72 protein-coding genes, 1 tRNA gene and 2 rRNA genes (2 of these 75 only partly in view) are annotated in these 82,891 nt (G+C 72.8%); 32 read left to right on the top strand and 43 right to left on the bottom strand.

What is annotated here, in order from left to right; genetic code table 11:
* From VQH23_RS06975 to VQH23_RS06965, 3 genes are all read left to right on the top strand, one after another.
* Window positions 1-687, top strand: a 23S ribosomal RNA gene (locus VQH23_RS06975); it begins 2,055 nt to the left of the window's first position.
* Between the two features lie 130 nt (window positions 688-817).
* Window positions 818-932, top strand: a 5S ribosomal RNA gene (gene rrf / locus VQH23_RS06970).
* Window positions 933-964: 32 nt separating this feature from the next.
* A tRNA-Met gene (locus VQH23_RS06965) sits at window positions 965-1,041 on the top strand.
* 75 nt (window positions 1,042-1,116) lie between these two features.
* Here VQH23_RS06965 and VQH23_RS06960 read toward each other — a convergent pair.
* From VQH23_RS06960 to VQH23_RS06945, 4 genes are all read right to left on the bottom strand, one after another.
* The gene (locus VQH23_RS06960) at window positions 1,117-2,109 is read right to left on the bottom strand and encodes a tripartite tricarboxylate transporter substrate binding protein (RefSeq protein WP_338664907.1); all 993 of its coding nucleotides are present in this window, start codon (window positions 2,107-2,109) and stop codon (window positions 1,117-1,119) included.
* A gap of 74 nt (window positions 2,110-2,183) precedes the next feature.
* Window positions 2,184-3,245, bottom strand: coding sequence for an Ldh family oxidoreductase (locus VQH23_RS06955; protein ID WP_338664906.1), 1,062 nt, complete (start codon window positions 3,243-3,245; stop codon window positions 2,184-2,186).
* Window positions 3,242-4,786 (bottom strand): altronate dehydratase family protein, encoded by a 1,545-nt coding sequence (locus VQH23_RS06950; RefSeq protein ID WP_338664905.1) that lies wholly within the window; start codon window positions 4,784-4,786, stop codon window positions 3,242-3,244. The genes VQH23_RS06955 and VQH23_RS06950 overlap by 4 nt, the downstream gene beginning before the upstream one ends.
* 20 nt (window positions 4,787-4,806) lie before the next feature.
* On the bottom strand, window positions 4,807-6,333 hold the full coding sequence (locus tag VQH23_RS06945) for an altronate dehydratase family protein (RefSeq protein ID WP_338664904.1): 1,527 nt from the start codon (window positions 6,331-6,333) through the stop codon (window positions 4,807-4,809).
* Window positions 6,334-6,466: 133 nt separating this feature from the next.
* Here VQH23_RS06945 and VQH23_RS06940 point away from each other — a divergent pair, with 133 nt between their 5' ends.
* Window positions 6,467-7,345 (top strand): LysR family transcriptional regulator, encoded by an 879-nt coding sequence (locus VQH23_RS06940; RefSeq protein ID WP_338664903.1) that lies wholly within the window; start codon window positions 6,467-6,469, stop codon window positions 7,343-7,345.
* An 18-nt stretch (window positions 7,346-7,363) separates the two neighbouring features.
* Here VQH23_RS06940 and VQH23_RS06935 read toward each other — a convergent pair whose 3' ends face one another.
* The gene (locus VQH23_RS06935) at window positions 7,364-9,325 is read right to left on the bottom strand and encodes an alpha/beta hydrolase domain-containing protein (RefSeq protein ID WP_338664902.1); all 1,962 of its coding nucleotides are present in this window, start codon (window positions 9,323-9,325) and stop codon (window positions 7,364-7,366) included.
* Window positions 9,326-9,475: 150 nt separating this feature from the next.
* On the opposite strand from VQH23_RS06935, the gene VQH23_RS06930 reads away from it, so the two are divergent.
* Together VQH23_RS06930 and VQH23_RS06925 are read left to right on the top strand one after the other, a co-directional pair.
* A complete protein-coding gene (locus tag VQH23_RS06930; RefSeq protein ID WP_338664901.1) occupies window positions 9,476-10,288 on the top strand; it encodes an IclR family transcriptional regulator in 813 nt (270 codons plus the stop codon).
* A 97-nt stretch (window positions 10,289-10,385) separates the two neighbouring features.
* Entirely contained in the window at window positions 10,386-11,399 is a 1,014-nt protein-coding gene (locus VQH23_RS06925; protein WP_338664900.1) for a tripartite tricarboxylate transporter substrate binding protein, read from the top strand.
* A 315-nt stretch (window positions 11,400-11,714) separates the two neighbouring features.
* On the opposite strand, the gene VQH23_RS06920 is transcribed toward VQH23_RS06925, so the two are convergent.
* From VQH23_RS06920 to VQH23_RS06900, 5 genes are read right to left on the bottom strand one after another with little or no spacing between them, the layout of a single operon-like run.
* A complete protein-coding gene (locus tag VQH23_RS06920) occupies window positions 11,715-12,629 on the bottom strand; it encodes an SDR family oxidoreductase (protein ID WP_338664899.1) in 915 nt (304 codons plus the stop codon).
* A 14-nt stretch (window positions 12,630-12,643) separates the two neighbouring features.
* Window positions 12,644-13,039, bottom strand: coding sequence for an OB-fold domain-containing protein (locus VQH23_RS06915; RefSeq protein ID WP_338664898.1), 396 nt, complete (start codon window positions 13,037-13,039; stop codon window positions 12,644-12,646).
* On the bottom strand, window positions 13,039-14,211 hold the full coding sequence (locus VQH23_RS06910) for a thiolase domain-containing protein (RefSeq protein ID WP_338664897.1): 1,173 nt from the start codon (window positions 14,209-14,211) through the stop codon (window positions 13,039-13,041). The genes VQH23_RS06915 and VQH23_RS06910 overlap by 1 nt, the downstream gene beginning before the upstream one ends.
* 31 nt (window positions 14,212-14,242) lie before the next feature.
* Window positions 14,243-15,088, bottom strand: coding sequence for a MaoC/PaaZ C-terminal domain-containing protein (locus VQH23_RS06905; RefSeq protein ID WP_338664896.1), 846 nt, complete (start codon window positions 15,086-15,088; stop codon window positions 14,243-14,245).
* Window positions 15,085-17,241: an acetate--CoA ligase family protein gene (locus VQH23_RS06900; RefSeq protein ID WP_338664895.1), complete on the bottom strand. Its 2,157-nt coding sequence runs from the start codon at window positions 17,239-17,241 to the stop codon at window positions 15,085-15,087. Before VQH23_RS06900 ends, VQH23_RS06905 begins: the two co-directional genes overlap by 4 nt.
* Window positions 17,242-17,594: 353 nt before the next feature.
* Between VQH23_RS06900 and paoA the strand changes: the two genes are divergently transcribed.
* The 4 genes from paoA to VQH23_RS06880 all read left to right on the top strand — a co-directional run bounded on the left by paoA (window position 17,595) and on the right by VQH23_RS06880 (window position 21,960).
* Entirely contained in the window at window positions 17,595-18,236 is a 642-nt protein-coding gene (gene paoA, locus VQH23_RS06895) for an aldehyde dehydrogenase iron-sulfur subunit PaoA (protein WP_338664894.1), read from the top strand.
* Window positions 18,233-19,183, top strand: a complete 951-nt coding sequence (locus tag VQH23_RS06890; RefSeq protein WP_338664893.1) for a xanthine dehydrogenase family protein subunit M — start codon at window positions 18,233-18,235, stop codon at window positions 19,181-19,183. Before paoA ends, VQH23_RS06890 begins: the two co-directional genes overlap by 4 nt.
* 3 nt (window positions 19,184-19,186) lie before the next feature.
* The gene (gene paoC / locus VQH23_RS06885) at window positions 19,187-21,406 is read left to right on the top strand and encodes an aldehyde oxidoreductase molybdenum-binding subunit PaoC (RefSeq protein WP_338664892.1); all 2,220 of its coding nucleotides are present in this window, start codon (window positions 19,187-19,189) and stop codon (window positions 21,404-21,406) included.
* A gap of 89 nt (window positions 21,407-21,495) precedes the next feature.
* Window positions 21,496-21,960, top strand: a complete 465-nt coding sequence (locus VQH23_RS06880; protein WP_338664891.1) for a c-type cytochrome — start codon at window positions 21,496-21,498, stop codon at window positions 21,958-21,960.
* Window positions 21,961-22,253: 293 nt separating this feature from the next.
* Here the strand turns inward: VQH23_RS06880 and VQH23_RS06875 are convergent, their stop codons facing one another.
* From VQH23_RS06875 to VQH23_RS06830, 10 genes are all read right to left on the bottom strand, one after another.
* Window positions 22,254-22,613, bottom strand: coding sequence for a hypothetical protein (locus VQH23_RS06875; RefSeq protein ID WP_338664890.1), 360 nt, complete (start codon window positions 22,611-22,613; stop codon window positions 22,254-22,256).
* Window positions 22,610-25,120, bottom strand: coding sequence for a cbb3-type cytochrome c oxidase subunit I (locus VQH23_RS06870; RefSeq protein ID WP_338664889.1), 2,511 nt, complete (start codon window positions 25,118-25,120; stop codon window positions 22,610-22,612). The genes VQH23_RS06875 and VQH23_RS06870 overlap by 4 nt, the downstream gene beginning before the upstream one ends.
* On the bottom strand, window positions 25,117-25,992 hold the full coding sequence (gene coxB / locus VQH23_RS06865; protein ID WP_338664888.1) for a cytochrome c oxidase subunit II: 876 nt from the start codon (window positions 25,990-25,992) through the stop codon (window positions 25,117-25,119). The genes VQH23_RS06870 and coxB overlap by 4 nt, the downstream gene beginning before the upstream one ends.
* A 344-nt stretch (window positions 25,993-26,336) precedes the next feature.
* Window positions 26,337-27,059, bottom strand: a complete 723-nt coding sequence (locus tag VQH23_RS06860) for a cytochrome c oxidase assembly protein (RefSeq protein ID WP_338664887.1) — start codon at window positions 27,057-27,059, stop codon at window positions 26,337-26,339.
* A 34-nt stretch (window positions 27,060-27,093) separates the two neighbouring features.
* Entirely contained in the window at window positions 27,094-28,017 is a 924-nt protein-coding gene (locus tag VQH23_RS06855) for a hypothetical protein (protein WP_338664886.1), read from the bottom strand.
* A gap of 13 nt (window positions 28,018-28,030) precedes the next feature.
* Window positions 28,031-28,441, bottom strand: coding sequence for a c-type cytochrome (locus VQH23_RS06850; RefSeq protein WP_338664885.1), 411 nt, complete (start codon window positions 28,439-28,441; stop codon window positions 28,031-28,033).
* 238 nt (window positions 28,442-28,679) lie between these two features.
* Window positions 28,680-29,219 (bottom strand): DUF3341 domain-containing protein, encoded by a 540-nt coding sequence (locus tag VQH23_RS06845; protein WP_338664884.1) that lies wholly within the window; start codon window positions 29,217-29,219, stop codon window positions 28,680-28,682.
* A complete protein-coding gene (gene nrfD / locus VQH23_RS06840; protein ID WP_338664883.1) occupies window positions 29,216-30,538 on the bottom strand; it encodes an NrfD/PsrC family molybdoenzyme membrane anchor subunit in 1,323 nt (440 codons plus the stop codon). The genes VQH23_RS06845 and nrfD overlap by 4 nt, the downstream gene beginning before the upstream one ends.
* The gene (locus VQH23_RS06835) at window positions 30,535-33,333 is read right to left on the bottom strand and encodes a 4Fe-4S dicluster domain-containing protein (protein WP_338664882.1); all 2,799 of its coding nucleotides are present in this window, start codon (window positions 33,331-33,333) and stop codon (window positions 30,535-30,537) included. The genes nrfD and VQH23_RS06835 overlap by 4 nt, the downstream gene beginning before the upstream one ends.
* Entirely contained in the window at window positions 33,330-34,001 is a 672-nt protein-coding gene (locus VQH23_RS06830; protein WP_338664881.1) for a cytochrome c3 family protein, read from the bottom strand. The genes VQH23_RS06835 and VQH23_RS06830 overlap by 4 nt, the downstream gene beginning before the upstream one ends.
* Before the next feature lie 123 nt (window positions 34,002-34,124).
* On the opposite strand from VQH23_RS06830, the gene VQH23_RS06825 reads away from it, so the two are divergent.
* The 4 genes from VQH23_RS06825 (at window position 34,125) to VQH23_RS06810 (ending at window position 37,526) form a co-directional block, all read left to right on the top strand.
* Complete coding sequence (locus tag VQH23_RS06825) at window positions 34,125-34,277, top strand: hypothetical protein (RefSeq protein ID WP_338664880.1); 153 nt, start codon at window positions 34,125-34,127, stop codon at window positions 34,275-34,277.
* Window positions 34,278-34,664: 387 nt separating this feature from the next.
* A complete protein-coding gene (locus tag VQH23_RS06820) occupies window positions 34,665-35,537 on the top strand; it encodes an SDR family oxidoreductase (RefSeq protein WP_338664879.1) in 873 nt (290 codons plus the stop codon).
* A 31-nt stretch (window positions 35,538-35,568) separates the two neighbouring features.
* Window positions 35,569-36,738, top strand: a complete 1,170-nt coding sequence (locus VQH23_RS06815) for a zinc-dependent alcohol dehydrogenase (protein WP_338664878.1) — start codon at window positions 35,569-35,571, stop codon at window positions 36,736-36,738.
* A 20-nt stretch (window positions 36,739-36,758) separates the two neighbouring features.
* The gene (locus VQH23_RS06810) at window positions 36,759-37,526 is read left to right on the top strand and encodes an SDR family NAD(P)-dependent oxidoreductase (protein ID WP_338664877.1); all 768 of its coding nucleotides are present in this window, start codon (window positions 36,759-36,761) and stop codon (window positions 37,524-37,526) included.
* Between the two features lie 237 nt (window positions 37,527-37,763).
* On the opposite strand, the gene VQH23_RS06805 is transcribed toward VQH23_RS06810, so the two are convergent.
* From VQH23_RS06805 to VQH23_RS06795, 3 genes are all read right to left on the bottom strand, one after another.
* Complete coding sequence (locus VQH23_RS06805; protein WP_338664876.1) at window positions 37,764-38,396, bottom strand: DUF1345 domain-containing protein; 633 nt, start codon at window positions 38,394-38,396, stop codon at window positions 37,764-37,766.
* The gene (locus VQH23_RS06800; protein ID WP_338664875.1) at window positions 38,393-39,187 is read right to left on the bottom strand and encodes a (Fe-S)-binding protein; all 795 of its coding nucleotides are present in this window, start codon (window positions 39,185-39,187) and stop codon (window positions 38,393-38,395) included. The genes VQH23_RS06805 and VQH23_RS06800 overlap by 4 nt, the downstream gene beginning before the upstream one ends.
* Before the next feature lie 125 nt (window positions 39,188-39,312).
* Window positions 39,313-40,206 carry a DMT family transporter gene (locus VQH23_RS06795; protein ID WP_338664874.1) on the bottom strand — a complete coding sequence of 298 codons (894 nt, stop codon included), beginning with the start codon at window positions 40,204-40,206 and terminating at the stop codon, window positions 39,313-39,315.
* Between the two features lie 108 nt (window positions 40,207-40,314).
* Between VQH23_RS06795 and VQH23_RS06790 the strand changes: the two genes are divergently transcribed.
* Complete coding sequence (locus VQH23_RS06790) at window positions 40,315-40,674, top strand: phage holin family protein (protein ID WP_338664873.1); 360 nt, start codon at window positions 40,315-40,317, stop codon at window positions 40,672-40,674.
* 100 nt (window positions 40,675-40,774) lie between these two features.
* Here the strand turns inward: VQH23_RS06790 and VQH23_RS06785 are convergent, their stop codons facing one another.
* A complete protein-coding gene (locus VQH23_RS06785) occupies window positions 40,775-41,365 on the bottom strand; it encodes a TetR family transcriptional regulator (protein ID WP_338664872.1) in 591 nt (196 codons plus the stop codon).
* Between the two features lie 228 nt (window positions 41,366-41,593).
* Here VQH23_RS06785 and VQH23_RS06780 point away from each other — a divergent pair, with 228 nt between their 5' ends.
* The 3 genes from VQH23_RS06780 to VQH23_RS06770 are packed head-to-tail and all read left to right on the top strand — an operon-like array spanning window position 41,594 to window position 45,421.
* Window positions 41,594-42,091 (top strand): (2Fe-2S)-binding protein, encoded by a 498-nt coding sequence (locus tag VQH23_RS06780; RefSeq protein WP_338664871.1) that lies wholly within the window; start codon window positions 41,594-41,596, stop codon window positions 42,089-42,091.
* Complete coding sequence (locus VQH23_RS06775) at window positions 42,088-43,176, top strand: xanthine dehydrogenase family protein subunit M (protein ID WP_338664870.1); 1,089 nt, start codon at window positions 42,088-42,090, stop codon at window positions 43,174-43,176. Before VQH23_RS06780 ends, VQH23_RS06775 begins: the two co-directional genes overlap by 4 nt.
* Window positions 43,169-45,421 (top strand): xanthine dehydrogenase family protein molybdopterin-binding subunit, encoded by a 2,253-nt coding sequence (locus VQH23_RS06770; protein ID WP_338664869.1) that lies wholly within the window; start codon window positions 43,169-43,171, stop codon window positions 45,419-45,421. Before VQH23_RS06775 ends, VQH23_RS06770 begins: the two co-directional genes overlap by 8 nt.
* 105 nt (window positions 45,422-45,526) lie before the next feature.
* On the opposite strand, the gene VQH23_RS06765 is transcribed toward VQH23_RS06770, so the two are convergent.
* Window positions 45,527-46,408, bottom strand: a complete 882-nt coding sequence (locus VQH23_RS06765) for a sulfotransferase domain-containing protein (RefSeq protein WP_338664868.1) — start codon at window positions 46,406-46,408, stop codon at window positions 45,527-45,529.
* A 317-nt stretch (window positions 46,409-46,725) separates the two neighbouring features.
* On the opposite strand from VQH23_RS06765, the gene VQH23_RS06760 reads away from it, so the two are divergent.
* Window positions 46,726-47,529, top strand: a complete 804-nt coding sequence (locus tag VQH23_RS06760) for a hypothetical protein (protein ID WP_338664867.1) — start codon at window positions 46,726-46,728, stop codon at window positions 47,527-47,529.
* 22 nt (window positions 47,530-47,551) lie between these two features.
* On the opposite strand, the gene VQH23_RS06755 is transcribed toward VQH23_RS06760, so the two are convergent.
* Window positions 47,552-50,998 (bottom strand): glycosyltransferase, encoded by a 3,447-nt coding sequence (locus VQH23_RS06755; protein WP_338664866.1) that lies wholly within the window; start codon window positions 50,996-50,998, stop codon window positions 47,552-47,554.
* 415 nt (window positions 50,999-51,413) lie between these two features.
* Between VQH23_RS06755 and VQH23_RS06750 the strand changes: the two genes are divergently transcribed.
* Together VQH23_RS06750 and VQH23_RS06745 are read left to right on the top strand one after the other, a co-directional pair.
* Window positions 51,414-51,959, top strand: a complete 546-nt coding sequence (locus tag VQH23_RS06750; RefSeq protein WP_338664865.1) for an Rrf2 family transcriptional regulator — start codon at window positions 51,414-51,416, stop codon at window positions 51,957-51,959.
* A 106-nt stretch (window positions 51,960-52,065) separates the two neighbouring features.
* On the top strand, window positions 52,066-53,151 hold the full coding sequence (locus tag VQH23_RS06745) for a polysaccharide pyruvyl transferase family protein (protein ID WP_338664864.1): 1,086 nt from the start codon (window positions 52,066-52,068) through the stop codon (window positions 53,149-53,151).
* A 21-nt stretch (window positions 53,152-53,172) separates the two neighbouring features.
* On the opposite strand, the gene VQH23_RS06740 is transcribed toward VQH23_RS06745, so the two are convergent.
* On the bottom strand, window positions 53,173-53,943 hold the full coding sequence (locus tag VQH23_RS06740) for a hypothetical protein (RefSeq protein WP_338664863.1): 771 nt from the start codon (window positions 53,941-53,943) through the stop codon (window positions 53,173-53,175).
* A 220-nt stretch (window positions 53,944-54,163) separates the two neighbouring features.
* Here VQH23_RS06740 and VQH23_RS06735 point away from each other — a divergent pair, with 220 nt between their 5' ends.
* On the top strand, window positions 54,164-55,468 hold the full coding sequence (locus VQH23_RS06735) for a UDP-glucose/GDP-mannose dehydrogenase family protein (RefSeq protein ID WP_338663334.1): 1,305 nt from the start codon (window positions 54,164-54,166) through the stop codon (window positions 55,466-55,468).
* 295 nt (window positions 55,469-55,763) lie between these two features.
* Here the strand turns inward: VQH23_RS06735 and VQH23_RS06730 are convergent, their stop codons facing one another.
* The 4 genes from VQH23_RS06730 to VQH23_RS06715 form a co-directional block, all read right to left on the bottom strand.
* Window positions 55,764-56,633: a hypothetical protein gene (locus tag VQH23_RS06730; RefSeq protein ID WP_338664862.1), complete on the bottom strand. Its 870-nt coding sequence runs from the start codon at window positions 56,631-56,633 to the stop codon at window positions 55,764-55,766.
* Window positions 56,630-58,870 (bottom strand): glycosyltransferase, encoded by a 2,241-nt coding sequence (locus VQH23_RS06725; protein ID WP_338664861.1) that lies wholly within the window; start codon window positions 58,868-58,870, stop codon window positions 56,630-56,632. Before VQH23_RS06725 ends, VQH23_RS06730 begins: the two co-directional genes overlap by 4 nt.
* Window positions 58,867-59,826 carry a hypothetical protein gene (locus tag VQH23_RS06720; RefSeq protein ID WP_338664860.1) on the bottom strand — a complete coding sequence of 320 codons (960 nt, stop codon included), beginning with the start codon at window positions 59,824-59,826 and terminating at the stop codon, window positions 58,867-58,869. Before VQH23_RS06720 ends, VQH23_RS06725 begins: the two co-directional genes overlap by 4 nt.
* A 164-nt stretch (window positions 59,827-59,990) precedes the next feature.
* The gene (locus tag VQH23_RS06715) at window positions 59,991-61,421 is read right to left on the bottom strand and encodes a hypothetical protein (RefSeq protein ID WP_338664859.1); all 1,431 of its coding nucleotides are present in this window, start codon (window positions 61,419-61,421) and stop codon (window positions 59,991-59,993) included.
* Window positions 61,422-61,784: 363 nt separating this feature from the next.
* On the opposite strand from VQH23_RS06715, the gene VQH23_RS06710 reads away from it, so the two are divergent.
* Genes VQH23_RS06710 through VQH23_RS06695 form a run of 4 tightly spaced genes read left to right on the top strand, consistent with a single transcriptional unit; the run spans window position 61,785 to window position 65,633 of the window.
* A complete protein-coding gene (locus VQH23_RS06710; protein WP_338664858.1) occupies window positions 61,785-62,840 on the top strand; it encodes a sulfate ABC transporter substrate-binding protein in 1,056 nt (351 codons plus the stop codon).
* Complete coding sequence (gene cysT, locus VQH23_RS06705) at window positions 62,837-63,700, top strand: sulfate ABC transporter permease subunit CysT (protein ID WP_338664857.1); 864 nt, start codon at window positions 62,837-62,839, stop codon at window positions 63,698-63,700. Before VQH23_RS06710 ends, cysT begins: the two co-directional genes overlap by 4 nt.
* Window positions 63,697-64,572 (top strand): sulfate ABC transporter permease subunit CysW, encoded by an 876-nt coding sequence (cysW, locus tag VQH23_RS06700; protein WP_338664856.1) that lies wholly within the window; start codon window positions 63,697-63,699, stop codon window positions 64,570-64,572. The genes cysT and cysW overlap by 4 nt, the downstream gene beginning before the upstream one ends.
* The gene (locus VQH23_RS06695; protein WP_338664855.1) at window positions 64,569-65,633 is read left to right on the top strand and encodes a sulfate/molybdate ABC transporter ATP-binding protein; all 1,065 of its coding nucleotides are present in this window, start codon (window positions 64,569-64,571) and stop codon (window positions 65,631-65,633) included. The genes cysW and VQH23_RS06695 overlap by 4 nt, the downstream gene beginning before the upstream one ends.
* Window positions 65,634-65,809: 176 nt before the next feature.
* Here the strand turns inward: VQH23_RS06695 and VQH23_RS06690 are convergent, their stop codons facing one another.
* Both VQH23_RS06690 and VQH23_RS06685 read right to left on the bottom strand, forming a co-directional pair.
* The gene (locus VQH23_RS06690; protein ID WP_338664854.1) at window positions 65,810-66,319 is read right to left on the bottom strand and encodes a ferritin-like domain-containing protein; all 510 of its coding nucleotides are present in this window, start codon (window positions 66,317-66,319) and stop codon (window positions 65,810-65,812) included.
* A 634-nt stretch (window positions 66,320-66,953) separates the two neighbouring features.
* Window positions 66,954-67,742 carry an enoyl-CoA hydratase gene (locus tag VQH23_RS06685; protein ID WP_338664853.1) on the bottom strand — a complete coding sequence of 263 codons (789 nt, stop codon included), beginning with the start codon at window positions 67,740-67,742 and terminating at the stop codon, window positions 66,954-66,956.
* Between the two features lie 106 nt (window positions 67,743-67,848).
* Between VQH23_RS06685 and VQH23_RS06680 the strand changes: the two genes are divergently transcribed.
* Complete coding sequence (locus VQH23_RS06680; RefSeq protein WP_338664852.1) at window positions 67,849-68,526, top strand: class I SAM-dependent methyltransferase; 678 nt, start codon at window positions 67,849-67,851, stop codon at window positions 68,524-68,526.
* A 16-nt stretch (window positions 68,527-68,542) separates the two neighbouring features.
* On the opposite strand, the gene VQH23_RS06675 is transcribed toward VQH23_RS06680, so the two are convergent.
* Window positions 68,543-68,734, bottom strand: coding sequence for a hypothetical protein (locus tag VQH23_RS06675; RefSeq protein WP_338664851.1), 192 nt, complete (start codon window positions 68,732-68,734; stop codon window positions 68,543-68,545).
* Window positions 68,735-68,969: 235 nt separating this feature from the next.
* Between VQH23_RS06675 and VQH23_RS06670 the strand changes: the two genes are divergently transcribed.
* Window positions 68,970-69,161, top strand: a complete 192-nt coding sequence (locus tag VQH23_RS06670) for a hypothetical protein (protein ID WP_338664850.1) — start codon at window positions 68,970-68,972, stop codon at window positions 69,159-69,161.
* Between the two features lie 274 nt (window positions 69,162-69,435).
* Here the strand turns inward: VQH23_RS06670 and VQH23_RS06665 are convergent, their stop codons facing one another.
* Complete coding sequence (locus tag VQH23_RS06665; protein WP_338664849.1) at window positions 69,436-70,254, bottom strand: M23 family metallopeptidase; 819 nt, start codon at window positions 70,252-70,254, stop codon at window positions 69,436-69,438.
* A 9-nt stretch (window positions 70,255-70,263) separates the two neighbouring features.
* Window positions 70,264-71,841: an exodeoxyribonuclease VII large subunit gene (gene xseA, locus VQH23_RS06660; RefSeq protein WP_338664848.1), complete on the bottom strand. Its 1,578-nt coding sequence runs from the start codon at window positions 71,839-71,841 to the stop codon at window positions 70,264-70,266.
* 107 nt (window positions 71,842-71,948) lie between these two features.
* On the opposite strand from xseA, the gene VQH23_RS06655 reads away from it, so the two are divergent.
* Window positions 71,949-73,121: a histidine kinase dimerization/phosphoacceptor domain -containing protein gene (locus tag VQH23_RS06655; protein WP_338664847.1), complete on the top strand. Its 1,173-nt coding sequence runs from the start codon at window positions 71,949-71,951 to the stop codon at window positions 73,119-73,121.
* Window positions 73,122-73,124: 3 nt separating this feature from the next.
* Here VQH23_RS06655 and VQH23_RS06650 read toward each other — a convergent pair whose 3' ends face one another.
* Window positions 73,125-73,538, bottom strand: a complete 414-nt coding sequence (locus VQH23_RS06650; RefSeq protein WP_338664846.1) for a hypothetical protein — start codon at window positions 73,536-73,538, stop codon at window positions 73,125-73,127.
* Window positions 73,539-73,573: 35 nt separating this feature from the next.
* Window positions 73,574-74,932 carry a hypothetical protein gene (locus tag VQH23_RS06645; protein WP_338664845.1) on the bottom strand — a complete coding sequence of 453 codons (1,359 nt, stop codon included), beginning with the start codon at window positions 74,930-74,932 and terminating at the stop codon, window positions 73,574-73,576.
* 158 nt (window positions 74,933-75,090) lie between these two features.
* Between VQH23_RS06645 and purD the strand changes: the two genes are divergently transcribed.
* The 3 genes from purD to VQH23_RS06630 all read left to right on the top strand — a co-directional run bounded on the left by purD (window position 75,091) and on the right by VQH23_RS06630 (window position 78,541).
* Window positions 75,091-76,359, top strand: coding sequence for a phosphoribosylamine--glycine ligase (gene purD, locus VQH23_RS06640; protein ID WP_338664844.1), 1,269 nt, complete (start codon window positions 75,091-75,093; stop codon window positions 76,357-76,359).
* 11 nt (window positions 76,360-76,370) lie between these two features.
* On the top strand, window positions 76,371-77,312 hold the full coding sequence (locus VQH23_RS06635) for a DUF1835 domain-containing protein (RefSeq protein WP_338664843.1): 942 nt from the start codon (window positions 76,371-76,373) through the stop codon (window positions 77,310-77,312).
* A gap of 131 nt (window positions 77,313-77,443) precedes the next feature.
* Entirely contained in the window at window positions 77,444-78,541 is a 1,098-nt protein-coding gene (locus tag VQH23_RS06630; RefSeq protein WP_338664842.1) for an alkene reductase, read from the top strand.
* A 147-nt stretch (window positions 78,542-78,688) separates the two neighbouring features.
* On the opposite strand, the gene VQH23_RS06625 is transcribed toward VQH23_RS06630, so the two are convergent.
* The 5 genes from VQH23_RS06625 to VQH23_RS06605 all read right to left on the bottom strand — a co-directional run.
* Entirely contained in the window at window positions 78,689-79,657 is a 969-nt protein-coding gene (locus tag VQH23_RS06625) for a tripartite tricarboxylate transporter substrate binding protein (protein ID WP_338664841.1), read from the bottom strand.
* Between the two features lie 79 nt (window positions 79,658-79,736).
* Window positions 79,737-80,060 (bottom strand): non-heme iron oxygenase ferredoxin subunit, encoded by a 324-nt coding sequence (locus VQH23_RS06620; RefSeq protein ID WP_338664840.1) that lies wholly within the window; start codon window positions 80,058-80,060, stop codon window positions 79,737-79,739.
* 10 nt (window positions 80,061-80,070) lie between these two features.
* Window positions 80,071-80,583, bottom strand: coding sequence for an aromatic-ring-hydroxylating dioxygenase subunit beta (locus tag VQH23_RS06615; RefSeq protein ID WP_338664839.1), 513 nt, complete (start codon window positions 80,581-80,583; stop codon window positions 80,071-80,073).
* Window positions 80,583-81,947 (bottom strand): aromatic ring-hydroxylating dioxygenase subunit alpha, encoded by a 1,365-nt coding sequence (locus tag VQH23_RS06610; protein ID WP_338664838.1) that lies wholly within the window; start codon window positions 81,945-81,947, stop codon window positions 80,583-80,585. The genes VQH23_RS06615 and VQH23_RS06610 overlap by 1 nt, the downstream gene beginning before the upstream one ends.
* A 34-nt stretch (window positions 81,948-81,981) precedes the next feature.
* Window positions 81,982-82,891: the 3' portion of an FAD-dependent oxidoreductase gene (locus VQH23_RS06605; protein ID WP_338664837.1), read on the bottom strand. It continues 290 nt past the right edge of the window; only the last 910 of its 1,200 coding nucleotides appear in the window; its start codon lies beyond the right edge, outside the window — the gene reads right to left on this strand; it ends in the stop codon at window positions 81,982-81,984.

The following is an 82,891-nucleotide window of genomic DNA, read 5'->3' as shown; positions in this document are numbered from 1 at the left end:
CCGAGCCCCGTTAGCCGGGGCCGGGACCCTGCCTGGTGGGCAGTTTGACTGGGGCGGTCGCCTCCCAAAGTGTAACGGAGGCGCGCGATGGTGGGCTCAGGCCGGTCGGACATCGGCTGTTGAGTGCAAAGGCACAAGCCCGCCTGACTGCGAGCGCGACAGCGCGAGCAGAGACGAAAGTCGGCCTTAGTGATCCGGTGGTCCCGCGTGGAAGGGCCATCGCTCAACGGATAAAAGGTACTCTAGGGATAACAGGCTGATCTCCCCCAAGAGTCCACATCGACGGGGAGGTTTGGCACCTCGATGTCGGCTCATCGCATCCCGGGGCTGGAGCAGGTCCCAAGGGTTCGGCTGTTCGCCGATTAAAGCGGTACGTGAGCTGGGTTTAGAACGTCGTGAGACAGTTCGGTCCCTATCTGCCATGGGTGTTGGAGACTTGAGAGGATCTGTCCCTAGTACGAGAGGACCGGGATGGACGCACCTCTGGTGCACCGGTTGTGGCGCCAGCCGCATCGCCGGGTAGCCAAGTGCGGAACGGATAACCGCTGAAGGCATCTAAGCGGGAAACCAGCCTCAAAACCAGGTCTCCCCAAGGGCCGTGCCAGACCAGCACGTCGATAGGCCGCAGGTGGAAGTCGGGTAACCGACGCAGCCGAGCGGTCCTAATCGCCCGATCGAACTCCACTCCCCCACCGCTGAGGGCTAACCCCCTCGCCGCACGCAGCACCAACACGCAAACACACCACCCACACACCACCTTCCATCCCGGGCAGAACGCTCCGCGTCCGCCCACCCATCATGTCCTCCGGCCCGGTGGCCTGGTGCCTATAGCGAGGCTGCCACACCCGATCCCATCCCGAACTCGGCCGTGAAACGCCCCTGCGCCCATGGTACTGCGTCTTAAGACGCGGGAGAGTCGGTCAGCGCCAGGCCACCCGACCGGAGAACATGATCACTACACCACCGCGGGGTGGAGCAGCCCGGTAGCTCGTCAGGCTCATAACCTGAAGGTCACAGGTTCAAATCCTGTCCCCGCATCCAAGCCTCAGAACCCCCTCAGCACATAACCGTGCCGAGGGGGTTCGCGTTTGTGCACAGGGCAGATGTCCTGGATCTCTACTCAATCTGCACCTCTGCCCTGCGCACCACGTCGCCCCACTTGGCGATCTCGTCCCTGATGAACGCCTCGAACTGCGCGGGTGAGCTGCCAACGGGCTCGGCTCCCTGCTCCGTCAGCTTCGCCAGGAACGCGGGCTGGCGTGCCGCTTCCTGAAGGGCGGCGGAGATAACCTTGATCGCCGCGCGCGGCGTGCGGGCGGGCGCCACGGTGCCGAACCAAGCGACGGCCTGCACGTCGGGGAAGCCCGCCTCGGCCGTCGTCGGCACATCCGGCAGGGAAGCGCTGCGGCGCGTGTCCGTCACGGCCAGCGCGCGCACCCGTCCGTCCTTGATCTGCGGCAGGCCGGAGGGAAGATTGTCCACCAGCATCTCCACACGCCCGGCGGCCGCCTCCAGCAGCATCTGCGCCGCGCCGCGGAAGGGGACGTGCGTCATATCCAGCCCGCTCCCGTTTTTCAGCATCTCGCCCGTCAGGTGAAGGCTGGTGCCGACTCCGGACGAGCCGAAGTTGAAGCCCCCCGGCGTCCTGCGCACCAGCTCCACCAACTCGCCCAGGGTTCGCACCGGAACGCGGTTCGCGACCATGATGACGTTCGGCACCGTGCAGATGTTCGACACCGCCGCGATGTCGGACGGGCGGTAGCCCAGGTTGCGGTACATGGCGTAGTTGATCGCGCCGGTACCAACGGTGACCAGCCCGATCGTGTGGCCGTCCGGATCCGCCTTGGCGAGGACCTCCGTGCCGATCCCGCCGCCCGCGCCCGCACGGTTCTCCACGATCACGGGCTGGCCGAGGCGGGCGGAGATCGCTTCCGCCATCATGCGGGAGAGAATGTCGGCCGTCCCGGCCGGCGCGAAGGGCACGATGTAGCGCATCGGGCGGCTGGGCCGCCACTCCGCGGCCTGCCCGAGGGGAGCCTGCGCCAGAGCCGGTGAGGCCAGCGCGGCGCCTGCCAGGCCGAGCGCCTCTCGCCGGGAGAGTGTTGTCATGCTTCCGCCTCCTCGACCGCGCCGCTTCTTGTCATGGCGCTGGACATCGCTCGCCGCGGGTCGGTGCGGCAGGTTCAGGGCATGGCCACCCCGAGCTTGCCGGCCCAGGGGCGCAGCGCGTCGAGGATGCCCTCGCGCAGCGCGACCCCGCTCTCCTCCGCCTTCCGGTAGCGTCGCAGGCCGGCCTCGCCGGGCAGCCGAACGGGTGCGGAACCGGGACGCGGCGGGCTGGCGCGGCAGCCCTCCGCGATCGCGCCGGTCTGCCGGGTGAAGGCATCCAGCCCCGCAAAGGCGGACGGATCGAACACCTGCAGGAAGACCGCGTTCACCATGCCCTTCGGCCCGTCCGCCCGCCCCTGCCCGGAGAGGCCCTGGCTCAGTGCCTCCGCCGCCAGCGCCCAGCCATAGCCCTTCTGGCCGTGGTCCTGGCCGCCCGCCGGCAGCACCGTGCCGCCGCCCTGAAGCACCGCGGGGTCGTCGCTGGCCTTGCCCTCGGCGGTCATCAGCCAGGGCCGCTCGTACCGCCGCCCCTCGCGGGAGAGGCGAAGCGCCATGTTGTTCGTGGTGATGGAAGCGCTGACGTCGATCATCACGGGATCGCCGCCCGTGGGAAAGCCGATGGAAAAGGGCGCTGGCGAGAGTGCGGCGCGAAGCCCGCCGAAGGGCGCCACCGTCGCGACGCCCGGTGCCGAGGAGTGGATGGACAGCACCAGCCCGCGCTCCGCCGCGCGGCGCAGATAGGCGGCGAGGCAGCCGATATGGTGGCCGTTGCCGATGGCGATGCTGACGGTGCCGTACTGCCCCACCCGCTCGAAGGCGATTTCCATCGCGCGCAGCATCAGCCACGGGCCGGGCAGGCGCCGGCCGTTCCAGGCCAGGCAGGCCCCGCGGTCGGACAGCACCTCCGGATCGCCTGAGGGATTCATCCCCCCGGCCTCGATGTCACCGAGGTAGCGGGCGGCCAGCTCCAGCCCGTGCGTGTCGTGGCCGAGCATGTCGGCCTCCACCAGGATATCGGCGACCGCCGCAGCCTTCGGCGCGTCCAGTCCGGCGGCGGTGAACAGATCCGCGGCGAAGCCGCGCAGCGCGCCGGCGTCGTGTCGGGCGGCGGCCGCCTGGCCCTCCGCCGCGCTCACGCCGTCACGCCGATCGGCCAGGGCACGAACTCGTTGGTGCCGACGCCCGCCAGCTCGCTCTTCGTCCTCTCGCCGGAGGCGTGGCGCAGCAGCCGCTCGAAGATGCGCCGCCCTGCCTGCTCCAGCGTCTCCTCCCCGTCGATGATGGTGCCGCAGTTCACGTCCATGTCCGCCACCATGCGCTCGTACATCGGCGTGTTGGAAGCGAGCTTCATCGTCGGCGCCGGCAGGGAGCCGAAGCAGGAGCCGCGGCCGGTGGTGAAGATCACCATGTTCGCCCCGCCGGCGATCTGCCCGGTGGCCGCCACGGGATCGTAGCCCGGCGTGTCCATGAAGACGAAGCCGCGCGCCGTTACCGGCTCCGCGTACTCGTACACCGCCATCAGCCCGGTGCTGCCGCCCTTCTTGGAACCGCCGAGCGACTTCTCCAGGATGTTGGCCAGTCCCCCCGCATTGTTGCCGGGCGCCACCTTACCGTTGATCTGGCTGTCCCGGCCCTCGCTGTGGCGCAGCCACCAGTCCATGCGCTCCACCAGCTTCCGCCCGACCTCCGGCGTCACGGCGCGTGCCGTCAGCGTGTGCTCCACCCCGAAGATCTCCGTCGTCTCGGAGAGGATGGCGGTGCCGCCGTTCCGGATCAGGATGTCCATGGCGGCGCCGAGGGCGGGGTTGGCCGAGAGGCCGGAGAAGCCGTCGGACCCGCCGCACTGCATGCCGATCGTCAGGTGCTCGGCCGAGACCGGCTCCCGCGTCACGGCGTCCGCGGCCGGCAGCATCTCCCGGACCAGCGCGATGCCGGCCTCCACCGTGCGGCGCAGCCCGCCGCCCTCGCCGATCACCAGCGTCCGCAGCGCCGGCCCGCGCTCCAGCCCCTGCGCCGCCAGGAAGCCGTCTAGGTCGTTCGCCTCGGCGGCCGAGGCGATGACGAGGGCGGCGGCGGTGTTCGGGTTCCGCAGCGTGCCGCCGATGGTCCGCCGCAGCAGCGCCATGGGCTCGCCGCCGCGCTCCATTCCGTCCCCGCCCTCGTGGGCGAAGGGGGCCACCCCGTCCACCATCGGGAAGTCTTCCAGGCGGTCCGGCGTGAAGTGGGCGGCGATCCGGCGCGCCGCCGTGGCGCCCGCGGCGCCGAGGGCGAAGACGCCGACGTAGTTGCGCGTGCCCACGCGGCCATCGGCGCGGCGGATGCCCTGGAAAGTGGCGCGCCGTGCCTCCGGCACGAACTCCGTCGGGCGGTAGTCGCGGGAGTAGGCGTAGTCCTTCTCGACATCGTCGAAGAGGATGTTGTGGCTGTGCATCCAGGTGCCGGGCGCCAGGTTCTCGGAGGCGAAGCCGATCACCGTGTCGTACTTCCGCACCGCCTCGCCCTTGGCGATGAAGCGCGCGGCGATCTTGTGGCCCGCGGGCACGTCCTGCAGCGTGACCACGCCCTCCGCGGGCACGGCCGTGCCGGCGGCAACGGGAAGGCGCGCGACCACCACGTTGTCCCGGGGGTCCAGCCGGATGAAGGGGTTGTAGTTGGGGCGGAGGATGTCGCCGTCCATAATGATGCCCTCCCTCTCGCTCAGGAGCAGACGCCGATGGGCCAGGGGGCGAAGCCGCTCTCCCCCATGCCCTCAATCTCGCCCTTGGTCCTCTCGCCGGAGGCGTGGCGCAGGATCGCCGCGAAGATCCGCGCGCCCGCCTCCTCCACCGTCTCCGCGCCCTCCAGCACCGGGCCGGCATCGAGGTCGATGGCGTCCGCCATGCGCCGGTAGGTCTCGGTGTTGGAGGCGATCTTCACCGTCGGCGCCGGGAGGGAGCCGAAGTCGGTGCCCAGCCCCGTGGTCATCGCGATCAGCGTCGCGCCGGACGCCGCCTGCCCGGTGACGGAGACGGGATCGTGGTCCGGGCTGTCCATGAAGACGAGGCCGGGGCCGCTCACCCGCTCCGCGTAGCGGTGCACCGCCGCGATCGGGGTGCTCCCCGCCTTGCCCAGCCCGTCCAGCGCCCGCTCCAGCCCGCTGGCGAAGCCGCCGCGCTCGCCGCCCCGGTCCAGTCGGCCGTCGAGCCGGGTCTCGCGCCCGTTGCCGTACTCCTGCCACCAGTCCAGCCGCTCCCGCAGGGCGGCCGCGATCTCGGGGCTCGCCGCGCGGTCCGCGAAGGCGCCGCCGGAGAGGAGGAGGTCCGGCGTCTCCGACAGGATCGCCGTCCCGCCCTGGGCCACGAGCATGTCCACCGCCACGCCGAGCGCGGGATTGGCCGAGAGGCCGCAGAGCCCGTCCGCCGCGCCCGTCTGCAGGCCCAGCACGAGGCGCGAGGCCGGGACCGTCGTGCGGCGCGCCGCGTCCGCCACGGGCAGCATGGCCTGGATGCCCGCCTTCGCCGCCTCCACCGCGGCCCGGGTGCCGCCCACCTCCTGCAGCGTCACCGTCTGCAGCCGGTCGCCGACCTCCAGCCCCTCCTTCTCCAGGAAGACCTTCAGGTTGTTGCGCTCGCAGCCCAGGGCGACGATCACGGCGCCGGCCATGTTGGGGTTGCGGATCACGCCCGAGAGGGTGCGGCGGAGCAGGTCCATCGGCTCCCCCGTCATCTCCATGCCGCAGCCCAGGGCGTGAACCAGGGGGACCACCCCGTCCACGTTCGGGAAAGCGGCCAGGCGCTCCTCGTCGAACCAGTCGGCCGCCTGCCGCGCGGCCGTGGCGCCGCAGTTGCTGGCGATGACCACGCCGAGGAAGTTGCGGGTGCCCACGCGCCCATCCGGCCGCACGAAGCCCTGGAAGGTGGCGGGCGCCACCGCGCGGACCGGGCCGGCGGCGGGCAGGGGCGCGGGCACCGCTGGCGCCAGGAGCTCGCCGCGCAGATGCGCCCCGGCCGGGATGTCCACGGCGGCCAGGCCGATCGGGAGGCCGGCCTTCAGCACCGGCTCGCCGCGCCGGATGTCGCGCAGGGCCAGCTTGTGCCCGGGCGGCACCTCCTCCAGCGCGGCGAGGCCCGTGCCGAGCACGGCACCCGCGGCAAGGGGGCGAAGGACGGTGGCGGTGTTGTCGCGCTCATCCGCCCGGATGGTGGCGGCCGGCCGCGATGGCGGGGCGTCATGGCCCATGGACATCTGATCCCTCCCTCCGGCCGCCGCGCTGCCGCCGGTGCTCTCTTCCCATCATTCTATTTTCGGGTTGATGCCTGTCCAACACCGGTACAGCATCGTGGTGATACACGGGCGGCATCACAGGAGTGGCTGAGCCATGGAACTCGGCCATCTCCGCTCCTTCGTCTGCGTGGCGGAGGAGCTGCATTTCGGCCGCGCGGCCCGGCGGCTGGGCATGTCGCAGCCGCCGCTGAGCCGCCAGATCCAGCTGCTGGAGGCGAGGCTGGGGGCCGTACTGCTGGACCGGTCGCGCCACGGCGTGGCGCTGACGGCGGCGGGCCGGGCCTTCCTGCCGGAGGCGCGCGCGGTGCTGGCGGCGAGCGAGAGGGCGGTCCAGACCGCGCGGCGCGCCATGGAGCACCGCGGCGGGGGCGCGGTGAAGCTGGGCTTCTTCAGCGCCAGCACCTACGCCTTCCTTCCGCGGCTGGTCGCCCGCGCCCGGACGGAACTGCCGGGCACGGAGATCCTGCTGCGGGAGATGAGCGGCGCGGCCCAGCTCGAAGCCCTCCGGGTGGGGCGGCTGGATATCGGCCTCGTCCGCCCCTCCCAGGACATGCTGACCCTTTCCTCGCGGCTCGTCTCGACGGAGGAGCTGGTCCTGGCGCTTCCGCTGGACCACCCGCTCGGCCCGCGCCGCCGCCTCAGCCTGCGCGACCTTCAGGATCAGGACTTCATCGGCTACTCGGAGGAGGGGCCGTACATGCGCGGCCTCGTCGCGCGGGCGCTGAGCGGGGCGGGGGTGACGCCGCGGGTCGTCCAGTCCGTTGCCCAGGCGCAGACCATCCTCTCCCTCGTCAGCGCCGGTGTGGGGGTCGCGCTGCTCCCCTCGGACGCGCGGAACATCGGCTTCCCGAACGTGGCGATCCGACCCCTGGCGATGCCGCCCGGCCTGACGGTGGAGCTTTACGCCGTCTGGAAGGCGGAAACCGGAAACCCGGCGCTGGAGGCGCTGCACGGCCTGATGCAGCGCCTCTAGGAAGGGGCGCGTCCCTCTTCAGGGTGAGAGGCCCGCGAGCCTCCCGCCTCTCGCCGCGGCCCCGGCCGCCTCGGCGTCCATCGGCAGCAGCAGCCGCTCCGCCACCAGCCGGGCGGCCGCGGCGCGGACGGCCGCCTCGTAGGCGGCGGGGTCGGGGTAGAGCTCCTCGATGGAGGGGCGCGGGTCGCGCCCGGCCTGCCGTTCCGCCCCGGTCGCGGCGAAGGGCAGCACGCCGCCGACCTGGGTGCAGAGGTCCTGCGGGCCCTCCGTGTTCCTCTGGGGGTTCCAGCCGACATAGGTGGCGCGCGGCGCCGCGATGATCGGGAGGCGGATCCCGGCGATCGCGTTGCCGTCCAGCCCGGCGCGCGGGAGGAAGAGTGGGTAGCTCCCGCGCACCAGGGGCAGGGGCGCCGCCTGCCCGATCGCCTCGGCCCGGACGTACTGTCCGCGATAGGGCAGGCCGGGGATGGCGGGATAGACGGATTCCGCCCGCGCCAGGGTCCCGTGGGCGAGCATGGGGTAGCGGCTGGAGGGCGGCTCGACGCCATCGCGCACCCAGCGCTCCATCGCCATCAGCAGCGCCCGCAGCGCCGGGCCCTGATAAACCGGGTTCAGCGGCAGGGCGCAGGCCGGCATGTCCCGCATCACCGCGTCGGCCGCGTTCCCGTGCGGGGCACCGGCGACCATGTAGGCGCGCACGTTCGCGGGCAGGTCGATGTGGCGGCCGACCGGATCGGTCACGAGAAGGCTGGCCTGGGAGCCCCAGAACTCGAATTCGGAGTCCATCTGCATGACCACCGGGCAGGTGTTCGACAGGCGGCAGCGCAGCAGCAGCCCGTCGCGCCGGCCGCTCACGGGGTCGTCCAGCACCTCGTAGGTGAAGGGGAACTGCAGCACGGGAAAGAGCCGGTCGTGTTGCGGGCCGGGATTGCGGCCGGGCTGGGCGAAGCGGGCATTGGTGAAGCTGCGGCGCGCGCCAGGGATGATCGGCATCATCCCCTCGAAGACGATCCGCCCCGCCTCGTCCTCGTTCATGCCGAAGTAGAGGGCATCGCGCAGCACGCGCCCGGACTGGGAGACGCCGAAGCCGATGGCGCGGTCGATCCCGGACCGTCCCCCGGCGGCCAGCGGGTTGGCCGGGCCGCCCTCGCGCCGCAGGAAGCTCGTCACGTCGCGGATGGCCGCGAGGCCCATCCCCATCACCCGGGGGTCGCGGGCGGTGTAGGTCAGCTCGTAGATCGCCCCGGCCGGCATTCCGGCGGGGCGGGCGATCTCCACCGTGCTGTCGTCGAGGAAGCGCAGGCCGAGGCCGGGCGGCGTGGCCCGCGCCTCGTCCGTCCGCGCGCGCACGGTCAGCCGCGCCGATCCGCGGTCCGCCGCGGGGTAGCTCAGCGTCACGCGCCTCGGGCCCTCCGCGTCGTTGAAGCTCCACTCCTCGCGCGAGGGGCCGGTGAGGTCGGGCACGACGGGAACGGCGATGCGCATCGCGCCCGGCTCATCCGGCGCATCGGCCTGCCAGGCGGCCCAGACCAGGGTGAAGCCCTGGTCCAGGAGGAAGCCGTTGCCGCCATCCTCCGCCCGGTCCAGCCGGCTGGAGGCCGCCGTATCCGTGTCCAGCGTCCGGCCGGTGATCAGCTTGCGGCCGCGGTTCAGCACGTCGAACACGAGCGTCCCGTTCGGGCGCGCGGGGCGAAGGATGACCACGTCCGTCGTCGCCTCGACCCGGCCCTCCGCGTTCCGCGGCGCGCGGTCGAGATCCGCGATGACGGCGTTGCGGGGATCGGTGGGGTCCAGCGCGATCGTGGCGCGCGCAGTGATCTTCTCGGCCTGGCCACGCCCGCCGAAGCTGCGGCCGCCGAGGGCCGGGCTCTCGCGCGAGAGGAGTTCGAAGCGCGTCACCTCGGCCCGCGCCGTTCCGCAGGGCAGGGCCGCGGCGCCCATGGCCAGGGCGTGCGCCAGGTGCAGCCTCCGCAACCGCATCTCTTCCTCCCTTGTTCGTCCGGGAACCGTATCGGGAGGAGGACGCCGCTGGCCAGGGGAATGGCGGTGACGGTATCGAGGGCGCGCCGCGCTGCTTGCCGCGGCCTCCGGCGAACCTATGCTGGCGCCAGCATCGCGACAGGGTCCGGCATGGGCGATCCTCCTCCTACGAAGGCCGATCCGCCCGGGCGCCGCGATGTCGGCGCGGTCGTCCACGCCGTCGCCATCCTCCGCTACCTGTCCGGGGCCTCGGCGCCGCTCGGCGTGGCCGCCATCGCGCGCGGCGCGGGGGTCAGCGTCAGCACCTGCTTCAACATCCTGCGCACCCTCGTCCGCGCGCGCTTCGTGTCCTTCGACGAGACGGGCAAGACCTACGCGCTGGGCCTTGCGGTGGCCGAGATCGCGGCCGGCTTCTTCGGGATGAGCCACGCGGAGCTGATCCGCCCGGAGATGCGTCAGCTCGCCTCGAAGTACGGCATGATGGTCGTGCTGTGGCGGGTGACAGAGGACGGGCACATCGTGCTGATGGACCGGGCCTTCAGCCCCACGGTGGTGCGGGTGGAGATGCCGGTGGGCATCCGGCTGCCGATGCTCGTGGGCGCCGTCGGGCGCTGCGTGGCGGCCAGCATGGCCCTGCCCCGGGCCGAGCTCCGCCGGCGCTTCGACGCCCTCCGCTGGCAGGTGCCGCCGAGCTTCGAGGCGTACTGGGCCGACGTGCAGCGGGCCCGCGAGACGGGCTGGAGCATGGACCTCGGGCACATGTACCGCGGGATGGTCACCGTCGCCTCCATCGTGACGGATGAGACGGGCGCGCCTCGCTTCGGAATCAGCGGGATCGCCCTGGCGGCGCAGCACGACGAGGCGGTCTTCCCCAGCCTCGGGGAGGACCTGCGCGAGCTGGCGGGGCTGGCCGGCCGGGCGCTCTTCCCGAAAGGCGTTCCCGGGCCTGAACGGCATTCCTGATTTGGAATGACTTGCCGCCTGCCCTGCGGCAGGATCGCCCCGTGCGGACTGGAGAATGCGGACCACCGGGACGGGCTGGCCGCGGGAGGAGACAGGCATGAAGTCCATCGAGCGTCGCGCCGTTCTCGGGCGCACGGCCCTCATCGCGACCGCCCTCGCCGCCCCGCGGGTTCTGCGGGCGCAAGGGGGAGCGCAAGGGGCTTGGCGGCCCACCCAGCCCGTCCGGATCGTCGTACCCGCGGCGGCGGCGGGCACGACGGACATCATGGGGCGCCTGCTCGCGCCGGTCCTGCAGGAGCGCTGGGGCCAGCCGGCGGTGGTCGAGAACCGCTCAGGTGCCGGCGGCACGCTCGGCGCGGCGGAGGTGGCGCGGGCCCGGGCGGATGGCCACACGATCCTCGTCAGCAACATTGGGCCGCAGGCGATCGCCTACTCCCTGTTCCGGAACCTGCCCTACCGGCCGGAGAACTTCGCGCCCGTCTCCAACATGATCAGCGGGCCGAACGCGCTGATGGTCCACCCCTCGGTCCCCGCCCGCACGGTGCCCGAGCTGGTGCAGTACATGAAGCAGAAGCGGGGCGGGCTGAACTACTGCACCTCCGGCCCCGGCCAGTCCGGGCACCTTGCCTGCGTCTGGTTCCAGCAGCTCACCGGCACCCAGGCCACCGCGGCGCATTTCCGCGGCGCCGGCCCGGCCATGCTCGCGCTCATGGCGGGGGATGTGGAGTTCGCCGTGGACAACCTGACCACCGCGGTGGAGCAGATCCGCGCCGGCAAGGTCCGGGGCCTGGCCGTCACCAGCAGCGCGCGCAACGCCCAACTGCCGGACCTGCCGGCCATGCGCGAGACGATGCCGGAGCTGGCGAACTACGACGTGAGCACCTGGTTCGGCGCCTTCCTGCCGGGCGGCACGCCCGAGCCCGCCGTGACGGCGCTGAACACCGAGATCAAGGGCATGCTGGCCCTGCCCGCGACGCGGCAGCGCTTCGCCGAGATGGGCGGGGAGCCCGCCTACGGCACCCCCGCCGAGTTCGCCGCCTTCGTGGCGGCGGAGACGGAGAAGTGGGGCCGCGTGGTGCGGCAGGAAGGGCTGCAGATGGACCTGGGCTAGGTCCCGGCCCTTGTCCTGATCTTGCGGGACCGGAGAGGGCGCCGCCCTCTCCGGACCTCACCGGCCAAAGGCCTGAGGCCCTTGGATCCCCGGATGGCTGCCGCGGGACGGAGCTGAGCTGGTGCGTTGACCCCAGCCTACCCGGTCCTGCCCCTGGAATCGCCTCGGCTCCACGAGCCGAGGCGCACCGTCAGTCGAGTGATCCCAACCTGAAGAAGAAGATGATGGTGGGAGGTCCGGAGGGAGGAAGAATTCCTTCTTCCTCCCTCTGGCCACGGAGGCCCGGCGAAGGACTGGAACGAAGCCTCGCCGACCTCACACCGGATCCCAGGAGAAGACGTCGGGGCTGCGGTCGAGGGGCAGGAACCCGGCGCGCAGGGCGGGCATGGCCTGCTCCGCGATCAGCTCCGGCGTCCAGCCCTCGCCGCGGTGCAGGCTTCGCACAGGGCGCGGCTGGCTGAACAGGAAGATCTCGTTGTTCCGCGCGGCGAAGACCTGGCCCGTGACGTTGCTCGCGGCGTCGCTCGCGAGGAAGACGGCGAGCGGCGCGTTCTTTTCCGGCGTCATGCGCTTCAGCTTCTCCACCCGCGCCTGCTGTTCCGGCGTCTCGGCGGGGATGGAACTCGTCATGCGGCTCCAGGCGAAGGGCGCGATGCAGTTGGAGCGCACGCCGAAGCGCTGCATATCCAGCGCGATGGACTTGGACAGCGCCACGATTCCGAGCTTCGCCGCCGCGTAGTTCGCCTGCCCGAAATTGCCGACGAGGCCGGAGGTGGAGGTCATGTGGACATAGGCGCCCGCGCCCTGCGCGCGGAAGTGCTCCGCCGCGGCGCGGGAGACGTAGAAGCCCCCGTTCAGGTGCACGTCGATCACCGCCCGCCACTCCTCGGGCGTCATCTTGTGGAAGATCTGATCGCGCAGGATGCCCGCGTTGTTCACCACGATGTCCACGCGCCCGAAGGCCTCGATCGCGGTCGCCACGATGCGCTTCGCGCTGTCCCACTCGGCCACGCTGTTCGTGTCCGTCACCGCCACGCCGCCGCGCTGCTCGATGATGGCCTTCGTGCCCTCGCCGGGGGTGGCGGAGCTCTCGCCGAGGCCGGTCAGGGAGGCGCCGATGTCGTTCACCACGACCTTCGCCCCGGCCAGCGCCATCGCCAGCGCGATCTCCCGCCCGATCCCGCCGCCGGCGCCGGTGACGATCGCGACCTTGCCCTCCAGCATCGACATGGCTCGCCTCCCTCTCAGGCCGGGGTGAAAACGGGGATCGGCTGGCCGTCCTCGGCCGCCACGAAGGCCAGGCGGACGGGCTGGCCGACGCGCAGCGCCGCCGGGTCGCAGTCCACGATGTTGGTCATGATCCGCGGGCCCTCGGCGAGCTCGACATAGGCGATCACGTAGGGCGTCTTCGCCCGCATGACGCTGTAGGTGTAGATCGTGCCCGTGCCGGCGGCGGGCACGAGCTCCACCTCGCCCTCGTCGTCGAAGGGGCAGACCGGGCGCGGCGGGTAGTGGAACCGGCCTGTGCGCGTGTTGCGGCCGATCAGCAGCCTGCCCTCCCTCGCCGCGTCCCAGAAGGCACGGGTGGAGGGATCGGGCGTGGGGGCGGGCGGCGTGCGCGGGGGAAGGGTCTCGCTCATCACAGCCTCTCCAGCACCAGGGTCGCGCTGCCGTGGCGCGTGCCGAGCGAGCCGCCCGTGCCGTGCGCCAGGGCCAGGTGGCAGTCCTTCACCTGCACGGCCGGGTGCGCCTCCCCCCGCAGCTGGCGCACGGCCTCGATCACCTTGGTGATGCCGCCGCGGTTGGCGGGGTGGTTGTTGCACAGCCCGCCGCCATCCGTGTTGAAGGGCAGGCGGCCGACGCCGGAGATCAGGTTGCCGTCCTGCACGAAGCGGCCGCCCGCCCCCTTCTCGCAGAAGCCGAGATCCTCCAGCTGCATCAGCACCGTGATGGTGAAGCTGTCGTAGATGCTGGCGTAGCGGATGTCGGCGGGCGTGACGCCCGCCTCCTCGAAGGCCCGCTGGCCGGAGAAGCGGGCGCCCGTGTAGGTCAGGTCGATCTGCCCGCCCATCTGGTGCTTCACCGCCTCCCCCGCGCCGCGCACGGAAACCACCGGGCGCTTCAGGCCGCGCGCCACCTCCGGCCGCGCGACGACAAGCGCGCCGCCGCCATCCGAGATCACGCAGCAGTCCAGCCGGTGCAGCGGGTCCGCCACCAGGGGCGATGCCAGCACCTCCTCCACCGTCACCACCTTGCGGAGCATCGCGTGCGCGTTGTGCTGCGCGTGGTGGGAGGCGGCGACCTTGACCCAGGCGAGCTGCTCGCTCGTCGTCCCGTACTCGTGCATGTGGCGCCTGGCGCACATGGCGTACATGTTCGCGATGGCGGCGCCGTAGGGGTACTCGAACTGCACGTCGGGCTGGGCGGGGTTGCCCGCGCGCGGGGCCGTGCCGGTCGCCACGCCCTCAGAGCGCGGCCGGCCGGCTAGGGTGATGAGCGCGACGCTGCACCGGCCCAGCGCGATGGCCTGCGCCGCGTGCGACACGTGCGCGAGGTAGGAGGAGCCGCCGATGTCGGTGGAGTCCACGTGGCGCAGCCGGTCCAGGCCGAGGTAGTCGGCCATGCTGAGCGGCCCCATGCCCGGCGCGTCGCCGGCGCAGAAGTAGCCGTCCACGTCGGCCCGGGTCAGCCCGGCGTCGCGCAGCGCGCCCAGCGCCACCTCCGCGTGCAGCTGCGCGGTGCTCCTGTCCTCGGCCTTGCGCGCCGGGTGCTCGTAGGCCCCGACGATGCAGGCCTTGCCTCGGATGCTCAAGCGTCGGTTCCTCCAGGGGGCCTTCCGGCGGTCATGCGAAGGTGGCCGCGCCGTTGCTCACCACCACCACGTCGCGCTCCGGCACGGTGGCGCGGAAGGTGCCGTTGCGCCAGATCTCCGTCCGGACCGTCTCGCCGGGATAGACCGGGGAGGAGAAGCGCAGGGACAGGTTCCTCATGGAATCCGCCCTGTAGCCGCCGAGGGCGCGGAGCAGGGCGTGCGCCACCACGCCGAGGGTGCAGAGGCCGTGCAGGATCGGCCGCGGGAAGCCGGCGCGCGCCGCCACCGCCGGGTCCGCGTGCAGCGGGTTGCTGTCGCCGTTCAGCCGGTAGTACAGCGCCTGCTCCGGCCGGGTGGGCAGGTCCACCACCAGGTCCGGCTCGCCCTCCGGCGCCGGGTTGGGCGGCCGCACCGGGCCGGCGGGGCCGCCGAAGCCGCCGTCGCCGCGCAGGACGGTGGTGCTGCCCGTCACCGCCAGAAGCCGGCCACTGGCATCGTGGATCATCTTCTCGGAGTAGAGCAGCGCACCCTTCCCCTCCCCCTTGTCCACGAGGCCGGCGACGCGGGTGGTGGCGACGATCTCTCCCTCCACCGGGAGCGGGTGGTGCAGCGCGATGGACTGCTCCCCGTGCACCACGCGCACCGCGTCCACGCCCGTGCGGGGATTGGCGAGCCAGAAGCCGGGATGGCCGAGCACCACGGCCATGGAGGGCAGGGCGCGGAGCTTCCGGTGGGCGTCCACGTAGTCCAGCTGCCGCTCGTCCATTGGGTCCTGCCCGAGCCCGACCGAGAGGGCGTAGAACACCGCGTCGTGGGGCGTGACGGCCTGGCGGACCTCGGGGATCGGAAAGTTCCGCAAGGTCTCGTAGTCGATCACGCCGCGCCCTCCACGGGCCCGGGCGCAATCTCGGGCGCGACTTCGATCACCGCATCGGCCGCGAAGGCTCCCCTTCCCTCCGGCATGGCCAGGACCGGGTTCAGGTCGATCCCCGCTAGCCGCGGCCCGGCCGCCACGGCAAAGGCGGAGAGGCGGGAGAGCATGCGGGCCAGGGCGGGAATGTCGGCCGGCGGCCGCCCGCGCGCGCCGAGCAGCAGCGGCGCGCCGCGGATGGAGCGGATCATCGCCTCCGCCTCCGCCTCTCCGAAGGGACAGCGGCGGAAGGAAACGTCGCGCAGCACCTCCACGAAGATGCCGCCGAGGCCGAACATAGCGACGGGGCCGAAGACCGGGTCGCGGTGGACACCGAGGATGCATTCCACCCCGCCGGAGAGCTGCTTCGCGACGAGCACGCCCTCGATCCGCGCGCCGGGCGCGGCGCCCGCGGCCCGCTCCAGCAGCAGCGCGAAACCCTCCCGCACGGCCGCTGCATCGGCGCGGTCCAGCAGCACACCGCCGATCTCCGACTTGTGCAGGATGTCCGGCGACAGGATCTTCAGCACCACGGGGTAGCCGATCGCCTCCGCGGCGGCCACCGCCTCCTCCGCCGTGGCGCAGGCGCGCTCCGGCGCGGCCTCGATCCCCGCCGCCGCCAGGATGCGCTTCGCCTCCGCCTCGCTCGGCGTGCGGTCGGGCAGCGTCACGGGCGGGGGCGCCGGGGGCGGCGCGGGCGGCGCGGCGGCGAAGGCGTCGCCGAAGCGGCCCATGGCCCGGATCGCGACCACGGCGCGGGAGGGGTCGGGGAAGACCGCGAAGCCGTCCCTCTCGAACTCCCGCACCAGCGGGGGATCGGCGAGGGCCGAGAGGACGAAGAGGCGGTCGGGATAGGCCTCCCGCACCCCGCGCAGGACCTCGCGCATCCGCGGCGCGAAGGAAGGGGCGCCCGCCGCGTGGGTCATGAAGCAGAGGATGGAGCCGTAGCCCCCATCCCGCACCAACACCTCCGCGAAATAGCCGAGGAGGGAGACGTCGTTGAGCACCTGGGCCGTGCAGTCCACGGGATTGCGGGGGGCGCAGAAGGGGATGGCGGCGCGCAGCGCCTCCTGCGCCGCCTCCGGCATGGGGGGCACGGGCAGGCCCGCATCCCCGGCCGCGTCCGAGATGAGCACGCCGGCGCCGCCGCTGATGGTGAGGACGCCGAGCGTGTTGCCGGCGGGGTAGATCCGGCGCGTCGCCAGCCGCGCGATGTCCAGCAGCTCCTCCGTCGTGCGGGCGCGCACCACGCCGAACTCGGAGAGGACGGCGTCCGTCACCGCGTCGTCGCCGGCGATGGAGGCGGTGTGCGACTGCGCGGCGGCACTGCCCACCTCGCTCCGCCCCACCTTCATCATCACCACGGGCTTGCGGTTCCGCCGCGCCCGCTCCAGCGCCGCGAGGAAGCTGGTGGCGTCGCGGATGCCCTCGGAATAGGCGGCGATGACCTCGGTTTGCGGGTCGTCGGCCATCCAGCCGATCAGGTCGCCGACATTGACGTCCGCCTCGTTGCCCGTGGTGGCGCAGACGGACAGGCCCATGCCCGCGTCCCGCGCCATGCTGAACAGGTGCATGCCGTAGGCGCCGGACTGGCTGGCGATGCCGATCGGGCCGGCCTCGGGATAGCCGCGCTCGAGCGAGGTGCTGAAGGTGCCGTAGTAGCCCAGCGCGGTGTTGAGGAGGCCGATGCAGTTCGGGCCGAGCAGGCGCATGCCGTGCCGCCGCGCCGCGGCGACGAGGCGGTCCTGGGCCGCCGCCCCGGCCTCGCCCATCTCGGCGAAGCCCGCGCTGAAGAGGACCGCCGCGCGGGTGCCGCGCGCGCCCAGCGCCTCGATCGTGGCCTCGGCGGAATCCGCCGGCACGGCGATGATGGCGGCGTCCGGCACCATCGGCAGGTCGGCGACGGAGGGGTAGGCCACGAGGCCCTGGACCCTGTCGCGGTTCGGGTTCACCGGCAGGATCGTGCCGGCGTAGCCGCGCCCGAGCATGGAGGCGATCGGGCGCCCGCCGATGCGCGTCGGGTCGCCCGAGGCGCCGATGACGGCGACGGAGCGCGGCGCGAGCAGGGCCGACATGGCGCTCGATGCGGGCGCGGCGGCACCCCGTGGCAGCTGGTCCATTCCTGTCACAGGGCGGTGCCGCGGGCCCCGCCCCTCCTCCCGATCCTGGGCCCGACGAGGGCCGGGAGAGCCTAGACAGCATCGCCACGACGTTCAATCGCCGAAAAGCCATTCAGCATCGGGAACATGGGCCGGCGCGGTCCTGTTGCACGGGCCTCCCCCGGCGGTCTGCTGACGAGCCCCGCCACCCGCCGGTCCCTCCCCCGGATCTCTGCCGCGGCTGTCTCCCGCCTCTCGAAGGGGCGGGGTGCGACGGCGGAAGAAGGAGTCTGGCCCGTGAAACGGCGCAACCCTCCCGGCGCTACAGGGGGGAGACCCGACATCGATGCGCACCAGTCAAAGGATCGATCCTCATGCAGGGGAAGGATGACCTCGAGATGTCCCGGCGCGGCCTCCTGGCCGGCGCCGCCACTGCCTCCGCCGGCGGCCTGGCCGCGGCCCCGTCCCCGGCGGGGGCCGCCACCGCCGCGCCCGGCGCCCCGGTCCTGTCCAGGGTCAGCCTGATCGTGAACGGGCAGCCCCGCTCGCTGGAGCTGGACACGCGGACGACGCTGCTGGACGCGCTGCGCGACCACATGCGCCTGACAGGCAGCAAGAAGGGCTGCGACCACGGCCAGTGCGGGGCGTGCACGGTGATGGTGGGCGGGCGGCGGGTCTATTCCTGCCTGACGCTCGCCGTGATGCACGAGGGCGACGAGGTGACGACGATCGAGGGGCTGGGACAGCCGGAGAACCTACACCCCATGCAGGCCGCCTTCGTCAAGCACGACGGCTACCAGTGCGGCTACTGCACGCCGGGCCAGATCTGCGCCTCGGTGGCGATGCTGCAGGAGATCAAGGACGGGGTGCCGAGCCATGTGAGCGCCGACCTGACGTCCGCGCCGCAGGTGACCGCCGACGAGATCCGCGAGCGCATGAGCGGCAACATCTGCCGCTGCGGCGCCTACTCCAACATCGTGGACGCGATCACCGAGGTCGCGGGGAGGCAGGCATGAGGCCCTTCACCTACGAGCGCGCCCGCACGCCTGCCGAGGCGGCAGCGGCGGCCAGCCGCACGCCGGGCGCCAAGTTCATCGCGGGCGGGACGAACCTGCTCGATCTGATGAAGCTGCAGATCGAGGTGCCGACCCACCTGGTGGACGTGAACGGCCTCGGGCTCGATCGGATCGAGGCGACGCCGGAGGGGGGCTTGCGGATCGGCGCCCTGGTGCGGAACACCGACCTGGCGGCGGATGAGCGGGTGCGGCGGGACTACGGCGTGCTCTCCCGCGCGCTGCTGGCAGGCGCCTCCGGGCAGCTGCGCAACAAGGCGACGACGGCGGGCAACCTGCTCCAGCGCACGCGCTGCCCCTACTTCTACGACACCGCCCAGCCCTGCAACAAGCGCGTGCCCGGCTCGGGCTGCTCGGCCATCGGCGGCGTCACCCGCGCGCTCGCTGTGATCGGCACAAGCGAGGCCTGCATCGCCACCCACCCCAGCGACATGGCGGTCGCCATGCGCGCGCTGGACGCGACCGTGGAGACGGTGAAGGCGGACGGCACGACGCGCCGCATCCCCATGGCCGGGTTCCACCGCCTGCCCGGCGACACCCCGCACATCGAGACGGCGCTGGAGGCGGGCGAGTTCATCACCGCCGTCACCCTGCCGCCGCCGCTCGGCGGGCGGCACTTCTACCGCAAGGTGCGCGATCGGGCCTCCTACGCCTTCGCGCTCGTCTCGGTGGCCGCCGTGGTGCAGCGGGACGGCACGGGGCGGGTGGCGCTGGGCGGCGTGGCGCACAAGCCCTGGCGGGTGGAGGCGGCGGAAGCCGAGCTGCCGCGCGGTGCCAGGCCCGCCACGGCGGCGATCCTGGACGGGGCGCGCCCGACCCATGAGAACGCGTTCAAGGTGAAGCTGGCCGAGCGGGCGATCGCCGCCGTGCTGGCCGAGGCGAGGGGCTGAGCCATGAAGTTCGAGACCCCCGCCGGCCGGAACCCGATCGACCAGCTCAAGGTCGTCGGCCGCCCGATCGACCGCATCGACGGGCCGCGCAAGACCACGGGCACCGCCCCTTACGCCTATGAGCGCCACGACGCCGTGCCGAACCAGGCCTACGGCTTCATCCTCGGCGCCGGCATCGCCAAGGGCCGCGTCACCGCCATGGACACCGCCGCCGCCCGCCGCGCGCCGGGGGTGGTCGCGGTGGTCAGCACCCTCGACATGCCGAGGCTGGAGAAGGGGCAGACGAACGTCGCCGCCCTCTTCGGCGGTGCGGAAGTGCAGCACTACCACCAGGCGATCGCCCTCGTGGTGGCCGAGACCTTCGAGGCGGCCCGCGACGCCGCGGCGCTGATCAAGGTGGAGTACGCCCGCGCGCCGGGCCGCTACGACCTCAAGGCCGAGGCCCCGCGCGCCCCGCTGGTGGGCGGCGACAGCGAGGAGGGGAGCGGCGCCCCGCCCGAGGACCGCGTCGGCGATTTCGACGGGGCCTTCGCGGCCGCGCCGGTGAAGCTCGACGAGACCTACACCACCCCCGACGAGAGCCACGCGGCGATGGAGCCGCACGCCTCCATCGCGGCCTGGGAGGGCGAGAAGCTCACCGTCTGGACCTCCAACCAGATGATCGCCTGGGGCAAGCGGGACTTGGCGAAGACCCTTGGCCTGCCGCCGGAGCGGGTGCGGATCGACAGCCCCTATGTCGGCGGCGGCTTCGGCTCGAAGCTCTTCGTACGGGTGGATGCCGTGCTGGCGGCGCTCGGCGCGAAGGCCGCCGGGCGGCCGGTGAAGGTGGCCCTCACCCGGCCGCTGATCGCCAACAACACCACGCACCGCCCCGCCACGATCCAGCGCATCCGCCTCGGCGCGACGCGGGACGGCCGGATCACGGCCATCGCGCATGAGAGCATCTCGGGCAACCTGAAGGGCGGCGACCCCGAGACGGCGGTGGCGCAGACGAAGCTGCTCTACGCCGGCGCCAACCGCCTGACCTCCATGCGGATGGCCGAGCTGGACCTGCCCGAGGGCAACGCCATGCGCGCCCCCGGCGAGGCGCCGGGCATGATGGCGCTGGAGGTCGCGATCGACGAGATGGCGGAGAAACTGGGCATGGACCCGGTGGAGTTCCGCGTCCTGAACGACACCCAGGTGGACCCGGAGGCCCCGGAGCGCCCCTTCTCCCAGCGCCAGCTGGTCCAGTGCCTGCGGATGGGCGCGGAGCGCTTCGGCTGGGCCACCCGCAACCAGCGCCCCGGCACGCGGCGGGAGGGTCGCTGGCTGGTCGGCATGGGCGTGGCGGCCGGCTTCCGCAACAACCTGCTGATGAAGTCCGCCGCCCGCGTGCGGCTGGATGGGCAGGGCGTGGTCACGGTCGAGACCGACATGACGGATATCGGCACGGGCAGCTACACCATCATCGCCCAGACGGCCGCCGAGATGATGGGCGTGCCGGTGGAGAGGGTGGTGGTGCGCCTCGGCGATTCCGACTTCCCGGCCTCCGCCGGCTCCGGCGGCCAGTGGGGCGCGAACAACGCCACCGCCGGCGTCTACGCCGCCTGCGTGAAGCTGCGCGAGGCGGTGGCGCAGAAGCTTGGCTTCAACTCGGCCGACACGGCGTTCGCGGAGGGGCAGGTGCGTGCCGGCAACCGGGCCGTGCCGCTGGGCGAGGCGGCCGGGCCGGCCGGACTTTCGGCCGAGGACGGGATCGAGTACGGCGACCTCGGCAAGCGCTACCAGCAATCCACCTTCGCCGGTCACTTCGTGGAGGTGGGCGTGGACGCGCTGACGGGCGAGACCCGTGTGCGCCGCATGCTGGCCGTCTGCGCCGCCGGCCGGATCCTGAACCCCAAATCCGCGCGCAGCCAGGTGATCGGCGCGATGACCATGGGCGTCGGCGCCGCGCTGACGGAGGCGCTGGAGGTGGACACCCGCCACGGCTTCTTCGTGAACCACGACCTGGCCGGCTACGAGGTGCCCGTCCACGCCGACATCCCGCACCAGGAGGTGATCTTCCTGGACGAGGTGGACCCGGTCTCCTCCCCCATGAAGGCCAAGGGCGTGGGCGAGCTCGGCATCTGCGGCGTCGGCGGGGCGGTGGCAAACGCCATCCACAACGCCACCGGCATCCGCGTGCGGGACTACCCCATCACGCTCGACAAGCTTCTCGAGCGCCTGCCGGAGCCGGCCTGAGCCCGACGCCTGAGCCCTGCCGGCGGGAGGGCACCAGCCCCTCCCGCCGGCAACCCGGCCGGGAAGCCCGCGTTCGCCCGGCGGACCCGATGCGGACAACACCGATCCTCCGGCTGCTTCCCCTCCTCGCGCTCGCCCTCGCCGCATGTGACGAGGCGCCCCCCGCCGCGCTCCGCATTGCCGGCGCCGATCCGGAACGCGGCCGCGCCGTGATCGGCGCCCGCGGATGCGGCGCCTGCCACGTCATCCCCGGCGTGCGCGGTGCTACCTCCTGGGCCGGGCCGCCACTGACGGAGTGGGCCCGGCGCGGCTACCTGGCCGGCCACCACCCGAACGCGCCCGATACCCTCGTCGCCTGGCTGCGCGACCCCCAGGCGATGGCGCCCGGCAGCGCCATGCCCAACCTCGGCCTGACCGAGGCCGAGGCGCGCGACGCGGCGGCCTACCTCTTCACCCTCGGGGCCGGGCGGGTGCCCGAAGTGCCGGCCGGGCTGCCGCTGGGGCCTGGGCAGGCCGGGCCGCGCGAGGAGCCACGAATCAGGCCGCGGGCCTGATGCTGCGGGCCAGGGGAGGGGAGAAGGAATGCTCCCCTCCCCTGGCACCCCACCCCTCATCTTCTTCTGGTTGGCTGCCGCGGAATGCGGGGCTAGCGGCTCGCCTCGGGTCCATGACCCGAGGCGCGGGACAGGGCCGTTCGTGCTCACCTGGATTCAAAAGGTTTGCGGCGCGACAGGTATCGTCGTGTCCGCGGCAGCCCGGTCGCGGGGTCCGGGGTAGCCGTTGCTACCCCGGTGGGGGTTCCAGGGGGCAAGGCCCCCTGGGATGCGGAACGGATCAGGACTGGGCGCTACCAGCAGGCTGGCAGCACCGCCGCCGGGGCCGCCTGGAACAGCACGGCAAAGCCGGCCAGCACGCAGGCGGCCGCGCCGAACCAGCGCGTGAAGCCGGGCTCGGGCTCGCCGCCCTCCATCGCGCCCTTCACGGGCTGGGCGAGGAGGACGAGGAGAACCAGCGCCACCAGGGCCAGCACCGTGACGGCGGCGACCAGCGCGGGCACCCAGGGCAGGCCGAGGAGGGGCCGGCTCTCCAGCGCGCGCTCGCAGGCATGGGCGTGGATGGCGTAGATCCCGCCAAAATGGGCGCCCCAGACGGCGAGCCCGGCGGCGGGCCAGAGGACGGCGCGGGCGACGGAGGCGGCGTCGCTCACAGCAGGCGCGGGAAGCCGTGCAGCAGCACGATCCCCACCGCCCCCTGCCCGGCCGCGTAGAGCCAGAAGAGCATCGTGTTATCGAAGGTCAGGCGGCGCGTGGCGTCGATCATGCCGGCCCAGGCGCGCGCCTGGGTGTAGAGCGCCATGATGGCGCAGGTGATGACGATGCCGCCCTGCCAGGTGAGCAGCGCGTAGGAGGAGGCGGTGTGGGCGTGCTGCGTCGGCCAGATGCCGGCGCCGGTGAGGGCGGAGATGTCCACCAGGTAGCCGCCGATCAGCAGGGCGAGCGCCAGCGGCACGGCCCAGAAGGGCAGGGCGTCGTTCCGGCGCAGAAGCGCGCGGGCCAGCAGCATCACGGCGCCCGCGCCGAGGTAGAGGGCCAGGGCGATCCCGCCGCGCTCGAGGATCGGCAGGCCGATCCCGGTGGGGGGCCACATGCCGTCCCCGTTCACCAGCCACAGGAATAGGGAGGTGCCGATGAGGCAGGCGTAGCAGGAGCCCATCACCAGCATCAGCCCGCACATCGCCCACCAGGAGACGGACATGGGGCCGGTGACATAGGTGGGCAGCACGATCCCGCCGCCGATGTCGCCGCGCCCTTCACCGATCGGGCCGAAATCCGTGCCGGTCCAGAGCCAGTAGAGGAAGGCGGCCAGCGCCAGCGCGGCAAAGGCGGCGGCGGGCACCAGCCACTCCACCGTCAGCACGAGGAAGAAGCCCGCCGTGCCGACCGCCGCGACGAGGTGCGCCCAGGTGGGGCCGGGCAGCACCGCCACGTATTGCGGCGTTCCCTCCGCGGGGCTGACCACCAGCCCCTCGCGCAACCCGGTGATGGTGCCGGGCAGGTAGTGCGCGCCCGCCTCCACCTCCTCCGCCAGCTTCGGGTTACGCCAGAGCGGGTAGCGGCTGTCCACCGCGGGCAGGCTGCGCGGGCCGTAATTGTAGTTGGGCAGCCACTCCATCGTGCCGGCGTCCCAGGTGTTGTCACCGCCGTCCTCCAGCCGGAAGTTCCGGATCAGGTCCACGAACAGCACGACCCCGCCCGCCAGCACCATCAGCGCGCCGATGGTCGAGATGAGGTTCCAGATCTCCAGCCCCATCCCCGCGGGGTAGGTGTAGATGCGCCGGGGCATCCCGAGGAAGCCGGAGATGTGCATGGGGAAGAAGGTGACGTTGGTGCCGAGGAAGCAGAGCCAGAAGACCCACTTCCCCAGCCGTTCCGACAGCGGCGTGCCGAGGCAGGGCGCCCAGTAGTAGAGCGCGGCGAGGATCGGGAAGACCATGCCGCCGATCAGCACGTAGTGCAGGTGCGCGACGATGAAGTAGGTGTCGTGCGCCTGCCAGTCGAAGGGCGTGACGGAGACCATCACCCCCGTCAGCCCGCCCAGCGTGAAGATGAACAGGAAGCCGAGGATGAAGAGCGTGGGCGTCGCGATCCGCACGCGCTGCCCGCTCGCGAAGGTGGCGATCCAGGCGAAGACCTGCAGGCCGGAGGGGACCGAGACGGCGAAGCCGGCGGAGGCGAAGAAGGCCAGGCTCAGCCCCGGGATGCCCGTGGCGTACATGTGGTGGACCCAGAGCCCGAAGGAGAGAAAGGCCGTTCCCACCAGCGCCAGCACGACGAGGCTGTGCCCGACCAGCGGCGCCCGCGCCATGGCCGGCACGATCATGGAGACCATGCCCGCCGCCGGCAGGAAGATGATGTAGACCTCCGGATGGCCGAAGAACCAGAACAGGTGCTGCCAGAGCATCGGGTCCCCGCCGCGCTCCGGCAGGAAGAAGGGCCAGTCGAAGGCGCGCTCCAGCTCCAGCAGCGTCGAAGCCACGATCACGGCGGGGAAGGCAAAGATCACCATTCCCGCGAAGACGAGCATCGCCCAGGCGAAGACCGGCATCCGCCCCAGCGTCATCCCCGGCGCGCGGCAGCGCAGGATGCCCGTGATCAGCTCGATCGCGCCGGCGATGGCGGAGATCTCGATGAAGCCGATCCCCAGCAGGTACATGTCCGTGTTCACGCCGGGCGAGTGCGCCTTGCCCGTGAGCGGCGGATACATGAACCACCCGCCGTCGGGCGCCGCGCCGAAGAACAGCGACATGAAGAAGGCGGAACCGCCGATCAGGTAGATCCAGTAGGCGTAGGCGCCCAGCCGCGGCGTCGGCATCTCCCGCGCGCCGAGCATGGCGGGCAGCAGCGCGATGCCCACCGCCTCCACCACCGGCACGGCGAAGAGGAACATCATGATCGTGCCGTGGGTGGTGAAGACCTGGTTGTAGGTGTTGGGGTCGATCAAAGTCAGGCCGGGGAAGGCGAGCTGCAGCCGGATGAGCACGCCCAGCAGCCCCGCCAGCAGCAGGAACATCAGCGAGGTCGCCAGGAAGAGCGGGCCGATGAGGTTGTTGTTGATCTCCGTAATCACGCGGAAGCCGCGCGGGAAGGCCCAGGCGGCCTCCAGCCGGCCCAGCTCCTCCGGCGGGCGCGGCAGGGTGTGCGGCAGATCGCTCAACGCAGGGATTCCAGCCAGGAAGAGAGGGCGAGCAGGTCGGAGCCCTCCAGGGATCGGGCGTAGGACGGCATGTTGTTGCCGGGCTTGATGTCCTGCGGCGCCGCGATCCAGCCCGCGAGGTTGCCGAGATTGTTCGGCAGCACCCCCGCCGCCAGCGTGGCGCGCGACCCCACGCGCGAGAGATCCGGCGCGATCCGCGCCGCCCAGGGCGTGCCGCGCACCGCGTGGCAGGCACCGCACCCTGCCTCGCCGAACACCTGCATCCCGCGCCGGTGCTCCTCTGTCTCCGGCTGGGGCACGGGCGCGCGCTGGCGGGCGATCCAGGCGTCGAAATCCTCCGGCGTCTGCACCACCACGTCGAAGGCCATCAGCGCGTGCTGCTGCCCGCAGAACTCCGTGCACTGGCCGCGCAGCTCGCCCAACCTGTCCGCGCGCAGCCGTTGCCGGTTCACGCGGCCGGGGATCATGTCCAGCTTGCCGTGCAGGTTCGGGATCCAGACGCTGTGGATCACGTCCCCCGAGGTGAGGTTCAGCTCCACCTCCCGCCCCAGCGGCAGGTGCAGCGCGTTCGCCGTCACCGCGCCCTCGCCGAGGTCGGGGTAGCGCACCTCCCACCAGTACTGCCGCCCGATGATCTCCACCCGCAGCGGCGCGTCCGACATGGGCTCTGTCAGCGCGCGGGAGACGGTGAGCGAGTAGCCCAGCAGTGCCGTCAGCACGACGACCGGGAACGCGATCCCGCCCCCGATCAGGAAGCGCCGCGACCCCATCGCCCGTCGCAACCCTTGCGGCGCCAGGAAGGCGAGCGCCAGGAAGCCCATGGTGACGAGGAACACCGCGCCGCCACCCCAGAACAGCACGTGGCTGAGCACCGCGATGCGATCGGCCTGGATGCCCCAGGGATCGAGTGGTGTTTGCGCGCCGGTGCACGACGCAAGCAGAAGAAGGGCAGGGGCTCCGCCCCTGCACCCCGCCAGGAGGCTGAGCCTCCTGGACCTGCATCTGGCTGCCGCGGAACTGACCTGAAGTGTCGGTTCTCCACGATCGGCACTGATTCTGCGTTCGCAGTCGCCTCGGGTCATCGACCCGAGGCGCACCGCCCGCCGGATGACCCCAGACAGATAGAAAAAGATGATGGAGAGGGTCCAGGGAGAGGAAGAATTCCTTCTTCCTCTCCCTGGGGCCACCGGACCGGGCACCGCAGAACCGGAACCCGTCACGCCTCCATCTGCTCCGGCGCCGCCCGCAGCGCGCGGGAGAGGGCGAGGAGGGCGAGCGCCGCGAAGGCGATTCCGCCCGGCACCCACATCAGCAAGCCGCCGAGCTGCTGGTCCTCCAGCGGCGTGAGGCCGAAGGGCAGGGTGGTGAAGGCGTGGGGGGCGAAGAGCGGGCGCGGCGCGAAGGTGAGGAAGGCGCCGAGCGCGCCCATCTGCGCGGCGGTGGCGAGGCCGGAGAGCAGGGCCGCGTCCGCCCGCGCGGCACGGGTCACGCCGGCCCAGAAGAGGGCGGCGGCGCCGAGGAGGGAGGCGTGCATGGCCCACCAGGCGATGTCGGAGGTGAAGGTCAGGGCATAGGGCGCGGGCAGGTGCCAGAACCATAGCGCGACGGCGAGGAGGGCGGCGGAGAGGGCCAGTGCGCCGGGCCCGGCCGGGCGCGCGCGGAAGGCGGCGGCGATCAGCGGCGCGGCGACGAGCATGATGAGGAGGTGCTGCCCGACCCGCACGGAGAAGAGCGCGACGGCGAGGCTGCAGAGGGGCGAGACCAGCGTCGCCGCCAGAACGGCCCAGCCGACGAGGAAAAGGCGCCGGTCCGCCGCCGGACGCCAGCCGATGAGGAGCCCGGCCAGGAGCACCCCGGCCAGGAGGGGGCTGGTGTTCCAGCCCGCCTCACCGGGCAGGGGCGGCAGGCCGCAGAAGGGCACGGCATCCGTTCGGTTCATGCGCGCCTCCTGCTGCTGCTCGAATCATGGACGATCATACAGGAGCGGCGCGCCCGCGCCGCGCGAGGCGGAGGGCCAGGGCGAGAAGAAGTACGACCAGGGCGATCACAATCGCGTCCGCCACCGTGCTCGGCGCCCCTGCCGCCGCGCCAGGGGCGAGCGGTGCGTCCGGCCGCACGGACCACAGCAGCCCCGCCGCGTGCTGCACGACGAGGAGCCCGCAGACCGCCCGCATCCGCCGGGGCCGCCATTGCGGCACGACCGCCAGGGCGACGGCGCCGAGCAGCGCGGGCACGGCCACGCCGAGCTTCAGCCACGGCCAGCCCCCTTCCTGCCGTCGCAGGTACCAGGCGGCCTCCGGCGGCAGGTCGGCCGCCCAGACGGTGACGAACCCCACGAACCACAGCCAGAGCGCGAAGACGCCGAGGGTGAGCAGCGCCCGCTCCAGCCCCGTGCGCGCCTCCGGCTCCTCGGGGCAGCCGAGGACGAGCACGGAGAGGCCGAGGGCGGCGGCGGCCCCGCCCTCCAGCAGGGAGATCCCGTACAGGCTGGCGACCCAGCCCGGGTCGCGGGAGAGCGCCCAGTCCTCGAACCCGATGGCGGCGGAGAGCACCACGAGCATCAGCGCGATGCCGGCGGGCCAGCGCGTCTCCGCCCGCCGGTCCAGCCACCATCCCAGCACGCACCAGAGCGGCAGGATCACCGCCGTGGCGATCCCGATGGCCACCGCCCGCGGCTCTCCCGCCCAGGGATAGAGATGCGGCGCCAACGCAACCAGCGGGAGCGCCAGGACCAGCAGCGCCGGCATGGCCCGCCCGGCGGCGGAGAAGGCGGGCCGCAGCGGCTCCACCCACAGCTCCCGCAGCAGCAGGCCGGAGGCGAACACGGCCAGCGCCCCGGCCCCCAGCGTGGCAGCGAGCAGCCAGGCCAGCAGCCAGGCCTCCCCGAACGCGGTCATGGCCCCGCCCGCATCAGCGCCTCCCTATCAGCACTTCCACGTGCCGCGCCACGGCCCAGCGCTGGCGCGGGTCCAGCCGGTCCGCCAGGGGATGCGCGCCCACCCGATTCTCGGCGATCGCCGCCATGCTGCGCGCGGGATCGGCGGGCAGCGGCGGGATGGGCGGGTGCCCGCGCGAGACGACCACGCCGTCCCCCAGGCCCCGCGCCCCGTGGCAGGGCGTGCAGAAGATGGCGTAGCGGTCCGCGCCCTCCGCCAGAAGGGCGGCGTCCACGGGCGGCCCGGGGGCGGCCAGGGCACGACGCTCCGCCGCGGCCCCGCGCGGCACTGCGCCCTCCGGCGGGGGCAGCGGGGCGGGGGGCTTCGGGCTCTCGGGCCAGCCGTCGCAGGCGGCGAGAAGCAGGAGGAGGAGAAGGCGCCTCATGTGGCCCCAGGGAGGCTCTGCCTCCCTGGACCCTCCGCCGGGGTGGCAACGGCCACCCCGGACCCCGCGATCCGTTGGTTCCGGTCGCCCTGTCCCGCGCCGAGGGGCATGGCCCCTCGGCGAGACCCCTGCTTCGCATTCCGCGGCAGCTTTGAAGAAAAAGATGAGGGGAGGTCCAGGAGGGGAGAATTCCTTCTCTCCTCCTGGGGCCACCAGCGCACCGGATCAGAACTGCCCATCACGCGCTCCGCACCTCAGAAACGCGCAGCGGGGAGAGCCCGCGCAGGAACCCCGCCGTGGCCTCCGGCTCGTAGAGCGGGTCGTCGGAGGAGAGGAACAGGAAGAAGCGGTCCGCGCTGGCGCGGTGGAAGCCGCGGGCGAAGAAGGCGGGGTGGCTCAGCCGGGGCAGGCCGTTCAGGGCGAGCATCCCGATGAGGGCGGCGGCGCAGGCCCAGAGGATCGCGACGAGGTAGGTGGTGGGCATGAAGGCCGGCCAGGCGTTGAGGGGGCGGCCGCCGACGTTCACGGGGTAGAGGTGGACGGAGATATACCAGGCGGTGCCGGCGGCGAGGGCGGCGCCGAAGGCACCGGCGGCGAGCGTGATGTAGCCCAGCGGCGCGGCGCTGACGCCGAGGGCCTCGGCGGCCTCGGGCACGGGGTAGGGGGAGTAGGCCTCCAGGCGCTGCCAGCCGGCGGCGCGGGCGGCGCGCACGGCCTGCGTCAGGGCGTCGCCATCGGCGAACTCGGCCATCTGGCCGAAGGGCGGGGGGTGGCTCACCGCTCCTCCTCCTCCATCTCGGCCTCGCTCTCCTCGTGGCGGGTCTCGTACATGGAGACGGCGGGGACGAGGCGGCCGAAGAGGAGGAGCACCAGCCCGAAGAGGGCGACGGTGCCGCCGAGCAGGCCCCATTCCGCGGGGCTGGGCGAATAGCCCGGGCCGATGCCGACGAGGTGGTCGCGCAGCAGGCCGTCCACCACCAGGGACCAGCGGTCCAGCCAGACGCCGGCGGCGGCTAGAATGCCGACCGCGATAAGCACAAGGGTGCGGCGGCGCGCCCAGCCGCTCCACAGGATTTGAGGCAGGGCGGCGGAGAGGGCGATGGCGCCCCAGTAGGCCGGTGCGCCCGGGCCCAGCACGCGGGCGGAGAGGGCGGCGCGCGTAGTGGCGTCCTCCTCCGCGAAGCCAACCAGCAGCTCGTGCGCGTAGGCCAGGGCGGCGATGAGGCCGGCGGTGGCGGTGAGCTGCGCCAGGAGGTTCATGTCCTCCCGGTCCACGAAGCGCTGGAGGGAGAGGGCGTGGCGCAGCACGGCGGCGAGGGCCAGCACCACGCCGAGTCCGGAGGGAAGGCCGGTGACGACGACGTGCAGCGGCAGCCGCGCCTGGTGCCAGCCCGGGACGAGGGTGGTGGCGAATTCCAGCGCCACCACGGTCTGCGCCCAGAGGAGGAGGGGCAGCACCAGCGCGGCGACGAGGCGGTAGGCGGCCTGGTGGCGGTGCCAGTGCGCCACCGATCCGCGCCAGCCCAGCGCCAGCAGGCCGTAGGCGCGCGCGGCGCCGATCCGCCCGCGCGTGGCCGCCGCGTCGCGCATCGTCGCGAGGTCCGGGATCAGCCCGATGAACCAGAAGAGGCTGGTGACGACGACGTGCGACATGATGCCCCAGAAATCCCAGACCAGCGGGCTGCCGAACTGGGGCCAGAGGCCGGTGTAGGAGGGGTAGGGCAGGGTCCAGAGGAAGAGCTCCGCCCGGCCGAGGTGGAGGATGGGGTAGAAGGCGGCGGCGAGGATGGCGGCCAGCGCCGCGGCCTCCGCGAAGCGGTTCACCGCCGTGCGCAGCCCGTGCCGCCGCAGCACGAGGACCGCGGCGAAGAGGCTGGCGGCGTTGGCGATGCCGATCCACCAAGCATAGCCGATCAGGTCGAAGCCCCAGACATGCGGGATGTTGTTCCCCCACACGCCCACGCCCCGCACCAGCACGGCGGCGACGGAAGCGGCCAGTACCACCACCCCCGCGGCGCAGAAGGCGACGGAGAGGCGGAAGCCCCAGGCACCCGGGCGGAGGGCTGCGGCGGCGACGGGGGCGGTGACGTCGCTCATGCCTCCGTCTCCGGCGCGACGCGGGCGAGGTAGGTGGTGCGGGGGCGCGTGCCGAGATGGCCGAGCATGGCGTAGTGCCGGCCATCCTGCCGCGCGCGGGAGACGGCGCTTTCCGGGTCGTTCAGGTCGCCGAAGGTGATGGCGCGGGTCGGGCAGGCGCGCTGGCAGGCGGTCTCCACATCCCCGTCCCGCAGCGCGCGGCCCTCGGCGGAGGCGGCGCTGCGGGCACCGGCGATGCGGTGGGAGCAGTAGGTACACTTCTCCATCACGCCGCGCGGGCGCAGCGGCACGTCCGGGTTGCGCGCGGGGGTGTCGAGCAGGCGGCGGTGGTCCGCCCAGTTGAAGCGCCGCACCTTGTAGGGGCAGTTGTTGGAGCAGGTCCGCGTGCCGATGCAGCGCGGATAGACCATCACGTTCAAGCCCTGCTGGTCGTGCACCGTGGCGTTGACGGGGCAGACGGGCTCGCAGGGCGCCTGCTCGCAGTGCATGCAGGGGACGGGCTGGAAGGAGGAGGCGGGGTTCCCTTCCTCGCCGTGGTGGTAGCGGTCCACGCGCAGCCAGTGCATCTCCCGGCCCTGCGAGACCGCCAGCGGGCCGACCACGGGCACGTTGTTCTCCGCCTGGCAGGCTACCGCGCAGGCGTTGCAGCCAATGCAGGCGTCCAGGTCGATCGCCATGCCCCAGGCCTGGGCGGGGTAGGGCCAGTCCGGGTGAAGCGAGGCGTCGCGGCCCGGCTGCGGCAGGGTGCCGCCGGGGGCCACGGTGCGGACGGCCTCGGACGGGTCCACGCGGTGGTGGGAATCGGTGGTGACGACATCCGCCCTGCGGCCGGTGGGGCGCATGGAGAGGCCGGGCGCGGTCCAGGCGCCGTCGGCGGGGCGCAGGGCGTAGGCGTCGAAGCCCCTCCCCTCCCCCACCGGCCCGCCGGCGCGGCGCCCGCCGCCGAGGGGCAGGGTGACGCAGTCCGGCGCGTGGCCGGGCAGGGGCCAGCAGGGCGCGAGGACGCGGCGGTCGCCGAGTTCCAGCTCCACCTCGTCCCCGGCCGAGAGCCCGTGCGCGGCGGCGGTGGTGGGGGCCATCAGCGCGGCGTTGCCCCAGGTGATCTTCGTCAACGGGCGGGGCATTTCCTGCAGCCAGGCCTCGTGCGCCGCCTCCCCGCCGCGCGTGCCGGGATCGGGCGCGAAGACCGCGACCAGGCCGGAGGGCGGGGGCGGAGCGGGGCGGTTCCAGTCCCGACGCAAGCTCGGGCGCAGGGGGGCGGGGGCCTCGCCGGCCACGCCGCTCTCCAGCGCGGCGGCCCAGCGCGCGTCGAAGGCCTCGCCCCAGGCGACGCGCCAGGTCTCCTCCACCGCCGCCCGGGCCGAGGCGGGGGCACCGAGAAGGGTGGTGAGGATCTCCACCTCGCCCCGCGCCTCCCTCGCCAACGGGACGGTGGCGGGCTGGCGGATGGCGGGCGTGCCGTCGAAGGCGCGGGAGTCGCCCCAGGATTCCAGCGGGTGCGCCAGCGGGACCTGCCAAGTGCAGAGCCGCGCCGTCTCGTCCGCGCGGAAGCCGAGATACAGGGTGAAGGGGATGCGGCGCAGGGCCGCCTCAAGGCCCAGCGCGGCCGGGGCGTCGTAGGCGGGGTTGGCGCCGAGGATCAGCAGGTGCGTCACCTCGCCCGCCGCGATGTCGGCCGCGAGGGAGGTGATGGAGGCCGCCATCGGCTCCGGCCGGGCCAGAGGGTGCGGCAGCAGGCGCATCGCCTCGCCCCCCAGGCGCGCGTTCATGGCGTGGGCCAGGGCATGCACCTCCGCCCCCATGCCGCGCCCGGCGAGGACGAGGGCGCCCGGTCCGGCTTCCGCCAGCTCCGCCGCGACGGCCGCCGCCTCCGGATGGGTGCCGGACGCGCCCTCGACGCCCAGCGCGGCGGCGACGGCACCGGCAAAGGGGGCGGCGTTGCCGGGGTGCAGGGGAATGCGCCGGTCCGCCCGGGAGCCGGTGATGCTCGGCGAGGCCTCCGCCACGATCAGGCGCGCGCCCCGCCCTTCCGCCCGCGCCGTGATCCAGTCCCGCGCGTGGCGAAGGTGGCCGGGCATCGTCCCCAGCGGATCGGCGCCGAGGCAGAGCACCGCCCGGGCGCGCGAAAGGTCCGGCACGGCAGCGAGCGGCTGCCCGAAAGCGCGCACCGCCCCTTCCAGCGCCGCGTCGTCCGCCAGCGGGTCGTGCCCGTGCCAGCGCGCTTCCGGAAAGGCCGCCAGGACAGCGGCCATCACCCGCGCCAGGGTGGGGGAGGAGACGGGGCCGGTGAGGATCCGCAGACCCCGGCCGCCGCGCGGCAGCAGCTCCGCCCGGGCGGCGGCGATGGCCGCCTCCAGCATCTCCGCCGGCACCGGACGCCCGTCCCGCCGGATGCGGCGGGCGCGCTGCGGGTCGTGCAGCGAGAGCACCGCCGCCTCCGCGAAGATGTCCGTCGCGCCGAGGCTGGCGGGATGGGCCGGGTTGCCCTCCACCTTCACCGCATGGCCGTTCCGCGTGCGGACGATCACCCCGCGCGAGAGCCCGTCCAGTTCCAGCACCGTCGCGTACTCCGCCGCGGAGGCCGCACCGTCGGCCGCGCGGGCGGGGGCGTGCAGAGGGTGGCCGTGCTCCGGTGCCTCCTCGCAGCCCGCCAGCGCCGAAAGGGCGAGGGAGGCGCCCATCAGCCGCAGCGCGTCCCGCCGCTCCAGCACGCCGTGCGGCGCGGGGGCCAGGGCGGCGGGCTGCGGCGGCTCGGGCGCGGGATCGGGGCCGCGCCGGGGTGGGACGGTGCTCATCGGTGGCACGTGGAGCAGCGGGTGAGGGGCGAGACCTCCACCCCGTAATGCTCGTAGCGGAAGGATTGCAGCCCGTGCGGCCGCAGCGCGTGCGCCTCACCCGTTGGCACGTAGTCGCGCGCGAAGACCGACCCCGCCGGGCGCTGCTGCGCCGCCGGTTCGCGATGGCAGTCCAGGCAGAAGCCCATGTTCAGCGTCTCCGCCTTCACCGTGCGCGGCATCTCCTCCACCTTGCCGTGGCAGGTGCCGCAGGCCACGCCGGCGGCGGTATGGGCGGAATGGTCGAAGCGCGCATGGTCCGGCAGGCGGCTGACGGAGGACCACTCCACCGCCGCCCCCCGCGCGATCGCGGCCCGCAGCGGCGCGAACTGGGCGGTGACGTTCCACACCCGCTCGTGGCAGCCGAGGCAGGTCTCGGCGCTCGGCATCCCCGCATCCGCCGCGCGCTCCACGCCCGCGTGGCAGAAGCGGCAATCCAGGCCCAGCCCGCCCGCGTGCACGGCGTGGCTGAAGGGGATGGGCTGCGGCGCCGGCTCCCCCACGCGCCAGGCCGTGCCGGAGCGCACCCAGGCGAAACCTGAGGCCAGGCCCAGCAGAAGGAGTGCCGCACCGATGACCAGGGCAAGGCGCAGCCGGGCATCGGCGGCGGGAGAGAAAATCTGCGCCATCGAGTCCCCGGCCAATGGGATCGGCAACGCGGGGGGTGTGGGACGGTTTCGGGCGCGGGCAGGCCGTTGCGCCCGTGACCCCAGAGAGGCGCCGCCTCCCTGGACCCTCCGCCAGGAGGCTGGTTGGATCGATGGGCCCAACCCTGGACCGACCAGGGCATCAACCGGGCCATCATCAGCACGGCCACCCTCCTCACCGCCGCGCCGCCGCTGACCGCCTTCCTGCTCTTTCAGCGGCAGTTCGTGCAGCTCTTCATGCGGGTTGGGATACGCTGATCCTTCGCTTCCGGTCCGTGGCCAGGGAGAGGAAGAAGGAATTCTTCCTCTCCCCGGACCCCTCACCATCATCTTCTTCTAGGCTTTGGCCTTTGCCCGGCTGACGGTGCGCCTCGGCTCTTGGAGCCGAGGCGACTGCAAGGGCAGGAAGGGTGCCGGTCGTAGAGAGCTGACGCGTCCCGTCAGTTCCGCGGTAGCCCGATGCAGGTCCAGGAGGCTCAGCCTCCTGGTGGGGGTCCAGGGGGCGAAGCCCCTTAGGGGCCAACCCGCGCATCAACATAAGATAATCCATCGCTCGGCACTGGCATCGCGTTTCGTCACCCGCGTCGAATCGCGCAACCGTGCCCATGTGGGAGCCGTTCTGGCAGCGCCCTCAAGGAGCTGCGCATGAGCGAGAACCCGAAGCCGCCCCAGCCGCCGCAGCAGCAGGCCCATCAGCCCGGCATCGAGAGCGAGATGACGCCGCGCCCTCGCTCGGCCATGGAGGACTGGAAGGGTTCGGGCAAGTTGGAGGGCAGGAAGGCGCTGGTGACGGGAGGGGATTCCGGCATTGGGCGCGCCGTGGCGGTGGGCTTCGCCAAGGAGGGTGCGGACGTCGTCATCCTCTACAAGGACGAGCACGGGGACGCGGCGGAGACGAAGCGGCTGGTGGAGGCCGCCGGGCGGCGCTGCGAGGCCATCGCGGGCGACGTGGGCGAGGTGACCTTCGCCAAGCAGGCGGTGGAGAAGGCGGTCTCCTTCCTCGGCGGGCGGATCGACGTGCTGGTGAACAACGCTGCCGAGCAGCACGTCTGCGAGTACCTGGCGGACATCGACCCGGCGCAGGTGGAGCGGACCTTCCGCACGAACATCTTCGGCTACTTCTGGATGGCGAAGTTCGCGCTGCCGCACATGCCGGACGGGGCCTCGATCGTGAACACCACCTCCGTCACCGCCTATCGCGGCAGCCCGCAGCTGATCGACTACTCCAGCACGAAAGGCGCCATCGTCGCCTTCACGCGCAGCCTGTCGAACCAGCTCTACAAGGCGCGCAAGATCCGCGTGAACGCCGTGGCGCCGGGGCCGATCTGGACGCCGCTGATCCCCGCGAGCTTCGACGCGGAGAAGACGGCGGAGCACGGCGCATCGGCCCAGATGGGCCGTGCGGGGCAGCCGGACGAGGTCGCGCCCTCCTATATCTTTCTCGCCTCGGATTCGGACAGCTCCTACATCAACGGGCAGGTGCTGCATCCGAACGGTGGCGACGTGGTGAACGGCTGACCTCTCTCAGACATCTCGAAGGGAAACGCGCATGAAGGCGATCACCTGGCACGGCAAGGGCGACATGCGCTGCGAGACGGTGCCCGACCCGAAGATCGAGGACGGCCGCGACTGCATCATCAAGGTCACGTCCTGCGCCATCTGCGGTTCGGACCTGCACATCATGGACGGGATGATCCCGGGCATGGAGCGCGGTGACGTCGTCGGCCACGAGTGCATGGGCGAGGTGGTCGAGGTCGGCAAGGACAACAAAAAGCTGAAGGTCGGCGACCGCGTAGTGGTGCCCTTCACCATCTCCTGCGGCGAGTGCTTCTTCTGCCAGAAGGGGTTCTTCTCCGGCTGCGAGCGGTCCAACCCCAATGCCAAGGTGGCGGAGAAGCTCTGGGGCCACTCGCCCGCCGGCCTGTTCGGCTACTCCCACATTCTCGGCGGCTTCCCCGGCGGGCAGGCGGAGTACGTGCGCGTGCCCTACGCCGATGTCGGCCCGATCAAGATCCCCGAGGGGATGACGGATGAGCAGGTGCTGTTCCTCTCCGACATCTTCCCCACCGGCTTCATGGGCGCGGATTTCTGCAACATCCAGGGCGGCGAGACGATCGCCATCTGGGGCTGTGGCCCCGTGGGCCAGATGGCGATCCGCAGCGCCTTCATCCTCGGCGCGGAGCGGGTGATCGCGATTGACACCGTGCCGGAGCGCCTGGCGCTCGCGCGGGCCGCCGGCGCGGAGACGCTCGACTTCCGTGAGGTGGACATCTACGACGCCATCCAGGAGATGACCAAGGGCCGCGGCGCCGATGCCTGCATCGACGCGGTCGGCACCGAGGCGGACGGCACGGCAAGCTTCGATTCCGTGATCGACCGCATCAAGGTCGCGACCTTCATGGGCACGGACCGTCCGCACGTGCTTCGCCAGGCGATCCATTGCTGCCGCAACTTCGGCACGGTCTCCATCATCGGCGTCTATGGCGGGCTCCTGGACAAGATCCCCTTCGGCTCCGCCATCAATCGCGGCCTGACCTTCCGAATGGCCCAGACCCCCGTGCAGCACTACCTGCCGCGGCTGCTGGGAATGATCCAGGACGGGAAGATCGATCCCTCCTTCGTCATCACGCACACGGCGGGGCTGGAGGACGGGCCGGACCTCTACAAGACCTTCCGCGACAAGAAGGACGGCTGCATCAAGGTCGTCCTGAAGCCCTGACCCCTTCGGAGAGAAGAACCATGGCACTCGCCATCGTCACAGGCGCCTCCACCGGCATCGGGCTGGAACTCGCGCGCGAGGCCGCGAAGCACGGCTACGAGCTGCTGATCGCGGCCGACGAGCCGGAGATCGAGACCGCCGCCAGCGAGCTGCGCGCCGCCGGCGCGAAGGTGGAGGCGTTGCAGGCCGACCTCTCCACCACAGAGGGCGTGGACAAGCTGCTGGCCGCGACCAACGGGCGCGAGGTGGAGGCGCTTCTGGCCAATGCCGGCCGCGGCCTCGGCCACGCCTTCCTGGACCAGGATTTCGACCGCATCCGGGGTGTGGTGGACACCAACATCACCGGCACGCTCTACCTGATCCACAAGGTCGGGCAGGGCATGCGCGCGCGGAACGCCGGGCGCATCCTCATCACCGGCTCTATCGCCGGCTTCATGCCCGGCAGCTTCCAGGCCGTGTACAACGGCACCAAGGCCTTCCTGAACTCCTTCTCCTGGGCCATCCGCAACGAGCTGAAGGAGACCCAGGTCAGCGTGACCTGCCTCATGCCCGGCGCGACGGAGACGGAGTTCTTCGAGCGCGGCGACATGATGGACACGCCCGTCGGCCAGCAGAAGAAGGACGATCCGGCCGAGGTGGCGAAAACCGGCTTCGCGGCCATGCTGCGCGGCGACGGCGACGTGGTGTACGGGCTGAAGAACAAGCTGCAGTCGGCGGTGGCGAACGTGCTGCCCTCCGCCGTGGTGGCGGAGATGCACCGCGGCCTGGCGGAGCCGGGCAAGGGCTGATGACGGCCAGGGGGAGGGAGAAGGAGTTCTCCCTCCCCCTGGAACCCCCACCCTCATCTTCTTCTATAGGGCTGCCGCGGAATGCAGGGCTTGCGGCTCGCCGAGGGTCATCGACCCTCGGCGCGGAACAGGTCTCCACGGGGCCAACCGATAGAAGAAGATGATGGGGGTTCCAGGGGGAAGAATTCTTTCTTCCCCCTGGCGGTGGGTGCGGGAGGCGGAGCCTCCCGAAGAAACCTATCCCACCAGCGCCGCCGCGAGGTTCACCGCCGCCGCCACCACCACGGCATTGAACAGGAAGGCCAGGATGGAGTGCCCGAGCACCAGCCGCCGCATCCCGGCGGAGCGGGTGGTGACGTCGGAGACCTGGGCGGTCATGCCCACGGTCATCGCGAAGTAGAGGAACTCCGGGAAGTCGGGTTCCCTGTTGCCGGGAAAGTCCAGCCCCTCGCCGCGCAGCCAGTGGGCGTGGGCGTAGTGGTGGGCGTAGAGCACCTGCACGAAGGCCCAGGAGAGGAGGACGGTGCCGCCCGCGAGCAGCGCGGCGCCGTCCGCCCGGTCCGTGCCCTTCGCCCCGGCCAGGTCCACCGCCACCGCTGCGAGGGAGGCGAGGGAGGCGACGACGGAGAGGAGCAGGATGACCCACTGGTCCTCGTCCAGCTCCTCCGCCCGCTTCCGCATCCGGTCGGGATCGGCGCTCCAGAGCGCCACCAGCACCGCGCCGATATAGGCCAGCGCCGCCGCGTCCCAGGCGAAGAGCCAAGTGGCGGCGCCGCGCGAGCCCGTGGACCACGCCGCGGCCCAGCCCAGCGCCCCCGCCGCCAGCGCCCCGATGAGGATCGGGCGGCGGCCGAGGCGCGGCAGGGTCACGCGCGCGGGTCCTCCGCCCCATCGATCCGGGGCTCGCCGATCGGGGGCACGTCGCCGGTCATGCCGGCCAGCACCTCGGCCACATGGCGCACGCGCACCTCGCTGCCCTCGCGCCGCAGGCGGCCGGCGATGTTCAGCAGGCAGCCCATGTCGCCCGCCAGCAGCGTGTCCGCCCCGCTGGCGCGGATGTCCGCCACCTTGTCCGTGACCATGCGGGCGGAGATGTCGGGGTACTTCACGCAGAAGGTGCCGCCGAAGCCGCAGCACACGTCGCGCTCCGCCAGCTCCTTCACGGTCAGCCCCGGCACCCCCGCCAGCAGGCGGCGCGGCTGGTCCCGCACGCCCATTTCCCGCAGGCCGGAGCAGGAATCGTGGTAGGCGGCCACGCCGTCATAGGGCGGGGCGGCCGCTTCCACGCCCATCACGTCGGAGAGGAAGGCCGTCAGCTCCTGCGTGCGGGCCGCCAGCGCCTCCGCGCGGCCGCGGTAGTCCGGGTCGTCGGCGAAAAGGGCGGGGTAGTGGTGCGCGATCATCCCCGCGCAGGAGCCGGAGGGCGCCACCACGAAGTCATAGCCGAGGAAGGCGTCGACCACCGCCCGCGCCAGGTCCTTCGCCGTCGCCCGGTCGCCCGAGTTGTAGGCCGGCTGCCCGCAGCAGGTCTGGGTCGCCGGCACCTCCACCTGGCACCCCGCCCTTTCCAGCAGCCGGATGGCCGCGAACCCTACCGTGGGCCGGTAGAGGTCCACCAGACAGGTCACGAAGAGCGCCACGCGCGGCTTGGTCTGGAACATCGCGGCGCAGGATAGAACGGGGGGCGGGGCCGCGCCACGGGTGGCCTTCCGCCCACCGGGCCCGGCCTCGCCGCCAGTGGTGTCCCGGTGCTTCCGGCGCGAGGCCAGGGCGCCGGCGGCCAGGGTCAGGACGCCTTCGGCGCCGGGGGCCGGTGCGGCCCTTCCCTGCTCCTCGCGGGATCCCGCGCGGAGGCGGCGAGCCAGCCGCCGCCCACCACCATCGCCGCCGCCGCCAGGACGCGCGGCCCCGCCACGCCTTCCCCGGCCAGCAGCAGGAGGAGGGTGGAGGCCACGGGCACCGCGTAGGCCAGGGTGCCCAGCAGCCGCGGGTCGCCCCGCTTCATGCCGATGTCCCACAGGAAGAAGGCCGCCCCAACCGGCCCCAGGCCCAGCAGCACGGCGGAGACCCATTGCCGGGCATCCGGCACCACCGTCGCCTCGAGGCCGAGATGGGCGACGAGCGCGAGGAGGGCGGAGGCGAGGCAGAACCCCGCCACCGCCTCCGTCGGCACCGCGGCCATGCGGCGCGAGGTGACGGAGTAGGTCGCCCAAACGAAGGCCGCCGCCGCCGCGCAGAGGAAGCCGAGGCCCGCCCCCGGCGGGAAGGAGGCGCCCGGTCCCACCACCAGCGCGCAGCCCAGCCCCCCCAGCACCACCCCCGCCAGCCGCCGCGCCCCCAGCCGCAGGCCGAGGATCGGCGCGGAGAGCAGCACGATCAGCAGCGGCCAGAGATAGTTCAGAAGGCTCGCCTCCACCGGCGGCGCCCAGGCCAGGGCCGCGAAGTAGAGGGCGTGGTAGCCGAACAGCCCGCCCACCCCGTGCAGCCAGGCCAGCGGGGGCTGGCGCAGCAGGTGGAGCTGTCCGCGCAGTGCCAGCCCCGCCGTGGCCAACGCTCCTGCCGTGCCGAAGGCCATGGCCGTCAGCTGCAGCGGCGGCACCCCCGCCGAGCCCCGCGCCAGCACTGCCAGGAAGGCCCAGAGCAGCAGCGCGGCCACACCGGCGAGCGTCGCGCGGCTCATGGCGCGCGCCGCGCGCCGGCGGGGGCAACCGCCGCCCGGGGGCCGCGTTGCCCCCGCGTCCCGCCGGGTCCGTCCGGCGCCGCACTGGCAGCATAGGAGTCGAGCAAGGTGGGCTTCCTGATCCGCACGGCCATCACGGCCGTTGCCTTCTACATCGCCGCGAACCTGGTCAGCGGGCTGTACTTCCCCAGCCTCACGAACCTCATCATCGCGGCCATCGTCTTCGGCGTCGTCAATGCCCTGATTCGGCCGATCGTCGCCACCCTGTCCCTGCCGCTGACGGTCCTCACGCTCGGGCTGTTCACGCTGGTGATCAACGCGCTGATGCTGGCCCTCACCGCGCTGCTGATGCCGGGCATGCGCATCACCAGCTTCGGCACGGCTTTCCTCGCGGCCATCATCATCTGGGTGGTCTCCTGGATCGCCAACAAGCTGATCGGCGAGCGCACGGTCCAGCCCGTCGGCTGAGATGATCGGGCTGCCCGGGACGGTCTCTCCCGGGGTGACGGAAAGGCCCGCGCAAGCGGGCCTTCCCTGCATCAGGGCCGCAGGGTTCAGGCCGTGAGGCTCAGGGCGCGGGCCGGCGCCGCAGCCCGTCCACCAGAACGTCGAGAAGCCGCAGCACGCTGGCCTGCCAGTCATCCCCTTCCTGGGCGTAGCACATGCCGATCAACGCCCGGAGCACCTCCCCAGGGCCGATGTCGTCCCGGATCTCGCCGGCGGCGACCGCGCGCGCCAGCAACTCCCCCACGGCGCGGGTGAAGCGGTCGGAGGAGTAGGCCGCGAGGTCCGGGTTCTTCTGTGTGACGAGGGCGAGGGCCGCCAGCATCCCCTTTTTCGTGGCCACGAAGGTCACGCTGGCGCGGAGCCAGAGGCGGAGCGCCTCGGCCGGGCTCGGCTCGGCCCTCAGGGCCTGGGCCATCTCGACGAGCTGCTCCACCTCGCGCCGGTACACCGCCTCATAGAGGGCCTCGCGCGTGGGGAAGTGGCGGTACAGCGTGCCGATCCCGACCCCGGCGCCTCGCGCCACCGCCTCCAGGCTGGCGCCCGCCCCGCCCTGGCTGAACACCGCCTTCGCCGCCTCCAGCACGCGCTCGCGGTTGCGGACCGCATCGGCCCGCGGCCTCCTCGCCCTCTCGATGGTGACACCCGATTTCACGCGCCTGTCCTCATTCGCCTCTTGCAAACGGAGGCACCCTCCATATTCTATGCGACAGGACGCCGGACGGCGATCGCCGCCCATCCCGCGCCCTTCTTCTCAACGCCATCACGACAGTTTCGTACAGCCGCGTCCCGGGACGGTCGCACACCGTTCGCAGGCCCGACCGCCGCCCGGGCGCATCATCCCGGCGGATCATAGCGCACAGCACCCCATCGGAGGCCCAGCATGAGTTGGTCCATCACCCTCACCGTCAACGGCGAGACGCGGCGCGTCGAGCTGGACGACCCGCGCGTCACGCTGCTTGACCTCCTGCGGGAGCGCCTCGACCTGACCGGCAGCAAGAAGGGCTGCGACCGCGGGCAGTGCGGCGCCTGCACCGTGCTGCTGGACGGGCGGCGCGTGAACTCCTGCCTGTCGCTCGCCGTCAGCCACGACGGCGCCGAGGTGGTGACAATCGAGGGGCTGGCCCGGGAAGGGGTTCTGCACCCCGTGCAGGCCGCCTTCATCGAGCACGACGCCTTCCAGTGCGGCTACTGCACCCCCGGCCAGATCATGAGCGCGGTGGGGTTGATCGGGGAGGGCCAGGCCGGGGAGGACCCGGAGCGGGTGCGGGAGTGCATGAGCGGCAATCTCTGCCGCTGCGGCGCCTACCAGGGCATCACGGAGGCCGTGCTGGACGCGGCGCGCCGCATGGGCGCGGATGGCTGGGAGAAGGCCGCATGAACCGCTTCGACTATATCCGCCCCACCACCCTGGCCGAGGCCGTGGCGGCCGCCGCGGTGCCGGGCAGCGCCTTCCTCGCGGCCGGGACCAACCTGCTGGACCTGATGAAGGGCGGCGTCGTCCGGCTGGAGCGGCTGGTGGATGTCGGCCGCCTGCCCGGGCTGGACAGGGTCGAGGCGCTGCCGGACGGCGGCCTGCGGATCGGCGCGCGGGTGCGGAACGCCGACCTCGCGCATGATCCGGACTTCGCGCGCCGCTTCCCGGCGGTGGCGGAGGCCCTGCTCTCCGGCGCCTCCGCCCAGCTGCGGAACGCGGCGACGGCGGGCGGCAACCTGCTGCAGCGCACGCGCTGCGCCTATTTCTACGACGCCGCCAGCGCCTGCAACAAGCGCGAGCCCGGTGCGGGCTGCGACGCGCTCGGCGGCGAGAACCGGCTGCACGCCGTGCTGGGCTGGAGCGAGCGCTGCATCGCCACCCATCCCTCCGACTTCTGCGTGCCGCTGGCCGCCCTCGACGCCGTCGTCGAGATCGAGGGCGCGGCGGGGCGGCGCGAGGTGCCGCTGGAGACGTTCCACCTGCTGCCCGGCGAGACGCCGGAGCGCGAGAGCGTGCTGGCCCCCGGCGAGCTGGTGGTGGCGCTGCGCCTGCCCGCCGGGGCCGAGGCCTTCGCCGCCCATGCCCGCTACGTGAAGCTGCGGGAGCGCACCTCCTACGCCTTCGCCGTCGTCTCCGCCGCCGCGATGCTGCGGATGGAGGGGGACACCATCGCAGAGGCGCGGCTGGCGCTCGGCGGCGTCGCGCTCAAGCCCTGGCGCGCGCGGGAGGCGGAGGCGGTGCTCGCCGGCGCCCGCCCGGATGCCGCCGCTTTCCGCCGCGCGGCGGAGGTGGCGCTGGAGGGGGCCCGCCCCTCCGGCGAGAACCGCTTCAAGATCGAGTTGGCGCGCCGCATCGCCGCGCGCGCCCTGGCGCTCGCGGCCGCCGGCACGCCGGAGCGCATCCCCGCTCTTCCTGCGTCTCCTTTGGCTGCCTCTCCTTTGGCCGCCTCCCCCATGGCCCCTGTTGCAGGAGCGTCCCTCCATGGCTGAACCCGCCATCCTGCGCCGGCACGGCTCCAGCATCGGCCAGCCGCTAACCCGCCGCGACGGCCCGCTGAAGGTCACGGGCGCCGCGACCTACGCCACCGACAACAACCCTCCGGGCCTGCTGCACGCCGTGCTGGCCACCAGCACGGTCGCCCGCGGCCGCGTCGCCTTCCTGGACGTGGCGGCCGCGCGGGCCCATCCCGGCGTGGTGGAGGTGATCACCCCCGCCAACCGTCCGCCCCTGGCGCAGGACCCGGACGCGAAGGACAGTCCCTTCAACTTCCGGATGGAGCTGCTGCAGGACGACCGCGTCCGCTACGCCGGGCAGCCGGTCGCTGTGGTGGTGGCGGAGACGCTGGAGGCGGCGACGGAGGGCGCCTTGCTGCTCGCGCCCCGCTACGAGGCCGAGCCGGTGCAGGCGGAGCTGGACGGGGCGGAGGTGTTCCTGCCCTCCACCATCGGCGTCGGCACCCCCTCGGCGCTGCGGAACGGCGACGTGGAGGCCGGGCTGGCCGCGGCCGAGGCCCGGATCGCCGCCACCTACGACACGCCCATGCAGTACCATAACGCGATGGAGCCCCACTCCGTCGTCGCGGCCTGGGAGGGCGACCGCCTGACCCTGGACATCCCCACCCAGGGCCTGGCCCTCACCCAGGCCCGGATCGCCGGGCTGTTCGGCGTCCCGCCCGAGGGGATCCACATCCGCAGCCCGTTCCTCGGCGGCGGCTTCGGCTCCAAGCTCGTCTCCGGCCCGCAGGTCCTCGGGATTCTCGCCGCCCGCATGGTCGGGCGGCCCGTGAAGTTCGCGCTGCGGCGGGAGCAGATGTACGGCCCGGTGGGCCACCGGGCGCCGACGCGGCAGACCTTTCGCCTGGGCGCGGACGCCACGGGCGCGCTGACCGCCATCGCGCACCACGTCCGCACCTCCAGCAGCCGCTTCGACGACTTCTTCGAGCCCGCCGCGCAGGCCTCCCACGCCCTCTACGCCGCGCCCGCCCTGGAGACGACGACGGAGGCGGTGCGGCTGGACACCGGCACGCCCACCTTCATGCGCGCCCCCGGCGAGGCGAGCGGCAGCATCGCGCTGGAGAGCGCGATGGACGAGATGGCCGAGGCGCTGGGCATGGACCCGCTGGAGTTCCGCCTGCGCAACTACGCGGAGACGGAGCCGTCCTCCGGCAAGCCCTTCTCCTCCAAGGCGCTGCGGGAGTGCTACGCGCGCGGCGCGGCCGCCTTCGGCTGGGCGGGGCGGCCCCGCGCACCGCGGGGCATGCGCGACGAGAACGGGCTGCTGGTGGGCTGGGGCATGGGCACCGCGACCTTCCCGGTGCACATCTTCCAGGCCAGGGCGCGCGCCGTGCTGCGGCGCGACGGCAGCGGCCTGGCCGAGACCGGGGCGCACGACATGGGCCAGGGCGCCTGGACCGCGCTGGCCCAGATCGCCGCGGACAGCATGGGCCTCGGCATCGACAGGCTGGAGTTCCGCGCCGGCGATTCCACCCTGCCCGATGCCGGGATCGCCGGCGGCTCCGGCCACACTGCCACCGCCGGATCGGCGCTGCGGGCCGCCGGCGAGGACGTGGTGGCGAAGCTCGCCGCGCTCGCCATGGCCGACGAGCGCTCCCCCCTCTTCGGCGCGGGCAATGCCGGCGTGGTCGCCCGCGACGGCCGGCTGCTCCGGCGCGATGACGAGAGCCGCGGCGAGGCCTTCGAGAGCGTCCTGGCCCGCGCCGGGCTGGAGGAGATCGAAGGGCAGGGCCAGGGCGCAGCCGACCCGGCCGCGCAGGAGCGCTACGCCATGCACGCCCACGGCGCCGTCTTCGCCGAGGTGAAGGTCGACCCCGAGCTCGGGCAGGTGCGCGCCACGCGCCTCGTCGGCGCCTTCGCGGCCGGCAACGTCATCAACCCGCGCCTGGTCCGCAGCCAGTACCTCGGCGGGATGATCTGGGGCGTCTCCTTCGCCCTGCACGAGGCGGCCGTGATGGACCCGCGCTCCGGCCGCGTGATGAACGCGAACCTGGCCGAGTACCACGTGCCGGTGAACGCCGACGTCCCCTCGCTGGAGGCCATCCTGGTGGAGGAGCACGACCCGCACGTGAACGCGCTGGGCATCAAGGGCGTGGGCGAGATCGGCATCACCGGCTCGGCCGGCGCCGTCGCCAACGCGGTGTGGCACGCGACGGGTGTGCGCGTCCGCCAGTTCCCGGTGGCAATCGAGGCGCTGATCGCGGACTGGCCGCAGTTCTGAGCGGACGGAGCGCGCGGCCCCAGGGGGAGAGGAGGGATCCTCTCCCCTTAGAACCCCCACACATCCGATGACCTCGGGCGACTTCGGGCGGTGACCCGGTGCGGATCAGTAGTAGTCGTAGAGTTCCATCGCCTCGCGCATCTGGTTGTTCAGCCGCCGGATGGTCTCGTCCTGCAGCTTGTTGCGGTGGTCGCCGGGGATCACGCGGCGGACGAAGCGCGTCTTCTCCTCCTCGTCCGGCACCTCGTCGATCTGGCTCAGCAGCACCTCGACCCGCCCGGGCGGGCACGACCAGTCGAAGTGCTTCAGGATCTTGTGGATCATGCGCTTCTTCTGGAAGATGTACTCCTCGTAGCGGAGCGTCAGGCAGCTCGGGTCGTCCAGCATGTCCCGGAACGCCAGCAGCGTGTTCTGGAAGTTGCGCGCGTGCTTCAGGACGTAGGCGTCGATCTCGGTCGCGAGGGTTTCGGCCCGCTTCCTCAGGAACTCCGCCGAGGCCTTCGCTCCCGCCTCGGTCTCCGCCGAGGGCAGGGAATGGGAGTAGGCGTCCGAGAAGTACTGGCTCACCAGCGCGTCCCGCGGATCCCGGAACATGAAGATCTTCCGGCCACCCCGGAACGCCTCGTACCCCGTGAGGTTCGTGGGGAAGGACCGGAAGCCGATATAGACGTTGTTCGGCCGGACCACTTCCGTGAGGTCCGCGCCGACCCAGTCGGCCACGACGAAGCCGTTCTTGAAGAAGGTGCCGGGAACGTCGACGGCATTCACGCCGTTCTGGCGGGCGAGAGATTGGACGATCTTGTGCAGCATGGTGCTGCCGGACTTCCGCACGCCGAGGCAGAAGCAGGCGTTCCGGATCCCGGGCCCCGCATCGGAACTGGCAGCGGGCCGGGCGACGCGGAAGGTCAGCTTCCCCTTGTCGCCGATGGTGACCGTGACCGGCTCCACTGTGCCCGCGCTCTCGTCAACTGGCGTGGCCTGCTGCATCGGTCGCCTCTCGAAGTCTGGGGTGGACGGGTCGCCGGCGGTGGTCCGAGGATAGCTGGCGCAGTGGGGGTTGCAAGGCGCCGGCGCGGACGTCGTTCCGGTTGTGCCTGCGGGCGCGGGAGGGCTCACAGGACCGAGGGCGGGACAGTGGCACCCCGGCCGGCCGCCCCGCATTGTCGCGCCGTGGCGTGCATAGTAGCGTCACATCGTCGCGCCCGCTCCCAGTAGACTCCGCTTCCCGGCCAGCGATCCCCGGCGAGGCCGCCGAGGACGATCCCGGCCCTGACGCGGACCGGGCCGCGCAGGTGGAGGGCTGGATGGCAGAGAAGACGCGGGTCGCCTATCTCGGCGCGGAATTCGATGTCGCCCTCGACGAGAGCGCCCCGGCCTACTTCCTCTTCGGCATCCGCAAGTCCGGCAGCTCCATCGCGAACGCCATGATGACGGCGCTGGCGAAGCACAACGGCGTCAACTTCGTCGACGTGCCGGGCCAGCTCTTCGCCAGGGGCGTGGGCGTTGCGGCGTGGCAGGAGGACGCCGGGCTGGGCGGGCTGCTGCACGGCGGCAACCTCTACGGGGGCTTTCGCAACGCCCCGCTCGGCCTTCTCGGGCACCCGCGCCTGGAGACCGGCCCGAAGGTCCTGCTCGTCCGCGACCCGCGCGACGCGCTCGTCAGCGAATACTTCTCCAACGCCTTCTCCCACTCGATCCCTACCGGGGGGGAGACGCGCGACATGATGCTACAGAACCGCGCGCAGGCGCTGAACGCCTCCGTGCAGGAATTCGTGCTGAAGCGGGCGCCGCACTTCGCCAGGACGATGCGCGAGTACCAAGGGTTCCTCTCGATGCCGGGCCTGCGCCTCTACCGCTACGAGGACGCGATCATGAACAAGGGCCGGTTCCTCCGCGACGTGTGCGGGCAGTTCGGCTGGCCCGTCGACGACCGCCTGATCGGGCTGATCCTGGGCTGGGCCGATGTGATGCCGGAGGAGGAGCGGCCGGCCGAGTTCGTCCGCCGCGTGCGGCCGGGCGACCATCGCGAGAAGCTCGACGCGCCGACGATCGCCCGACTGGACGAGATGCTCGCCGAGGAACTGGCCCTGTTCGGCTACAAGGGCTGACCGGGGCCGGAGGCCGCCTCGCTCAGTCCCGGTTCGCCGCCGCGAAGATGTCCACATAGAGCCCCTGGGGCAGGACCGACCCGAGCACGAGGGCCCAGACCCGCCACTCCTCGCGGTAGCTCCGGTCGAACACCACGTCCCAGGGCTTCGGCTTGTCGAGGAAGTGGAGGAGCACGCCGTCCTCGATGTGGCCGTTGCGCTCGCGGCTGGGGCGGAGGAAGAAGTTGAAGCGGTCCGCCATCATCGTGAAACGGTCGCGGAAGGCGACGTTCAGCGCGCACTGGTCGTGGAAGACCAGGCGCTCCGGTTCCGTCTCGGAGATGCGGATCGCCTCCTCGATCACCTCCGGCAGCATCGGGTCGTCGCACTTGAGGAGAAGCACGCCGGAGTTGAAGTAGGTATTGGGGTTCAGCCCGTTGCGGCGGGCGGCGTTGATCACCTCCGGCGCGTAGTCCTCCACCCGGGCGGCGAGAAGCATGTCCCCCAGCTCCGTCTGGAACAGCCCCGTCAGGTCGCCGCGGCAGATGATGTCCGTGTCGATGTAGGCGGCGCGGCGGAAGGTGTGGCGCTGCAGCAGGTAGCGCGCCGCGTAGAGGCGGAAGTAGGCGGCGCGGGACAGCGCGCTGCCGCCGGCGAAGAAGCCGTAATCCGTGCGGTGGTCCACGGCGGCCGGCATGAACTCCTCCTCTCCCACCACGTCGATCGCGCGGCCGAAGCGGGCGGCGACCATGGCGATGGAGCCGTGCCAGTGCCGCGGCACGTCGCGGTCCAGGAAGACGAAGAGGCGCCCGCCCACCTGCGGCGACTGGCCGAGGAAGGAGCAGAGGAAGGTGAGCAGCGAGAGGAAGTAGCGCTGGTTGGCGCAGAGATAGAGGCAGATCTCGTCCTGCCCCGCCTCCCCGGTGTCGGGGGGCGAGAGGATCCAGTTCGAGCGGTAGCGGGCCGGGGTGCCGCGGGCGGGCACCTTCGTCGCCATCGCGCGCGCCCGGTGCAGGATCGCGAGGTCCTCGTGCACCCGGGCCAGGAACTCCTCCAGGTCGGGCTCCAGCCCGCCCCCGGACTCCCCGGCGATCCCGGCCGCGGTGTCGGAGAGCTCCTGGTGGATCTCGGCCTTGCGGACCACGCGCATCGCCAGGTGCGCCGCGCCGCCGATGCCGTAGCCGTTCGCGACATGGGCCAGCAGGATCCTTCCCGCCTCCTCCCACCGCCCCAGCTCGCTGAGCAGGCGCAGGACGGTCAGGCCCTCCCACTTGCTCAGCTTCGAGCCCTGGAACACGTCGCGGTAGATGCGCTCGGCCTCCTCGAGGTTCTCGGCGTGGCAGTGGAACTCCACCTTCCGCAGCAGCGTGTCGCGCCGCTCCGCGATCGGGCTGCCCTCGATCTCCTCGAAGAGGGCGCCCAGCTCGTCCCAGCGCTTCTGCTGCAGCAGGAAGTTGATGCGCGCCTGCACGACGGTGTTGCTGCCCGTCCCGCGCCCCTCGAGCAGGCGGTACAGCGTCGTGAGCAGCCTGTGGCCTTCCCCCACCCGCATTTGGCCGGGGTCGATGCAGAGGAACATCGCCTCCGCCAGCTGCCAGTCCGGCATCCTCTCGGCCCGGCTGTCCTCGAGCAGCAGCGCGAGGCCGAGGATGTCCTTGCGCCGCGCGGCGAGGCGGAAGCGGGCGTGGAAGACCTCCGGCAGGTCGCTCCCGCCCACTGCCTCCAGCCGGGTGGCGGCCGCGTCCATCGCGCCCGCCTCCATCAGCCGGTGGGCGATCACCGCCTCCGCGACGGCCTCGGTCGCCGGGTGGAGCGGCAGCCGGCGCAGGATCTGCAGGCTCTTCGGCTTCTCCCCGGTCGCCTGGTAGTAGCGGGCGACGGCCAGCGATCCCCAGACGTTCAGGTCGCCGTCCTGGTTCCGCTCCAGCTCCAGCGCGTGCGGCTTGGCGGCGGGAACGTCGCCCGCGTCGAGCGCGAGCTCCAGCAGCCGCAGGCTGGCGTAGTAGTCGCGGACACCCCGGGCGTTCAGCAGGCGATAGACCTGCACCGCCTCGTCGCGGTTCCGGTCGTCGTAGAGGACCCGGTTGAGCGCCGCGAAGCGCGAGCCGATCTCCGCGAGAGTCGCGGGCTCGACCTCCGCGGGCGCCGCCAGGAACGCGATCTGCGCGCGCGCGCTGCCCGGCCGGTCCCCGGCGAGGTAGCGGCCGACGGCCACCAGCAGCGCCGCCCCGGCGGCGGCCGCGCCGGTCCTCTCCTCCATCTCGCGCTCGGCCCTCGCCAGGAGGAGCCCGCGCCGGTCGGCGGGGAGGGAGAGCAGGTGGCTCTCCGCGCCGGCGAAGCCGGCCTCCAGCGGCCGGAAGCACGGCTCCGCCGCCGCGGGCCCGATCGCCGGCTCCCCGGCCGCCGCCTCCGCGTGGCGCTCGGGGCTCTCGTGCTCGGGGGCGTGGCGCTCGGGAAGGCCGACCAGGGCCGCGATGGAGGGGGGCGGCCTCACTGCCCCGGCTTCCTCTCCGGCCCCTTCCTCAGTGCAGCGCGCCTCCTCGTCCTCCGGGGCAGAATCGGCGGCCGCGGCATCCCCGTCCGGCCGCGCCCGGCGGCGCACCAGGTCCAGCAGGCGCTCCGCCTTCGGCGGGGGCGGCCCGGGGGCGGCGGGCTCGAAGGCGGCGGAGGGGAGCAGGCCCGCCGCGAGCCCCTCCTCCATGAAGTGCAGGAAGGGGTCCGCCGTGTCCTCCGGAAGCGCCGCGACGGCCGCGTAGTAGGCGGGGTCGAACCAGGGGTTCGGCGCCGTCTCGTGCCGGTGCGCCATGTGGTGCGCCAGGGGGAGCTGCCCGGGCGGCACCGCGTGCGTGGCGGCGTACCAGGCCGGGTCGAAGAAGGGGCCGGGCGGCAGGCCCGACGGGCCGCCGTGCCGGAGGTAGTGGAGCAGCGCCCCCGGCCGCCCTTCCAGCCCCGCCTCGGCGGCGTAGGCCGCCGGCTCGAAGAAGGGGGAGGGCTGCGCGCCCGCCGCCTCGCCCGTCCGCAGGTAGTGGAGGATAGGCGGCAGGAGCTCCGCCTCCCGCATCTGCGTGCGGCGGTACCACGCCTCGTCGAAAAGGCCGGAGCCGGCGATGTCCAGGTAGTCGTTCAGCTCATGGAAGGGGGGGCGGCGATCGCGCCCGGTGCCCGCGGCGACGAGGGAGAGGAGGCCGCTGGCCGTCAGCGGCCGGCACACCACCGGCACGGCCTCGTCGCTGCCCCGGATCTGGAACACGACGGGCGCATCGGGGGCGGCCGCCTGCAGCGCGGCGCGGTCGATGCGGCTCCACCCGATCAGGAACCCGCACCAGGTCGGCCGCTGCACCACCTTGTCGATGTCCGGCCGGTCGAGGAAGGCGATGGTGGTCCCGAGAAGTGCATCGCCGCAGCGGAGGTCCAGGCCGACGGGGAGCGCAGGGGGCGACAGGTCGAGAAGCCAACCGCGGATGCCCAGCGCGTCGTCGATGTAGTCCACCGCCCCGGCGTAACGGCTCCCTGACGAAATATAGGGCAGAACCACAGTGTCACCCTCAACCACCGCGTGCAGAAAACCCCCGAAGTTCTCCGGAATTACTTCCCGCGGACCACCGATCAACCTTGGCCGACCATCGGCCCCCTGGCAAGGACGCGAGGCCCTGCAATAACCCGTCCTCCAAGGGTAAATTATTGTGAAATCACTGCCTCTCCGCCCGGGTCAGCTCGGCGGCGGCCTGCCGCCGCCTGCAACCGGGGCGTGCGGCGCCCCCGCCCGTGATCCGCCCCGGCGCGGGGCAGCGGGGAACGGGGCCACGGCTCCGGTGGGCACTGCGACGGGAGCCCCTGCGGGGGTGTCGGCGCGGCCCCCCGCGAGACCGCTGGTGATGCCCGCCCGCCCTGGCTAAACCCGGACGATGCTGACCCAGAAGGCGAAGTACGGGCTGCGGGCTCTGGCGATCCTGGCGCAGGGGGCGCCGGAGAGCCCGACCATGACAATTCTGGACATCGCGCTGCGCGCTCACGCCCCGCACAAGTTCCTGGAGGCGATCCTCCTCGACCTGCGGCGGCACGGCTTCGTCTTCAGCCGCCGGGGCAAGGCGGGGGGCTACGGCCTGGCGCAGCCACCCCGTATCATCCGGGTCGGGGACATCATCCGCGCCATCGACGGCCCGCTGGCGCCCATCCCCTGCGCCAGCCTCACCGCCTACCGCGCCTGTCTGGACTGTCCGCGCCCGCAGGCCTGCGCCATCCAGCGGTTGATGCGGCAGGTGCGCGACGCCACGGCCACGGTGCTCGACGGGACCAGCCTGGCCGAGCTGGCAGCCCATGGGGAGGCCGTGCTCGGCGACGATCCTGACGGGAGCGATTCCCGGGGGGGCAGCTCCGGTGCGGAGGATCTCCGGGAGGGCGAGCCGGAGAGCATGGAGGGCCGCGCCGAGCCCGTGGACGAGAGGATCTAGCCGGGCTACCACGACGCCCCCGGCAGGGCCGCCGAGGCGCGCCCCCGTGCGGGGCGGATCCTGCCGTGGCGCCGTTCACGGCCGAGGGCATGGCCAGGAGAGATGGATGCCCGGAGTTCCCGGCGTCATCGGGACGGGCACGGTGTACCGGCCCCTGCGCCCGGACAATACGGGCAACCTCCTCCACGCCGTGGCGGCGCGCAGGCTGCTGCAGGACCATGTCGAGCTGCCCACCGGCCGCGCCTGGACAGGGGCGGAGGCGGAGAGGGCGCAGGGCCTCTCGCACATCGTCGTCGTCATGGCGAACGCGATCCGGCTCGGCACCACCCAGAACGGCCTCTCCCCCTTCCACGAGGCCATGGCGGCGAACCTCGCCCGGGTGGACCGGCCGGTCGTCGTGTTCGGCCTCGGCGCGCAGGCGCCCTCCGGCGCGGAGGCCGGCACCACGGTCCCGGAGGCGACGCTGCGGCTGCTGCGGATCATCGCGGAGCGGTCCCGGCGGATCGCGGTGCGCGGCCGCTTCACCGCCGAGGTGCTGGAGCGGTTCGGCATCACCAACGCCGCCGTCGTGGGCTGCCAGTCCTGCTTTCTCAGCCGGTCGCCGTCCTTCCCCTACGCGCTGGACCGGCCGCTGGCCGAAGCCGGCACGGAAGAGGGGCGCGTCGCCTTCAACTACACTTCGATGAACCGCGAAGGGCCCCTGGTGAGATGGGCCGTCGCAGGCGGCTTCGACATGATCGGGCAGCAGGAGGGGTACGAGGAGAGCGTCCGGGCCGGCGCCGTGCCGCCCGACGATCCCCGGATGGAGCGCTTCTTCCGGACGCAGGACCTCAGCCCGGAGGATTACTCCGCCTATTGCCGGGCGCGGTTCCACAAGTTCTTCGAGACCGATGCCTGGCTGGAGCACATGCGGCGCTACGCCTTCAGCCTCGGCAGCCGCTTCCACGGCAACATGTTCGCGCTGCAGGCCGGGGTTCCCGCGCTCTGGCTCGTCCATGACAGGCGGACGCAGGAGCTCTGCGAGCATCTGGGGCTGCCCTCCGTCGCGCTGGAGGAGGCGATGAAGGTCCGGGACATCGCCGCCCTGCGCGAGCTGGCGGATCCCTCCGGCTTCCTGGCCGGCTACCCAGCCCGCTACGCCCTTTTCAGGAGCTACGTCGAGGAAGCCGGGCTGCCGCACCGCCTTGCGTGAGGGAAGGGCGGCCCCGCAGCCCTAGGTGATCTCGGCAGGGGCCTGGAGCGGCTGGAGCTCGTCAGGCACGGCGCGGAAGACCGGCCAGGGGCTGTGGGCCAGTTCCACCCGCTGCCCGGCAATGCGGACGACGACGTCGACGTCGCGGCCCTTGGGCTCCAGCGGCCTGGGGAAGCGGAAGAGGAAGCCGGTGGCGCCGAGCTCCGGGTCCATCCGGGTGAGGTCGTTCCGCAGCCTGCTCGCGGAGACGCGGCCCTGCACCTGGCCGTCCACGAGGATCTCCACCTGCACGGGACTTCCCGGGCGGTCGAGGTCCGCCGCCCATCCGCGCACCAGGGACTCGCTGCAGCGATCGATCGCGCCGGCGAATCGCCCCTCGCCGGGCAGGGAGGGGGCGGCGGGCGGATCCGGCAGCGCGGGATCCTCCCTGAGCAGGGACACGCCCTCGCTCGTGCGCAGCGCCCGCGCCTCGGAGACGACGCCGCGGCGGTCGGCGAAGACGGCGCGCTGCCCGCCCGCCCAGACCTCCAGCCCTTCCGCGCCGAAATGCAGCTCCAGCATCAGCGCTTCGTCCGGGCGCAGCCGGGGCAGGGGAAGCTCGACCTGCCCGTTCCAGGACCCGCCGATGAAGTCGTTCAGCACGATCAGCTCGGCCGCTGGGCGCAGGCTGACGTGCAGGTGGATCGAATCATCGTCCATATAGTCGATGATCTGCGGCCGGTTCCCGGGGAAGCGCACCTTGAAGCGGTGGACGCTGCCGGGGGCCGGAGGATCGTCGATGGGTCGCTCCAAGGGCCGGTCACCGGGAAAGGAGGGGCGAGGAGGAATGCCCCCCTCAAGGTCCTGATATTCCTATCCTCTCGTCCACCCGTTTCGCAAGTGCATGCTGTTTGTGTATCGGGGTCGGAAGGAATTTCGCAGTTGCGGCATGGCGGGGATGGTCGCGGGCGTGGTGGTGGGATAGGGAGGCGGGGTGCGGGCCTGGGCGGCCCTGACCTCGCAGGGGAAATCGATGCGCGTCGCGATGATCGGTGCCGGGTATGTCGGGCTCGTGTCCGGTGCCTGCTTTGCCGAGTTCGGGGTGGATGTCTGCGTGGTGGACACGGAGGCCTCCAAGGTGGAGGCGCTGCGGGACGGGCGCATTCCGATCTACGAGCCCGGGCTGGACAAGCTGGTGGAGGAGAACGTCCGGGACGGGCGGCTGAGCTTCACCACCGCGCTCGAGGAGGCGATGGAGGGGGCGGACGCGGTGTTCCTGGCGGTGGGCACGCCGTCGCGGCGCGGCGACGGGCACGCGGACCTCTCCTACGTGTTCGCGGCGGCCGAGCAGGTGGCCCGCGCGGCCCGCGGCCCGCTGGTGCTGGTGACGAAGTCGACCGTGCCGGTGGGCACGGGGCGGCGGATCAAGGCGGTGCTGGACGAGGTGCGGCCGGGGCACGAGATCGTGGTGGCGTCGAACCCCGAGTTCCTGCGCGAGGGCAGCGCGATCGCCGACTTCATGCGCCCGGACCGCGTGGTGATCGGGGCCGAGGACGACCGGGCGTTCCAGGTGCTGCGGCGGCTGTACCGTCCGCTCTACCTCATCGAGACGCCGATCGTGCAGACGGGGATCGAGACGGCGGAGCTGATCAAGTACGCGGCGAACGCGTTCCTGGCGGTCAAGATCACCTTCATCAACCAGATGGCCGACCTCTGCGAGCGCGCCGGGGCGAACGTGCACGACGTGGCGCGCGGGATGGGGCTGGACGGGCGGATCGGGCGCAAGTTCCTGCACGCGGGCCCGGGCTACGGCGGCTCGTGCTTCCCCAAGGACACGCTGGCGCTGGCCCGCACGGCCCAGGAGCTCGGGGCGCCGGTGACGATCGTCGAGCAGACGATCGCGGCCAACGACGCGCGCAAGGAGCAGATGGCCGAGCGCGTGGTCGCGGCCCTGGGCGGGTCGGTGGCGGGCAAGACGGTGGCCGTGCTCGGGCTGACCTTCAAGCCGGAGACGGACGACATGCGCGACGCGCCGTCGCTCGTCGTCGTGCCGCGCCTGGCCGCGGCAGGCGCCACGATCCGGGCCTTCGACCCCCAGCCCGCCCACGCCAAGCAGCTGCTGCCGGCCAACACCGTCTTCGCCGAGGGCGCGCTGGAGGCGGCAGAAGGCGCGGACGCGGTGGTGCTGCTGACGGAGTGGAACGAGTTCCGCGCCCTCTCGCCCAAGCGCCTGCAAGCGGCCATGAAGGGCGACGTGGTGCTGGACCTCCGCAACGCATGGGACCCCGAAGCCTTCCGCGAGTGCGGCCTCAACTACTCCTCCATCGGACGCCCGTAGGCGAAGGATCGGGGCTGGCGGTCTGTCCCGGGGAGAGGAAGATGGAATTCTTCCTCTCCCCGGACCCCTCACCATCATCTTTTTCTAGTAGGTGGTTTTACCCTGCTGACGGTGCGCCTCGGGCCGGTGACCCGAGGCGACTGCAAGGTCAGGATAAAGCCCTCCATGCAGAGCTACCGTCTCAGGACGGCGTGGCGGCAGCCAGAAGGGGTTCCAAGGGCCTCAGGCCCTTGGCGGGGGTTTCAGGGGGCGGCGCCCCCTGCCTCCGAACCCGTCAGGACGAGACCCCCCCCGTTCAGCCGGAAATCCAGGGCCTGACCACGTCCATGCAGGAGAGCACGCGCTGCAGCCCGACCGGGTTGTGCAGTTTTCTCTCATCCGCGTAGAGGTCCAGCACGAAGCGTCGTCCGCCGAGATCGTCGTTGCCGGGGCCAAGGCCGCGCAGGGCCGAGAGCAGCGGTAGTAGCTGGTCCTCGTAGTGGTCCGCGTCGAGTGTGTTCTGCAGGTAGTAGGTGCGGGGCATCGTCGCGCCCTGCCGCAGGGCCTCGATGAAGGAGAAGCGCGCGCCGAAGCGCTCCGCGGCCTCTGCCGGCGCGATGCCGCCGAAGGCGACGCGCAGCAGGTGGGCCACGCCGCCGCGCCGGAATTGCAGCACGTCGGTCTGCGGGTTGTTGACGAAGGCGGAGGAGCCTTCCAGCCGGGAGGCGAGCATGAGCGAGCCGAAGCCGCCGGCGGAGCTGCCGAAGAACAGGACCTGCCGGTTCGACAGGCCGATTCCGTCCCTGGCCCGCTCCACCAGTTCCAGGATGCGGGGCAGCACGGGGTGCTCGGCCGTGCCGAGCAGCCAGCCCAGCCCGAGCCCGGGGTCGAGGCCCAGCGTGGGGTCGCTGAGAATCATGACGTTCTCCGGGAAGTGCCGCACCCAGTCGAGGCGCTGGAAGCGGGGCAGGGAGACCTCGCTGCGCTTGACCATGCCCTGCCCGAAGACGATCAGCGGCCGGTCGGGGCCGACCAGCCGCGCGTAGACGTCGATCGGCAGGGCCTCGCCCTCGATCCGGTAACGGTGCTCGCCCGGCCGGAGGCGGAACTCCGGCATCCCTTCCACGAGGATCGTCGGGATCTCCCGCGTGGCGTCCGGCTCGCTGCGGGCCGCGTCTGCCCTCAATTCGCGTACTTCCGGCCGAGGCGGCGGATGAAGGCGACCCCACGTTGCAGCGCCGGGTCCTCCGGCAGGTGCTCCTCCGCCAGGTGCTCGACGAAGCCGCCCACCTGGGCCAGCCGCTGGCGCAGCCTCTCGTTCTCCAGTTCCAGCAGCGCCGTCCGCTCCGTCAGCTGCGCGGCCTGGCGCCGCAGCATCGTCAGCTCCACGTTCTGGGAACGGCGGCCGGTCTCGGCCTCCAGCGCCTTCCAGAACAGTCCCTGGGAGAGAAGGAGGAAGGGGCGGAGCGCGGGCGGGGCGACGGAGAGGTAGGTCTCGGCGGCCCGCATGAGCGCGCCGGCGCGGTCCCGCTTGCGCCAGCTGCCGCCCCAGCTGCCTTCCCCCGTGCGGTACCAGATCAGCGCCTCCGGCACGACGTCGAGCTTCAGCCCGCGCGACCAGGCCTTGGCGAAGAAGCGCCAGTCCTCGGCGTGGTTGAAGCGCCCGTCCACGACGAAGCCGCCGATCTCGAGGAAGAGGTCGCGCCGGACGAAGCAGTTCAGGTCGCCGTAGCCGTTCACGATGAGGCCGAGTGGCCCGAAATCGCCCATGACGATGAAGCGCTTCACCGCTTCCGCCTCGCTTGCCGGCGGGACCTCGCCGGTGAAGTGGTCGTTGAAGCAGGTCAGCAGGTCGGCCCCGCTCGTCTCGGCGGCGCGCAGGAAGGTGTCCACCTCCTCCGGCTTGGGGACGTTGTCGTCGTCCATGTGCAGCAGCCACTGGCCGGTGGCGGCGTAGGCGCCGGCGTTGCGCGCCGCGGGCTCGTAGGCGTTCTCGCCCATGCGGAGGACCCGCAGGCCGGGCCGGCCCTCCGCCTCCAGCGCCGCCAGGAACTCCACCGCGGCCGCCGTGCGGCTGCCATTGTCCACCACGATGATCTCGTCCGGCGCCCGGGTCTGCGCGGCGAGCCCGGCCAGCGCCTGGGCCAGCCCCGCCGGCCGCTCGTAGTGGAGGATGAGGACGCTGACCGTCGCCGCTCGGGCCGCGGGGGCACGCGCGGGCCGCGCGAGCCGGGCCGCGATCTCGGTGTGCAGGCGGCGGAAGGCCTCCTCCGTCTCCTCCTCCCGCACCGCGGAGCCGGCGGGGCCGAAGCCGCCGGCGGGCGCGGCGAGCGCGGCCTCCAGCCGTTCCGCCAGGGCGGCGGGGGTGGGCTGGAACAGCACCCGGTCCTGGCTCTCCGGCGCGATCAGCTCCGCGACCCCGCCGACGTCTGAGGCGATGAAGGGGATGCGGTTGGAGAGGCACTCCAGCACCGTGTAGGGCGAGTTGTCGGACAGCGCCGCGAGCACGGCCAAGCGGCCGGGCGCGCGCAGGTAGTCGTTCGCCTGGAAGGTGTCGAGGTCGTCCAGCACCCGCACCTCGCGGCCCCAGCGGGCGGCGCGGGCCTCGATGCTGGCGGGCGGGTAGTCCGCGCCGGACTTGCCGAGAAAGGTGATGCGGAGCCCCGGCGGCAGCCGGTCCCGGATCCGGTCGATGGCGTCGCAGAAGACGAGCAGGCCCTTGCGCGGCTCGATGCGGCCGAAGAACACGACCTCCCCGATCGCCGAGGGCGCGGAAGCCTCCGGCGCGGGCGCGGCGGGCGCCAGGCGGCGCGGCATGAGGTTGGGGATGACGTGCTGCCGCGCGGGCAGGGTGAAGCCGTTCTCCTGCAGCCAGCGCAGCATGTAGCGGCTGGGACTGATCACCCGGTCGCAGAGCGCGATCAGGCGCCGCTCCATCCGGTCCCGGATCATGTAGGTGATGTCGTCCACCGTCCGCAGGTTGGATAGGCGCGACCAGAGGGTGGGCGAGTGCGCCGTGACCGTCAGCGCGGTTCCCTGCAGCGCGAGGCCCTGGGAGCGGGCGAGGGCGGTGAAGTAGCCGAGGCCGATGTAGTCCACGAAGTGGATCACGTCGAAGGCCGTGTCCTTCAGCTGCCGGTACACGTGGTAGGAGCGGGCGAGGTTGTCGTCGTCGTAGACGCTGGGCGTGCGGTGCACCGCGGGCAGGCCGCCGCTCTCAAGGAACATCATGGCGATGCCCTGCCGCGCGTAGGCTGCCGCCCAGGCCTCGCGGTCGCCGCGCTCGAAGAAAGTGGAGGTGTAGAACAGCGTCACCTCGTGCCCCTCGGCCGCGAGGAACTGGGCGAGCGCCGTGCAGGCCGTGCCCACCCCGCCATTGTTGATCGGCCCGACAATGTCGGGAGAGGCGATGCAGATCCTCAATCCGTGGTCCCCGTGGGCAGGGGGCCGGTATAGGTGACGGGGCGGCAGATCCACCAGGGACTGTTCGTCAGCTCCAGCTCCGTGTCACCCACCCGGACCGAAACGCGCGCCTCCCGGCCCTCCGGCAGGAGGACGGGCTCTGGGAAGCGGAAGTGGAAGCCGGCGCCGTCCTGCGGCGTGCCGGGGCGCGCGCCGTTCGCGCGGGCGGAGCCCTGGAAGCGCCCGTTCACGAGGATGTCCACCACCAGCGGGGAGGCGGGCAGCGCGGGGTTGCGCACCCAGCCGCTGACGCTGCGCTCCGAGCAGTGCTCGACGGCGCCGAAGTAGCGGGAGCGCAGGGGCACCGCGTCCAGCACCGCGCCCGCGTGCCGCATCTCCACCCACATCCCCTCGTAGACCAGGGCCTCCCAGGGATGGGGAAGGCTGAAGCGGAGGGCGGCGCCGGGCGCGAGCTCCAGCCGCGAGAGGGGGCGCCCGTCCGCGCGGAACTCGATCTCCGCCATCCCCTCCCCCGCGCCGAGCTGGATCAGGCCGGAGAGGTGCTGGGTGTCCGCCCGGGCGATCTGCCCGTGGAGGACGCCCGGGGTTCCGCCATCCGCCTTCAGGATGTTGTCCGACAGCAGCAGCCGCGCCCCCGCCAGCGGCAGCGCGAGCGGGATCTCCGCCAGGGGGGTCCCGTGCGAGAGGAGGGCCGCCTGCCCCTCCTCCAGCTCGATGGAGAGGGCCAGCTCCGGCCCCACGGCATCGTCGGGAAGCGCGATCCGCCGCTCGACCCCCCACTGCCCGGAGAGGCGGCTGTTCACCACGAGGCCGTGCGGCGCGGGCTTGACGTGGAGGAGGATGTCCTCCCCCGTCACCACGTCCAGGCTCTCGCCCCGGGCCGCGGCCGCGGCCGCGATCAGCAGGTCGTGGCGGCCGGCGAGCGGCGGGGGATGGCCTGGGTCCGTTCTTGTCATGGGGACGGGATCTCGTGTCGGCGCAGGAGCTTGTCGGCCCCTGGATTAACACATCCTGGCAGACTCAGCTGAAAGCTGACCATTCTGCACGGGATGGCCGGGCCTGCGGACCGGGACTCTCGGGAGGGTGAAGCGGGGCCGCGCCCGGACGGCGCTGGCCCGCCCTACGCGGCCCCGTCCCCCTGGCCCGCCGTCAGGTTCAGCCGGCGCAGGTGGAAGTCACGGCCATAGGTCGCGGAGACGCTCTCCCGCACGTCGCGCAGCGCCGCCGCGTGCCGCTCCGGCGAGGCGGTGACCTCCCGCAGATGGGCGAGCAGCGCATCGGGCCGGGCGAAGGCCGCCACGCCCGGCGGGGGCGCCTCCTCCGTGAGGAGGGCCAGCAGCCGCCCCCGCTGCAGGGCCTGCGCCGCGGCCGAGGTGACCTGCACCTCCTCCATCCGCGCCGGCCAGTCCACCAGCGTGCCCACCTCGTCGAAGAAGTCGCTCCAGAAGTTCCGCGCCCGGTTCACGACCACCACCTCGGCGCCGAGCTCGCGGAGCCGCTTGCGGTCCGCCTCGTCGGCCAGCACGACGAGCGGGTCCGGCAGCGCCGCGCCGATGGCGGCGACGAGCCTCTCGTCCCGCGCCGCCAGCCGGCGGCCCTGGAGGGAGAGGCCGACGCGGCCGGTGACGATCCGTGTTCCCGGCCCCGGATCGTCGAAGAGGCCGAGATGCAGCGCCGCCGGCCAGGTGTCGCGCCAGGTGTCGTCCCGGCCGCTGCCCGCTGCCGGCTCCCGCCCGGCGAAGAGGAAGCGGCCGGCCAGCAGCGCCCGCCCGGACAGCCCTGCTTTCGCCAGGGCCTCCTCCGCCGCCGCGCGCTCCTCGCGGAGGCTGACGAGAGCCTGAAGCCGGAGCCCGGCGGGCAGGCCGGCCCCAATCAGCTCCTCCAGCAGGCGCAGGCCATAGACGAAGAGCGTGGAGCCGGGACCCGGCGGCGCGTCCTGGGGGGAGAAGCCCTCCATCGCCGCGAGGCGCCGGGCCTGCCAGGCGAAGCCGGCGGGCGCCACCCCGCCCGCGTTCCAGACCGACGGGCCCAGCCCGGCCGCCCGCTCGATCGCGACGTGGTTCAGCGCCACCGTCGCCAGCAGCGAATCCGTGCGCAGGTCGAGGACGTGCCAGGGCGGGTCCGGCATCTGCTCCTCCGCGGGCGGGGCGGTCGCCGGTGAGGGGATGGGCGAGGGGGGCGAGGCGGATTTCCGTTTCCCGCCCTTCCCCGGCTTGGAAGCCGCGGCGGCCCGGCGCTGATCCTCCAGCAGGCGCGTCAGCACCGCGAGCTCGGCGAAGCGCTCCCCGAGGGAGGCGGCCTGGCGGTCTCTCTCCAGACGCAGCGCCGCCAGCTCCTCCTCCTGCCCGGCCAGCCGCGCCTCGAGATCCCGGATCCTCTCCTGCGCCGTGTCCAGCTCCTCCCGGGCGGAGCGCGACGCGGCGCCGCCCATCTCGTCCAGCAGGTGCTCCAGCCCACCATGGATCTCCGCGAAGCCGGCGGCGAGCGCGGCGGCCCTCTCGCGCAGCCGCGCGAGCTGGTCCTGCGGGTCGGGCGTGAAGTCGGTGTCCATCGGAAATCCTGCGCTCTGCTGCCGACAGCGCGGCCCTGCCCTGTCCGCGGGGACGCGCGATCACCCTTGTGGAGCACCGCGACGCGCCCTGCCGAGATCGCACGATCGGCCTGCCCGGGCAATCGGGCCGGCCCTACAAGGCGTGACCGTCCCGCACGGCCGGCCACGGTCGGGCGCTCACGACAAAGCCATCAGGAGGGTGGCCGAAAGTCGTTGCCGCAATTCCTAGCAGCTTCATAGGATTTCTCCGGGCAGGCCCGCCGGACGGCGCGGGACGGGGCCCCGCCTTTCCCGGTACGGTGGCAGGCCGCGCGCACCCGGCCACCCCGTCCGCGTCCCGCCCTCCCGCAAGGAGACCTGCCGATGACCAAGGGTCCTTCCATCACCGCCACCCGCCGCGGCGTGCTGGTCGCCGGGCTCGTCGGCGCCGCCGTGCGGCCGGCCGCGGGCCAAGGGACGGGTCAAGGGGCGGGCACCCTGCTGAACGTCTCCTACGACCCCACGCGGGAGTTCTACCGGGAATACAACGCGAGCTTCGCGGCCCGCTGGCGGGCGGGGGGCGGCGTGGCGGTGCGGGTGAACACCTCTCATGGCGGCTCCGGCCGGCAGGCCCGCTCCGTGATCGACGGGCTGCAGGCCGATGTCGTCACCCTCGCCCTCGCCTACGACGTGGACGAGATCGCCGGGCGCGGGCTGATCGCAAAGGACTGGATGGGGCGCCTGCCCAACAACAGCGCCCCCTACACCAGCACCATCGTGTTCCTGGTGAAGAAGGGGAACCCGAAGGCGGTTCGTGAGTGGGGCGACCTGATGAGGCCCGGCATCGCCGTGATCACGCCCAACCCCAAGACCTCCGGCGGCGCGCGCTGGAACTACCTGGCGGCCTGGGCCTGGCTGATGCGCCGGCCCGGTGCCACGGAGGCGGGGACGGAGGCGGAGATGGTGAAGCTGTTCCGCAACGTGCCCGTGCTGGATACGGGCGCGCGGGGATCCACCACCACCTTCGCCCAGCGCGGCCTCGGCGACGTTCTGCTGGCCTGGGAGAACGAGGCGCACCTGGCGATGCAGGAGTTCGGTGCCAGCAATTTCGACATCGTGCACCCCGGCCTTTCCGTGCTCGCCGAGCCCTCGGTGGCCGTGGTGGACACGAACGTGGACCGGCGCGGGACGCGGGCGGTGGCGGAGGCCTATCTGCGCGGCCTCTACGAGCCGGAGGGGCAGGCGCTGGCGGCGAAGCACTTCTACCGCCCGCGCGACGCGGCGCTGCTGGAGGCGAACGCGGCCCGCTTCCCGAGGATGGAGCTGGTGACGGTGGACGACCCGCTCTTCGGCGGCTGGACGCGCGCGCAGGCAACGCATTTCGGCGATGGTGGGATCTTCGACCGCATCGCCGGGGCAGCGCGGGCGGCGGCGCGGTGAGCGCTTCGGCCGCGACGATCGGCGCCGCCCGGGGACGGGCGGCGCCGATCCGCGCCGTGCCGGGCTTCCGCACCAGCCTCGGCGTCACCCTGCTCTGGGCGGGCAGCATCGTGCTGATCCCGCTCCTCGCGCTCGTGCTGCGGCCGCTGGAGATGGGGCCGCTGGGGCTATGGGAATCGCTGGCGGATGAGCGGGTGGTGGCCGCGCTCCACCTCTCCTTCGGCGCCGCCTTCCTGGCGGCGCTGCTCGACCTGCCGCTGGGGCTGCTGCTGGCCTGGGCCATCGTGCGGCTGCGCTTTCCCGGCCGCGGCATTCTGGATGCGGCGCTGGACCTTCCCTTCGCCCTTCCCACCGCCGTGGCCGGCATCGCGCTCACCGCGCTGACGGCGCCGAACGGGTGGCTCGGCGCGCCTGTCATGGCCCTGTTCGGCTGGAAGATCGCCTTCAGCCAGGCCGGCATCGTCTTCGCCCTGATGTTCGTCGGCCTGCCCTTCATCGCCCGCACGCTGGAGCCGGTGCTGCGGGACATGCCGCTGGAGGCCGAGGAAGCGGCGGCGACCCTTGGCGCCAGCCGCGCGCAGACGCTGTGGCGGGTGGTGCTGCCGGCCCTGCTGCCCACCCTGCTGACGGGCTTCGCCCTCGCCTTCGCCCGGGCGGTGGGGGAGTACGGCAGCGTCATCTTCATCGCCGGCAACATGCCGATGGTCACGGAGATCGCGCCGCTGCTGATCGTGATCCGGCTGGAGCAGTTCGACTATGCCGGGGCGGCGGCGGTGGGGCTGGCGATGCTCGCCCTCTCCTTCGTCGTGCTGCTGGCGGTCAACCTGCTGCAGCGCCGGCTGCGCCGGGGGCGCCGATGAGCGGGGAGCCCTTCCGCCCCGAGCCTTCTCGCCCGAAGCCCTTCCGCTACGCCTGGGAGGACCGGCCCTGGATCCAGCGCCTGCTGGCCGCGGCCGCGGTGCTGGTGGCGGTGCTGATGCTCGCCCTGCCGCTTGTCGCGGTCTTCGTGGAGGCGCTGCGACGCGGCCTGCCCGTGGCGCTGGACGCGATCATGGAGCCGGACACGCTCGCCGCCATCCGCCTCACCCTTCTCGTCGCGCTGGTGACGGTGCCGGTGAACCTGATCGGCGGGCTGGCCGCCGCCTGGTGCATCGCCAAGTTCGACTTCCCGGGCAAGCGGGTGCTGACCACGATCATCGACCTGCCCTTCTCCGTCTCCCCCGTTATCGCGGGGCTCGTCTTCGTGCTCATCTTCGGCGCGCAGGGCTGGCTCGGCCCCTGGCTGCAGGCGCGCGACATCCAGGTGATCTTCGCCTTGCCCGGCCTCGTGCTCGCCACCCTTTTCGTCACCTTCCCCTTCGTCGCGCGCACCGTGCTGCCGCTGATGCAGGAGCAGGGGCGGGACGAGGAGGAGGCGGCGGCGACCCTCGGCGCCGGCGGGCTCCGCACCTTCCTGATGGTCACGCTGCCGAACGTGAAGTGGGGGCTGCTGGCGGGCGTGCTTCTCTGCAACGCCCGCGCGATGGGGGAATTCGGCGCCGTCTCCGTCGTGTCGGGCCATATCCGGGGCGAGACGAACACGATGCCGCTGCACGTGGAGATCCTGTACAACGAGTACCAGTTCGCGGGAGCCTTCGCCGTGGCCGCCCTGCTCGCCCTTCTCGGGCTGGTGACGCTGGCCGCAAAGACCGGGCTGGAGCGCCTCTCCGGCCGGAACGGGGGCGCCGCATGAGCGTCGAGGTTCAGGACATTGTCCGCCGTTTCGGAGGAATCGCCGCGCTGAAGGGCGCCTCCGTCTCCGTGCGCGAGGGGGAGTTCCTGGCGCTCCTCGGCCCCTCCGGATCCGGCAAGACCACGCTGCTGCGCGTGCTGGCCGGGCTGGAGGGATCGGATTCCGGCAGCATCCGCATCGGCGGGCGCGACATGACGGGCGTGCCGGCGCGGGAGCGCAACATCGGCGTGGTGTTCCAGAGCTACGCGCTGTTCCGCCACATGACCGTGTTCGACAACGTCGCCTTCGGCCTGCGCGTGCGGCGCGGCCGCCCCTCCTCCGCCGAGATCGCCGCCCGCGTGCGCCGGCTGCTGGAACTGGTGCAGGTGCCGGAGCTGGAGCGGCGCTTTCCCGACCAGATCTCCGGCGGGCAGCGGCAGCGCGTGGCGCTGGCCCGGGCGCTGGCGATCGAGCCGCGCCTGCTGCTGTTGGACGAGCCCTTCGGCGCCCTGGACGCGCTGGTGCGCAAGGACGTGCGGCGCTGGGTGCGCGGCCTGCACGAGGGCCTCGGCATCACCACCATCCTCGTCACCCACGACCAGGAGGAGGCGATGGAGATGGCCGACCGCATCGCGGTGATGGAGGACGGTTGCGTCGTGCAGCATGGCACGGTGGGCGCGCTGCTGCAGGACCCCGCCAGCCCCTTCGTCGCCGGCTTCATCGGGGAGGCGGCGCGCCTGCCCTGCCGGGTGCGCGACGGCGTGGCGCATTTCGACCCGCTGCCCATCGCCCCGCTGCGGGCGGCGCTGCCGGACGGCCCCGCCACCGCCTTCGCGCGCCCCTCCGAGATCGCCGCGCGCCGCGGCGGTGCCGCCACCGTGCGCCTGTGCCGCACGGAGGGCGACGGGCCGTCGCGGCTGATCGTGCAGGCGGGCGACGTCACGCTGGACGCGCTGGCCGACCCGGGCGAGACCTTCGCGAAGGGCGATCCCTGCCGCCTGTCGATCCGCGGCGGGCATGTCTTCGCGGAGAACGGGGAGCGTGCGCGCGGGGTGCCGATGGCGGAGGTGGTGGCGGGATAGGTGGCCTCAGGGAGCGCTGCCCCCTTACCTCCGCCGGGGTGCCGACGGTCACCCCGGACCCCGCGATCCCGTATCCGCATTCCGCGGTAGCCGACCGAAAAAAGATGAGGGGTGGGATTCAAGGGAGAGGAGAATTCCTTCTCCCCTCCCTTGGGGGCCGCCGGAGCGGGTCCCGGTCAGATCCCGGCCTTCTCCCCCTGCGCCGCCAGCGTCGCGAACTTGCGCACGGTGGGCTCCAGCGTGTCCGCGCACCACTGGGCCATGCGCTCCTCCTCCGAGAGGGACTGGCGCAGGGCGGTGGGGGCGGTGGCGTCGCCGGCGAGGTCGGCGAGCACGAGGAGGGACTTGTAGGAGGCGATCTCGAAGTGCTCGAAGGCGTAGTTCGCCAGCGTGTTCTTCAGGATCTCGTCCTGCATCGGCGCGTGGGCCAGGGCGGCCATGTTGCCCATCAGCCCTGTCACGAAGTCCTTGATGGTGGAGTTGGAGCTGCCCAGCGATTCCAGGATGGTGTCCAGGCGCACGCGCTGCTGCTCGCTCTCGGCGATGTGGCGGCGCAGGGCGTCGGCGATCTCGGGGTAGCTCTCGATCCGGTCGACCTGCCGCGAGAGCAGTTCGATCGCCTGGGTCTCCAGCGCGCGGGCATTCACGAGGCCGGTCAGGTACAGGTCCTGGTAGCTCTGCTGCATGGTTGTCTTCCGTCCGTGGCGTCGATTCCGGGGCGGGCATCCCGCGGGACGGCGTCGCCGTGCCGCGCGCGATCAGGCCCTCCGGTCCGTGGGGAACCGGAGCACGGAGAACGCCGCTCCGCGCACGTCGTTGAGGGGTGCGGGGCGCCGTTGCGACGTTTAACGCGCGGGACGCGAATGCGCTTCGCGCGCCGTTAACATGCGTCAACTCCGGGCGCGTGACCGGCCGCGCCGTGCCTCCTACGCGCCTGTTTCGGAGTAAGGCGGTGCCGGAGGACGAGGAAGCCCCGGCCGAGCTCGCCCGTGCCCTGCGGGACCGGGAGCGGAAGGCGAAGGTGCGGATGGAGGGGGCGGCCTGAGGTCCGTTCCGACCCGTGGACGCTTGTCGCCCCCCGGGCGGCTCTGCCAGGAGTCCAAGGGACCACCGCTGCCAGACTTCCGGGTGGGGCGCTGACGCTCCTGGACCTGCACCGGGCTGACGGGGATGCGGTGATCAAGGGCGGCACCGAAAGGCCCCACGGCGTATCGACCTCGGGCGCACCCCCGGATAGGCCTCACGCGGCGGCCTCCCAGAAGGGGACGAGAGGAGGCTCCAGGGGGAGAGAAGCCTTTCTCTCCCCCTGAGGCACCGGAGCTACCGCCCCTGCCAAACCGGCTTGCGCCGCTCCAGGAACGCCGCGACGCCCTCCTTGAAGTCCGCGCTGGTGAAGGTCAGCGCGACCATGTCGTCCGCGTTGACGCCCTGCGTCGCGGTCTCCCGCAGGCGCTTCAGGGTGGTCTTGGCCGCGCGCAGCGTCAGGGGGGCGTGGCCGGCGATGGTGCGGGCCAGTTCCTCGGCGCGGGCGAGGAGGGCGGCCTGGTCGGGCAGCACCTCCGTGATCAGGCCCAGCGCCTTCGCCTCCTCCGCCTCGACGAGGCGGGCGGTGAAGATCAGTTCCAGCAGGCGGCCGGGGCCGAGCAGGGCGGAGAAGCGCGCGTAGTTGGCGAGCGACAGGGTGTTGCCGAGGGTGCGGGCGATCGGCACGCCGAAGCGGAGCGCGGCGGAGCCGATGCGGATGTCGCAGACCCCGGCCACCCCCGCGCCGCCGCCGGTGCAGGCGCCGTGGATGGCGGCGATGACCGGCTTGGGGCAGTCCTCGATGGCGGAGAGGACGCGGCCGATCCGCTCCTCGTAGTCCAGCGCGTGCTGGGCGGTGGTGAAGCTCGTGAACTGGCTGATGTCGGTGCCGGCGGCGAAGGCCTTCTCGCCGCCGCCGGTGATGATCCAGGCGCGGATGGCCGGATCCTCCGCGATCTCCGCGGCCTTGGCCGCCAGGCCCTCGTACATGGCGAAGGTAAAGGCGTTCATCGCCTTCGGGCGGTTGAGGGTGGTCAGCAGGATGCCGCCCTCCCGCACCTCGTGGATCAGTTCGTTCTCTTCCATGGCGTTCCGCTCCGTGACGAGGGGCGGGAGGGTGCGCCCGGGCGGAGAGGGGGAGCAAGGGGCGGGCGGCGTTGCCCGGCCGGGGGGCGCCGGGCATGGTGCGGCCATGCAGCGCGACGCCGTGCCGGATTCCCCTGATCTCCACACGCTGATCCCGGCCGTGGCGGCGCGCTACGCCGGCGCCTCGCGCTTCACGCGGGAGTTCGTGCCCTCCAAGCTGCGGCGGGATCCGGCGACGGCGGCGCTGCTCGGCCTCGCCCGGCGTACGGGGGGCTTCGGGCACGTGGTGGATCTGGGCTGCGGCCGTGGGCAGTTCGGGATCCTGCTGCTGCTGGCGGGCGGGGCTTCCCGCGTGACGGGGCTGGACCTGGACGCGCGCAAGATTGCGGAGGCAAGGGCGGCGGCGGAGGGGCTGCCGGCCGGATTCGCCGCCGCCGACCTGGCCCGCGCAGAGGTGCCGGAAGGCGACACGATGCTGATGGCGGACGTGCTGTACCAGCTTCCGGCCGGCGCGCAGGTGCCGGTGCTGGAGGGGATGGCGCGGGCGGCGCGGCGGCGCGTGGTGATGCGCCTCTTCGATCCGGATCGCGGCTGGCGCAGCGCCCTCGGCCTGGCGATGGAGCGAGCCGGCCGCGCCATCCGCCGGGACGGTGCCGCGGTGCAGCCCATGCCGGTGGCGGAGGTGGCGGCGCTGTTCGGGCGCGCCGGGTTCCGCTGCACGGTGGCGCCCTGCTGGGCGGGCACGCCCCTGCCGAACGTGCTGCTGGTGGCAGAACGCGGGTAGGGCCGCGGCCGGGCGCTCAGGGCACCACAACCGCAGCTCCCGCAGCGTAGAGCCGCTCCCGCAATCCCTGCACGGGGCGCAGCAGCACGACGCCCGGGGAAGGCCTTCGCAGCAGCTCCGCGCGCGTCTCGGAAACGGCGGCGAGGGCCGATTCGTCGTCGGGGAAGACGGCGACGAGCGGCGCGTCGTGGGGCAGGGGCGGTGACATGCGTCCGATTTTCGAGACGAAGCGTAAAGGAAGGGTTAAACGCCGTCTCGTCGCATGAGCGGAAGGGTCCGGCCGCGCGCGCAACGCGGTGGCTCCGGCCGCGTTCGCCACGCCGGAAGGACGGGCATGGGCATCACCGTCTTGTCACGGCGCGGCGCCTTGCCGGGCGGCGCAACCCGCAACACCTTCCGCCCCACGGCCAGCCCATCCCGGCCACCATCGGAGTCCGACTTCCATGCGCGTACCGCTTCCCGGCCGCGACTACTTCCCGCCGCGCGTCCTCCTGCGCGGGCCGGTGCGCCCCGTTCCGGTCACCCCGCAGCGCGGCGCGCGCGGCGAGTGGCCGTCGCTCGGGCCCGTCATGCCGATGCGGATGCCCGCCTCCCCTCCCACGCCGATGGCCGGGCTGCAGCCGACCGCGTCCTGACGTCGGGAGGCTCTGCCTCCCGTACCCTCCGCCGGGCGAAGAAAGAATTCTTCCCCCGAACCCCTATCATCCCTTCCTGGCGGGCTGCCGCGGAATGCCGGGCTGCACCGCGAAGCAAGATCACTGGTGCGGTGGCAACCCTTGCTGCGATGTCCCGCGCCGAGGCTCATGGAGCCCTGGCGCGCCGCAAGCCCCGCATCCCGCGGCAGCCCAATAGAGAAAGATGAGGGGGTTTCCAGGGGGAGAATTCCTTCTCCCCCTGGTCCCGCCAGCATCAGGGCAGAACCAACCGCGGGTCGACCGAGGTGGAGAGCCAGAACAGCCCGAGATGCAGGTGTGGCCCCGTCACGCGCCCCGTGGCGCCGGAGAGGCCGATGACCCCTCCGCGCGGGACGGACTCGCCTTCCCGCAGGTCCAGGCGGGACATGTGGGCGTAGAGGGTGGTGACCCCGTGCCCGTGCTCGATCAGCATCGTGTTCCCCGTGAAGTAGAGGTCCTCCGCCAGCGTCACGCGCCCGCCGGCGGCGGCGCGGAGCGGGGTGCCGACGGGCACGGCGATGTCAAGGCCGAGATGCGGCGCGCGGGGCTCCCCGTTCAGGATGCGCTGGCTGCCGTAGACGCCGCTGATCGGGCCTTCCGCCGGCCAGGCGAAGCCTTCCGCGAAGTGGGGGATGGCGGTGTCGGTGCGGCGGGCGGCATTGAGGCGCTCCTGCTCCGCGCGGATGCGGGCCAGGGCCTCGGCGTCGGGCGTCACCATGCGGCCGGGCAGGCCGTTCAGGCGCTGGATGCTCCACTGGCGGGGCGCGACGGCGAAGCCGTGCTCCTCGCGCCGCCCATCGGGGGAGACGATGCCGAGCGCGGCCTGCGCGCCGGCGTCGCGGCCCAGGCCGAAGGCGAAGACGCCGTTCGGGGCGACGCGAACCGCCTTGCCCTCGAAGGTCAGGCGCGTGCCGGGATCGGCGCGGCCGGTGACGAGCGCGCCCTGGGTGATCCGCTCGGGCAGCACCACGGCGGCGCGCGCGGCGCGGGCGAGGAGGAGCGCGGGAAGCGCCAGGGGCAGAGCGACGGTGGCGCGTCGGGACAGGGTGCTCATGGCCCCCTTCTACAGCAGCGTGTCCTGCGCCGCTGCGGCCTTGCCGCGCCGCTTCGCGCGATCATCGGTCACGTTCACGCTGCCATCGGCGAATTGCAGGGAGAGCTTCTGGCCCGGGAGGACGGCGGCGGCCGCGGTGACGGGGCCGCCGGAGGCGTCGCGCACGAGGGCGAAGCCACGCTCCAGCAGCGCGCCGTAGGAGGCGCCCTCCAGCCGGGCGGAGAGGCCTTCCAGCGCCGCCCGCCGCTCCCGCAGGCGCCCCAGCACGAAGGGCGTGGGATCGGGGATGCGGGCCAGGGAGGCACCGCGCTCCGCCACGCGGCGGCGGGCGACGGAGTCCAGCCGCTCCTCCGCGCGCAGCAGCGCGGCGCGCCCCTCGCGCAGCCGGCCGCGCAGCAGCGGCGCGGGATCGGGCGCGAGCGCGAGGCGGCGGAGCCCCCGCGCCAGCACGGCGCGCGCGGCGCCGCCGATCCGCACGCCGAGAAGGTCGAGCGCGCCTCTCTGCCGCGCGATGCTCTCCTGCGGGCGCGGCAGGCGCGCGGCGGCGCCTTCCAGCGCGCGGCGCTTGGCGGCGATGAGCGCGCGCGGGGCGAGCTGCAGCCGGTGGCCGCGATCCTCCAGCCGGTTGCGTCCGGCGACGAGGAGGGCGGGCAGGTCCGGCAGGCCGGAGGCGGCGCGCGCAAGGCGCAGCCGGCCGCGATCCAGCACGGAATGCCCGGCGCGCGCCAGCCGCGTGCCGCGCTGCGCCAGCACGGCCATCAGCTCCTCCCGCGCCGGCACCGCCAGCTCCGCGGCGGCGGTGGGCGTCGGCGCGCGGCGGTCGGAGGCGAAGTCGATCAGCGTCGTGTCCGTCTCGTGACCCACGGCGGAGATGAGCGGGATGGGCGAGGCGGCGGCGGCGCGCACCACCACTTCCTCGTTGAAGGCCATCAGATCCTCCAGGCTGCCGCCGCCGCGCGCGACGATCACCACGTCCGGGCGCGGGATGCGGCCGAGCGGCGAGAGCCCGCCCATGGTGGCGATGGCGGCCGCTACCGCCTCCGCCGCGCCCCCTCCCTGCACGGCGACGGGGATGAGCAGCACGCGGCGCGGGAAGCGGCGCTCGAGGGTGGTGCGGATGTCGTGCAGCACCGCGCCCTTCTCGCTCGTGATCACGCCGACCACCTCCGGCAGGAAGGGAAGGGGGCGCTTGCGCGCCTCGTCGAACAGCCCTTCCGCGCCGAGGCGCTGGCGCAGCTTCTCGATGCGCGCCAGCAGTGCGCCTTCACCGGCGTACTCCAGCTTCTCGATCTGCAGCGCGTAGTCGGAGCGCTTGTCGGAGGCGGTGATCTTGCCGGTGGCGATCACCTCCACCCCGTTCTCCGGCCTCACCTGCAGCTTCGAGAGGGCGCCGCGCCAGATGATGGCGCGGATCGTCCCCGCCTCATCCTTCATGGAGAGGTAGGAGTGGCCGGAGGGGTAGGTCTTGAACTCCGTGATCTCGCCGCGCACGCGGATGCGGCCGAAGGCGCTCTCCAGCGTGCGCTTCACCGCGCCCGAGATCTCGGAAACGCTGTACTCGGGGATGTTGCTCACGGGGGCGTCCATCACGGGATTATGGCCCAGCCCGCCCGTTCACGCCACGCGGACGGGCGAAACCTTGCTCCCCCCTGCGCCCTTCCGTTGGGGTAACAGACAAGGTTCGATGCCAGCCCATGCCTGCGGACGCCGCCGATATCCCGATGGAGGAGCAGCTCGCGCGGCTCCGTCGCTACGGCGAGATTCTCAATGATTTCGCGCGCATGGCGGCGGAGACGAGCGACGCGGCGCGGCTGATCCAGCTCGCCTGCGTGCAGGCCTCCCGCGGGATCGGGATCCAGCACACCAAGGCGCTGCAGCACCGGCCGGACCACGGGGACCTGCTGATCGTGGCCGGCGTCGGCTGGAACCCCGGCGTGGTCGGGCATGTCAGTCTCGGCACCGACCTCGCTTCCCTGCCCGGCCAGGCGCTGCGCACGCGGCTGCCCAACGTGGTGGACGACCTGCCGAACGACCGGGAGTTCCGCTACCCGCCTGTGCTGCGGGAGCACGGCATCGTCTCCGCGCTCAACGTGCCGGTGGCGGTGGATGGCGATGTTTGGGGCGTGCTGGAGGTGGACAGCGACGCGCCGCGGGGCTTCGGGCCGGATGACGTGAGCTTCCTCCTCGCGCTCGCCAACACGCTCGGCCTCGCGCTGCGCGGCCGGCTCGGGGCGCAGGAGGCGGTGGACGCCGCCGCCGACGCCGCCCGGCAGCTGGCGCAGGAGCGGCTGCTGCGGGGGGAGCTGCAGCACCGCAGCAAGAACGATCTGCAGCTCATTCTCTCCCTCCTCGTGCTGCAGCGCCGCCGCCTGCCGGAGGGCGAGGCGCGGCGGATCATGGGAGAGGCGCTGGACCGGGTGGCGGCGATCGGGGTGGCTCACGACCATCTGAGTCCCATTGGCGGCGCCGCGCAGGTGGATCTAGCGGAGTACCTCCACGCGCTCTGCGGCAATCTTTCGCAGCGGCGGACGGAGGTAGCGGTAGAGACGGCGCTGGAGCCCGTGATGATGCCCCATGCCCGCGCCGTGCCGCTCGGCCTCATCGTGAACGAGCTGGTGACGAACGCGCTGAAGCACGCCTTCCCCGAGGGGCAGGGGGGCACGATCCGGGTGGAGTTCGCCATTCCCCCGGGCGGGGAGGCGCGGCTCTGCGTGCGGGACGACGGGGTGGGGATGGGCCCGGCCCGCCCGGGCAGCTCCGGCACGGAGCTGGTGAGGCGGCTGGTGGACCAGGTGGGCGGCAAGATGGCGCGCGCCGAGCAGGCCCGGGGCACGGGGTTCTGCGTGTTCTTCCCCCTGGTGACCTGAGCGTCAGACCCAGGGCGAGAGGAAGGTCCTGCGCCGCCCGGCCGGCCGGGGCGCCGGTTCCGCATTTGCCGAGGGGCGTGCGGAGGCCGATTTTGGGATGGGCGCGGCGGGACTGGCCGCGGCCGGCGGCTGCCGGGTGGCATTGGCCCCGATCGAGGTGATGCCCATGGCGGAGCAGTAGACGAGGCAGCCATTCACCACGGCAACCAGGTACTCGGCCAGCCCCGCTGGGGAGCCGTTCATCTGCCCATTCAGCACCACCGCCACGCAGACTGCCTCGGCCACCACCAGCGCGAGCCATCTCGGGTTGAAGTTCAGCGCCGCCTGGAGGGCGTTCGGAACCACGAAGGTCGCCGCGGTCGCGCCGCCGAAGGTCAGCAGGCTCTGCGTCGTGAAGAAGTCGTTCGGTGTCGTCATGGCGTGGTCCGCTCCATTCCTGTCCGGTGACGGGCTCAGTGATCCCAGCGTGTCCGCCGCCTCTCGTAGGGCACGATGTCCGGCGGCTGCCCGGTGCTGGAGCGCAGGCGCGGCAGGAGAAGGTCCCGCCTGGCCTCGCCCTGGCAGATCGCCCAGTCGACGATGCTGACGGCACCGTCCTCGCTCACCAGGCCCTTCTCCTGAACGAGCCGGATCGCGGCCCGCTGGACGTCCTCGTGGCGGAACAGCTCAGCCTTCTCCGGCCCGCTGAGCCAGCTCAGCAGGGGCAGGCGGAGCTCCGGCGCCTTCTCCGCCGACGGGAAGTTCAGCATGAACGGAGTCTGCTTCCAGCCGGAGCGCCGCGAGACCTCCGCCATGCTCGGGTAGGAGGCCGGCACGCGACGGGTCGAGTTCTCGCGCAGGAAGCCGGCGGTGAAGTAGCTGTTCCCCAGCCCGTCCTCGTCGAAGGACTGCTCGTCGGCGAAGCTGGAGCACAGGATCGTCCGGCACCAGAAGGTCTCGAAGCCCAGTTCCTCCCCCCGCCTCGCCCGCTCGCGGTAGAGATGCGCGCGGAAGTCGCGGCCGATCGCCCCGGCGTGACAGGAATCGACGAAGAGGCGGACGCGGAGGTTCTCCCCCCGGGTGCCGCGGCGCACGACGCCCTCCACGAGGGCGCTGACGAGGGCCTCGATCCGCCAGGGCCCGTCATGGAGGAGGATGGTGCTCTCCCCCGGCCTCTCCCCGGGCGCGCCGTGGCCCGAGAAGTAGATGTTGATCTGGGCGGACCGGAACTCCGGATCCCCGGCGTTGACGTCGATCCAGTGGCAGAGGCTCTCGATGCCGGTGCACGCCGCCGCCTCGGTCGGATCCGCCAGCCAGACCGTGTGCGTGAAGTAGCCCGCGCTCCGCATCAGGCTCCCCGGCACGACGATGTCGCGGTCCCCGATGCGATGGGGGTTGTAGAAGTAGCGCAGTGAGTTGAGGTCGTGGACGGCGTTCGGCAGCGTGCCCTCGGATTTCGAGACCGGCCCTTGCTCCGGCGGCGCGGCGGCGTCCTTCCGCGCCGCGCCCGCGCCGGCCCCGCCGTTCCCGTCCCCGGCGATTACGAGGTTGGCCCAGAAGGGCGTCGCCAGCGGGTCCCAGCCACAGAGCTGGATGCGGCGGGGGTGGTGGCGCCGGCTGTCGGTCACCGGCACCTCGAGGGTGGTTCCGCCCTCGTTGTCGGGGGTGCCCAGGACCTGGGGAGGGTGGAGCCGCGTGTCGCGCGGACCGAGGGCGGCCACACCCTCCTGGCGGAGCCTCCGCATGAGGGAGCTCAGGCGCTCTAGCCCGGTGAGGGGCACGCCCCGCATGCGCTCGCGCTCCGTTCGCGTCGGGAAGAGCTCTTCGTCCATGCGAGTCCCTTTCCCCGCACCACGCCGTTCTTGGATCGTATCGAGGCGGGGCTTCCCGGGCCAGGAAAACCGACCTCTCCGCGGCTCGGTGGGCGAGGGCGCAGACGGGTGGCGCCTTCCCGGGCATAAGGTGGCCCGGCAACGGCGGATCGAGGCACATGAAGGTACTCCTGGTCGGCGGCGGCGGGCGGGAACACGCGCTCGCCTGGCGCATCTCCGAGAGCCCCCTCCTCACGCAGCTCTGGGCCGCCCCCGGCAATCCTGGCATCGCCGCCCATGCGGCGTGCGTGGCGATCGGGGCGGAGGACGTCCCCGCCCTCGTCGCCTTCGCGCGGGAGAAGGCGGTGGATCTGGTGGTAGCAGGGCCCGAGGCGCCGCTGACCCTGGGCTTGGCCGATGCGCTGGCGGAGGCTGGCATTTCCTGCTTCGGCCCCAGCGCCGCCGCCGCCATGCTGGAGGGCTCCAAGGCCTTCACCAAGGACGTGCTGGACGCCGCCGGCGCCCCCACGGCCGCCTGGCGGCGCTTCGACGACCCGAACGCTGCCCGCGCCTACATCCGCGCGCAGGGCGCCCCCATCGTGGTGAAGGCGGACGGGCTGGCGGCCGGCAAGGGCGTGGTGGTGGCGGAGACGGTGGAGGAGGCCGAGGCGGCCATCGCCGACATTATGGAGAGCCGCGTCCACGGCGCGGCCGGGGCCTCCGTGGTGATTGAGGAGTGCATGACCGGGGAGGAGGCCTCCTTCTTCGCCCTCTGCGACGGCACGCGCGCCATCGCCCTGGCTGCGGCGCAGGACCACAAGCGCGTGGGCGAGGGCGACACCGGCCCCAACACCGGCGGCATGGGCGCCTATTCCCCCGCCCCGGCCTTCACGGAGGCGATGCGCGAGGAGGTGATGGCCCGCGTGGTGGAGCCGACCCTGGCCGAGATGGCCCGGCGCGGCGCGCCCTTCCGCGGCGTGCTCTTCGTCGGGCTCATGCTCACCGCCACCGGCCCGCGTGTGATCGAGTTCAACGTGCGCTTCGGCGACCCGGAGTGCCAGGTGCTGATGATGCGCCTGCGATCCGACCCCCTCCCCGCCCTCCTCGCGAGCGCGCGGGGCGACCTCTCCGGGATCGCCCTGGAGTGGTCGGACGATCCCGCCCTCGTCGTGGTCGTCGCCGCGCGCGGCTATCCCGGCGCGGTCGCCAGGGGCGAGCCGATCGGCGGTCTGGACCGCGCCGCGGCGGTGCCCGGCGCGCGCGTGTTCCACGCCGGCACGGCGCGCGGCGGGGATGGGGCGGTGGTCTCGGCCGGTGGCCGCGTGCTCGGCATCGCCGCCGCGGCGGGCGACCTGCGAGCGGCGCGGGACGCTGCCTACGCCGCGGTGGAGGCGCTGGACTGGCCCGGCGGCTTCTGCCGGCGCGACATCGCCCACCGGGCCCTGTGACAGGTCCTGTGATGGGCGCCGCACACGACGCCAGCGCCTCCATCCGCTGCGGCGACGACCTGCGCGGGCGCGTGCCCGGCGACTATCTCTGCCTCGCCGATCCCGTCTGCCAGGGGCCGGTGCACGGGACCTTCCCGGCGGAGTACGTCTCCCGCCGCGCCGCCTTCGTGGCGGGGCATTACGCCCACGGTGTGGAGACGGTGCGGGCGCGGCTGGACGCCGAGTACGCCGCCCTGCGCGCCCTGCCGGGGCATGGCCGCATCCTGCTGTGGTTCGAGCACGACCTCTGGGACCAGGCGGTGCTGATCCGGCTGCTGTCCCTGCTGGCGGACTGGCCGAACCTTGCCGGCCGCCTGTTCCTGATGCCCGCCGACGGGGTGCGCCCCTTCGCCCGGCTGCCGCAGGAGGAGCTGGAGGCGCTGGAGCCCCGGCCCCTGCCCTGGTCCGCCGTGGAGGCCGGGGCCGAGGCCTGGCGGGCCTTCGCGGCGGAGGACCCGACGGCGCTGGACAGCCTCTCCCGCCGCGTCCTGCCCCTCCCCCACCTAGCCCGCGCCATGCGCCGCCACCTGCAGGACCTGCCCTGGGTGACGGACGGGCTGGGGCTGACGGAGCGGCGGGTGATGCAGGCCCTGGCCGGGGGCGCCGATGGGGAGGCGGCCCTGCTCCGCGCCCTGGAGGCGGGCGATCCGGTCTTTCCCCTCACCGACCTCATCCTGCACGACGTGGTGAAGCGCCTCTCCACCGGCACGCGCCGCCTGATCGCCCGCGACGCGCCGCACGCCCCCACGCCGCGCGGCGCGGCGATCCTGGCCGGGCAGGCGCGCTACGTGCCCGGCCCCCGCTTCCAGGCCGGGGTGGTGGTGGGCCCGGGCGGGGGCTGGTGGTGGAACCCGCGCGCGGCGGGGGTGACGAACCTGCCGCCGGGCCGCGGCGCCATGGGACTTTTGGGTTAGGGGATTTCGGGGCCAGCGGGCTTGCGGCATGGCAGCCATGCCCGGCCGCTCCCTGTATCCGGGCCGTCCCGGCCCCAGATCGCCCGGCGACCACCGGGCGCCATGCCCGGCCCGCAGCCGAGGACGCCGCCTTGCCCACCGACAACGCCGCCAGCCCGCTCTTCCAGCCCATCCGCACCGGCGCCATCGATCTGGCCAACCGGGTCGCCATGGCGCCCCTCACCCGCAGCCGCGCCCTGGCGGGCGACGTGCCCCGCCCCACCGCCGCCACCTACTACGCCCAGCGCGCCTCCGCCGGCCTCATCATCTCCGAGGCCACGCAGATCTCGCAGCAGGGCAAGGGCTATGCCTGGACCCCCGGCATCCACAGCCCGGAGCAGGTGCAGGGCTGGAAGGCCGTGACCTCGGCGGTGCACGCCAAGGGCGGCCGAATCGTCGCCCAGCTCTGGCATGTCGGCCGCATCTCCCACCCCGACCTGCAGCCGGGGAACGAGAAGCCCGTCGCCCCCTCCGCGGTCACGCCGCAGGGCCAGGCCTTCACCGAGGCCGGCTTCAAGCCGCATGAGGAGCCGCGCGCCCTGGAGCTGGACGAGATCCCCGGCATCGTCGCCACCTACGCCCAGGCCGCCCGCAACGCGCGCGAGGCCGGCTTCGACGGCGTGGAGATCCACGCGGCGAATGGCTACCTGATCGACCAGTTCCTGCGCGACGGCAGCAACAGGCGCACCGACCGCTACGGCGGGAGCATCGAGAACCGCATCCGCCTGATGCTGGAGGTGACGCAGGCCGTGACGGACGCCATCGGCGCCGACCGCACGGGCATCCGCCTCTCCCCCGTGACGCCCGCCAACGACGCCCGCGACAGCGATCCCTTCCCGCTGTTCAAGCGCGCCGTGGAGGCCCTGGCGCCCTTCGGCCTGGCCTACCTGCACGTGATCGAGGGCGCGACGGGCGGTGCGCGCGACATCGTGCCGGGCTTCGACTACGCGGGGCTGAAGGCGGCCTTCCGCGGCCCCTTCATGCTGAACAACGGCTACGACTTCGCCCTGGCCGACGCCGCGATCCGTGAGGGGCGCGCCGACCTGATCGCCTTCGGGCGGCCCTTCATCGCCAACCCCGACCTGGTGGAGCGCATGAAGGCGGGCGCGCCGCTGGCGACCCCGGACAAGGCGACCTTCTACGGCGGGGACGAGCACGGCTACACGGACTACCCGGCGCTGGCGGCCTGAGCGGCCCCGGGAGGGGGCGGGCGTGACCGCCCGCCCGAGCCGGACGGGCCGGCCTCGTCCGCGGACGCGGTTCTGGCGCGCAAACGCCGGAACGCCGGTCCGGAATATCGTCCGCCGTGCCGCCCCTGAGCCGGGATGGCGGCCGGCCTAGCGCACCACCTCGATCCCGGCTTCCCGCACGACGCGCTGCCACCGCTCCACATCGGTCCGGATGAAGGCGCCGAACTCCTCGGGCGTGGAGGCGATCAGCTGCATGCCGAACTCGATGAGGCGTCGGGTCATGTCGGGCCCGCCCATCACCGCGCGGACGTCGCCTGCGATGCCCTGCACGATCGCCGGCGGCGTCCCGCCCGGCGCGACGAGGCCGAAGAAAGAGGTGATGTCGAAGCCGGGGACGATGCTGGCGATCGGCTCCATCGGCGGCGCGCCCTCCACCTGCGTCCGGCTTCCCAGGCCGAGCACGCGCAGCTTCCCCGTCTCCACGCTCGGCCGCACCGAGTTCCAGATGTCGAACATCAGCGGCACGCGGCCCTGCAGCACGTCCGTCAGCGCGGGGGCGGAGCCGGGATAGGGGATGTGGACGAGCTTCGCGCCGGTGGCGCGCGCGATCATCTCGCCGGCCAAGTGGGTCAGCGTGCCCGCGCCGGGGGTCGCGAAGGCCAGCCCGTCCGCCTCCCGCTTCGAGAGGGCGACGAGTTCGGCGAGGTCCTTCACCTGCAGGGCGGGATGGCAGACCAGCACCAGTGGCTGGGCGGCCACCCGGCTGACCGGGGCGAGGTCCGCCAGGGTGTTGTAGGGCAGGGCCGGGTTCATGGCGGGGTTGATGGTGAAGGCGCTGATGACGCAGCCCAGCGTGTACCCGTCCGGCGGCGCCTTCGCGACGGCGTTGGTGCCGACGACGGTTCCGGCGCCCGCCCGGTTCTCCACCACCACCGGCTTCCCCCAGCGGGCCCCCAGCCGCTCCGCCAGGACGCGCGCGAAGACATCCGTGGGGCCGCCTGGCGGGAAGGGGACGATCAGCCGGACCGGCCTGTCCGGGTACTGCGCGGCGGCGGGGCCCGCCATCATCCCCGCGGCACCGCCGGCGAGCGCGGAGAGCAGCACGCGTCTCTGCATTCTTGTTTCCTCCATCTGGTCCGGTCTTTCGCCGGTGTTGTGCGGTGATCAGGTCGTCGGGCAGCGCGGGGTGCGCCGTTTACGCGGGCAGCAGGATCTCGATCGCGTCGCCCGCGATCCGCACGGGGAAGGTCTCCAGGTCGCGCTCAGCCGGGCTGGACAGCGCCCGGCCGGTGCGCACGTCGAAGCGCGCGTTGTGCAGCGGGCACTCGATCACGCACCCCTCCTGCAGCCCGTCCGAGAGCAGCGCGAAGGCGTGGGTGCAGACGTCGTCCGTCGCGTAGACCTCGTCCGCCACCCGGAACAGCGCGATCCGGCGCTCCCCGACCTTCAGCGCGAGGGGCTCGTCCTCCGTCACCTGGTCGAGCGTCGCGGCGCGGTGCCAGCCGGTGTTCCCGCTCATGGCTGCCCCCTCAGATGCTGTAGAAGTCGAGGACGGTGGGCACGCGATCGTTCACCAGCGTGATCACCTTGCGGGCGATGCGCCAGGCGTCCGCGTCCCGCACCAGGGTGTGCGCGTAGCGGCCGTGGCGCGTGTGCTCCTTTCCCAGCCGCGGGTCGTAGACGTGCACGGAGAAGACGGATTCGCAGAGGATCCGCGCCGGTTCCTCCTCCAGCACCTCCACACTGCCGAGCTGGTGCACCGTGCGCGGCAGGGGCAGCGCGGTGATCGACTTGCGGGATTCGATGCGCGCGATCCGCTCCTCCAGCCCCAGCCGGCCGGCGTGGTAGATGAGGGAGACCTGGGTCGCGGGGTCCGTGGTGGCGCGGTACTCGTCCAGCCAGGCCGGCACCCAGTACACCGCGTCCTCGCGGTACATCCGCACCCACTCGTCCCACTCGCCGCGGTCGAGCAGCCGCGCCTCGCGGAACAGAAGCGCGGAGGCCAGTTCCAGCGCGGAGCGGGCGGAGGGCAGGCCGTCCATCACCCTGCCTTCCCCGCGCCGTGCAGCATCAGGCGGCGCCAAGCGCGGTAGCCCGCGTGGAAGTTCGTCTCGCCGCCGAAGGCGGGCAGGCCGAAGGCGCTCTCGGCGGGGTTGATGCCGAGCTCCGCCGCGTGGGCGCCCGGCAGGCCCTCGCCCATGCCGCGCAGGTAGCCCTGGGTCGCGCCCGCCTGCTCCGCCTCGTATCCGGTCTGGCAGAACTCGTACATGACGTTGTCGTCCGAGCTGGCGAGGCCGGAGGGGTTGAAGAAGTCCTCGTAGCTCCGGATGCGCATGGCGCGCGCCTCCGGCGCCTCCCCGACCGGGGCGAGGCAGTGGGAGGTCATCTCCGTCCGGTTCGCCGCCAGCGGCCGCCAAGTGCGGAGCTGGGCGGAGAGGATGTCGATCACCTGCAGGTTCGGGAAGATCGTCAGGTTGCGCTGCCGCAGCATCCACTTCACCCGGTCCGGCCCCAGCCGCGCGCGCGTCGCCTCCAGCACCGCCGGGTCGGAGGCGAGCGGGCGGCCGTAGAGCTGCGTGCGCTTGATGGACCAGTTCACCGCGTGGCCGTGGTCGAAGCTGAAGCTGCCCTGGCCTTCCTTCTCCTCCGGATCCTCGTCCGTGAAGCCGGCCCCCGGCCCGGCGACGGCCTTCCGCTTCTTCAGGATGTCCACGTAGGAGCTGTGGGTGGAGGAGAAGTGGTAGTAGTCGAGCCCGTTCTCGAACTGCAGTTTCCAGTTGGCATCGAAGGTGTAGGTGATCTCGCCCGGCACCAGCTCCAGCTCTCCCGTGGGGCTCTGGTCCACGACGAGGTCGAGGAAGAAGCGGGCGTCGCCGAGGTGCTCCGCGAGGCTCGGCACGTCCTCCGTCAGGCTGGCGAAGATGAAGCCGCGGTAGCTGTCCAGCCGCGCGACGGGGACGAGGTCATGGTCCGCATTGGCGAAGGACGCGGGGTACTGCCCCGCCGCCTCCTCGGTGATGGAGATGTTGCGGCCGGCGCTGTCATAGGCCCAGCCATGGTAGCGGCAGACGTGGAACTTCTGCCGCCCGTGCTTGAAGGGGCAGACGATCGTCCCCCGGTGCCGGCAGGTGTTGAGGAAGAGGCGCAGCGCCCCTTCCTTGTCGCGCGTCAGCAGCACGGGCTGGCGGCCGATGTACGTGGTGATGAAGTCGTGCGGCCGCGCCACCTGGGATTCGAGGCCGACGAAGACCCAGTTGTGCTCGAAGACGTGGCGGATCTCCGCCTCAAAGACCTCCGGGTCCGTGAAGACCCGGCGGTCCACCTGGAAGACGCCGTCCTCCGGGCGGTCATCCACCAGCCCGGCGATGGCGCGCAGGTCCGGGCGGGGTTGGAAGGCGGCGTTCATCGGGAACTCCCTTGCCGGGTGGTGGAGGGGCAGGTCACGCGGCCACGGCCTTGCGGAGGTCGCCGCCCGCCTGCCCGGCCTTCTCGCGGTCGAGGCGGGCACCGGCGGCGACGAGGCGGCGGGCGATGGCGAAGTCGCGCGCGGCGTCCAGGCAGGCCGCGCCAATCACGCGGCCCTCGCGCAGGTAGAGGCGGAACTGCGGGCCACGCGCGAGGCTCTCATCCGCTTCCGCCGGGGCACCGACGATCCGCAGCGTGTGCCCGTACTGGTCGCTCCAGAACCAGGGCGTCTCCTCCGGCTCCGGCGCGAGGCCGAGGATGGCGCGCGCGGCGGCGCGGGCGGAGCCCTGCGCGTGCGCCCAGCTCTCCTGCCGCGCGCCGCCCGCCGCGCCCTCGCGGAAGGCCAGGTCGCCGATGCCCCAGACCAGCGGGTCGGCGGTGCTGGCGTAGGTGGGGCCGACCAGCAGCCCGTCCCGGCAGGGCAGGCCGGCGGCCTCGGCCAGCTCCGTGCGCGGCCGGATGCCGATCCCCTGCACGACGATGTCGCCCTCCAGCACCGTCCCGTCGCCGAGGGTCACGGCGGCGCCGCGCTCCGTCGCGGCGATGGAGCGGGCGGCGATGCCCGTGCGGATCTCCACGCCTTCGCGCTCGTGCAGCCCGGCGATCCACGCGGCCGCCTCTTCCGGCACGTTGCGGCCGAGGATGCGCGGGCCGGCCTCGATCACGCGCACCGAGAGCCCGCCCGCCCGGAAGCTCGCCGCCACCTCCAGGCCGATGACGCCCCCGCCGATGACGACGGCGGAGCGCGCGCCCCGCATGCGCGCGCGCAGCGCCACCGCGTCGTCGCTGGTGCGGAGAAGCTGGGCCAGTTCGCCGCCGGGAATGTCGAGGTTCCGCGCGGAGCCACCGGTGGCGAGGACCAGCGCGTCGTAAGAGAGGTCGGTC

Origin of the sequence: Pararoseomonas sp. SCSIO 73927, assembly GCF_037040815.1 — a bacterium.
Classification (GTDB): Bacteria; Pseudomonadota; Alphaproteobacteria; order Acetobacterales; family Acetobacteraceae; genus Roseomonas.
This window is presented reverse-complemented; position numbering and strand designations above follow the sequence as displayed.

Excerpts from the sequence above, each read along its gene's own strand:
- VQH23_RS06625 (WP_338664841.1), bottom strand. The coding sequence starts at position 79,657 with ATGCAGAGACGCGTGCTGCTCTCCGCGCTCGCCGGCGGTGCCGCGGGG.
- cysW (WP_338664856.1), top strand. The coding sequence starts at position 63,697 with ATGAGCGGGGAGCCCTTCCGCCCCGAGCCTTCTCGCCCGAAGCCCTTC.
- VQH23_RS06855 (WP_338664886.1), bottom strand. The coding sequence starts at position 28,017 with ATGACCGCGTTCGGGGAGGCCTGGCTGCTGGCCTGGCTGCTCGCTGCC.
- VQH23_RS06710 (WP_338664858.1), top strand. The coding sequence starts at position 61,785 with ATGACCAAGGGTCCTTCCATCACCGCCACCCGCCGCGGCGTGCTGGTC.
- VQH23_RS06860 (WP_338664887.1), bottom strand. The coding sequence starts at position 27,059 with ATGAACCGAACGGATGCCGTGCCCTTCTGCGGCCTGCCGCCCCTGCCC.
- VQH23_RS06810 (WP_338664877.1), top strand. The coding sequence starts at position 36,759 with ATGGCACTCGCCATCGTCACAGGCGCCTCCACCGGCATCGGGCTGGAA.
- VQH23_RS06655 (WP_338664847.1), top strand. The coding sequence starts at position 71,949 with ATGCCTGCGGACGCCGCCGATATCCCGATGGAGGAGCAGCTCGCGCGG.
- VQH23_RS06650 (WP_338664846.1), bottom strand. The coding sequence starts at position 73,538 with ATGACGACACCGAACGACTTCTTCACGACGCAGAGCCTGCTGACCTTC.
- VQH23_RS06720 (WP_338664860.1), bottom strand. The coding sequence starts at position 59,826 with ATGACAAGAACGGACCCAGGCCATCCCCCGCCGCTCGCCGGCCGCCAC.
- paoC (WP_338664892.1), top strand. The coding sequence starts at position 19,187 with ATGAAGTTCGAGACCCCCGCCGGCCGGAACCCGATCGACCAGCTCAAG.
- VQH23_RS06765 (WP_338664868.1), bottom strand. The coding sequence starts at position 46,408 with ATGCAGCAGGCCACGCCAGTTGACGAGAGCGCGGGCACAGTGGAGCCG.
- VQH23_RS06815 (WP_338664878.1), top strand. The coding sequence starts at position 35,569 with ATGAAGGCGATCACCTGGCACGGCAAGGGCGACATGCGCTGCGAGACG.
- VQH23_RS06775 (WP_338664870.1), top strand. The coding sequence starts at position 42,088 with ATGAACCGCTTCGACTATATCCGCCCCACCACCCTGGCCGAGGCCGTG.
- VQH23_RS06670 (WP_338664850.1), top strand. The coding sequence starts at position 68,970 with ATGCGCGTACCGCTTCCCGGCCGCGACTACTTCCCGCCGCGCGTCCTC.
- VQH23_RS06620 (WP_338664840.1), bottom strand. The coding sequence starts at position 80,060 with ATGAGCGGGAACACCGGCTGGCACCGCGCCGCGACGCTCGACCAGGTG.
- VQH23_RS06800 (WP_338664875.1), bottom strand. The coding sequence starts at position 39,187 with ATGTTCCAGACCAAGCCGCGCGTGGCGCTCTTCGTGACCTGTCTGGTG.
- VQH23_RS06820 (WP_338664879.1), top strand. The coding sequence starts at position 34,665 with ATGAGCGAGAACCCGAAGCCGCCCCAGCCGCCGCAGCAGCAGGCCCAT.
- VQH23_RS06795 (WP_338664874.1), bottom strand. The coding sequence starts at position 40,206 with ATGAGCCGCGCGACGCTCGCCGGTGTGGCCGCGCTGCTGCTCTGGGCC.
- VQH23_RS06735 (WP_338663334.1), top strand. The coding sequence starts at position 54,164 with ATGCGCGTCGCGATGATCGGTGCCGGGTATGTCGGGCTCGTGTCCGGT.
- VQH23_RS06770 (WP_338664869.1), top strand. The coding sequence starts at position 43,169 with ATGGCTGAACCCGCCATCCTGCGCCGGCACGGCTCCAGCATCGGCCAG.
- VQH23_RS06675 (WP_338664851.1), bottom strand. The coding sequence starts at position 68,734 with ATGTCACCGCCCCTGCCCCACGACGCGCCGCTCGTCGCCGTCTTCCCC.
- VQH23_RS06610 (WP_338664838.1), bottom strand. The coding sequence starts at position 81,947 with ATGAACGCCGCCTTCCAACCCCGCCCGGACCTGCGCGCCATCGCCGGG.
- paoA (WP_338664894.1), top strand. The coding sequence starts at position 17,595 with ATGCAGGGGAAGGATGACCTCGAGATGTCCCGGCGCGGCCTCCTGGCC.
- VQH23_RS06690 (WP_338664854.1), bottom strand. The coding sequence starts at position 66,319 with ATGCAGCAGAGCTACCAGGACCTGTACCTGACCGGCCTCGTGAATGCC.
- VQH23_RS06890 (WP_338664893.1), top strand. The coding sequence starts at position 18,233 with ATGAGGCCCTTCACCTACGAGCGCGCCCGCACGCCTGCCGAGGCGGCA.
- VQH23_RS06680 (WP_338664852.1), top strand. The coding sequence starts at position 67,849 with ATGCAGCGCGACGCCGTGCCGGATTCCCCTGATCTCCACACGCTGATC.
- VQH23_RS06615 (WP_338664839.1), bottom strand. The coding sequence starts at position 80,583 with ATGGACGGCCTGCCCTCCGCCCGCTCCGCGCTGGAACTGGCCTCCGCG.
- VQH23_RS06930 (WP_338664901.1), top strand. The coding sequence starts at position 9,476 with ATGGGCGATCCTCCTCCTACGAAGGCCGATCCGCCCGGGCGCCGCGAT.
- VQH23_RS06830 (WP_338664881.1), bottom strand. The coding sequence starts at position 34,001 with ATGGCGCAGATTTTCTCTCCCGCCGCCGATGCCCGGCTGCGCCTTGCC.
- VQH23_RS06715 (WP_338664859.1), bottom strand. The coding sequence starts at position 61,421 with ATGGACACCGACTTCACGCCCGACCCGCAGGACCAGCTCGCGCGGCTG.
- VQH23_RS06760 (WP_338664867.1), top strand. The coding sequence starts at position 46,726 with ATGGCAGAGAAGACGCGGGTCGCCTATCTCGGCGCGGAATTCGATGTC.
- VQH23_RS06645 (WP_338664845.1), bottom strand. The coding sequence starts at position 74,932 with ATGGACGAAGAGCTCTTCCCGACGCGAACGGAGCGCGAGCGCATGCGG.
- VQH23_RS06750 (WP_338664865.1), top strand. The coding sequence starts at position 51,414 with ATGCTGACCCAGAAGGCGAAGTACGGGCTGCGGGCTCTGGCGATCCTG.
- VQH23_RS06850 (WP_338664885.1), bottom strand. The coding sequence starts at position 28,441 with ATGAGGCGCCTTCTCCTCCTCCTGCTTCTCGCCGCCTGCGACGGCTGG.
- purD (WP_338664844.1), top strand. The coding sequence starts at position 75,091 with ATGAAGGTACTCCTGGTCGGCGGCGGCGGGCGGGAACACGCGCTCGCC.
- VQH23_RS06920 (WP_338664899.1), bottom strand. The coding sequence starts at position 12,629 with ATGTCGATGCTGGAGGGCAAGGTCGCGATCGTCACCGGCGCCGGCGGC.
- VQH23_RS06635 (WP_338664843.1), top strand. The coding sequence starts at position 76,371 with ATGGGCGCCGCACACGACGCCAGCGCCTCCATCCGCTGCGGCGACGAC.
- VQH23_RS06880 (WP_338664891.1), top strand. The coding sequence starts at position 21,496 with ATGCGGACAACACCGATCCTCCGGCTGCTTCCCCTCCTCGCGCTCGCC.
- VQH23_RS06665 (WP_338664849.1), bottom strand. The coding sequence starts at position 70,254 with ATGAGCACCCTGTCCCGACGCGCCACCGTCGCTCTGCCCCTGGCGCTT.
- VQH23_RS06780 (WP_338664871.1), top strand. The coding sequence starts at position 41,594 with ATGAGTTGGTCCATCACCCTCACCGTCAACGGCGAGACGCGGCGCGTC.
- VQH23_RS06900 (WP_338664895.1), bottom strand. The coding sequence starts at position 17,241 with ATGGACCAGCTGCCACGGGGTGCCGCCGCGCCCGCATCGAGCGCCATG.
- VQH23_RS06925 (WP_338664900.1), top strand. The coding sequence starts at position 10,386 with ATGAAGTCCATCGAGCGTCGCGCCGTTCTCGGGCGCACGGCCCTCATC.
- VQH23_RS06695 (WP_338664855.1), top strand. The coding sequence starts at position 64,569 with ATGAGCGTCGAGGTTCAGGACATTGTCCGCCGTTTCGGAGGAATCGCC.
- xseA (WP_338664848.1), bottom strand. The coding sequence starts at position 71,841 with ATGGACGCCCCCGTGAGCAACATCCCCGAGTACAGCGTTTCCGAGATC.
- VQH23_RS06685 (WP_338664853.1), bottom strand. The coding sequence starts at position 67,742 with ATGGAAGAGAACGAACTGATCCACGAGGTGCGGGAGGGCGGCATCCTG.
- VQH23_RS06940 (WP_338664903.1), top strand. The coding sequence starts at position 6,467 with ATGGAACTCGGCCATCTCCGCTCCTTCGTCTGCGTGGCGGAGGAGCTG.
- VQH23_RS06945 (WP_338664904.1), bottom strand. The coding sequence starts at position 6,333 with ATGTCCATGGGCCATGACGCCCCGCCATCGCGGCCGGCCGCCACCATC.
- VQH23_RS06915 (WP_338664898.1), bottom strand. The coding sequence starts at position 13,039 with ATGAGCGAGACCCTTCCCCCGCGCACGCCGCCCGCCCCCACGCCCGAT.
- VQH23_RS06950 (WP_338664905.1), bottom strand. The coding sequence starts at position 4,786 with ATGGACGGCGACATCCTCCGCCCCAACTACAACCCCTTCATCCGGCTG.
- VQH23_RS06745 (WP_338664864.1), top strand. The coding sequence starts at position 52,066 with ATGCCCGGAGTTCCCGGCGTCATCGGGACGGGCACGGTGTACCGGCCC.
- VQH23_RS06960 (WP_338664907.1), bottom strand. The coding sequence starts at position 2,109 with ATGACAACACTCTCCCGGCGAGAGGCGCTCGGCCTGGCAGGCGCCGCG.
- VQH23_RS06935 (WP_338664902.1), bottom strand. The coding sequence starts at position 9,325 with ATGCGGTTGCGGAGGCTGCACCTGGCGCACGCCCTGGCCATGGGCGCC.
- nrfD (WP_338664883.1), bottom strand. The coding sequence starts at position 30,538 with ATGAGCGACGTCACCGCCCCCGTCGCCGCCGCAGCCCTCCGCCCGGGT.
- VQH23_RS06835 (WP_338664882.1), bottom strand. The coding sequence starts at position 33,333 with ATGAGCACCGTCCCACCCCGGCGCGGCCCCGATCCCGCGCCCGAGCCG.